Origin of the sequence: Chryseobacterium sp. AG363 (assembly GCF_003610675.1) — a bacterium.
Taxonomy (GTDB): domain Bacteria; phylum Bacteroidota; class Bacteroidia; order Flavobacteriales; family Weeksellaceae; genus Chryseobacterium; species Chryseobacterium cucumeris.
The window spans coordinates 526,144-641,486 of sequence record NZ_RAQF01000002.1 but is presented as its reverse complement, the minus strand read 5'-3'; the positions used below and the strand labels follow the sequence as shown (position 1 = coordinate 641,486).

Annotated in this window: 98 protein-coding genes, 1 tRNA gene and 1 riboswitch (1 of these 100 running past the window's edge); of the genes, 42 read left to right on the top strand and 57 right to left on the bottom strand. The window is 36.3% G+C overall.

Annotated features, from left to right (window positions below):
* A protein-coding gene (locus DEU39_RS02850; protein ID WP_120230870.1) for a LamG-like jellyroll fold domain-containing protein crosses the window boundary here: on the bottom strand, positions 1–3,281 show its 5' portion. Its footprint begins 778 nt before the window's first position; the window shows 3,281 of its 4,059 coding nt (coding positions 1–3,281); its start codon is at positions 3,279–3,281; the stop codon falls past the left edge of the window.
* Between the two features lie 398 nt (positions 3,282–3,679).
* Positions 3,680–5,509 carry a cytochrome-c peroxidase gene (locus DEU39_RS02845; protein ID WP_120230869.1) on the bottom strand — a complete coding sequence of 610 codons (1,830 nt, stop codon included), beginning with the start codon at positions 5,507–5,509 and terminating at the stop codon, positions 3,680–3,682.
* A 228-nt stretch (positions 5,510–5,737) separates the two neighbouring features.
* Between DEU39_RS02845 and DEU39_RS02840 the strand changes: the two genes are divergently transcribed.
* The gene (locus DEU39_RS02840) at positions 5,738–6,223 is read left to right on the top strand and encodes a hypothetical protein (RefSeq protein ID WP_120230868.1); all 486 of its coding nucleotides are present in this window, start codon (positions 5,738–5,740) and stop codon (positions 6,221–6,223) included.
* 22 nt (positions 6,224–6,245) lie between these two features.
* Positions 6,246–7,100 carry a nucleoside phosphorylase gene (locus DEU39_RS02835; RefSeq protein WP_120230867.1) on the top strand — a complete coding sequence of 285 codons (855 nt, stop codon included), beginning with the start codon at positions 6,246–6,248 and terminating at the stop codon, positions 7,098–7,100.
* 313 nt (positions 7,101–7,413) lie between these two features.
* On the opposite strand, the gene DEU39_RS02830 is transcribed toward DEU39_RS02835, so the two are convergent.
* Entirely contained in the window at positions 7,414–8,175 is a 762-nt protein-coding gene (locus tag DEU39_RS02830) for a hypothetical protein (protein WP_120230866.1), read from the bottom strand.
* The gene (locus DEU39_RS02825) at positions 8,172–8,600 is read right to left on the bottom strand and encodes a MarR family winged helix-turn-helix transcriptional regulator (RefSeq protein ID WP_120230865.1); all 429 of its coding nucleotides are present in this window, start codon (positions 8,598–8,600) and stop codon (positions 8,172–8,174) included. The genes DEU39_RS02830 and DEU39_RS02825 overlap by 4 nt, the downstream gene beginning before the upstream one ends.
* A gap of 168 nt (positions 8,601–8,768) precedes the next feature.
* Here DEU39_RS02825 and DEU39_RS02820 point away from each other — a divergent pair, with 168 nt between their 5' ends.
* Positions 8,769–9,041 (top strand): hypothetical protein, encoded by a 273-nt coding sequence (locus tag DEU39_RS02820; protein WP_120230864.1) that lies wholly within the window; start codon positions 8,769–8,771, stop codon positions 9,039–9,041.
* Between the two features lie 71 nt (positions 9,042–9,112).
* Here DEU39_RS02820 and DEU39_RS02815 read toward each other — a convergent pair whose 3' ends face one another.
* Both DEU39_RS02815 and DEU39_RS02810 read right to left on the bottom strand, forming a co-directional pair.
* A complete protein-coding gene (locus tag DEU39_RS02815) occupies positions 9,113–10,390 on the bottom strand; it encodes a hypothetical protein (protein ID WP_183037367.1) in 1,278 nt (425 codons plus the stop codon).
* Positions 10,391–10,645: 255 nt separating this feature from the next.
* A complete protein-coding gene (locus DEU39_RS02810; protein WP_120230862.1) occupies positions 10,646–11,203 on the bottom strand; it encodes a DNA-3-methyladenine glycosylase I in 558 nt (185 codons plus the stop codon).
* A gap of 138 nt (positions 11,204–11,341) precedes the next feature.
* Here DEU39_RS02810 and DEU39_RS02805 point away from each other — a divergent pair, with 138 nt between their 5' ends.
* The 3 genes from DEU39_RS02805 to DEU39_RS02795 all read left to right on the top strand — a co-directional run bounded on the left by DEU39_RS02805 (position 11,342) and on the right by DEU39_RS02795 (position 14,885).
* Positions 11,342–11,641, top strand: a complete 300-nt coding sequence (locus DEU39_RS02805) for a hypothetical protein (protein WP_034697596.1) — start codon at positions 11,342–11,344, stop codon at positions 11,639–11,641.
* Positions 11,642–11,761: 120 nt separating this feature from the next.
* On the top strand, positions 11,762–12,571 hold the full coding sequence (locus DEU39_RS02800; protein ID WP_062670284.1) for an enoyl-ACP reductase: 810 nt from the start codon (positions 11,762–11,764) through the stop codon (positions 12,569–12,571).
* A gap of 451 nt (positions 12,572–13,022) precedes the next feature.
* Positions 13,023–14,885 carry a DUF3472 domain-containing protein gene (locus DEU39_RS02795; protein WP_120230861.1) on the top strand — a complete coding sequence of 621 codons (1,863 nt, stop codon included), beginning with the start codon at positions 13,023–13,025 and terminating at the stop codon, positions 14,883–14,885.
* A 91-nt stretch (positions 14,886–14,976) separates the two neighbouring features.
* On the opposite strand, the gene DEU39_RS02790 is transcribed toward DEU39_RS02795, so the two are convergent.
* From DEU39_RS02790 to DEU39_RS02765, 6 genes are all read right to left on the bottom strand, one after another.
* Complete coding sequence (locus tag DEU39_RS02790) at positions 14,977–16,416, bottom strand: glycoside hydrolase family 30 protein (RefSeq protein WP_062671558.1); 1,440 nt, start codon at positions 16,414–16,416, stop codon at positions 14,977–14,979.
* 40 nt (positions 16,417–16,456) lie between these two features.
* Positions 16,457–17,266: a family 16 glycosylhydrolase gene (locus DEU39_RS02785; protein ID WP_120230860.1), complete on the bottom strand. Its 810-nt coding sequence runs from the start codon at positions 17,264–17,266 to the stop codon at positions 16,457–16,459.
* Positions 17,267–17,340: 74 nt separating this feature from the next.
* Positions 17,341–19,563 (bottom strand): beta-glucosidase BglX, encoded by a 2,223-nt coding sequence (gene bglX, locus DEU39_RS02780; RefSeq protein ID WP_120230859.1) that lies wholly within the window; start codon positions 19,561–19,563, stop codon positions 17,341–17,343.
* A 9-nt stretch (positions 19,564–19,572) separates the two neighbouring features.
* A complete protein-coding gene (locus DEU39_RS02775) occupies positions 19,573–20,997 on the bottom strand; it encodes a glycoside hydrolase family 30 protein (protein ID WP_120230858.1) in 1,425 nt (474 codons plus the stop codon).
* A gap of 3 nt (positions 20,998–21,000) precedes the next feature.
* Complete coding sequence (locus tag DEU39_RS02770) at positions 21,001–22,530, bottom strand: RagB/SusD family nutrient uptake outer membrane protein (protein ID WP_120230857.1); 1,530 nt, start codon at positions 22,528–22,530, stop codon at positions 21,001–21,003.
* 9 nt (positions 22,531–22,539) lie between these two features.
* A complete protein-coding gene (locus DEU39_RS02765; RefSeq protein WP_120230856.1) occupies positions 22,540–25,458 on the bottom strand; it encodes a SusC/RagA family TonB-linked outer membrane protein in 2,919 nt (972 codons plus the stop codon).
* Between the two features lie 176 nt (positions 25,459–25,634).
* Between DEU39_RS02765 and DEU39_RS02760 the strand changes: the two genes are divergently transcribed.
* The 4 genes from DEU39_RS02760 to DEU39_RS02745 all read left to right on the top strand — a co-directional run bounded on the left by DEU39_RS02760 (position 25,635) and on the right by DEU39_RS02745 (position 31,048).
* Positions 25,635–26,819 (top strand): MFS transporter, encoded by a 1,185-nt coding sequence (locus DEU39_RS02760; protein WP_120230855.1) that lies wholly within the window; start codon positions 25,635–25,637, stop codon positions 26,817–26,819.
* A gap of 16 nt (positions 26,820–26,835) precedes the next feature.
* On the top strand, positions 26,836–27,624 hold the full coding sequence (locus DEU39_RS02755; protein ID WP_062670299.1) for an NUDIX hydrolase: 789 nt from the start codon (positions 26,836–26,838) through the stop codon (positions 27,622–27,624).
* Between the two features lie 128 nt (positions 27,625–27,752).
* Complete coding sequence (locus DEU39_RS02750; RefSeq protein ID WP_120230854.1) at positions 27,753–28,931, top strand: acyl-CoA dehydrogenase family protein; 1,179 nt, start codon at positions 27,753–27,755, stop codon at positions 28,929–28,931.
* Positions 28,932–29,089: 158 nt separating this feature from the next.
* Positions 29,090–31,048 carry a T9SS type A sorting domain-containing protein gene (locus DEU39_RS02745; protein WP_120230853.1) on the top strand — a complete coding sequence of 653 codons (1,959 nt, stop codon included), beginning with the start codon at positions 29,090–29,092 and terminating at the stop codon, positions 31,046–31,048.
* 102 nt (positions 31,049–31,150) lie between these two features.
* Here the strand turns inward: DEU39_RS02745 and DEU39_RS02740 are convergent, their stop codons facing one another.
* The 6 genes from DEU39_RS02740 to DEU39_RS02715 all read right to left on the bottom strand — a co-directional run bounded on the left by DEU39_RS02740 (position 31,151) and on the right by DEU39_RS02715 (position 39,440).
* On the bottom strand, positions 31,151–33,514 hold the full coding sequence (locus DEU39_RS02740) for a patatin-like phospholipase family protein (protein WP_120230852.1): 2,364 nt from the start codon (positions 33,512–33,514) through the stop codon (positions 31,151–31,153).
* Positions 33,515–33,681: 167 nt separating this feature from the next.
* Positions 33,682–36,369, bottom strand: a complete 2,688-nt coding sequence (locus tag DEU39_RS02735) for a PD-(D/E)XK nuclease family protein (protein WP_120230851.1) — start codon at positions 36,367–36,369, stop codon at positions 33,682–33,684.
* Positions 36,366–36,902 carry a hypothetical protein gene (locus DEU39_RS02730; RefSeq protein ID WP_062670309.1) on the bottom strand — a complete coding sequence of 179 codons (537 nt, stop codon included), beginning with the start codon at positions 36,900–36,902 and terminating at the stop codon, positions 36,366–36,368. Before DEU39_RS02730 ends, DEU39_RS02735 begins: the two co-directional genes overlap by 4 nt.
* The gene (locus DEU39_RS02725; protein WP_120230850.1) at positions 36,902–37,306 is read right to left on the bottom strand and encodes a hypothetical protein; all 405 of its coding nucleotides are present in this window, start codon (positions 37,304–37,306) and stop codon (positions 36,902–36,904) included. The genes DEU39_RS02730 and DEU39_RS02725 overlap by 1 nt, the downstream gene beginning before the upstream one ends.
* A gap of 62 nt (positions 37,307–37,368) precedes the next feature.
* The gene (gene rsmG, locus DEU39_RS02720; RefSeq protein WP_062670312.1) at positions 37,369–38,004 is read right to left on the bottom strand and encodes a 16S rRNA (guanine(527)-N(7))-methyltransferase RsmG; all 636 of its coding nucleotides are present in this window, start codon (positions 38,002–38,004) and stop codon (positions 37,369–37,371) included.
* Between the two features lie 98 nt (positions 38,005–38,102).
* Positions 38,103–39,440 (bottom strand): M20/M25/M40 family metallo-hydrolase, encoded by a 1,338-nt coding sequence (locus DEU39_RS02715; RefSeq protein WP_120230849.1) that lies wholly within the window; start codon positions 39,438–39,440, stop codon positions 38,103–38,105.
* Between the two features lie 314 nt (positions 39,441–39,754).
* Here DEU39_RS02715 and DEU39_RS02710 point away from each other — a divergent pair, with 314 nt between their 5' ends.
* The 5 genes from DEU39_RS02710 to DEU39_RS02690 all read left to right on the top strand — a co-directional run bounded on the left by DEU39_RS02710 (position 39,755) and on the right by DEU39_RS02690 (position 45,384).
* The gene (locus DEU39_RS02710) at positions 39,755–40,948 is read left to right on the top strand and encodes a pyridoxal phosphate-dependent aminotransferase (protein WP_120230848.1); all 1,194 of its coding nucleotides are present in this window, start codon (positions 39,755–39,757) and stop codon (positions 40,946–40,948) included.
* Positions 40,949–40,981: 33 nt separating this feature from the next.
* On the top strand, positions 40,982–43,921 hold the full coding sequence (locus DEU39_RS02705; RefSeq protein WP_120230847.1) for a M16 family metallopeptidase: 2,940 nt from the start codon (positions 40,982–40,984) through the stop codon (positions 43,919–43,921).
* Positions 43,922–44,069: 148 nt separating this feature from the next.
* Positions 44,070–44,702, top strand: a complete 633-nt coding sequence (locus DEU39_RS02700; protein WP_002980000.1) for a peroxiredoxin — start codon at positions 44,070–44,072, stop codon at positions 44,700–44,702.
* A 125-nt stretch (positions 44,703–44,827) separates the two neighbouring features.
* A complete protein-coding gene (locus DEU39_RS02695; RefSeq protein ID WP_062670320.1) occupies positions 44,828–45,136 on the top strand; it encodes a thioredoxin family protein in 309 nt (102 codons plus the stop codon).
* Positions 45,136–45,384 (top strand): DUF6952 family protein, encoded by a 249-nt coding sequence (locus tag DEU39_RS02690; RefSeq protein WP_002980002.1) that lies wholly within the window; start codon positions 45,136–45,138, stop codon positions 45,382–45,384. Before DEU39_RS02695 ends, DEU39_RS02690 begins: the two co-directional genes overlap by 1 nt.
* A gap of 540 nt (positions 45,385–45,924) precedes the next feature.
* Here DEU39_RS02690 and DEU39_RS02685 read toward each other — a convergent pair.
* The 3 genes from DEU39_RS02685 to DEU39_RS02675 are packed head-to-tail and all read right to left on the bottom strand — an operon-like array spanning position 45,925 to position 48,170.
* Positions 45,925–46,614: a Bax inhibitor-1 family protein gene (locus DEU39_RS02685; protein ID WP_120230846.1), complete on the bottom strand. Its 690-nt coding sequence runs from the start codon at positions 46,612–46,614 to the stop codon at positions 45,925–45,927.
* A gap of 39 nt (positions 46,615–46,653) precedes the next feature.
* On the bottom strand, positions 46,654–47,088 hold the full coding sequence (locus tag DEU39_RS02680; RefSeq protein ID WP_228432307.1) for a peptidylprolyl isomerase: 435 nt from the start codon (positions 47,086–47,088) through the stop codon (positions 46,654–46,656).
* 47 nt (positions 47,089–47,135) lie between these two features.
* The gene (locus DEU39_RS02675; RefSeq protein ID WP_120230845.1) at positions 47,136–48,170 is read right to left on the bottom strand and encodes an acyl-CoA reductase; all 1,035 of its coding nucleotides are present in this window, start codon (positions 48,168–48,170) and stop codon (positions 47,136–47,138) included.
* 59 nt (positions 48,171–48,229) lie between these two features.
* On the opposite strand from DEU39_RS02675, the gene DEU39_RS02670 reads away from it, so the two are divergent.
* From DEU39_RS02670 to DEU39_RS02635, 8 genes are all read left to right on the top strand, one after another.
* Positions 48,230–48,580 (top strand): 4Fe-4S binding protein, encoded by a 351-nt coding sequence (locus DEU39_RS02670; RefSeq protein WP_034698512.1) that lies wholly within the window; start codon positions 48,230–48,232, stop codon positions 48,578–48,580.
* Positions 48,581–48,688: 108 nt separating this feature from the next.
* Complete coding sequence (gene serC / locus DEU39_RS02665) at positions 48,689–49,753, top strand: 3-phosphoserine/phosphohydroxythreonine transaminase (protein ID WP_120230844.1); 1,065 nt, start codon at positions 48,689–48,691, stop codon at positions 49,751–49,753.
* A 107-nt stretch (positions 49,754–49,860) separates the two neighbouring features.
* Positions 49,861–50,826, top strand: a complete 966-nt coding sequence (locus tag DEU39_RS02660; protein WP_120230843.1) for a D-2-hydroxyacid dehydrogenase — start codon at positions 49,861–49,863, stop codon at positions 50,824–50,826.
* A gap of 2 nt (positions 50,827–50,828) precedes the next feature.
* On the top strand, positions 50,829–52,073 hold the full coding sequence (locus DEU39_RS02655; protein WP_062670332.1) for a DUF1015 domain-containing protein: 1,245 nt from the start codon (positions 50,829–50,831) through the stop codon (positions 52,071–52,073).
* Positions 52,074–52,127: 54 nt separating this feature from the next.
* The gene (locus tag DEU39_RS02650) at positions 52,128–53,531 is read left to right on the top strand and encodes a M28 family peptidase (RefSeq protein WP_120230842.1); all 1,404 of its coding nucleotides are present in this window, start codon (positions 52,128–52,130) and stop codon (positions 53,529–53,531) included.
* Positions 53,532–53,533: 2 nt separating this feature from the next.
* Positions 53,534–54,892 (top strand): M28 family peptidase, encoded by a 1,359-nt coding sequence (locus tag DEU39_RS02645; protein ID WP_120230841.1) that lies wholly within the window; start codon positions 53,534–53,536, stop codon positions 54,890–54,892.
* 3 nt (positions 54,893–54,895) lie between these two features.
* Positions 54,896–56,254, top strand: coding sequence for a M20/M25/M40 family metallo-hydrolase (locus tag DEU39_RS02640; RefSeq protein ID WP_120230840.1), 1,359 nt, complete (start codon positions 54,896–54,898; stop codon positions 56,252–56,254).
* Positions 56,255–56,951: 697 nt separating this feature from the next.
* Positions 56,952–57,182: a hypothetical protein gene (locus DEU39_RS02635; protein ID WP_147367550.1), complete on the top strand. Its 231-nt coding sequence runs from the start codon at positions 56,952–56,954 to the stop codon at positions 57,180–57,182.
* An 83-nt stretch (positions 57,183–57,265) separates the two neighbouring features.
* Here the strand turns inward: DEU39_RS02635 and DEU39_RS02630 are convergent, their stop codons facing one another.
* The 8 genes from DEU39_RS02630 to DEU39_RS02600 all read right to left on the bottom strand — a co-directional run bounded on the left by DEU39_RS02630 (position 57,266) and on the right by DEU39_RS02600 (position 64,345).
* Positions 57,266–59,059, bottom strand: coding sequence for an ATP-binding protein (locus DEU39_RS02630; RefSeq protein WP_120230838.1), 1,794 nt, complete (start codon positions 59,057–59,059; stop codon positions 57,266–57,268).
* A 1-nt stretch (position 59,060) separates the two neighbouring features.
* Complete coding sequence (locus DEU39_RS02625; protein ID WP_120230837.1) at positions 59,061–60,215, bottom strand: hypothetical protein; 1,155 nt, start codon at positions 60,213–60,215, stop codon at positions 59,061–59,063.
* 142 nt (positions 60,216–60,357) lie between these two features.
* Positions 60,358–60,579, bottom strand: a complete 222-nt coding sequence (locus DEU39_RS02620; RefSeq protein ID WP_120230836.1) for a hypothetical protein — start codon at positions 60,577–60,579, stop codon at positions 60,358–60,360.
* A 147-nt stretch (positions 60,580–60,726) separates the two neighbouring features.
* Positions 60,727–61,107: a hypothetical protein gene (locus tag DEU39_RS02615; RefSeq protein WP_228436610.1), complete on the bottom strand. Its 381-nt coding sequence runs from the start codon at positions 61,105–61,107 to the stop codon at positions 60,727–60,729.
* 56 nt (positions 61,108–61,163) lie between these two features.
* Complete coding sequence (locus tag DEU39_RS24635; protein WP_228436609.1) at positions 61,164–61,301, bottom strand: hypothetical protein; 138 nt, start codon at positions 61,299–61,301, stop codon at positions 61,164–61,166.
* Between the two features lie 168 nt (positions 61,302–61,469).
* Positions 61,470–62,507 (bottom strand): peptidylprolyl isomerase, encoded by a 1,038-nt coding sequence (locus DEU39_RS02610; protein WP_228436759.1) that lies wholly within the window; start codon positions 62,505–62,507, stop codon positions 61,470–61,472.
* 82 nt (positions 62,508–62,589) lie between these two features.
* Positions 62,590–63,102, bottom strand: coding sequence for an FKBP-type peptidyl-prolyl cis-trans isomerase (locus DEU39_RS02605; protein ID WP_062670348.1), 513 nt, complete (start codon positions 63,100–63,102; stop codon positions 62,590–62,592).
* Positions 63,103–63,274: 172 nt separating this feature from the next.
* On the bottom strand, positions 63,275–64,345 hold the full coding sequence (locus DEU39_RS02600; RefSeq protein WP_062670350.1) for a branched-chain amino acid aminotransferase: 1,071 nt from the start codon (positions 64,343–64,345) through the stop codon (positions 63,275–63,277).
* A gap of 85 nt (positions 64,346–64,430) precedes the next feature.
* Between DEU39_RS02600 and mnmD the strand changes: the two genes are divergently transcribed.
* Both mnmD and DEU39_RS02590 read left to right on the top strand, forming a co-directional pair.
* A complete protein-coding gene (gene mnmD, locus DEU39_RS02595; protein WP_062670352.1) occupies positions 64,431–65,105 on the top strand; it encodes a tRNA (5-methylaminomethyl-2-thiouridine)(34)-methyltransferase MnmD in 675 nt (224 codons plus the stop codon).
* Positions 65,106–65,307: 202 nt separating this feature from the next.
* A complete protein-coding gene (locus DEU39_RS02590) occupies positions 65,308–65,724 on the top strand; it encodes an NUDIX domain-containing protein (protein WP_120230835.1) in 417 nt (138 codons plus the stop codon).
* A 21-nt stretch (positions 65,725–65,745) separates the two neighbouring features.
* Here the strand turns inward: DEU39_RS02590 and DEU39_RS02585 are convergent, their stop codons facing one another.
* Entirely contained in the window at positions 65,746–66,450 is a 705-nt protein-coding gene (locus DEU39_RS02585) for a DUF4294 domain-containing protein (protein WP_062670356.1), read from the bottom strand.
* A gap of 51 nt (positions 66,451–66,501) precedes the next feature.
* On the opposite strand from DEU39_RS02585, the gene DEU39_RS02580 reads away from it, so the two are divergent.
* Both DEU39_RS02580 and rpe read left to right on the top strand, forming a co-directional pair.
* Positions 66,502–67,575, top strand: coding sequence for a M42 family peptidase (locus DEU39_RS02580; protein WP_062670358.1), 1,074 nt, complete (start codon positions 66,502–66,504; stop codon positions 67,573–67,575).
* Positions 67,576–67,915: 340 nt separating this feature from the next.
* On the top strand, positions 67,916–68,566 hold the full coding sequence (gene rpe / locus DEU39_RS02575) for a ribulose-phosphate 3-epimerase (protein ID WP_120230834.1): 651 nt from the start codon (positions 67,916–67,918) through the stop codon (positions 68,564–68,566).
* Between the two features lie 205 nt (positions 68,567–68,771).
* On the opposite strand, the gene DEU39_RS02570 is transcribed toward rpe, so the two are convergent.
* The 3 genes from DEU39_RS02570 to DEU39_RS02560 are packed head-to-tail and all read right to left on the bottom strand — an operon-like array spanning position 68,772 to position 70,617.
* Positions 68,772–69,257, bottom strand: a complete 486-nt coding sequence (locus DEU39_RS02570; protein WP_228432309.1) for a DUF1772 domain-containing protein — start codon at positions 69,255–69,257, stop codon at positions 68,772–68,774.
* Between the two features lie 37 nt (positions 69,258–69,294).
* Entirely contained in the window at positions 69,295–70,392 is a 1,098-nt protein-coding gene (locus DEU39_RS02565) for a DUF692 family multinuclear iron-containing protein (protein WP_120230832.1), read from the bottom strand.
* A gap of 3 nt (positions 70,393–70,395) precedes the next feature.
* On the bottom strand, positions 70,396–70,617 hold the full coding sequence (locus DEU39_RS02560) for a hypothetical protein (RefSeq protein ID WP_062670362.1): 222 nt from the start codon (positions 70,615–70,617) through the stop codon (positions 70,396–70,398).
* Positions 70,618–70,762: 145 nt separating this feature from the next.
* Between DEU39_RS02560 and DEU39_RS02555 the strand changes: the two genes are divergently transcribed.
* A complete protein-coding gene (locus DEU39_RS02555) occupies positions 70,763–72,610 on the top strand; it encodes an alpha-L-fucosidase (protein WP_120230830.1) in 1,848 nt (615 codons plus the stop codon).
* Between the two features lie 76 nt (positions 72,611–72,686).
* Here the strand turns inward: DEU39_RS02555 and DEU39_RS02550 are convergent, their stop codons facing one another.
* The 9 genes from DEU39_RS02550 to DEU39_RS02510 all read right to left on the bottom strand — a co-directional run bounded on the left by DEU39_RS02550 (position 72,687) and on the right by DEU39_RS02510 (position 81,624).
* Complete coding sequence (locus DEU39_RS02550; protein ID WP_034687444.1) at positions 72,687–73,103, bottom strand: nucleoside-diphosphate kinase; 417 nt, start codon at positions 73,101–73,103, stop codon at positions 72,687–72,689.
* 643 nt (positions 73,104–73,746) lie between these two features.
* Positions 73,747–74,673 (bottom strand): ribosome small subunit-dependent GTPase A, encoded by a 927-nt coding sequence (gene rsgA, locus DEU39_RS02545; protein ID WP_120230829.1) that lies wholly within the window; start codon positions 74,671–74,673, stop codon positions 73,747–73,749.
* Positions 74,674–74,834: 161 nt separating this feature from the next.
* Entirely contained in the window at positions 74,835–75,914 is a 1,080-nt protein-coding gene (locus DEU39_RS02540) for a chorismate mutase (protein WP_047431451.1), read from the bottom strand.
* Between the two features lie 400 nt (positions 75,915–76,314).
* Entirely contained in the window at positions 76,315–76,890 is a 576-nt protein-coding gene (locus tag DEU39_RS24630) for a hypothetical protein (protein WP_228432311.1), read from the bottom strand.
* A 38-nt stretch (positions 76,891–76,928) separates the two neighbouring features.
* Entirely contained in the window at positions 76,929–78,014 is a 1,086-nt protein-coding gene (gene dnaX / locus DEU39_RS02530) for a DNA polymerase III subunit gamma/tau (RefSeq protein ID WP_120230828.1), read from the bottom strand.
* Between the two features lie 98 nt (positions 78,015–78,112).
* Positions 78,113–78,745: a TetR/AcrR family transcriptional regulator gene (locus DEU39_RS02525; RefSeq protein WP_034698548.1), complete on the bottom strand. Its 633-nt coding sequence runs from the start codon at positions 78,743–78,745 to the stop codon at positions 78,113–78,115.
* Between the two features lie 5 nt (positions 78,746–78,750).
* On the bottom strand, positions 78,751–80,007 hold the full coding sequence (locus DEU39_RS02520) for an aminotransferase class I/II-fold pyridoxal phosphate-dependent enzyme (RefSeq protein ID WP_062670368.1): 1,257 nt from the start codon (positions 80,005–80,007) through the stop codon (positions 78,751–78,753).
* Between the two features lie 428 nt (positions 80,008–80,435).
* Positions 80,436–80,789, bottom strand: a complete 354-nt coding sequence (locus DEU39_RS02515) for a helix-turn-helix domain-containing protein (protein ID WP_062670370.1) — start codon at positions 80,787–80,789, stop codon at positions 80,436–80,438.
* A 97-nt stretch (positions 80,790–80,886) separates the two neighbouring features.
* Positions 80,887–81,624 carry a LuxR C-terminal-related transcriptional regulator gene (locus DEU39_RS02510; protein ID WP_120230827.1) on the bottom strand — a complete coding sequence of 246 codons (738 nt, stop codon included), beginning with the start codon at positions 81,622–81,624 and terminating at the stop codon, positions 80,887–80,889.
* 89 nt (positions 81,625–81,713) lie between these two features.
* Between DEU39_RS02510 and DEU39_RS02505 the strand changes: the two genes are divergently transcribed.
* From DEU39_RS02505 to DEU39_RS02495, 3 genes are all read left to right on the top strand, one after another.
* Positions 81,714–82,361 carry a DUF1349 domain-containing protein gene (locus DEU39_RS02505; protein ID WP_120230826.1) on the top strand — a complete coding sequence of 216 codons (648 nt, stop codon included), beginning with the start codon at positions 81,714–81,716 and terminating at the stop codon, positions 82,359–82,361.
* A gap of 746 nt (positions 82,362–83,107) precedes the next feature.
* Positions 83,108–86,098: an ATP-binding protein gene (locus DEU39_RS02500; RefSeq protein ID WP_120230825.1), complete on the top strand. Its 2,991-nt coding sequence runs from the start codon at positions 83,108–83,110 to the stop codon at positions 86,096–86,098.
* Between the two features lie 5 nt (positions 86,099–86,103).
* Positions 86,104–86,715, top strand: coding sequence for a response regulator (locus DEU39_RS02495; protein WP_062670379.1), 612 nt, complete (start codon positions 86,104–86,106; stop codon positions 86,713–86,715).
* A gap of 131 nt (positions 86,716–86,846) precedes the next feature.
* Here DEU39_RS02495 and DEU39_RS02490 read toward each other — a convergent pair whose 3' ends face one another.
* Positions 86,847–87,692 (bottom strand): hypothetical protein, encoded by an 846-nt coding sequence (locus DEU39_RS02490; RefSeq protein ID WP_062670381.1) that lies wholly within the window; start codon positions 87,690–87,692, stop codon positions 86,847–86,849.
* Positions 87,693–87,963: 271 nt separating this feature from the next.
* Here DEU39_RS02490 and DEU39_RS02485 point away from each other — a divergent pair, with 271 nt between their 5' ends.
* The 6 genes from DEU39_RS02485 (at position 87,964) to DEU39_RS02460 (ending at position 92,681) form a co-directional block, all read left to right on the top strand.
* Entirely contained in the window at positions 87,964–88,920 is a 957-nt protein-coding gene (locus DEU39_RS02485) for a helix-turn-helix domain-containing protein (RefSeq protein WP_120230824.1), read from the top strand.
* Positions 88,921–89,035: 115 nt separating this feature from the next.
* A complete protein-coding gene (locus DEU39_RS02480; protein ID WP_120230823.1) occupies positions 89,036–90,238 on the top strand; it encodes an MFS transporter in 1,203 nt (400 codons plus the stop codon).
* 196 nt (positions 90,239–90,434) lie between these two features.
* On the top strand, positions 90,435–90,848 hold the full coding sequence (locus DEU39_RS02475; protein WP_062670388.1) for a hypothetical protein: 414 nt from the start codon (positions 90,435–90,437) through the stop codon (positions 90,846–90,848).
* A gap of 129 nt (positions 90,849–90,977) precedes the next feature.
* Positions 90,978–91,580: a Crp/Fnr family transcriptional regulator gene (locus tag DEU39_RS02470; RefSeq protein ID WP_120230822.1), complete on the top strand. Its 603-nt coding sequence runs from the start codon at positions 90,978–90,980 to the stop codon at positions 91,578–91,580.
* A gap of 65 nt (positions 91,581–91,645) precedes the next feature.
* On the top strand, positions 91,646–92,266 hold the full coding sequence (locus tag DEU39_RS02465; RefSeq protein ID WP_120230821.1) for a hypothetical protein: 621 nt from the start codon (positions 91,646–91,648) through the stop codon (positions 92,264–92,266).
* A 13-nt stretch (positions 92,267–92,279) separates the two neighbouring features.
* The gene (locus tag DEU39_RS02460) at positions 92,280–92,681 is read left to right on the top strand and encodes a DoxX family protein (protein WP_120230820.1); all 402 of its coding nucleotides are present in this window, start codon (positions 92,280–92,282) and stop codon (positions 92,679–92,681) included.
* A 79-nt stretch (positions 92,682–92,760) separates the two neighbouring features.
* Here DEU39_RS02460 and DEU39_RS02455 read toward each other — a convergent pair whose 3' ends face one another.
* Positions 92,761–93,396 carry a DUF1062 domain-containing protein gene (locus DEU39_RS02455; protein WP_120230819.1) on the bottom strand — a complete coding sequence of 212 codons (636 nt, stop codon included), beginning with the start codon at positions 93,394–93,396 and terminating at the stop codon, positions 92,761–92,763.
* Between the two features lie 498 nt (positions 93,397–93,894).
* On the opposite strand from DEU39_RS02455, the gene DEU39_RS02450 reads away from it, so the two are divergent.
* Both DEU39_RS02450 and DEU39_RS02445 read left to right on the top strand, forming a co-directional pair.
* On the top strand, positions 93,895–95,310 hold the full coding sequence (locus tag DEU39_RS02450) for an aldehyde dehydrogenase family protein (protein ID WP_120230818.1): 1,416 nt from the start codon (positions 93,895–93,897) through the stop codon (positions 95,308–95,310).
* 114 nt (positions 95,311–95,424) lie between these two features.
* The gene (locus tag DEU39_RS02445; protein WP_120230817.1) at positions 95,425–96,222 is read left to right on the top strand and encodes a helix-turn-helix domain-containing protein; all 798 of its coding nucleotides are present in this window, start codon (positions 95,425–95,427) and stop codon (positions 96,220–96,222) included.
* A gap of 138 nt (positions 96,223–96,360) precedes the next feature.
* Here DEU39_RS02445 and metE read toward each other — a convergent pair whose 3' ends face one another.
* Positions 96,361–98,664: a 5-methyltetrahydropteroyltriglutamate--homocysteine S-methyltransferase gene (gene metE / locus DEU39_RS02440; RefSeq protein ID WP_120230816.1), complete on the bottom strand. Its 2,304-nt coding sequence runs from the start codon at positions 98,662–98,664 to the stop codon at positions 96,361–96,363.
* Positions 98,665–98,842: 178 nt separating this feature from the next.
* A riboswitch (cobalamin riboswitch) is annotated at positions 98,843–99,029 on the bottom strand.
* Between the two features lie 195 nt (positions 99,030–99,224).
* On the opposite strand from metE, the gene DEU39_RS02435 reads away from it, so the two are divergent.
* On the top strand, positions 99,225–99,686 hold the full coding sequence (locus tag DEU39_RS02435; protein ID WP_120230815.1) for an Lrp/AsnC family transcriptional regulator: 462 nt from the start codon (positions 99,225–99,227) through the stop codon (positions 99,684–99,686).
* 23 nt (positions 99,687–99,709) lie between these two features.
* Here the strand turns inward: DEU39_RS02435 and DEU39_RS02430 are convergent, their stop codons facing one another.
* The 6 genes from DEU39_RS02430 to DEU39_RS02405 form a co-directional block, all read right to left on the bottom strand.
* Entirely contained in the window at positions 99,710–100,477 is a 768-nt protein-coding gene (locus DEU39_RS02430) for a LytR/AlgR family response regulator transcription factor (RefSeq protein ID WP_120230814.1), read from the bottom strand.
* Positions 100,478–100,480: 3 nt separating this feature from the next.
* Positions 100,481–101,503 carry a sensor histidine kinase gene (locus tag DEU39_RS02425; protein WP_120230813.1) on the bottom strand — a complete coding sequence of 341 codons (1,023 nt, stop codon included), beginning with the start codon at positions 101,501–101,503 and terminating at the stop codon, positions 100,481–100,483.
* Between the two features lie 68 nt (positions 101,504–101,571).
* The gene (locus DEU39_RS02420) at positions 101,572–102,312 is read right to left on the bottom strand and encodes a hypothetical protein (protein ID WP_120230812.1); all 741 of its coding nucleotides are present in this window, start codon (positions 102,310–102,312) and stop codon (positions 101,572–101,574) included.
* 216 nt (positions 102,313–102,528) lie between these two features.
* Positions 102,529–103,071, bottom strand: coding sequence for a hypothetical protein (locus DEU39_RS02415; protein ID WP_120230811.1), 543 nt, complete (start codon positions 103,069–103,071; stop codon positions 102,529–102,531).
* A 105-nt stretch (positions 103,072–103,176) separates the two neighbouring features.
* Positions 103,177–103,545: a VOC family protein gene (locus DEU39_RS02410; RefSeq protein ID WP_120230810.1), complete on the bottom strand. Its 369-nt coding sequence runs from the start codon at positions 103,543–103,545 to the stop codon at positions 103,177–103,179.
* Between the two features lie 7 nt (positions 103,546–103,552).
* Entirely contained in the window at positions 103,553–104,413 is an 861-nt protein-coding gene (locus tag DEU39_RS02405; RefSeq protein WP_120230809.1) for an alpha/beta fold hydrolase, read from the bottom strand.
* Positions 104,414–104,673: 260 nt separating this feature from the next.
* On the opposite strand from DEU39_RS02405, the gene DEU39_RS24810 reads away from it, so the two are divergent.
* Both DEU39_RS24810 and DEU39_RS24275 read left to right on the top strand, forming a co-directional pair.
* Positions 104,674–104,817 (top strand): bacteriocin-like protein, encoded by a 144-nt coding sequence (locus DEU39_RS24810; RefSeq protein ID WP_002980068.1) that lies wholly within the window; start codon positions 104,674–104,676, stop codon positions 104,815–104,817.
* Between the two features lie 26 nt (positions 104,818–104,843).
* Positions 104,844–104,990: a bacteriocin-like protein gene (locus DEU39_RS24275; RefSeq protein ID WP_165835290.1), complete on the top strand. Its 147-nt coding sequence runs from the start codon at positions 104,844–104,846 to the stop codon at positions 104,988–104,990.
* A 153-nt stretch (positions 104,991–105,143) separates the two neighbouring features.
* Here the strand turns inward: DEU39_RS24275 and DEU39_RS02400 are convergent.
* The 6 genes from DEU39_RS02400 to DEU39_RS02375 all read right to left on the bottom strand — a co-directional run bounded on the left by DEU39_RS02400 (position 105,144) and on the right by DEU39_RS02375 (position 114,935).
* Positions 105,144–105,228: transfer RNA gene (locus DEU39_RS02400), tRNA-Ser, on the bottom strand.
* A 213-nt stretch (positions 105,229–105,441) separates the two neighbouring features.
* On the bottom strand, positions 105,442–105,936 hold the full coding sequence (locus DEU39_RS02395) for a hypothetical protein (protein ID WP_120230808.1): 495 nt from the start codon (positions 105,934–105,936) through the stop codon (positions 105,442–105,444).
* Between the two features lie 87 nt (positions 105,937–106,023).
* The gene (locus DEU39_RS02390) at positions 106,024–106,689 is read right to left on the bottom strand and encodes a hypothetical protein (protein ID WP_120230807.1); all 666 of its coding nucleotides are present in this window, start codon (positions 106,687–106,689) and stop codon (positions 106,024–106,026) included.
* A 2-nt stretch (positions 106,690–106,691) separates the two neighbouring features.
* Entirely contained in the window at positions 106,692–111,494 is a 4,803-nt protein-coding gene (locus DEU39_RS02385; protein ID WP_120230806.1) for an RHS repeat-associated core domain-containing protein, read from the bottom strand.
* Positions 111,495–111,513: 19 nt separating this feature from the next.
* Positions 111,514–112,773, bottom strand: coding sequence for a tetratricopeptide repeat protein (locus DEU39_RS02380; protein ID WP_120230805.1), 1,260 nt, complete (start codon positions 112,771–112,773; stop codon positions 111,514–111,516).
* The gene (locus DEU39_RS02375) at positions 112,773–114,935 is read right to left on the bottom strand and encodes a type VI secretion system Vgr family protein (RefSeq protein ID WP_120230804.1); all 2,163 of its coding nucleotides are present in this window, start codon (positions 114,933–114,935) and stop codon (positions 112,773–112,775) included. Before DEU39_RS02375 ends, DEU39_RS02380 begins: the two co-directional genes overlap by 1 nt.
* Positions 114,936–115,343 lie beyond the last annotated feature (408 nt).

Below are 115,343 nucleotides of genomic sequence, written 5' to 3'. Positions count from 1 at the left end.
GAGTTGTTTTTATTAACCGTAATATTCCCGGTCGATTCATTGAACTGAAGATAATACACCAATCCATTTAAAATAGGATCTCCGGCAATACTTTTTGTCAAATGTCTCCATTGTCTGATTTCATCAATAGATAATGGTCTGTTCCAGATTGCAACTTCATCCATTTCCAATTGGGTAAATCTGTTCGTATATCCTCTTCCATAGCTTCCTAAAAACAAGAGGTTGAAAACTTCAGACGGTAATGCTGTATTATTTATACTTTCTTTTCCGTTAACATATATTTTTACATTCGTTCCGTTGCTTACCAATGCGATGTGTGACCATTGCCCTACAGGAGCCTGCAAACCGGATGACCAGCTCCAGCCCGGGTGAAAGCCGATTGTGTTGTTGCCTTCTCTGAAATTCATTCCAAATGGATTGCTGCCATCCTGAGACATAAAAACACCACTGTAATCGGTCTGGATACCGTTGGGTTTTATCCAGCAAGAGAATGTAAAAGAATTTTTATTAAGGTTAGCGTTATCTATTTTAATATAATCACCTGTGGTTTGACCTGTAAGTTTTATACTGTTTCCAGGAACTTTGTCAGGCTGGCTTGTTCCACACTGATTATTGATTTCAATAAAATTATTGAGTGTCTGCGTGCTTGTTCCATATTGATCTGTCACCGTTAAAGTTACGGGATAGGTTCCGTTCGCGGCTCCCGCATAAGAAACCAATGGGTTTTCTAATGTGGAAGTAGAGGGTGTTCCTCCCGGAAAGCTCCATTGCCATGTAGCACTGGCATTACGTACAACGGAATAATCTTTAAACTGGACTTTTTCTGCAACCGGACAGCTAATTTTATTATTTCCAACTGATATTAAAGCACTGGGAGGACTTATCTCATATAAAGCATGCTCAAATGCACCTCTGGATGTTCCTATTTTTAATTTATTTTCATTGTAATTGATGAACATAAAACGTACATCACACATGGGCAAGCCATTACCCAGCATTACCCAATTCTGCATCACATTATTTCTGTAAAATATTCCTGCTTTATTGCCTACATACACACCGTCGTTTGATCCTCTCTGGAAAATAATTTTCGTAATCGGAGAAGTCGTGAGTACAGAAGAACTGAGATTAGTCCAGGTTACTCCTCCGTCACCTGACTTTAATACTTTGCATACAGACTGAACACCGCTGTAAGTTATCCATATTTTGTCTGGATCATCATCTCCAATGGCAATATCTGATATATTGGTTTGTCCGGAAGTTACTGTCGTATTAGGGGTAATATCAGTCCACGTAAGCCCAGCGTCTGTCGTTTTCCAAAGTTTATTATTGGTTAAACCTTCAACAACAATCATTACATTGGGATTTTTAGCAGAAATCTTTTCTCTGAATACCTGATTGCCAAAGGTTTTTACAATAGATATACTATTTCCGTTGTCTTCGGTTTTAATAAGAGAATTTTTCCATGTTGCCAAATTCGGATTACCTGTCGGATATTGACCTGCATGATGGGTAATCATGGTATAGTATTTATTGGGATGGAATTCTATGGAATTAAAATAAGCATAAATTCCTCCTAAATCCAGGAAATTAGGTTCATTAATCAGTGTATTCACGCCGGTCCTGAAATACCGGTAATTACTATATCCCTGGCTGTAAATATACCGGTCATCCAACGGATTAACGTCCGTATTCCCCTGATCTGCCCCTGTTCCGTTATACCAATCAAAACCATTGGCACTTTCCTTAATCATTACCGGGCCGTGATTATTCCCCGATGCAACCAGATTGGTTTTGAAAGCACTTCCGAAACCCCAAAGTTCATGATTACCAATACTGTTGGTTAAAGTAGTCATTGTGACTCCCAAATTGCCGGATGCTGCCATTTCCCCATCACTTCCTGTTACAAATTTTCCGTTCACGAAATCCATGGATCTGATATCAGAATGAGTGTATGACGCAGGAGTAGTAAAGGTTACTCCATTATCTGTGGAAATCCTGATTTGACCCACTCCATAAGTTCCATATACAATCTTATTTTCATCATTACGGTCCATTTGTATGTCGCCATGATGCAGACTGTTAATTCCTCCGGAACCAGGAACCATATTGATTCTTGAATTTTCAACGGCTCCGGTAGCTTTATTAAATTTATAAAGGTTAACCGCCTGATGCCCATAGGCATTAGCACCACTGCCTGCTGCTACATAGAACGAAGAAGTATTATTTGTGGGTAAAAAAACTTTAACCCAACCAACAATTTGCCCATTGGCAGTAGTATCTAAGGTAGTAGAATTTAATTGGGTAAAGCTAGCTCCCTGATTAGTTGATTTATAAACCTTAAAAATATTATTGTTTGATGAGCTGGCAAAATAAACCGAATTCCCATCATTCGGATCCCATTCCAAAGATTCACTCTGCGTTGAAGAATCTCCAATCTGATAATCTGCAGAAAGACCGGTTTGAACGGCACTCCAGGTATTTCCGCCATCACTTGTTCTGTACAATGAAGTTCCCCAGTGAACAACAGCAATATTAGCATTTGAAGGAGAAACTGCAATATCATAAGCTTTTCCAGAATAGTTTGCGGAAGTCATCGTGGTGGCAGTCCAGTTAAGCCCGCCATCTATAGATTTAATGACCTGGGTATCGCTTAATGCATACACTGTTTGCGGATTAGCAATACATACGTCAATGTCATTATACTTAGAATCAGGAAAACCGTTGTCTACAAGATTCCAGGACGTTCCTCCATCTATAGTACGCCATAGCCCTCCGGTTACGAAGGATACAAACATCTTTTGAGCATTGGTAGGATCTATCCTGATTAAAAACACATACCCTCCATGATTATATTTATCGGAATAGTTTGTACTTGCACTATTTACCGGTCCTATTATTGTCCAGTCACCAACTTGTGTTTGTGTAGATAATAAGGCTACATTTTTTACTTTAGGTTGATTGAACAATAAAGGTTCAGGGGTAACTTTCCCCTGATTATCCAGATAAAACAACTTTGTTCTTAACCAGTCTTCGCCAATACTTCTTGGCTTGCTTTTTTCCCACCTGTGATTGCCAAAATACTTGTCGAAACTCGCTTTTACTTTGAAGTAATCGGCATTGTCCTTCATTTCAGAAAACCAGGGTTGGGACTTGTGCCTTAATTCGTATTCGATGTCTTCATCCTCTTCAGTTTCATTTCTTGCTGCCGGAAGAGTTTGAGCATGATAAATTGCTGAGATCAGCAAAGTAGGTAAAAGAAGTCGCTTTATTTTCATCATTATTATTATTTAATTATTAAATCATTATCAATGAAGTAAATTTAAACAATACCAATAATACTTAAACAACATGCGAATATTTTACTAATATTTTACATTTTTAATTAATTTAATAAAATTATAATGATTCAGTGTTTATCATATACCTACACAAACTTCAATAGATTTAATGTACTGAAAAGCCTGAAAACATTTTATGTAAAACAAAACAATTAAAGAAAAAAATTTTTGATCGTGGTAAGGAAAATGAACAAATACTCTGGCTTTAAGAGTACGGATATGTGATGTAAGACCATTTTTTTATTGCCCTGAATACTTGCCTTTGCCCAAGAGGTTAATGGTTCAAAGCAAAACCATACCTTGCAACTCCCACTCCGAATTACTACCAAGAAAACCGTCTATTTTGATTTACTCACATCCGTAAGAGCATTCAGAAAGGCGATGATCTGCTTTATTTCTGTTTCGGTGAGGTTCAGTTTATCGGATGCCAGCGTCTGGTTTTTCATTTTTAATCCTAAACCTTCTCCTCCACCTTCGTTATAAAAATCCAGGACTTCTTCCAAGGTATTGAAAGCTCCGTTATGGAAATAAGGTTTGGTAAGGGCAATATTTCTCACCGTTACTGTTTTGAATGAATAATCATAAATCCATGATTTTTCCTTTTTCACAGGGCTGTTTCCTCGTCCCAAATCCTGATCAAGCTCTACCGGAAGCTGTTTGATCGGTCTGGTTGTTATTCCCAAGACTTCAGATTCATTTTCATTAAAAAATGGAGGTACCAATCCTGAAAAGGTGGGTGTAAAATGGCAGGTTGCACAATTGGCTTTTCCCATAAAGAGGTTGAATCCTTTTTTCACATCATTGGAAACCTCTTTTTCATTCCTCATAAAACGGTCAAAATCGCTGTCAAATGAGTACAATGAAGCCACATAAGAACTTAATGCTTTTGAAAAATTTTCTTTACTGATTTTCCCGTTCTTGAAGGCATTTCGGAACGCTTTTTTATACTCAGGTTTTGTTTTTAATTTCTGGATAATGCTTTCATAGCTGGTATTAAATTCCTGCTCATTATAAATAACGTGCTCTGCCTGCTGTTCAAGATAGAAAGCACGAAGATCATAGAAAAACCTCTTGGCAAAAACAGCATTATATAAAGATGGGGAATTCCTCAAAACCGTTTTCCCTTCCACATTACTTTGTGATTTTGCCTTCAGATCTGTAAAAGCATTTTCCTGAAGATGGCAAGTCGCACAGCTCATTTTTCCGTTACCACTTAAATTCTGATCGTAGAAAATGGATTTTCCAAGGTTACGGAGTTCCGGACTATCTTCTGAAGATTTTAATAAAGTATAAAAATAAGGATCCAAAAAATCACTGCTGAAAAAGTTTTTGTTTCCCACATTCCATCCGGAAAACTCTTTAAGATCATCAGGTCTTCCGTCCCATTTTCCCAGCTCTTCATACAAAGGCTGAACGTATTTTTTATAAAATTCAATACGATCAAAAGTTTCAAAGTCGGTATTTTTTGAAAGATAGCCGATAGCTTCTGTTAATATCAGATTAGCTTTCTGAGTATTATAGTTTTTAAAATAAGGATCATCATTGATGTACTGCTGTATTCCTGCAAAAGCATGGCTGGTTTCTTCAGAAATATTCAAAGATCCCGGCGTATCAAAACCTGAAACACCCAGTGAATAGATCCTGATCAACTCTATTCGCAAAGGCAGTGTTTTGTTATTTCCTTTGCTCAACCCATTTTTTAAAGCACTTAAGTAAAACCCGGAATAGCTGTTATACAAAAAGGTAGTGATGGTTTTGATCTTTTCTTTTTCATGTATTGCTTCGTCGGAAAATATCAGTTCATCCAGTACCTGCAATCCTTCGGGAGGAAGTGTATAGGCTGAAGTTCCTGCAGCTTCGATATGAAACAAAGGTGCTGCATTAAGATGGGTTTTGGTAAATTCAGGATAATGATAAGCGATATAGAATTCAACTTCTTTAAATGAATTTCTTGTTCTGCTTAGTGATTTTTGCAGCTCTTCCAGGGAAATACGGTCTTCAGAGAACTTATCAACATCTGATTTCAGCTGTTCAAGATTGGTTTTAAAGTCGGACAACCCTTTATTGACAAATGTATTTTCGCTTTCTTTTCCTTTATAAACAGGATTAAAAGACATTACTGCAAATCCTATCAGAAGGACGATTACAAGCAGTGGATAAGATCTCATGAATTTTTAGCGGCAAAAATATTCATCTGATGTTATCTCAGTTTTAATAACAGATTAAATAATGTTTATATTTCCGGTACAATATTTTTCACTAATTTTAAACCCCGAAATCAAATTCATTATTCTAAAGAGAACGGTTCTTCGAAATACCGGAAAATAATGGCGGGAGATTATTGGGAGAGGATTTTTTAAATTAAATTCAACACATCAAAAAAACTAAATAGGAGTATGAAAACAAAACTATGGTTTGCTGTTATGGCAAGTTTCCTTTCTATGACGGCATTTTCCCAGAAAAAAAAGCAACCGGAAAAGATATCCGGAAAGCCACAGGAAATGGCTGTATATGCAGAGAAAAGAGGGGCTGATTATTATTTGGTCCGCCTGGAAAAAGATAAAAACATTCCCAATGTCTATGTACATTCCAATGGTATAACCAAGCCTTATAAAAATTATTCTGACCTGAAAGATATTGTTACAGAGTTCCCCGGAATGATGACTTCCAACAACTCAACAAAGGAAGAACTGATTTCTATTCTTAAAAAAGATGATCACTTCTACGAAATCACTTCACAGAGGAAAGATCCTAAAAACATTGAAAAGACGATCATTACTGTATATGAGGTTATGAACGGACAGAAAAGGATTGTAGAAGAATACAATGACATCTACGAGGTTATGGCATCTCCTTATAAAGAAGCCATTATGATTAATTAAAAAAACAAAAAATATACATATTATGCTAAACAAACTTGCTGCCTCAGAACTTGTTCTGAATGAAGACGGAAGTGTATACCACCTGAATCTTTTACCTGAAGATATTGCTGACAAAATCATCCTTGTAGGTGATCCTGACAGAGTGGCAAAAGTTTCAAAATACTTCGATACCGTAGAAATCAAAAAAAATAAAAGAGAATTCTATACGCATACAGGAAAGCTTCGTGGAGAAAGAATCACCGTAATGTCTACAGGGATCGGAACTGAAAACATCGATATCGTGATGAACGAACTGGATGCTTTGGTAAACATTGATCTTCAAAACAAAGAATTCAAGACTGAGCACAAGGCTCTTGAATTATTCCGTATGGGAACTTGCGGAAGTGTAAACCCTGATGTACAGGTAGACAATATGCTGGTAACGCAGAACGTTGTAGGTTTGGACGGATTGATGCACTTCTATCAGGATTACAACTTCGAAAATGAGTTTTCTAAAAGCTTCTTAGAAAAATTCCCTTACGAAAGAATCAAGCCAATGCTTTATTTCTCAGACTGGGCAGAAGAAATGGGAGCATACTACAAAGATGCCAAATACCACGGAAATACAGCAACATTCCCGGGATTCTATGCTCCACAGGGAAGACAGCTTCGTTTGAAAGCGGTAGATGATCAATTCCTGGAAACATTGAATGATCTTGGAATTACCAATTTTGAGATGGAGACCTCTGCGATCTATGCTCTTTCAAAATTATTAGGCCACAAAGCCATTACCGTAAATAACGTTATTGCCAACAGAAGACGTGGAGAATTCTCCGCAGACCACCATGCTTCTGAAAAAAACCTTATTGAATGGGTATTGGAAAGAATTATTAAGTAATTATTTTATTGATAAAATTAAAACCTCCGGAAAAAGATTCCGGAGGTTTTTTTATTAGGTTTTGGCTAAAGCCAATGGAATTTTTATCTATTTTTTAACGGGCTAAAGCCCGTTCCTAATGAATTGTATCTTGCTGAAAATATTGATTCTTTTATGATGAACAAAGCTTACCACTCACCTTATCATTCCCTAGGAATCTAAATACAAAACTTTAAAAACAGCGTAGAGATTCCTGCGGAATTACAGAGTTGTCAATAGAAATCTTGTAAGTAAAATAGTTAAAGGTCGATAATCATTAATACAAATGCCATGATTACAAATGAAAACTTCTCGGATCCGGATATTGAAATGTATAATTCAGCTCTGAAACCAGCTTTGATGACAGAACCTTCTTCCCTTTCACTTCAAACTCTTCTTCATCAAGTAGATTTTTCTGTGCGTTAATCACCTGACTTTTCGCAGGATGTACAGGAGCCGTAACATTATAAAGTTTTGATTCACTTTTCTGTTTAATCATTTCTGAGATAATCCTGCTGATATCAGCATAATGAATATGATTTACAGCATGATCCAGATTACCTACATTATAATTTTTCAGCAGTCTGTTGTCTCCCATCAGACCGCCAAGTCTCAGAATATTAAGTTGGGGATATTTATTTCTCAACATTCTTTCGCCTGATATTTTCTCCAAAGGGACATCTTCTTCTGTAAATTCTTTAGCAATATCGGGATAAACACCTGTAGAACTCATCAGAAACATCTGTCCTTTAAAGTCTCCTATAAAAGCTGACAAATTCTGAATCCTGTTATACAAAGAGCTTACACAACAGCTTTTTTCAGAAACAGGAATTGTAACAATCAAAACTTCCATATTTTTAACTTCTCCCCATTGGGAAAGAGATTCTGTCAGCTGATAATCCGGGAAAGAAGCCATTACAGCATGAATTCCTTTATTATTGAGTAAATTTACTTTGCTTTCTGTTGTAGTTGTAGTTGCCAGTGTATATTTTCCGGATAAGGAAGATGCGAGTCTTTCTCCCAGCCAGCCATAGCCTATAATTCCTATTTTCTTCATTGTTCGGACACGGTTTGAATGGATAATATTTCGTCTAAAGAAGCCATCAGTTGAGTTTTTACTTCATTACTCAGATGCATACAATTCTGAACAGCTTCAGGAATATATTTTGCTTTTTCTTCGAGTTTTGCTCCCTGCTCTGTAAGGTTGATCAATACAACTCTTTCATCTTCTGAGCTACGGGTTCTGATGATCAGTCCGTTTTTTTCCATACGTTTCAAAAGCGGGGTAAGCGTTCCGTTGTCCAGATGAAGATGTTCACCAATCTTTCCTATATTCATTCCGCCATATTCCCATAAAACGGTCATGACAAGATATTGAGGATATGTAAGTGAAACTTCCTCCAGGTAAGGCTTATATAAACCCGTAATATATCTGGAAACGGCATATGTTTTAAAACATAAATGTTCTGACAAAGGTATCATCGTTCTATTTTAAGAAACAAAGATAATCTATTTACTTTGTGCACAATATTTTTGTTTAAAATATTTATTAATTAAAATCTTTTATAAGCCGAATTCTGTTTTTGCAGAAAATTTTCTTTTAGCCTCTTCTTATTTATTATTTTAGCAAAAACTAATTACTGATTGAACATGAAACACACACATCAGACAGAAAACAATAAGCTTTCAGAACTCTCTACAGAAGAACTCACAAAGGAAGAAAAAAAACGCTCTGCAGCTCATATTTCCTTTTGTATAATTATGGGAATGCTGGTAGGCGTCTGCATTTATGTTACCGCTAAGAAAGGATTCAACGGTATCACTCCGCTTCCTCTGGCTTTTTTCCCTTTATATCTTATTATTAGAAAAAGCTGGCAAAATGCCCGCAAGGAACTTCAATCCCGCAAGCTAAATAAAAATTGACAATCCATAAAAAGGACTTCCAGTCCGGAAGTCCTTCACACCATATCAACTATAATAAAAAAACCTATTATTTAAAATTCATTGATCATCACGTAAAAATGTCCGGAATACAAACTGTTAGCTGTTCCTGAAATATTAGTGAGATTAATTGTAATAGAGGAAGCAGAAGTCATTCTTGGATTCGAGATGGAAAATGAAGAATTTCCTACAAAATCTCCTGCCGGAGAAACTACCACTACAGCTCTTGTGGAACCAGGCTGATATTCTGCCGGAACGGTAATATCGATGGTTGTAGATTTTCCCGGAGGCAAATTATTAATTGAAATTCCAGGCCATGCTTCAAAACTGATCTGACTTTTCTGAACACTGCCTTTTTCTCCCAATTTAAACTGTCCGCTTACATCCAGTTTTGCAGAGATATTCGGAGTATTTGTACCAATACCTACATTTGCATTGTTATTCCCCAGAACAATAGCATTGGCCTGTGAAGTAGCAGCTCCATATCCTACAGCGGTTGAAAATTGTCCTGACGCATTGGCTCCCGAGCCTAAAGCAGTAGAATTCTGACTATTTGTTACTGCATTATATCCTAAGGCAGTTTCACTATTGCTATTTGTTTTGGCATTATATCCTAATGCAATGGACTGAAATCCATCTGCTGATGAGTTATTTCCAACAGCTACAGATTCATTGCTGCCGGTTTGGGCATGAAAACCTATTGCTGTAGATCTGAATCCTGCTGCAGTCGTTTTATTTCCTACAGCTAAAGCTTCATTACCTGAAACTGAAGTGGCACTCCCAATAGCAATTCCCATAAATGCTGAGCTTGCGCTTCCCAAAGCAATACCATTCTGACCTGCATTTGAACCTATCCCGAGGCTTACAGAATTGTCAACTCCAAGTCTTCCTGCTGTTAATGCATTTACTTTAAAGATCAGATCATCATATGTTTTTGTTCCTAAAGCAAGCGTTGTACTCGCTCCTCCATAATTTCCTACATTCGTGCCTGTAAGGTTCCAGTTGTTTCCATCCTCTGTTTTAGTGGTATTCCCACCGTTTGCTAAAATTTTATTCCATTTTGATTCGAACCAGTAATAGAAACCAATTTCTTTCAGAGTAGAATTTCCGTTATTCCATATGATAAGACCTTCTGCCGGAGAAGGTATGGTAATATTGTCCGTTGTCGTGGTAAGCGCAACACTTGGAAGGAGTACTCCTTTATTATTGGCATTAATCTGAAGCATCGCTGACGAATCCGGATTCGGTAATCCAATCCCAACTTGCGCATATGTAAAAATACTTATTAAGAATAAGAGAAGTGTATACAGAAGTTTATAGTCTTTTTGCATTACTTGCATTTTTTTGCAGGTGCAAATATATAAATTTTTAATAAAATCATAATTAAATTAAAAATATCGTAATTAAAAACACATTAAAGTGATTAATATAAAATTTAATCACAAAATAATGAAAAATGTTTAATATCAAGCAATTAACCAATACAGCATTCATTAGGCCTTTCTGATATATCCCATTCTGCGTTTAATTTTTTAAATTACAAAATCAACAATAAATTTCACTAAATATTGAATAAAAATCAACGGCTATTTTCTAAGAAAACATTTTTTTAAATGATCATTGACCATTCCGGTAGCTTGCATATGAGCATAAATGACTGTAGAACCTACGAATTTGAATCCTCTCTTTTTAAGTTCTTTGGAAATAAGATCTGAAACCTCTGTTGTGGCAGGAATGTCGGATAATGTTTCGGGACAGTTGTCGATTGGTTTTCCATCAATAAAATCCCAGATATAGTGGGAAAAGCTTCCAAATTCCTTCTGAACTTCTATAAATTTCTGTGCATTGTTGACAGCTGACAGAATTTTAAGCCTATTTCTGATAATTCCGGGGTTATTCATCAGTTCCTCAATCTTTTTGTCAGAATAAGCTGCCACTTTTTTATAATCAAAATCATCAAAAGCTTTTCTGAAATTTTCCCTTTTAGACAAAATGGTATACCAGCTCAAGCCAGCCTGAAAACTCTCAAGAATCAGGAATTCAAATATTGTTTCATCATCATACACAGGCCTTCCCCACTCTTCATCATGGTATTTTCTGTAGAGATCATCTTTTTCACACCAGCCACAACGTATTTTTTCCATAATTATCAATTTTATACTTTAAATTTACTATAGATTTAGTAAAATATAACAAAATATTATGAAAAGTTTAACAGAGAGGTTCTATTTTAGGAATGGTTATTGTTTAATTACTCATACCAAATTAAAATTTATACTATTATGAACAATTCAGAGTACAATAAAGCGGAAAATGCAGTAAACAATGTAGAAAATTCTTTACAGAATGCAACGGACAAAGCCAAGTGGAAAATCAATGAATTGGCAGACAAGGCTAAAGATTATATCAATGAAAAGAGGAATAATGATCAGGAAGCCAGCCAGGAAGACTGGCTAGACAGGGTAAAAGCTAATGTATCCGATGCATGGGAAGATATCAAGGATAAGGCAGATGAGGCATGGGAAAAAACCAAAGATGCGGCAGAGGATGTAAAGGCAGAATGGAATAAGAAAACCAATTAGTATTTCAGTCATATAAATATTTTCAATAAAATGGAGTCTTAAATTGATAAGGCTCCATTTTTTATTATGCCATAAGCACAATTATTGTTACATTTGTATTATAATAAACATTAAAAAATTATGTCATACGGTTTACTTAAAGGCAAAAAGGGAATTATTTTTGGAGCCCTTAATGAACAATCTATCGCATGGAAAGTTGCTGAAAGATGCCATGAGGAAGGTGCTGAATTCATTTTATCAAACGCTCCTATTGCTTTGAGAATGGGAGAACTTAATGGTTTAGCAGAAAAAACAGGTTCTGAAGTAATAGGTGCTGATGCTACTTCTATAGAAGATCTTGAAAAACTTTTTGATGCCGCTGTTGCAAAATTTGGAAAAATCGACTTTATCCTTCACTCTATCGGAATGTCTATCAACGTAAGAAAAGGAAAACATTATACAGAAATGAATTACGACTGGTTGGAAAAAGGCTGGGATATTTCCGCTGTTTCTTTCCATAAAGTAATGCGTGTAGCTTGGGAAAAAGACTGTATGAACGAATGGGGAAGTATTTTGGCCCTTACTTATATTGCAGCTCAGAGAACATTCCCTGATTATAATGATATGTCTGATAACAAAGCGTATCTGGAAAGCATCGCAAGAACTTTCGGAAACTATTGGGGAGAAAGAAAAGTACGTGTCAATACGGTTTCTCAGTCTCCAACAATGACTACTGCCGGTAGCGGTGTGAAAGGTTTCGGAGGATTCCTTGGATATGCAGAAGATATGTCTCCGCTAGGAAATGCTACAGCTCTTGAATGTGCAGATTATTGTGTAACTTTATTCTCTGATCTTACTAAAAAAGTAACCATGCAGAATCTTTTCCATGATGGAGGTTTCAGCAGCTCAGGAGTTACTCAGAGAGTAATCAGTAAATATGACGCTGAATAATCATTCATAAAACAATAGCGGACTAATAAAGTTCCGTTCAAAATAAGTAAAGCCCATGAAAATTTTTTCATGGGTTTTCTGTTTGTATCATCCGGATACTCCTCATTTGGCGAATTCTTCCAGGCCACTATTACCGACAGTCAAAAGTTGTTGCATTCTGCTACATTATCCAAATAAATAAAGATACCTGCTCATTATTAAAATACATACCATCTATAATATATATCGGATGTGTGAAATAATTATTAGTTAAGAAAGTCAACAACAACTCTATTTTAAGAAAAAGAAAAAGTAAAAACCCAACATTAAAATATTATTATTTTCTTAAAAATATCTTTTTTAATTAACAATAATAATATTAATTTACCATAAAAAAATATTAATTTTCTATAATATAAATCATAAAACAAAATAATTTATAATTTAACATCATCAACTAAAAACAAGTTTTATGAAAAAACATTTAATTTTTTTTGCCTCAATACACTTTATTGCCGCAATTTCATTTTTTAATCCTATAAAGGCTCAGACCTGCCCAAGCTGGGGGCCTTATATAGAAGGATTTGATATGGCTAATACCGGGGAACTTTGGTACTCGGAAGTAATGGTAGACAATACCTGTAAAAAAATCAACACCTATTATTCAACGCTGAACTTTTCTTTAGGTCCGCGAGGAGGATATGGAGGAATTCAATACAAACCGAATGAAGTGTATAATAACATCTTCTCTATGTGGGACATACAGGACTCCAGCCTTCCACAGTGTAAAACGGAATATGCAGCGCCCAATACTTTGGTAGATGGTTTCGGAGGAGAAGGAACAGGTCTTCATACAGATAATCCCATGCCATGGGTACCGGGAGTATGGTACGCAACAGTTGCCAGAAGGTGGTCTACCGGTGATGGAAAGACAAGAATAGGGTTCTTTATGTATGATTACGGTGTAGGAAAATGGAAACATTATGTGACCATTATAACGCCGGAAAATAATGCTTCATTTACCGGAACAAAACTGGGAGGTTTCGTAGAGAACTGGAATTCTAGCTTGAATAAAGATTCCCGTTGTGGATATTACAGAAATTTCTGGAGTATGAATGCACAGGGAAACTGGTCAAAACCATTAAGATATACCGCTTCAGCAGGAACCGGATCCTGGGGAGCACAAACAGCATTTAACAATACTGCCATTAAAATAACATCGTGTGGAACAACACCTGCTCCAGCAGGTGGTTCAGTAACTTTTAACAGTATTACTCAGGAAGGTACAAAACCTGCCTCAACTATTCCTATTAATGTCACTACCGTTACCCCTACATATAATTCATCCACTAATTCGGTCAATGTAACTTGGGCAAGTTCAGAAAAAACAAGTCCGCAGCTTTCTTATAAAGTAGCTTTGTATACTGAAGCCAGCTGGGGGAATAATTATACTCCGGTTGCAGTAGTTTCCGGTATCCGTCCTGATCTCCGAAATGTAAGTATTCCTCTTCCTGCTAATTCTCAATCCGGAAAATATTATGTAAGTGTAGTATTGGACGATATATTTAAGCAAACTTCTAATTTCGGATATAACAATATTAATATCATAGCACCTCCGGTCATTGACCCGAATGCCTATTACAGAATAAAAAATGCAGGAAGTAACCTTTATATAAGCCCGGCAAATTATAGTTCTGCATCAAATGTTAAGATGGTACAATATCCGTTTAGTACTAATCCTGCACAGCAATGGAAGCTTGAAAAAATAGGAAAAAACTATATTATTATTAACCATGCTTCCGGGTTGGCAATTGATGTTCCCGGTTCTAATATTACTAACGGAACTACATTGATACAGTATTCCAAAACCGGAAATAACAATCAGCAATGGGTACTAAAATCCTATACACCCAATACCATACTTATAGGCACCGCTTTATCAAATATGAAATCGATGGATAATCCTGCCAATTCCCAAACAACAGGTACTAATATTAACATTTGGGATCAGGATATGAATGGTACGGCAGGAATAAATCATCAGTGGATACTTGAACAGGTAACAACCACAACGTCAAGCATGTCTGCAAAACAGGAAATAACTTCTGCCGTTTATCCTAATCCTGTAAAACAAGGGGAAAATCTTACCATAAACCTTCCTGAAAATGGAAATTATGAATTAAAAATTGTAAACACAGATGGGCTAACAATACAACACAAGACAGTAAAAGGGGGAAAAACTACAATTTCAACCTCAAATATAAAAAACGGTGTATATTTCTATATTGCTAAAAGCATAAATGGTACTATTTCAGGAAAATTCTCTGTACAATGATAGTATAAGATTGTAACATGATATAATCTAAACGGGCGACCTCAATAAAGGCCGCCCGTTCTGTCAAAAATAATATTAAATTAATATGAAATTATAAAATTACGGTTTGTATAGAATGTGCAGGAGCATTCAGCTTAGCAGCCATTCCTTCTATCCATAGATTGGTTTCAATATCATTGTCCGAATCATTCATGATAACGGTTACCAGCTGTCCGTTTTCATTCATAAAAGCAGAAGATGTAAGGGCTGCTCTGTTGGAAGAACTTCCTATTCTCTGCGCATTCGGTCTGATATATTTTGAAACATGCCCTATATAATAGTATTCATACGTATAGAATACCTCTCCTGTTTTGGTATCAGCAATAATCGGGGCAAAGCAGAAGTTTCCTTTATGATTAGGTCCTCCGGTTTCATCCAATAAAATATTCCAGTCAGTCCATAAAGCATTTCCTTTGTTGAAATCGTTCAGCATATTTTTGCTGTACAGCTCTCCCAGGCTTACATCATAGATTTTATCCATATTGAACTGTTCTTTACATCCTTCCGTAAAAGCCAGGAATTTATCAGGAAAAGCTCTGTGTGTTTCTGCTAAATTGTCAAAAAGCTGAGTTTTGTTGTTCCACGTTTCATACCAATGGTAACCGATACCATGGGCATATTTTGAAGTTTCCGGATCACTTAAAGTAGTCGTTGCTCTTTGATAGATAAGGTCTCTGTTGTGGTCCCAGATCATTACTTTTTTGTCTTTATATCCGTTTTTCCAAAGCGTTGGTCCAAGGTTCTTTTTCAGGAATTCTCCTTCTTCTTCAGCGGTATAAATACATGATTCCCAGCTTTGGGTAGCCATGGGTTCGTTCTGAACAGTTAATCCCCAGATATTAATTCCTCTCTTTTCATACTCTTTGATGAATTTGATATAATAATCTGCCCATGTCTGATAGTATTGATTTTCCAATCTGCCGCCTTTATACAAGCTTTGGTTTGATTTCATCCATGCTGGTGGGCTCCATGGTGAGAAATAAAATGTAAAATTATTACCAATAGCTTTCTGAGCTTCTTTAATCATTGGGATTTTATACTTTTCATCATGAGCCACATTAAAGGTCTTTAACGAAGTATCATTATCTTCTACATATGTATAAGAATCACTGGAAAAGTCACAGGAATTCATATTGGTACGAACAACAGTGTATCCCAATCCATTTTTTCCGAAATAAGCATCCAGAATTTCTTTTTGCTTATTCTTTGGCATTTTATAAAAAGTCTCTGCTGAGGCATCTGTAATGGCACCTCCAATTCCTATCAGTTTCTGATATTTAAAATGGGGAGCTACAAAAATACAGGCATCCGTTTCTTTAGGCTGCCCGAACTGCTCAAATGTAACTACTCCCTTATCCACCATCTTCTCATTTGCTTTTGAGTTGGTAAGAACCACTTTAGCTGTTTTTCCTGCATTTTTTTTCCAATAATTCTGAGCATTGACATTCATGACAACGCCTACTACAAAACAACTTACAATTAGTTTTCTCATGATTTTTTCTGTTTCCGGACCCATCCGGTCCTCATTTTCATTATTTATTTTGATAAACTCTTACGTAATCTATATAATACTTCTGTGGAAAAATGGTATCATCAATACCTTCCTTTCCACCCCAAAATCCTCCTACAGCGAGATTTAGAATGATAAAGTAAGGTCTGTTAAAAGGCCATGCTTCATTGTTTTTCTCTTTATTTTCGTAGGTGAAAAATTTCTTATCATCTATATAGACATCAATCTTTTCCGGTGTCCAGTCTGCTTTATAGACATGGAACTTTTCGCTTGCATCCTTTACAAACAAAGTATCTGTTTTCTGTGTTCCCTGGATATGATTGTATTTTTTGGTATGAACCGAAGCATGGATATACCCTTGGTTATAGCCCACATGTTCCATGATATCCAGTTCACCATCATCCGGCCATTTCTTCATATTTTCACTCATCATCCAGATGGCAGGCCAGGTTCCACGGCCTTTAGGAAGTTTCGCCCTAACTTCTACTGTACCATATTGAAAAGCAAATTTTCCTTTAGTTAAAAGTCTTGCAGAAGTATACTTACTATTTTCCCGATTTTCTTTTCTGGCTTCAATGATGAGATTTCCTTTTTCCATTCTGGCATTCTCAAGCCTGTTTTTGGTGTAAAACTGAGCTTCTTCATTTCCAAAACCGCTTCCTCCGGTATCATAATTCCATTTTAATGAATCCGGAAGGCCTTTGCCGTTAAACTCATCACTCCAAATCAGTTTTATTCCAGTATCTGGTTTGTTTGAAGCACAATTGAATACAGAAAGGGCGAGTGCTCCTGCTGCACAAATTCTGATGAGATTTTTAACTTTGAGATTCATATGTATGTAGGTTTTAAGTTTTGGCTAAAGCCGTTTTAACGAGCAGGTTTTAATCCGCTCCTCTTGAATTGAATTTATTTCGTCCAGGTGATTCTTTTGGCCTGAACATTTTGAGAATCCGTACCTATCATAATGTCAAATTCTCCGCTTTCCCAATCAAAATTCAGGTTATCATCAAAGAATTTCAAATCTTCTGGTGTCAATTTAAAATCTACTTTTTTACTTTCTCCTTTTTTGATGAATACTTTCTGAAAGCCTTTCAGTTCTTTTACGGGTCTTACAACTTTCCCGAAAAGATCTCTGATATAAAGCTGTACCACTTCTTCTCCGTCATATTTTCCTATATTGGAAACAGTCACACTGATATTCAGTATTTGATTTCCCGTAAGTTTTGTGGAACTCAGAACCATATCAGAATATTTGAAATCGGTATAGCTTAAACCGTATCCAAACGGATATTTCGGGTCATTATCCAGGTCTATATAGGCTGAAACATAGTTTCTGTCTGTATTATTTTTTGCCGGCCTTCCTGTATTATAATGATTGTAATACGCAGGAATCTGACCAACAGTTCTTGGAAAAGTCATTGGTAGTTTGCCACCTGGATTTACAGTTCCGAACATAACATCAGCAATTGAATTTCCTGCTTCTGTTCCCAGCCACCATGTGTACATAATGGCAGGAATATTGTCTGATGCCCAGTTGAAAATCAGAGGTCGCCCGGCATTGATCATCAGAATGATAGGTTTACCTGTTTTGGCAATTTCTTTTAACAAATCTTCCTGAACACCTGTAAATCCTATATTACTTCTGCTTTTGGCTTCTCCGCTCATCGCATGGCCTTCTCCCAGCGTCATGATGACAACCTCTGCTTTTTTTGCAGTTTCTATGGCTTCAGCAAACTGACTTTTATCCTGATCATCGATATTGCAGCCTTTTGCATATAATAAGGTAGAGTTTTTATCCAGCTGGTTTTTAATTCCGTCAAATTGTGAAACGATTCTTTGATTATCATCTTTGAACGCAACAGACCAGAAACCGTGATTAGCTACTGTTTCTTTGCCAAAAGGGCCAATCAGAGCAACAGTTTTTGTACTTTTTGAAAGCGGAAGAATATTTCCCTGGTTTTTAAGAAGAACAATACTTTTTGAACCGAATTCTCTTCCGAATTTTCTGTTTTCCTGATTATCAGTCTGCTCTTTTTGTCTTTTCTCATTGCTGAATCTGTAAGGATCATCGAAAAGCCCCATTTCGAATTTCTTGGTTAAAATTCTACCCGCTGCATCATCTACCAGTTTTGCATCTACTTTTCCTTCTTTCACCAGTTTTGGAAGCTCTGCCATATAGACACGGCTTTCCATATCCATATCGCTTCCGCCTTGTATTGCTTTTTCGGCTGCCTCAGCACCATCTTTAGCATAACCATGAGGAACCATTTCTCCGATGCTTCCCCAGTCTGACACTACAAAACCTTTATAATTCCATTTTCCTTTTAAGAGGTTTCTCTGAATATATTGATTGGCTGTTGCAGGAATTCCGTTAATATCATTGAAAGAGTTCATGAAAGTGGCCACTCCTGCTTCTGCTGCCGCTTTGAATGGTGGAAGATAAGTTTCATTCAATTGTCTGAGACTCATATCTACAGAATTGTAATCTCTTCCGCCTACAGCGGCTCCGTAGGCTGCAAAGTGTTTTGCACATGCCATTACCGCATCAAGACTTCCCAAGCCTCTACCCTGAAATCCTTTAATTCTTGCCAGTCCTATTTTTGTTCCAAGATAGGTATCTTCTCCTGAACCTTCCATTACTCTTCCCCATCTCGGATCTCTGGCAATATCCACCATTGGCGCAAACGTCCAGTGAATACCATAAGCGGCAGCTTCTGTTGCGGCAATTCTTTCTGATTTTTCAATCATGGCCAGATCCCAACTTGCAGCCTGTCCAAGATTGACAGGGAATGTGGTACGATAGCCATGGATAACGTCCTGCCCGAACAATAAAGGAATTTTCAGCCTGGACTGCATGGCCAGTTTCTGAAAAGCTCTGGTTTCTTCAGAACCTGCTACATTCAACATGGAACCTACTTTTCCTTTTTTAATTTCTTCTAAAACAGCAGCTGAATTGGAATGCTGCGGTCCTGTGGCATATTCAAAACCACTGTACTGAACCATCTGCCCTACTTTTTCTTCCAAAGTCATTTTAGACAATAGCTCCGCTACTTTCTGATCAATGGTCTTTTGTCCGTAAGCATTCAATCCAAATGCAGAAAATGCCAGTAAGAAATAAACTCTTTTCATAGTATCAAATTAAAAAATATAGGTTGCTGTAGAACGTCCTGAAATTGTTACTGCAGCGGTTTTCCCGGCAAATTTAATATTAAAATTCTCATCTGCCTGATTATCGTTCTGTACAATTAAAACTATTTTCCCAAATTGAGTCTTAAAAGCAGCCGTTGAAAGTTTATCCGTCTGTGTGGAAGCGATGCGCTGAGAGCCTGCAGGAATAAATTTTGAAGCATGTGCAATAATATAATAGGAAACATTTCTGGTGAAATTTTCACTGTCGGAAACGGTTATAGCTCCTTTACATTCTGTACATCCGCCATCTGTATGAGGGGCAAATTTCGGATCGTTGGCAAGATTCCATTCCAGTGCAATTTTACTCCAGTTTCTCATAGATCCGATGATTACGTTTTTTGTATGCCAGTTCAGGTCTTCGGTAAAAGTGCCTTTTGAACCTGTCCATTGTTCAGTAAAGTATAAATTCTTATCCGGAAAAGCATTATGTACCGTACTTAATGCAGAAATATCGCCTTCGTAAAGGTGAAAAGCAGATCCGTCTATATATTTGCCAGCTTCAGAATCTTTTAAAATATCAATCGCGTATTCGGGTTTGTTACAATTGTGATCATACACAACAATTTTAGTAGTAATGCTATTTGTTTTAAAAACAGGCCCAAGATGGTACTTAATAAAATCTCTCTGTTGTTCAGACGGCATATACAAACTTGGATTATTTCCAGGATGCAGGGGTTCATTTTGCGGAGTTACAGCATCAATGGTAATCCCTTCTTTTTTCATTCCCTGAATATATTTTACAAAATATTGAGCATACGTTCCATAGAATTCAGGTTTTAAACTTCCTCCTTTTGATTTACCGTTGTCTTTCATCCAAACCGGAGGAGACCATGGAGCAGCAATAATTTTAATAGAAGGATTGATTGTCAGAATCTCTTTCAGCATACTAATCAAAGCGTCGTCTTTTGCCAGACTGAATTTTGAAAGCGAAGGATCAGTTTGTCCCTCAGGAAGATCATCATATGAAAAGACTTCACCATCAAGATCAGATGCACCTATGCTCAGTCTTAAATAGCTGACGGATATTGAATTTTTATTATTTCCAAAAAGTTCGTTAAGCAGTGCTTTTCTTTTGGAAGGCGACAACCGGTTGATTACCTCAACACTTCCTCCTGTTAATGTATAGCCAAAGCCATCAACATATTGAAATTTTTGAGTGTCATCAATTTCAATATTCTGAAAGCGGTTGGTGTTATTTACAAATTTAAGGGGAGTCTGCTGCTGTAATTTTACACTTTCATCTCCTTTTGTAAGCCAGTATTGAACTTCGTTTCCTTTATTGGATGCCACTGAGGTACATGATAAAGGAAAAAGGGCCACACCACTAAGTAGTGCGGCACCTCTAAAGAAACTATATAAGTTGTGAAACTTCATATTTTAGTAACCAGGATTTTGTTTGATCTTCGTATTAAGAAGTTCATTATAAGGAATCGGTAAAAGTTCATTCTTATTGGGTTTAAATCCTCTAGATGCTAATTTGGAAGGTGCTTCTCCCCATCTTACGAGGTCAAACCATCGGTGCCCTTCACCAGCCAGTTCACGTCTGCGTTCATCTTTAACAGCTTGCAGTGTTACTGGTACTGAAGGCAGTCCAACTCTGGCTCTTACTGCATCCAATAAAGCCTGGGCTCTTGCACCTGAGCCGTTTAATGCTTCGGCTTCCATTAAGTAAGTATCTGCCAGTCTGATTACGATATAATTCCTGCTGTAGTTTAGCTCCGGAGCTCCGGGAAGATTGGATACCTCATCTCTTCTGGGAAGATATTTATTCAAAAAATAACCGGTATCATTATGAGCGGGTGAATATTTGATCTCTCCGCTTGCAGTCAGTTGTTTTGCGTTCAGGATCGTGGCATTCACCCTCGGATCGTCCTTCAGGAAATTATAAAGATCTTCTGTTGCAGTATTAAATGCCCATCCTGAAACAATATCCGGTGCTGTAGTCTTTAATCTATCGTATCCTCTCGGTCCTATCATTATACAGATAGAGTTTCCTTCATCCTTACCTTGCCCCCAGAAGCCCCAGTCTGAATTTCCTTTATTGGTATGCATCACTTCCAGAATAGATTCTGTGGTGAATTTGTTGTCCTGTCTCCACAGGTCATTATAATTAGCAATTAATTTATATCCGTACTGGCTGACTTGTCCCGGTGTTCCGTTCACTTCTGCAAATTGGGCTGCAGCAAGATCTTTCTTATTGTTATACAGATAAATTTTTCCCAGGATAGCTCTGGCTGTCCCCTGGCTTATCCTTCCTACCTCTGCTTTGTTAGTAGGTGCAATAGATAATGGAAGATCATTGATGGATGCTACAATATCTGATTCAATCTGCTCATACACTTTCTGAGTCTCTGTCTGAGGGATATTATAATAATCATCGGTTGCTGTAATAGGCTGTAAGATGAGAGGAATATTTCCAAACATTTTCAGCAGCTCAAAATAGTAAAGTGCTCTCAGCGTTTTAGCTTCAGCAATAAATCTTTTGCGTACCTGATCATTCATTTTAGCACCCGGAATTCTCTGAATAAGGAGATTTGCTCTGGCAATTCCCTGATAGAAATCATTCCAGTAGGTTTTGGGAACAGTGATCTGATCAATAGAATAGTTGGAAAAACTTTGTATTCCGGTACCATCTGTAGGACTTCCGCCACCGGAATAGAAATCATCGGAAGCTGCGTTAAAGAAAGTAACCGTATTTTCAAACCCCCCAGAATATTTTCTTAGCAGGTCATACACTGATACCAGCGCACTAAAAGACTGCTCTTCATTCTGGAAGTAGTTATTGGAGTCAAAAGCTCCTTTATTCTGTACATCTTCAATGAACTCATCACCACAAGATACGGAACTGAATCCAATACCTGATGTAAGTGCGATCAGTACTATTGCTTTATAGAATCTATTTTTCATGTCTGTTTTTTAAAATTGAATGTTAGCACCAAATATGAATGTTCTGGCCTGTGGATAATATGCCCTATCTATACCATAGGAATCATTAACTGCAATTTCAGGATCATATCCTGTATATTTTGTAAAAGTGAAAAGATTCTCTCCTGTTACATAGAACCTTACTTTACTGGCACCAAAGCGTTTGGAAATTTCTACCGGCAGCGTATATCCCAGCTGAACCAGTTTAATTCTCATAAAATCTCCTTTTTGAAGATAATAGTCGGACATTTTGGTGTAATTTTCATTTTTATCATCAGCATCCAATCTTGCCACCGTATTTGAAGTGCCTGGTCCTGTCCATCGATCAAGAATTGTAGTTTGGTAATTACTGTAGAACAGATCAAGTCTTCTTAGACCCTGGAAAATCTTATTTCCGCCCTGACCTTGTAAAAACACCATCAGATCTACGTTCTTATAATTAAGGTTTAATGTTAAACCATAGGTAAACTTAGGGACAGAACTTCCCAGATAAGCATAATCATCCTGATTGATTTTACCATCGCCATTTACATCAAGTCTTTTGAAATCACCAGGCTTGGCATTAGGCTGTATCAGGCCACCACTGGCATTTCTATAGGCATCAATTTCTGCCTGTGTCTGGAAGATACCCAGATTCTGATATCCATAAAAAGCTCCATAAGGTGAACCTACCTGGAATCTTGTTACCGGTCCCATAGACTGGAAAGATGCAAAGTTTTCGTAGATTTTATCATCTTCAAGTCTTGTTACTTCATTCTTTAAATAGGAGAAGTTACCATTTACTGAAATTCCGAAATCAGACCAGGTCTTTTTATATCCCAGATTAACTTCAACTCCAGTATTGTTCATATCCCCCACATTTCTCCAAGGTCTGTCCGGAGCACCTACATATCCAGGAATATCTACCTGGCGAAGAATATCCGTTGTTTTCTTCTTAAACCAATCCACTGTCAAAGTAAAATCATTTAAGAATTTCAAATCGGCAGCAATATTCAACTGAGAAGTCTCTTCCCAGCGAAGATCCGGGTTTTCAAGAGTAGTTGGAGCGTATCCGATAATGATATTATTATCACCATAGGTATAATTGCTTCCTGATTTAAGGAAGTTGGCAAACCTGAAGTTTTCAATAGCATCATTACCTAAAACACCATATCCTCCCCTGAACTTCAAGGTATTAACGATCTTATTCTCCGGCCAGAAATTTTCGTTGGAGATATTCCATCCCAAAGAGAAAGCAGGAAAGTTCCCCCAATGTCTGTTTTTTGCAAATTTAGAAGAACCATCTCTACGGATAGTACCGGTAAACAGGTATTTATCTTCATAATCGTAAATCACTCTGGCAAAATAAGAGGCCTTATGGGTTTCAACCCCGTCATAAGCTGACGTTGAACGATTTTCCTGAGGAACATCAAAATTAAAGGACGCGTCCTCCCAGTTATTAACCGGCAGGTTGATATAGGTGGTATTATTTCCGGAACCTATATTATAAAAGTAAGCTCCCTGTCCAATTAATACACTCAAATTATGATTTCCCCATTTATTCTGATACGTTAATGTATTTTCCGTATTCCATTCAAGCTTTCTATTGCTTTCCCTTAAGAAGCTATTAAATACTGTGTTTCTTGAATTGGTATTAAGATAATATTTGGGTGTAAACTGTTCTTTTCCCCAATAAGACAGCTTTCCGTTAAGAGTAGTTTTGAAAGTAAAATGTTGTAAAAACTTTAACTCTGCAAATATATTCGCCACAAAATCATCAGACCAGTTGTATCTTCCAAGCTGAGTTTGTCTGAATGCCAATGGATTTGTCATCTCATTCTCTACAATAGTTGATACACCATACGGATTTCCGAAAGCGTCTCTAATCAGATAAGGAGAAATACCTGCATTATTATATGGGCTTGTATTCAATAAGGCAGGATCTGTAACCACTACCTGTGTTATAGGATCTAAATTGATCGCTGAACTTAAAGGACCTCCGAATTCGTCATTGGCATTAACTCCTTTCGTCTTTTGGTGGGTATAGGAGAATGTTTGTCCAATGGTAAGGAAATCAAAAACTTTATGGGTAGAATTCAGCCTTACATTCATCCTTTTGTAATTTGAAATATCCTTCAGGACAATTCCGTCCTGTTCATAATATCCAAAAGAAGAATAAAAAGTAGATCTGTCATTTCCTCCACTCAGACTGAATTCATGAGACTTTCTTTCAGCAGTATTGAAAACTACATCCTGCCAGTCTGTACCGGCTCCAAAAGATTGAGGATTAGTAAAACGCGGGGCCTTTCCAGCATTAGTCAGAGCTTCATTAATAATAGTTCCATACTGGCTGGCATTCAAAAGATCCAATTTTTTTGACGCCGATCCCACCCCGTAAAAACCATTATAGGTTAAATTCATCTTTCCCTTTCTCCCTTTCTTTGTCGTTACAAGAATAACACCTTTAGCTGCAGAAACCCCATAGATCGCTGCGGAGGCACCATCTTTCAGAATTTCCATATTTTCTATATCAGACTGGTTGAGCCATGCGATATTATCCACAACAATTCCATCCACAACCCACAAAGGATCATTACTTCCTGCACCAAAACTTGTTACACCACGAACCCTTACTGTAGCTGCAGACCCAGGTTGTCCGGAATTGGTCACCACAGAAACACCTGCCGCCCTTCCCTGAAGGACCTGTTCAGGCTTTCCTGAAGGAATATCCTCAATATCCTTCGCCCTTACACTGGAAATAGCTCCTGTTACGTTACTCTTTTTCTGGGTACCGTAACCGATGACTACCACTTCGTCTATTTTGTTTTCTTTCGCAAGTGTGTCCTTCACCTTGGTGGTCTGGGCACTGAAGTTGGCCGTAAAATAGAGGACGGCAACCACTCCTACGCTTCTTGATATTCTTACATTCATATACAGTTATTGTTTAATTCTCAAATTGAGACAATAAAAATATATTTTTTTTTAATTAATTAACATTCTATTCATAAATATTTTAATTTTTCTTTTATTTTTCAGGGTTAGAAGCCCTATCTTAGCATCAATATTTCATAAAATTTCATAAAAAATTAATAAAGTTATCTCCCAAAATGATCGTCAAGCCTTCAAAAATTTCTCTTCCGTTAAAACTTACCTTTCTCATTTTTTCAATGGTTCTAAACTGTATGGGACTGGTGATTCTGCAGTTGTCAGAAGAGAAAATCACCTATGGAGAACTGGGACTTTTAGAATCTTTTAAAGATCTACCTATTGCTTTTATTTCGCTTTTTGCAGTGAGCTTTATCAACAAGACAGGACCTAAAAAGGCATTGATCCTTGCCCTGGCCATTGTTGGATTCTGTTCCTGCCTTCTTCCTTTTGTAAAGGTTTTCTGGTTTTATAAATTGTGGTTTGCGATTATAGGAGCCTGCTTCGCTATTGGTAAAATCTGTGTTTTTGGGATTATAAGGAATAATATTTCGGATGAAAAATCCCTTGCAAAGACCATGAATAGCGTAGAAGCTTCTTTTATGATCGGGATTTTCGTTGTGAATACGGGTTTTGGATGGGTGATTTCCAGCCAGTATTCTGAATTCTGGAAGTTTGGTTTCTTGCTGATTGCTTTATTATCTGTGTTGACTATTTTTCTGCTTTCGAAGATAGAAATAGTAGAGTCAAAACCTATGGAAAGTAAAAGTATTCTCTCAGAATTATCAGGGTTTACTACCCCTGCAGTAGCTTTATTTTTAGGAGTGGTCTTTTTTATCGTCTTTGTAGAACAAGGATTCAATTCATGGCTTCCTTCTTTTTACAAAAACCATTTGAAGGTCAATTCTTTTTTTGCGCTTCAGGCCACTTCTTTTCTATCCGTCTTTTCTTATGCCGGACGAACGGTTACTGCCAATATCATCAAAAGGTTTACATTACCAAGGTATTATATTACTTGTATGACTCTTATTATCACCTTACTGATCATTATACTGGGAATACAGTATTTTGATTCCGAAGATTCGAGATTCTTACTTTTTTTATTTCCGGTTATTGGCTTGTTTCTTTCACCCCTCTACCCTGTGATCAATTCAAGAATGATTGCGCAGGTGGATAAAAATAAGATTAATCTTTTCACCTCTCTTATTGTTATTTTCTCCTCTCTTGGCAGCTCTGTAAGCTCTATTATTATGGCTGTTTTGTTTGAAAAACAATTGTTGAATTATTATCCATTATACATCTTATCTTCTGTAATTCTGCTTTTTGTGATTAGTTTTATATATTTTACTGTCACAAATAGAAAATAGTTTTATTTTTACTGCCATGAAAATTAAAGACACAAAAAGTAAAGAAACGCTACAGGAACTCATTGACACGAAAGATTTCGTAGCGCATATTTCCGTTGACTGCACCATATTCGGCTTTCATAATAACATTCTGAAAGTTTTGCTTTTAAAATATCATGATCTGGATCTATGGTCACTTCCGGGTGGTTTTGTTTTTAATGATGAAGACCTGAGAGAAGCTGCTGAAAGGGTTTTGTTTGAAAGAACACATCTTAAAGGGTTATTTCTGAAACAGTTTCACACCTTCGGAAGAATAGACCGTACAGAGAACAATGTACATCAGATTCTCCTTAAAAATAAAGGAATAACCGTTCCTGAAGATCACTGGATCTTCCAGCGTTTTATCACAGTAGGTTACTGCAGCCTTATTGATTTTTCTCTGGCTGATACTTTCCCTGACGCTTTCAATGAAAGCTGTGAATGGTTTGAAGTCAACAACCTTCCTAAAATGGCATTCGACCATGACAGAATTATTGAGACAGGTCTTGAATACCTGAGAATGAATATCAATACAGAGGTTGCAGCAAGTAACCTGCTTCCTGAAAAATTTACAATGAAAGACCTTCAGGCTCTTTATGAAACTATTTTAGGACAGAAATTCAGAAGAAATAATTTTCAGCGAAAAATTTTAAGTTTAAATATTCTGGACAGAATGGAAAAACTCTATGACGGCTCGGCCAATAAAGCTCCTTATCTGTATAAATTTAAAACTAAAGTTCATAACTCTACCAATCAGTATCCTATCTCTAATGATGAGGAGTCATAAAAATATAAATTTAACTAAAATCATAAACAAAGTAACAGTAGCCCTCTGAGAATCAATAGTAAAACAAGTTTTTAAAAAAATTTTCTAGACATCACGAAAAATGTTACTTTTAACCAAATCAAAAAATCATGTCATATTATCCTCTTACAAGCATCCCTGATTATTATGGAATTGATGCTTTACTTACTGAAGAACATAAACTCATCCGCCAATCCGTAAGAGACTGGGTTGAAAGTTTTGTAATGCCGCAGATAGATCAGGCCGCTCAAAATCATACAGATATTCCTAATCTTATGAGAGAATTGGGTAAAATCGGAGCGCTGGGACCTTATATCCCTGTTGAGTATGGCGGTTCAGGATTAGACCAGATTTCTTATGGTCTGATTATGCAGGAGCTGGAAAGAGGAGATTCTGCAGTACGTTCTGCTGCTTCGGTACAGAGTTCATTGGTGATGTTTCCTATCAACGAATTCGGCTCTGAGGAACAGAAAAAGAAATATCTTCCAAAGCTTGCTGCCGGAGAAATGATCGGATCTTTTGGATTGACAGAGCCAAACCACGGTTCTGATCCTGGTTCTATGGAAACTTATTTTAAAGATATGGGTAATCATTATCTTTTAAATGGTGCTAAAATGTGGATCACCAACTCTCCTTTATGCGACATTGCTGTAGTATGGGCAAAAAATGAGGAAGGAAAAGTACAGGGATTAATCGTGGAAAGAGGAATGGAAGGTTTTACCACTCCTGAAACTCACAATAAATGGAGCTTAAGAGCTTCCAAAACCGGAGAACTGGTATTTAACAACGTAAAAGTTCCGAAAGAAAACCTGCTTCCGGGAGTAACAGGACTGAAAGGACCTTTATCTTGTTTAAATTCTGCAAGATATGGAATTTCCTGGGGAGTAATAGGTGCTGCGATTGACTGTTACTGTACTGCAGTTCAGTATTCCAAAGAAAGAAAACAGTTTGGAAAACCAATCGGTTCTTATCAGCTTCAGCAGAAAAAATTAGCTGAATTCTTAACAGAGATTACAAAAGCTCAGTTATTATGTCTTCAGTTAGGAAATCTTAAAAATGCTCACAAAGCAACTCCTGCTCAGATCTCTATGGCTAAACGCAACAATGTACATATGGCTATTGAAATAGCCAGAGAATCCAGACAGATCCTTGGAGGTATGGGAATCATGGGTGAATTCCCAATGATGAGACATGCTGCAAATCTTGAGTCTGTAATTACTTACGAAGGAACGCATGATGTTCATTTACTGATCACCGGATTGGATATTACAGGAATCAACGCTTTCTAAAAAAGATAAAAATATAAATAGAGAGTCTGGCCAATGGTCAGACTCTTTTGTTTACTCACTTTGCAGAGATCTTATATTCAATGAATAATTATTGATATCATAAAGTTTTTGTGATTTTATTAAAATTATTACTTTAATACCACACAAAAACAAACAATATGAAAAAAATCACAACTTTTTTACTAAGTCTTACAGCTCCATTTTACTTTGCACAGCAGGCGGGTGATGTTGTAAGTGCCGAGCAGAAACTGGATTTAACACCACAAGGAGTTATCAATTTTATCGCCAATAATCTTGGTGATCAGAATGCTCCGGAATTTGCCAACTATCTGAACAGTTTCAATCTTGGACTGAAAGGTTACAAAATTACCTATTACACCAAAAATGAAAACAATGTTCTTGTAAAAGCTACAGGACTATTGATGTACCCTAACGTACCTTTCAAACTCTCAACAGTAGTATCCGATCACGGAACAACAGACAGCAGAAATAATGTTCCGTCTAATTTCAAAGGGGCTTTAACAGCAGGATTTGTTGTTGAATTATCCTATGTACTCAACGGATATATTTTGATGGCGCCCGACTACGTAGGGATGGGAACTGGAGATGGTACTCACCCTTATGTAGATTATGCCACAGAAGCGGGTGCTACCATAGATTTTATAACCGCAGCGAATAAAGTACTGGCACAACTCAATATTAAACGTTATGACGAATATTTCTTAGCCGGATATTCTCAGGGCGCCCATGCTGCGATGTCTACATTAAAAAGATTAAGCATTTCAAATCCCAATAATATAAAATTCAAATATGCCTACATGGGTGACGGGCCGTATGATTTCTCAGGAGTAACTTTAAATAAGGGAGTCCTTGAAAAAGATATTTATCCGTTCACCTCATTCCTGGCGAATGTACTTCATACCTGTAACAATACAGGTTATAAAACCTATAATAATGACATTTCAGAAGTTATTTCTGCAGAATACCTCGATAAATACAACTATCATGTTGTTCAGGATAACGGCGGACTTTTGTGGGGGCCTGTTATATGGAGAAAGCTCTTTACCACCAGTTTCGTCAATGATGTTACCAACAATCCCAATAACAAGCTAAGGCTATGTATGAAACCTAAGGATGTATACGACTGGTATAATAAAACGCCCATGACATTGGGGCATTCAACTGTCGATCTAGCGATTCCGCCTGAAAATACTTCTAAAACTATTGATGTTCAGCGTGGCTATTATCCATGGTGGGATCTTAATAAGTATAAACTGGATTCTTTTTACTGGGGACCACTGGGACATGTGGGAGGAATTCTTCCTTTTACACTAGCTTCCAATGCGAAATTCAATACCCTGAGAAGCGGCGGCCTTCTTAATGAATGGGCGATTGCAGGATCAATTTTCGGTAAACAATCAGCAGAGAAAACATCTGAAAAACCTTCCCTTCTGTCTTCACAGATCAAACCGGATCTGGGCAATATGCAACTGGTAGAAATTACAGATTTCAATAAAGAAAAAGCCCAGAGCAGGACAGCCAGCAACCAAAATTTATCAACTTTAAAAGATGGAGTTTATTTATTGAAAGTATCAGAAAACAATGAAAATAAAATAATTCCATACATCAAAAACACACCTCAGGAAGTTACCGAAAACGAAATTGTACAATCTGTGAATGCATCCCTTTTGCAATTAAAAGTAGATCAGGAGGAACTTACTGCTGTACATATTTTTGATGAAAATAAAACCATGATCAAAAGTATTTCCCAAAAACAGTATCGGGAAACCGGAGGAATCAATATTCATGATCTGGAAAGCAAAAACTATACGTTTGAAGTTGTTACTCCTTACTACAATCTTCAGTTCAGTAAAGCGGTGGGAGGAACAATATCATCAGAAAATAACACTGATATCTATACGCAGAGACAACAAATTGTAGCTAAATCCGGCAATGATATTAAAAACATCAGCGTTTATAACATTTCCGGCGCTCTGATTATTCAGCAGGAAGTAAACAAACCGTTGTTTGAATCCCGAAATCTTGAACCGGGTGTATATCTAGTACAAATCACCCTTTCTAATGGAAAAACCATTAATAAGAAAGTAAAACTGTAAAAACAATCACTCTTCATATCTCATTTCAAGTTAATTTTGGCACTTCAGCAATGAAGTGCTTTTTGCTTCGATCATTTAAAAGCATTATAAAGGAGTATATCCTTAAAACTTAAATCCGACACTAAAATAGATCCTTGAAAAATCAAGCTGACTGTTTCTGGAAATATTCATGCTGATAGGACCGATAAGGGATTCGTAGCCCAGGTTCAATCCGTACCCAAACATATCAAAACTGTCATTAAAAGGAGAAAACTCTTCACTCACCTTTCCATAGCTGAATGAAGGAGTAAGATAGAGTTTTTTCATAATTCTGTACTGGAATGACACAGCAGCCTTAGCCACAGAAGTCATCGGAAGTTCTTTTTGACGAAGCCCGTTGAATTCAGGGCTTAGCAGATCATAATTATATTCACTCCCACCCAGGTTATACTTTTGATTCAAAAACAAATACGGAACTTTATCTTCTTTCTTGGAACCGAAACTCGTTCCTAGAAACACATTCGCTTTTACTGTCAGTCTTCTTGTGATGGGATAGAAAAAGTTCTCATTCAATGTAAATGAAACAAGGTTTTTAGGTTCAGAATAGTAAGATTCTTTCGGGTTAAGGATCAGATACAGGAGGGGCTGCACAGTGTTCAGATCATAAAGCTCATACCGATCTCCGTAATAAAATCTCGTACTCACCTGCAGATGATTCCCTTTTGTAGTGAAATATCTTTTATTGAGATTATTCTGTTCAAATTTCAGGAAAGTATTGAAATTGCTGTGATTATAGAGCTTTTTACTGTAATTATCTACTTTCGACTGATCCACCTTATCCAGTAAACTGTACATTCTTTCCGTACTGAATTCCGTTCCCAGAGATAGATAAGCATTAGGATTGATGTTATAATTCAGTGCAATTTTTCCGGTTATATTACGGTACATATGGTTAGGAAAACGGTCACCGCCATCTTCACTGATATCATACAGTCTGAAGTTCAGATCATTACTTTTCAGGTGAACCATCTTGGCTTCCAGATCCAACCATAAACGTTCTCCACTATCCAGGAACTGCTGGTAAGCAAGTTTAGCTTTGAAACGTTCCGAAATATCCACTGTTGCCAGAAATCTTGATCGGTTGAGAAGAATATTTCTGTATGTATAATTGACAATAATTCCTACGGACTGTTCCGTATCATAGTGCAGCGCGAGTTTAAATACCCCTTTTTTCGCTCTTTTCACAAATACATTCATCACAAGACCATCATTTACATTCGTGTAGGTATAGTACACTTTAACGTACTGGCGCATTCCAAATACACGGTCTATGGCTTCATTAACCGTTTTTGCATCGTAATACTTCCCTTCCGTAAGTCCCATCTGCTTTTTCAGTACTTCAATTTCAGCCGCATCTGTAATGGGTGTTCCGTCTTCTTCGTTAAAAGTAAATTTAGTGGTAGGCAGTTTCACTTCTTCAATCATCGTATGTTCATACGTAATTCCGGCTTTTCGCTGAGCTTCTGCCAGAGCTACAAACTCAGGAAGATGTTTTCTCGCTTCAGTCTCTCCTATTTTTATGATCCTTCTGAATTTGGCAAAATCTTTCGTTGTAATTTCTCCCAGTGGATCTACAAAGTCGACCAGAATATCTGATAATTCTTTCTGATGTTTAAAATCTTCTACAGAGCGGATGGCATGAGTCTGATAGATCATCTTCATCGGATTTTCAATCTCTTTTTTCGTAAAAAGTCTGAATCCGGTGTAGCCTCCGATCACAAAACCGGCACCCATCTCACGAACTTCATTGGCCGGATAATTACGATCCAGACCGCCATCAACCAAAAGCTTTCCATCAATATAAACAGGAGCAAAGGCGGCAGGAATAGCCAGCGTAGATCGAATAGCCAGTGGTAATGATCCTTCTTTCTGCATCACCAGACCTCCGTTTTCAATATCGGAAGATGTAAGCTGCACAGGAATCCTCAGTTTACTGAAATCGTTGATATGCTTTGCGTTGAAAGTAAGCGTATTAAGAACTTCTCCCATGTACTGCCCTTCAATATAAGAACTTGGAAGTGTGGGAAATCCTTTGACTACCGGAAATTCAAGGATATACTTATCATATTCGTCTTTTTCACTGATATTGACTTTATTGTAAGGAATTTTATTACTCAGAATCCTGTTCCAGTCCATTTTATAGATCGTATGCTTAAGCTGGTCTGCATTATATCCCATTGCATACAATCCACCCAGAATTCCTCCCATACTGGTTCCTGTGATATAATCGACTTTGATTCCCAATGAATCGATCATTTTTAAAATCCCGATATGGGCAAATCCTTTTGCACCGCCGCCACTGAGCGCAAGGCCAAACTTAGTATCTTTGGTTACATTCTGAAGCGCAATATTCAGGGAATCATTCTTTTGCTGAGATTTGATAATGAGAGAAAAAGCAATGGCTAAAAATATCAGGATCTTTTTCATTGGTACTGCTTAATGTATCTGATTTAAACTTTATAAGTTTTTAATAAGTAGTAAAGATACACAAAAAGTTACCTGCTTTATCACAACATTTCGTGAAGTAAACGATTCTAAGCCAGCTTATTTATTAAGAATAAACAGAGAGAAAAAATATACTAAGACTAAAATTTTTAATATGTTTTTATCGTTTCCACGAAATTGATATCCGGATTCAGGATTTCCAGGATAAGGCTTTTTACAGATTTCATGGCATCATCAATATTTCCTTTATCAAACTGCAGGGCAACCATTCCCTTTTTAGCATCTGCAAAACTCCAGATTCCGGTTTCAATCGGGAAACCCCAAAACTCAGGAAGGTGCTGTACTACGTAATGGTAAATACAAAGCTGAAGGGCCTGTTTCCTGTCGCTGTTATGGAAATATTCATCTACGTTATCCTGATCAATCTTTACAGTAAGATTTTTAGTCCTGGCGGTTTTATAATCAATAATTCTCAGAGTACCGTTCAGTTTATCAATCCTGTCAATGAATCCGAAGAAAGAAATTTTATCATTTCCATCAAGAGGAAAATCGATGTTTTCAAACCTTCTTTCGATATCAATAATCTCCAGTTTATTACCTTGCTTTATGAGTTCAAGATCATGATTCAGCACATTTTCAATGACCTTTTTAGCAATGGCCTTATGGATATAATTCATCCCTTTTTCATAAAATTCCGGCTGGTGCTTCAATTTTTCAATAGCAATATTTATATATTCATCTACTGCTTTAACTGAATTCTTTAAATCACTTTCTTTTAAAACCTTACCCTTTAACACCTCATACACTTCTTGAAGTGAATAATGAACCAGATTTCCGTAATTTTTTATCGATAGTTCTTCTTCAATTTCATCCGTTTCCGAAGTATTTAAAATCTTGGAAAGGTAGAAATCAATCGGATTGTAAAGATAACTCGTCAGGTGGGAAGCAGATACTTTTTCCTTCCATTTTTGAAGACGTTCCTGTACAATTTGTGTCTTGGAAATTTCTATCGGTTTGGTGGCAATAGGTTCAGAGGAATTTTCAATAATGAGATGTTCGATCTCATGAGAACTTTCCATTTCGATCTGTGTAATGAAACGGCTCTTCTCTCCGGTATTGATTCCGGAACTTAAAGCATTGTATAGTAAATGTACATTCTTCGCATCCTGAATCAGTCTGTAAAAGTGATAGGCATAAATGCTGTCATTTTCAAGAAAAGTATGAAGATCGAAGAACCTTCGGATATCAAAAGGAATATAGGTATTCTGAGAGTTTCCAAGGGGAAGTTTTCCTTCGTTGACGGAAAGCAGAATAACGTTTTCAAAGTTCAGGAGACGCGTTTCCAGTAATCCCATGATCTGAAGTCCTCTCAGAGGTTCTCCCTGAAAATCGATACTTTCAGAATTGATATGCTGGTTGATCAGGATTTCCAGTGTTTCCATTTTGATCTCAATATTGTAAGGAGTCAGCTGGTTTTTGATGATTCTGAATGCATTTTCAAAGTGAGAGACATTTTCATACTGAATATCGTCTATTTCAAGCCATTTTACCTGCTGGCAGAACTCAATAAGCATATCCAGATAACCGTTGGTTCCTGTTGCTTTTTGAAGAAGTCCATAATAAGACAGCCCGCTTAGCAGTTCATGTAAAAGTTTCCTGGAAATATAAACAATATTCCGTTCTTCTACTTTGGCTTTAAAATCATTGATAATCTGTTCATCTTCTACAGATTTTGGCAGTTCCTCCAAAATGGGGAAAACATCTCTGTAATAATAAGACAGTTTATTTTTTTCCAATTGTTTCTGCAGATAGAAAAGACGTTTCACGGCATTGGAGAAAGATAAGTTTTTCAACGGGAATCCCATTGTAATATTCAAATTATCAACACCATGCATTACATCAAGACTGGCCGGAAGAAGATTTTCATCCAGTAGTACTACTGCTGTATTGGAGTAGGTTTTATTATTGATCTCTTTAAAGATTTCAGGCAATACTTTGGTCTGGGTTACATTCCCGGACACTTCGTATACCTTAATTTTTTTAGGTTGGTTAAAATCGTCTTCTATCCACTGAAAAGATCTGTTATCATCAAATTCTTTCCAGGTTTTATGATTTCTCAGAAATTTTCCTGCTTCCTGTCTCTCGTCATCGAAATAATAACGGTCAGCCTGAAAGAAACACTGCGCTTTATTCCATTGCAAAAGGCTTCTTACAAGCTTTTCTTCTACCGGAGTAAAGGCATTGAAGCCGCAAAAAACAAATTCTTCTTTGGTATTTTTTGCAAAGTCGGCAATCCTGGCTTTAGCCGCCTCATGAATCATTCCGGAAGTAGCCCAGTTTCTCTCCTGTAGTCTCTCCTTTAAAACAGGGAGAAAAACGTTCATATTCTGCCAGAAATTAAGAAACTTCTTTCTTGGGACATCATCATCCTCTCCAAGATCCTGAGCCCATTCTTTAATCCTTTCCTCATCAAACATATACTGCAGAACTGCCTGATCGCTATCTGAGAATTTGAGAATATCATCCCAATCCTTCTGTAAGGTGGGAAACCATTTCAGAAAATCGGAAAAATCATCTCTGGGGATAAGATTCAGGCTTCGGTACACATCAAAAGAGAAAAGCCACAACGGAATCCCCTGAATAGTCTGATGATCTGCTATTTTATTGATGAGTTCCTCAATCGTAAAAAAATTGGGAAGAAACCCTGAATAGTTATTTTCCTCCAGAATTTGTCTGATAAACACAATGGGACGTTTTCCGGGCAGAATGATATTAAACGCAGAAAGGTCAGTGTTTTGTGCCAGCAGTTCGTGGATGATCTTATTGAGGAATTTCAAAGGGTTTTATAGCTTTTTAAGTTATCTAGTTGTTCAGAAATCAACTGATTATATTCGGTTTGTTTTTCTTTATCAATTCCATGACGGGTTTCGCCGTCATAGGACATCTGGAAGTTTTTATAATCAATAGCGATTCCGTCATAAATGGCTTTGAAATATTTATTATAATCTCCAGAATTTTTAATTTTTTCAGCAACAGCCTTTCTGAATTTTCTCACAAATAATTCTGCAATATCAAAATGCTTTTGCTCATGAAGAAGAATATAATCATCCATTCTTTTGACATCTTTCCAGGATTTATCCTCATGAAAAAGGGTTTTGATGGTAATCGTAACCGGAGCCTTCGGATCAGAAGATTTTTCAGAATAAAACTCCCAGCCACAATGGGTATATGCTGCTACATCAGGATTCTTTTTCTTGCTAACCGGGCTTTTAAAGTTATCCCATGTTAATTTTTTACCTTCTTCCCAGATAATTTTCTGTCCGGTTACAGCTTGCGCTGCTAATAAACATAGTACAAAAGTCAATCTCATTATTCCACTACAATTGTTTTTGTGATCCAGTTATTTCCTCCATTCCAGAATTTAAAAGTATAATTACCTTTTCTTTGAGGACTGAAATTGATTTGATTCGCTCCAACGTAATTCCCTTGTGTACAAGGTCCGTTGGTAATATATTTATAGGAAGTAACCGTTCTTTCCAGATTGGTATTGTAAACATAATCATATCCATAAAAACCCTCACAATGAGATGGATAAGTGGAATATGTTTTGATGCTCTGTATTGCAAAAACATCCATGGTATCATTGACAATTTTTACGCTGTCTATTTTAATTTTACCAATAGATTCAATCGTTTGATAATTATCATCATCACACGAAACCAGAAGCACGCCTAAAACGAATACTGAAAATCCAATATTTAAAAGTTTTTTCATAACCTTTACTTTTCTGATTATTAACAAATGTTAGCAAAAATTATTCCTTATTCACATCAAAATCAGGAATTAAAATTACCTTTTGATACATAAACTACTTTTTTAGTATCAAAAAATTCTTCATCAAAATAGTGTTTAAGATTGAAAATTTCACATTTAAGTCCGGCAAGCTCTTCAGCAAGATCACCGCCTTTCAAATATAAAATTCCGTTATGTTTAGGGTTAAACTGTTCTTTTTCAAATTTCCCCTTCAGCCATCTTAAAAATTCCGGCATCTGGGTTACTGCTCTGCTGACTACAAAATGGAATTTTTCTTTCAGCTTCTCTGCTCTTCCATGAATAGCGGTAACATTAGTTAATCCAACTCCGTCTGCCACAGCCTGTACTACACTGATTTTCTTCCCAATAGAATCAATCAGGGTAAATTCTACTTCAGGAAAAAGGATCGCCAGAGGAATCCCCGGAAAACCACCTCCGGTTCCGATATCCAAAACTTTGGTTCCCGGTGCAAATTCCATCACTTTTGCAATTCCCAACGAGTGCAGAATGTGCTTTTCATATAGGGATTCCATATCTTTTCTGGAAATTACATTGATCTTTTCATTCCATTCATTGTACAGATTTTCCAGTTTTGAGAACTGTTCTTTCTGTTTTTCAGTAAGATCCGGGAAATATTTTAATAGTAACGATGCAGACATGTGAATTATTATAAACCGCAAAAATAAGTTTTATTTCTCTTGTATTCAAATCTACTTTTCCTGATCCTGCTGCAAACTCAGCTTTTCAGCAAAATTCATCACTTTGCAATTCCTGGTATAACAGGAACACTCAGGTTTCCTGACGAGCTCACGCTCTGTACCGCAAAAATATAATTGTCTTTCGAAAGTGGAATCTTCATAGAAAGTTCAGTGGTGAATATTTTTTTCTGCCATACCGGACTGTGTGTTTCTCTTGCCAGCACATAATATCCTGTGGGGATTCCAAATTTTGGTTTTTCCCAATGTAAAGTTGTTGAATTTGTCAGCTCTTTCACATCCATTTCAACTTTCTCCGGTTTCGAGGTAGACTTTGCAAGGCTTGCCAATACGGCAACATTGGCTGCGACATTCTTTTTCAGATATTTAAAATCTATAAACTCTGGAAGATCACCATACTGCTTATTGTTTTCAATTCTTATGTCCTGATGCTGATGATCGTAGTTTTCGTAATATTCCGTCAGTCTTACAGAAGGAAATCCGTTATTCACAAAGCTGGTATGATCTCCTCCACGCAAAAATCTGTCATTTCTATAGATCAGCTTAATCTCCAATCCTTTCACATATTGTTCTGTAATTTCTTTGATATAACGAGCCAGCTGTCTGGATTCACTATCATTTTCAAAGCCCATATTTCTGATTGCCATTGCTTTTTTATCCAGATCTTTGTAAGGCAGACCTTCGCTGAATACACGAAGGATACGGGTGTTGATCTCTCCTGTTTCTCCTGCTTTGGGATTACCGATCATATCATTATTCAAAACAGCTTCCAGTTGCCCATTTTCTCTTTTAATTTTCTCAGCTAATTGCTTTGAACCTAATAAAGATTGTTCTTCTCCCGAAAAAGCCACAAAAAGGATAGATGCCGGAAATGAAGATTTGCTCAGTATTCTTGCGGATTCTATCACAGCACTTACTCCACTGCCGTCATCATTGGCACCAGGCGCTTTGGAAGTTCTGTTCATCACATCAGTAACTCTTGAGTCAAGATGTCCTCCGATCAGGAAAATTCTTTTGTCATTCGGATCTGTTCCTTTCAGAAAAGCAACAGCATTTCCAAGGTTTACTATTTTATCAATTCGCTTTCCATCCGGCTGAATATCTTCCTGCTGTAGATACACCTCCATTCTTCCATCTGAATTTTTAGCATAATCATTGAATTTCCTGATCACCCAGTTCCTTGCCGCACCTATTCCACGCTTTGGGTCATCTGTTGAACTTAAGGTATGCCGGGTTCCAAAGCTTACCAACTTTCCAATATATGATTTTAATGAATCTTCATTCACCTGCGAGACATATTTTTTCACTTCATCATCTTTTGAATATCTCTGCGAGAAAACACTACAGGAAATCAGTAATAAAAAAACGGAATATTTCATAGGACAGATCTTAGGTTGTTAAAGATACAAAACCCTACGCTGCAAAATCATTCCTTATGAGAATTTATTTTAATCTCTTTCAATAGGACTAGTACCCAGTTTTAGCATTTTCCCACTTTGAATATCTTCTTCCTGGAATTAAGTTTTTTTACTAAAATTAAGATTAAAATCAGTCTCACACATCAAAAGAAAAGATTTTTATAACCTAACAGAAGATTTGACTAAAACCTGACAAAAATCTTTAAAGTACCCTTACTTTTATTACCTCCACAACACGTTTTTATTATATATTTGTTAAAATTCAAAAAAATACAATGGATAAACTTTCAGATAGAGTAAAAAGATTAGGATACTCCCAGACATTTGTCATGTCAAACAAAGCCAGAGAAATGAAAGCCAGCGGAATAGATGTGATCAGTTTAACTCTTGGTGAGCCGGATTTCGATGTTCCGGACAATATCAAACAGGCAGCATTCGATGCCATCAATCAAAATTACAGCCACTATTCTCCTGTTCCGGGATTTCTGGAATTGCGTGAGGCTATTGCATATAAATTAAAAAGAGATAATAATCTGGAATACAAACCTACCCAGATTTGTGTTTCCAATGGAGCTAAGCAGGCTATTATCAATGTTTTGGCTGCTATCATCAATGATGGTGATGAAGTTCTGCTTCCTGCACCTTACTGGGTAAGCTATGATGAAATGGTAAAAATGATGGGCGGAAATTCCGTAATGCTTCCTACATCTTATGTTACCGATTTCAAAGTGACTGCAGAACAACTTGAAGAAGCTATCACAGAGAAAACCAAAGCTGTACTTTTCAGTTCGCCATGTAATCCGTCAGGTGGATATTACACTTATGACGAATTAAAATCGATTGCCAAAGTAATTGCCAAATATCCTCAGATAACGATAATTTCTGACGAGATTTACGAATATATCAATTATGAAACGAATACCACTTCAATTGCTCAGTTTCCGGAAGTATATGAACAGACAGCTGTAATCAATGGGATGTCAAAAGCATTTGCTATGACCGGATGGAGAATCGGGTATTCTGCATGTCCGGAATGGCTGGCAAAAGCTTGTGAAAAAGTACAGGGACAGATGACCAGCGGTGCTAATACGGTAGCACAAAGAGCTTCTATTGTTGCGCTGAAAGCAGATCCTTCCGAATACAGATACATGATTGACGCTTTCAAAAAAAGAAGAGATCTTGTCTATGAACTGATCAAAGAAATCCCGGGATTCAAAGTGGTTCTTCCAAAGGCTGCCTTCTATTTCTTCCCGGATATTTCGTACTATATTGGAAAAACCCTTGATGGAACAGAAATTAAAAACTCGGACGACTTTGCCATGTTCCTTCTGGAAAATGCACATGTTGGATGTGTAGGCGGATTCTCTTTCGGAAGTCCTGAATGTATCAGATTCTCTTATGCTGCTTCTGAGGAGGAATTAAGAGAGGCTATGAAACGTATTAAAAACTTATTGGAAAAATTCAATTAACAAATTAATAACCCAAAATAAAACACGACAGCAATGAATCTGTTAAAAAAACTAACCATCGCTACAAGTATTGCCGCTGCAAGTTTCGCAGGATATGCTTTTGGCCAGGATTTCCAATGGAAAGAAGCGACTTCCAATGGCTACAAGTACAAATACGTGACCAACGACCCTACTTCTGCAAGGTATTACACTTTGAAAAATGGTTTAACGGTTATTTTGAGTCCTACCAATAAAGATCCGAGAATACAAACGTATATTGCAACAAAAGCCGGAAGCAAAACTGATCCTGCAGACCACACAGGTCTTGCTCATTATCTTGAGCATATGCTTTTCAAAGGGACAAATCAGTTTGGATCTAAAGACTGGGCAAAAGAAAAACCTCTTTTAGATCAGATTGACGCTCTTTACGAAAAGTACAACCAGACCAAGGATGAAGCCAAAAGAAAAGAAATCTACAAAGAAATTGACAGGGTTTCCGGAGAGGCTGCAAAATTTGCAATCGCAAATGAATACGATAAAATGATGGCTGGTATGGGAGCTGACGGCACCAATGCCTTCACTTCTTTTGAACAAACGGTGTACACGGAAGATGTACCTGCGAATGTTCTTGACAAATTCCTTGCTGTACAGGCAGAAAGATTCAGAGAACCGGTTCTAAGACTTTTCCATACTGAGCTTGAAGCAGTATATGAAGAGAAAAACAGATCTCTTGATGATGACGGAGATAAAGTTTTTGATACGATGTTTGCCAACCTTTTCCCTAACAACAATTACGGAAAGCAAACCACCATCGGAACCATTGAACACCTGAAAAACCCTTCTCTGCATGCGATCAGAGAATATTATAACAATTATTATGTCCCTAATAACATGGGAATCATCATGTCCGGAGATTTTAATCCGGATGAGGTGATTGCAAAAATTGACAAGGCTTTCTCTTATATGAAGCCTAAAGCAATCCCTGAATATAAAGTTGGACAGGAAAAACCGATCACTGCTCCGATTGTAAAAGAAGTGGTAGGACCGAATCCTGAAAACGTAATGCTTGGTTTCAGATTTCCTGGAGCTTCTACCAAAGATGCCAGAATGCTGAATCTTGTTGGAAACATGCTTACTAATGGACAAGCAGGATTGATCGATCTTGATCTGGTAAAAAAACAGAAACTACTGGGAGCTTATGCCGGAGCCTATGCTTTGAAAGATTATTCCGTTTTACTTTTACAGGGAAAACCTACTGAAGGACAGTCTCTGGATGAAGTAAAGAATCTTCTTCTTCAGGAAATTGATAAACTGAGAAAGGGCGAGTTTTCTGACGACCTTATCCAGTCTATCGTCAACAACGAGAAGAAAGGTATTATTCAGAAGGATGAAAAATATTCTTCAAGAGCCAGCATCCTGATGGATGAATTCACTTCTGAGGTTGATCACAAAGCATCGCTTGAGTATGTTGATGAGATTTCAAAACTGACGAAAAAAGATATCATGGATTTTGTGTCCAAATATCTTCAGAACAATAACTACGTTGCTGTTTACAAAAGAAAAGGTGAAGACAAGAGTATTGTAAAAGTTGACAAACCAACCATTACACCGGTTTCCGTTAACAGAGAAGACCAGTCTCCTTTCCTTAAGAAGATTGATGAAATGCCTGAAAACCCTATCGCTCCGGTATGGTTGAATTATGACAAAGACATCGCTAAAAACAAATTAGCTGATGTAGAGGTACTTTCTGTAAAAAATACTGATAATGCTTTATTCAGAATGTATTATCACTTTGATTCAGGAAAATGGAACAACAAAATCCTTCCATTAGCCGCGGAATATCTTCAGTATTTAGGAACGAAAGACAAGTCTTCTGAAGTCATCAGTAAAGAATTCTACAAACTTGCCTCAAGCTTCAATGTGAGTGCAGGAAACGAGGAAACTTACGTATCACTGGAAGGTTTAAATGAAAACTTTGATAAAACCATTTCTTTATTTGAAGATTTAATCAAAAACTGTCAGGCAGACCAGGCTGCTCTTGATGCTTACAAAGTTAGGTTGAAGAAAGCCAGAGCGAACGCAAAACAGAATAAAGGAGTAATTATGGCCGGATTAAGAAGCTATGCACAATACGGACCTCAAAACCCTTTCAACAATGTATTAAGCGATGCTGAACTTGATGCATTAAAAGCAGAAGACTTAATTAATGTTCTTCATGATCTGTTCAATTTCAAGCACAAAGTACTGTATTACGGTCCAAAATCAGGAAATGATGTGGTAGCAGCTTTGAAACCTGTCCACAAACTTCCTGCCACCCTGAAAGATCTTCCTAAGTCTAAAACTTTTGCGCAGATCCCGACAGACAAGAACAAAGTATTGTTTGCTCATTATGATATGGTACAGGCAGAAGTATTCTGGGTAAGAAATTCTGACCCATACAATGCATCCACTACTCCAACGGTAAGCTTATTCAACAACTATTTCGGAGGCGGAATGGGATCTATTGTATTCCAGACGATCAGAGAATCAAAAGCTCTTGCTTATTCTACCTATTCTTATTTTGCACTTCCAAGTAAGAAGACAGACAAAGATATGGTGATGGCGTATGTAGGAACGCAGGCAGACAAATTCAATGAGTCTACAACGGCTATGAATGAGCTTCTGACTACCCTTCCAAAGTCTGAGCAGTTATTCGAAACAGCGAAAAGTGGATTGAAAAAATCAATCGCTTCTGAAAGAATTACTCAGGATGGAATCATCTTCTCTTATCTGAAATCTCAAAAGCTTGGAAACAACTTTGATATGAGAAAAAATGTTTACGAACAGGCACCCAAACTGTCTTTCACAGACATCAACTCATTCCATGATAAGGAAATGAAAAATAAGAACTACACCTACTGCCTTGTCGCTTCCCAAGACAAAGTGAATGAGGCCGATATGCAGAAATTAGGCGAAGTAAAAAAACTTAATTTAACTGAAATATTTGGTTATTAAAATAAACAAAAAGCCCTGATATCAGGGCTTTTTTATTTAACAACACGCCAAAAACAATTATAGATTTTATTTATCAACTTTAGTTTGTTCGATAGATGAATCTTTCATATATTTGCATTAGAAATTTAAATATAAAAACAGAAAAATTATGTCTTTAGTAGGAAAAAAATTCCCAAACTTAACAATTGACGCAATGTCTGAAATGGGTGACGATTTAAGAATCAACATCCTTGATGAAGCAGTAAACAACCAGCAAAAAGTTCTTTTATTCTGGTATCCTAAAGATTTCACTTTCGTATGCCCTACTGAACTTCACGCTTTCCAGGAGGCGTTAGGTGAATTCGAAAAAAGAAACACTAAAGTAATCGGTGCATCTTGTGATACTAACGAAGTACACTTCGCTTGGTTGAACACACCAAAAGATAACGGAGGAATTGAAGGAGTAACTTACCCACTTTTAGCTGATACTCACAGACAATTGGCTAACACTTTGGGAATTGTTGATCAGGACTTCGAATATGATGAAGATGGAAATGAAGTTTTCACAGGTTCTAACGTAACTTACAGAGCAACTTACCTTATCGACGAAACCGGAAAAATTTTCCACGAAGCGGTAAACGATATGCCTTTGGGAAGAAACGTAAAAGAATTCTTAAGATTAATCGACGCTTACACTCACGTACAGAAACATGGCGAAGTATGCCCTGCAAACTGGGAAGAAGGAAAAGAAGCTATGAAAGCTGACAGAACTTCTACAGCAGAATACTTAGCAAAAAATTAATATCTTAATTTAAATATAACAATGTAACAATCTAACAGTATAACAATTTGAAAAGTCATTTCTTGAATTGTTAGATTGGTCAATTTTTTAGATTGTTACATTGTTTATTTTTTAAAAATAAACTTATGTACACAGAATTAACCGAAGATACATTACAGAATATAGTTAACGAAAACGAAAAAGTAGTGGTTCAATATGGCGCAACATGGTGCGGAAACTGCAGAATCATGAAGCCGAAATTCAAAAAATTAGCATCTGAAAATGACTCTATTCCATTTTTATATGTAGATGCTGAAAAGCTTCCTGAAAGCAGAAAATTAGCAAAAGTAGACAACTTACCTACTTTCGCCATCTTTAAAAACGGAGAACTGGTGAACCAGGTTCAGTCTAACCAGGCAGAAAGTTTAATTAATCTTTTTAATGAATTAGCATAATGAAATTGCCCGTAATCAGACAGTTTTATCAGAATCAGACTCCTGAAAACCTTGAAAAAACATTAGAAGTACTGGAAAGTTTCTGCGAGTTCAGAGGAACAAGTGAAGAAGATCTGAATGTTGCAGGAGAATTGATTACCAACATCTGCGGAGCGCTGGAAGTTCACGCTAATGTACAAAACGGAATGAGCGAGAAAGATGCTTTAAACTCGTTTGCTCAGAAGGTTTTAGGATCAATTGACAAATAACTTCTTTCGATTATTTTTAATCTAAAGACTGTAAAAACACAAACTATACAATACCTGAGGTTCTCCTCATTACTATACTTTTTTCTATTCTTTAGAATCTTTTTTTCAACTGTAAAATGTACTTCAGAGGACTTTAACCGGTCACATGAGGCTGAAAGTTGCATCAATATTGTAAAGAATAACCAATTAAAATCCCGGTGATATTTTTCATCAGGATTTTTTGGGTTTTGGTTTAAAACACGAATAACACGAGCGGTTTCACAAATAACACAAATAAATATACGCAAGCATCCGTGTTAATCTGTGGCATCTGTGGGCAAAAATATATTTAAATATTATTATAAGTTTCGGCTGAAGCCGTTGGAAAAGATTTATTTAAAGTAAAACGGGCTAAAGCTCATTCCTATTGATATTATTAAATTGTGTTTATTCGTGAAAACATTGGTGAACTTTGTGTTTAAATTTTGTGTTTAAATAAAAAAAGAAATCCCGATGAAAAATCACCGGGACTATATTTTTAAAGCTAGGACAACTTATCAATTAGTTTCTTCTGCTCATCAGAATGCTTAGGATATACCAGAATAAAAGCATAATCGAAGCAAAAAGCTGCAATGCTGCACCTACATACTGATTCGTTCCATAGGAATCTTTTAATTTGCTTGTCTGATATAGAATGGTAGCTGACGCTAAAATCACCATTCCAACAGAGAACCACAACCCAAGGTTAAATCCGAAGATCATCCCTCCTACAATTAATCCAATGGAAATAAATCCACCGATTACAATGATATTTCTTAGGAAAGAAAAATCTCTTTTAGAAGTGAATGCTACTGCAGAAATACCCGCAAACATCGCAATTGTTAAAGTAGCAGCCTGAAAGATTACATTTGAACCGCCTGTCATATTGGTTGCAATAAAAAGCAGAGGCAAAAAGATAATTGCTTCCAATAAAATATAAAATCCTAATCCCAGATACTGAGTAGATCTACTTTGTGAAAGGGACCATTTGGAAGCCAAAACAGAAGCCAACCAGAAAACTCCGATAATCAGCAACCAGATATATCTCTGACTTAACATCATGGCAATCAATTCTACCGGAACAGTTTTTAATAATATCGTTTCAACTCCAATAAATGCAAGAATCGATAAAGCAACATGCAAATACGTCTTCTTGTAAAAATTCGCCTTCTCCACGTCCGAAGAATGAGCGACTAAAACATCTGTCATCATAGTTAATATTTTTTTTGTTAATCGAAAATAAATTAAGTCTTATTTTGAGGGCAATACTCCAAGAATTTTTCCGTCATCCTCAAATACAGCGGTAATAACTTCCCTGGAAGATTCTCCTGCATATTTGTATTTAATACTCGGGTGATTGATTCCGTCCATTGTTTTATAATATCCGGCCTTTAAGACTTCAAGTTTTTTGTTGGGATCAATACCGTCTTTGACTTTCTTAAGCACATCATCCGTCACAATTTCCTTTACCTTCTCAGAAATCAATCCATCAATAGCCGTACGGTCTGAAGCCTGTAAAGCAACAATGAACTTCTGGAAGTTATCATTATACAAACTGACCTTTTCCTTACTTATAGTGGCCTGCACTTCCTTTTCAGGACTGTTTCCAACCTTTGCACCTGTTACTTTCTGTGCAAAAACCAGCTGTCCGCCCACAAGAGCAAGTCCCAGCAATAATTTTTTCATAGTATTCATTTTTGTTTTGGTGAAATAAGTGATGGAAGATACGAAAATCAGACCAGTTCTAAAAATTTCATTGTATCTACGTTATCTGCATAGGTATCCAGACCCGGATTTTGAGCTTCACCAAACGGAATAGCATTCAGTTCCAGCTCTCCTTTCGCCACTACACACTGAATATTTTCTTCATTTTCTGCAATAAAGCTTTTCACATCATCCAAGGATTCATATCTGCTGAAGTTGATTACAGAAAGCGGACTGAAAAGCTTATCATCCTCTTTCAGCATTACAAAATTATTATCCCAGAATTTATCCTGATTTAAAAGATAAACCGCTCTGTTATAATCATAATTGTTGGCATATTTATTATGATTGATAATATCCTGGAATCCTAGAAAGTTTTCAAACAACCTGTCAATCACAAAATCCTGCGGAATGAAGATTCTTGTCACATTTCTGCATCCCAATCCAAAATACTGGAAAATATCTTTCGCCAGAAGCTGCAGTTCTTCATCCGTTTCATCTCCCTTCAACACCGCCACAGAAGTTCTGTTCTTACGGATAATATTTAAGTGATTTTTAAAATAATATTCCAGATATCTTGCTGTATTATTACTTCCGGTAGCAATAACGGCATCAAAATTCTCTAATTTTTCGACAAATTCAAAAACTACATTTTCATTGGAAAATTCATTCCACTTCTTTAATAAAAACGGAATCATATACTTATCCTTTGAAGACAGCTTAATGACAGGGATGTGATTGATTAAAACAACAGACATTACATCATGAAACCCTACCAAAGGGATATTTCCGGCTAAAATGAGTCCAACTCTTTTAGAAATTTTAGAGATTGAATAATTTCCAAGCCAGTTTTTGATATTTTCTTCAGTCAGAAGATCTGTCCATTGCTGTAAAGCAAATTTCTGATTATCAATGGTAAACCACGGATTCTCTATTTCAGATCTTTTTAACAATAATTCGATATCAGCATCATCTTCATTGTGATCTTCCTGTTTCTTAGCTAAAAACGCTTTTATATAACTACTTAATTTAATAAGTCCTAAAACTTGATTTTCGGTATTCATAATTACTTTAAAATTGGGTAAAATTTTGTAATTTTGTGCAAATTTAAAAAAAATTAGCGATGGCTATTAAAATAACTGATGAATGCATTAACTGCGGGGCTTGCGAACCGGAATGTCCAAATAATGCAATATATGAAGGAGCTGTAGATTGGAAAGCTTCTGACGGTACGGCTCTTCAAGGTACGATTACGATGCCGTCGGGACTTACTGTAGATGCCAATTCACCGCAGGAACCTGTAAGTGATGATGTATACTTTATTGTAACAGACAAATGTACAGAGTGTAAAGGATTCCATGAAGAACCTCAGTGTGCAGCAGTATGCCCTGTAGACTGCTGTGTGCCTGATGAAGATCATGTAGAGTCTGAAGAAGCTCTTCTTAATAAAAAAGCATTCTTACACGGCGAATAAAAAATTCCGTCTCATCATCTGTGAGGCGGTTTTTTTAACCCAAAATCCAATTAAATCAAAATAAAGCAGAAGGATATCCAAGTCCCGAAGCACCCAAATAATAAAAATATGAACAAAAAGCACAACTTCAGCGCAGGACCATGTATTTTACCACAAGAGGTATTTGAAAAATCAGCACAGGCTATCCTTGACTTTAACGGTATTGGATTGTCTCTCCTTGAAATTTCGCACAGAAGCAAGGATTTCGTTGCGGTAATGGACGAAGCGCGTGCCATTGTAAAAAGATTGATGAATCTTGGTGATGATTATGAAGTACTTTATTTAGGAGGTGGTGCCAGCCTGCAGTTTGCAATGGTTCCTTACAACCTGATGAAAGTAGGAGGAAAAGCAGCTTACCTGGATACAGGAACATGGGCAGCCGGAGCTATTAAAGAAGCAAAAAAAGTAGGAACAGTGGATGTAGTAGGTTCTTCAAAAGAAGAAAACTATTCTTTTATTCCTAAAGGTTATACGGTAGGTGCAGAATACGATTATTTCCACTGTACTTCCAACAATACCATTTATGGAACTCAAATGAAATCTTTCCCTCAAGTGGATACACTGATGGTATGTGATATGAGTTCTGATATTTTCTCAAGACAACTGGATTTCTCTAAATTTGACCTTATCTATGCCGGAGCTCAGAAAAATATGGGGCCTGCCGGAGTTACTCTGGTGGTTATCAAAAAAGAAATTCTTGGTAAAACAGGAAGAGAAAACATGTTCTCTATCCTGGATTATTCTCAGCACATTGCTAAAGAATCTATGTACAATACTCCACCGGTATTCCCTGTATACGCTTCTTTACTTACCCTTCAGTACCTTGAAAGAAACGGAGGAATTGCTGCTGCAGAACAAAGAAACGAAGCTAAAGCCAAACTTTTATATGATGAAATCGACAACAATCCGTTATTCGAAACTTTCTGCGTAAAAGAAGACCGTTCACTCATGAATGTTTCCTTCAAAATTACAGACGAAAGCAAGAAAGAAGAATTTGACAATGCATGGAAAGCAGCAGGGATCAGCGGGTTAAACGGACACAGAAGCCTGGGCGGATACAGAGCTAGTTTATACAATGCCTTACCTATCGAAAGTGTACAGGTTTTGGTGGATGTAATGAAGTCAATAAAATAGCTTATATTAGGCGACCGAAAAATAGAAGGATATCAGACAAAGGATGTCAGATAACAGACCTCAAAATCTAACTTCTGACATCTTCAATCTAACATCATAAATAACTCATGAAAGTTTTAGCAAACGACGGAATTTCAAAAGCAGGAGAAAATACTCTAAAAGAAGCCGGAATTGAAATTCTGGACAATAGAGTGGCTCAGGATCACGTTATTAATTTTATCAACGATAATAATGTGGATGTTCTTCTGGTAAGAAGTGCAACGAAAGTAAGACAAGATCTGATTGATGCATGCCCGGGCCTTAAGATTATCGGAAGAGGCGGTATCGGAATGGACAATATTGATGTAGAATATGCCAAAAGTAAAGGCATCAAAGTAATCAATACACCTACAGCATCTTCAAAATCAGTGGCAGAACTGGTTTTTGGCCACTTTATTTCACTGGCGAGATTCCTTCACGAGTCCAACAGACTGATGCCATTGGAAGGAGAAACTCATTTCAACGCCATGAAAAAGTCATTCAGTAATGCGTATGAACTTTCAGGAAAAACATTAGGAGTAATCGGCTTTGGAAGCATTGGCCAGGAAGTTATAAAAATAGGAATTGCTTTAGGAATGAAAGTAACCGTTCTGACAAGAAGCCCGAAAACAGAAGTTCTTACACTGAACTTCTTCAACGGACAGTCTGTGAACTTTGAAATCACTTCCACCAATGATATGGATGCATTCCTTAAAGATGCAGATTTCATCAGTATCAATACGCCGAAAACGAATGAGTATATTATAGACACCCCTCAGTTTGAAAAAATGAAAGATGGAGTCTATATTGTAAATACTGCAAGAGGAGGTGTCATCAACGAAGTGACCCTTATCGATTTTATCGAGTCAGGAAAAGTAGCCGGAGCGGCACTGGATGTTTTTGAAAACGAACCCAACCCGGAACTGCCTTTACTGATGAACCCCGCATTATCACTTTCCCCTCACGTAGGCGGCAGTACGGTGGATGCGCAAGAGAAAATCGGTATCGAACTTGCAGAACAAATTATTAAGCTACAAAAAGAAACTATAAGATAAATATGCCTGTTTTTAAACCTTTCCGTGGAATAAGACCTCATAGAGACTTTGAGAGTACTTTCCCTACCCATCCACTGGATAATTTCACCCAGGAAGAGATTGCGGAGAAAGCTCAAGTTGAAAATACTTACATCAATATGATTAAACCCTATGTTGTAAGTAAATCTAAAGATATTGACCGGAACCTGCGAAAGATCCGTTCCACCTTTGAAGAACTTCTGGAAGAAAAGAAATTGGTCCAGGACAATTCATCCTACTATCTTTATGAGCAGATCTATCCCAACAAACAGATGTTCAGAGGACTTCTGGGATTGGCAAGTATCGAAGATTTCTGGAATGGAAAAATCAAAAGACATGAAAGTACCATCCCGCAGAAAAAAGAAAAACTGGCTCACTACCTTGAAAAAGTAAACCTGCAGGCTGAACCTGTGCTTCTTACCTACCCTGCCAATTCAAAAATTGAATTGCTGATGAATCATGAGGAAAAAAATGTTCCTATCTTCAATCATGTAGATTCAATGGGTATCAGACATAAAATCTGGAGAATAGATAACCGTCTGAAGCTACAGCAATTTAAAGAAGTGATTGATCAGATTGATTCGTTTTATATTGCCGACGGACACCACAGAATTGGTTCCACAGCAATCAATGCAAAATACCATAAGGAGAAAAACAAAAAACATAACGGTACAGAGCTTTACAACTTTGTGTATAGTTTCATTGTTTCCAACCAGTCGATAAAGATTCATGATTACAATAGAATCTTACATGACCTGAATGGTATTTCTCCGGCAGATTTCCTGAAAGAACTTGAGAAATATTTCCTGATTCACGAAAAAGGAGAAGCATCGTACTACCCTTCTCAAAAATTCCATATTTCAATGTATATGGATGGGAAGTTCTATTCTCTTCACGTGAAGCATGATCTTCGTTCCAAAGAAATGTCTCTGGATAATCTGGATCACCATCTTTTAGATAAGTATATTTTCAAAAACATTCTGAAAATTGAAGATCCGGACAGCTCTGAGCTTATTTCTTATGTGAAAGGAACATCCAATATCAATGGAATCAATCTTTTAAAAGAAAAGGTAGACAACGGTGAAGGTAAAGTTGGTTTTGGAATTTATCCTGTAAGTTTTAATGACATGATTAAAATTTCAGACTTAAAATTAAGTATGCCTCCGAAATGTACATTTATTGAGCCAAAATTAATTACTGCTTTATTAATGTACGACATGAAACCTTAATAAATTACTATTTTTTCCCTACTTTTATCAACGGAAAAGATAAGTAAATAAAAAATGAAAAAAATATTCATTATACTTCCACTCTTTTTGAGTGGATTTTTATTTTCTCAGAAAAAACCACTTAAAAACCCGACAAAAAAAGGTACTGTTGCCAAATTCAACTATCATGATGAATTCAGAAAAATTTCAGATGAAATTATGACTAACGGTACTGCTTATGATAATCTTGGAGAGCTCACCAAAAGAATTGGTCCACGTTTCAGTGCAACTCCAGGTTATACCAAAGCCGTAGAATGGGCAGAAAAAAAATTCAAGGAAATCGGGATTAATATGATCTGGAGACAGGAAGCTAAAGCACCAGTCTGGATCAGAGGAAAAGAATCTTTACAAATCAAAGCCGGAAATGGAGACTGGAAAAACATCAGAATGCTTTCTTTCGGGAATTCTGAAGGAACAGGTGGAAAAGATCTGGTGGGCGAAATCGTTTTAATCAATTCCACATCTGAGCTGAATGCCATGTCAATAGGCCAGTTAAAAGATAAAATAGTTTTTGTGAATGTTCCTATGGACCCGAAAATTATTAATACAAGTGATTCCTATTTACAGGCCGCAAAATCAAAACTAATTTCCGCTTCTGTGATTGCTAAAACAGGTGCAAAAGCATTAATTATAAGGTCACTGACGACTGCTAGTGACGATACTCCTCATGCTAAAATGATTTACTACGAACCAGATGATAAAGTTAAAATTCCAGCTTTATCAATTGGTGTAAGATCTGCAGACGAATTGGAGAAAACCTTAAAGAAACAAAAAGTCACAGCTAAAATCAATATGACCGCCGAATCAAAAGATGACACTACAAATCCCAATATCATTGCTGAAATTGGAGGTAAAAAAGATTCTAAAGTAATTGTTTTAGGTGCTCAGCTGGATTCGTGGGATATTGGTGAAGGTGCAGTAGATGATGGAACTGGCGTTGTGCAGTGCATCGAAGTGTTAAGAACACTCAAAGCACTTGGATATGAAAACAACCACACCATCCGTGTAGTTTTGTATGCCAACAGTGAAAACGGAGGGCAAGGTCGTGAGATGTATGCAGCATATGTAAAAAAGAAAGACGAAAAACACGTATTTGCCTTAGGAACTGATGCCGGAGGATATTCTCCCCGAGGATTCTCTTTAGACATGTCACCTCAAAGACGAAGACTGGTGTATCCCTGGAAAGAATATTTTCTGCCTTATGGCGTCTATGATTTTGACCAGACAGAAGCCATTCAGGATATTTCGCCTTTGAAAAAACTGGATATTCCTTTAGCAGAGCTTGTGGTAGACACCCAGAGATATTTTGATTATCACCACTCCGAACAGGATACTTTTGACAAAGTAAATAAAAGAGAGCTTCTTCTTGGAGCTGTCGCCATAACACAGATGATTTTTATGGTTGATAAAAACTGGTAACAATGAAAAAGATAACAGGAACTTTATTACTTCTTTTTGGAATGGCCGCATTTGGTCAGTCTAAAGAAGATTCTGTCCAGTTCAGAAAAATCTCCACAGAAATTCTGAACAACGGAAAAGGATACAATGAACTGAGAGAACTTACCAAAACTATAGGTAACCGTTTAAGTGGTTCAGAAGCCTATGAGAAATCCGTACAGTGGGCAGCCCAGAAACTTCGTGATGCCGGAGCTGACAAAGTATGGCTTCAGGAAGTGATGATTCCGGTTTGGGTAAGAGGAAAAGAATCATTACAGATTAAAACTTCTAATGGAAAATGGAAAAGTGTAAAAATGCTTTCCCTTGGAAATTCTGAAGGAACCGGAGGTAAAGATCTTTCCGGAGAAATCATCATGGTAAAATCACTGGAAGAATATGACAGACTTCCTGCTGAAAAAGTGAAAGATAAAATTGTGTTTTTCAACTATCCTTTTAGTCAGGAAAATGTACAGACATTTATTTCTTATCGTGATGCAAACCCCTACAGAAGAACTGCCGCTTCATTAACGGCTAAAAAAGGAGGGAAATTTGCCATCGTCAGGTCTCTTTCCTCTGCTTTCGATGATGTTCCGCACACAGGTAACATGCGCTATGACGAAAGTATTTCCAAAATACCAGCTATAACAATCGGAAATACATCAGCTGATGAACTTGAAGCATTATTAAAGAATCATCAGGTTACTGCTAAACTCAATTCCAGCTGTGGCATGAAAGGAGAAAAGCTTTCCCATTCTGTGATCGGAGAAATTACCGGTAAAAAAGACCAAAGTGTTATTGTTGTTGGTGGGCATTTAGATTCCTGGGATGTTGGAGAAGGAGCCCATGATGACGGAGCAGGAATTGTGCAGAGCATTGAAGTATTAAGAACCTTTAAAAAATTAGGAATTCAGAATAATCATACGATCCGCGCCGTTTGTTTTGCCAACGAAGAAAACGGAACGAAAGGTGGGAAACAGTATGGTAAAGTTACCAAAGAAAACAATGAAAAACATCTTTTTGCCATAGAATCGGATGCAGGAGGTTTTTCACCACGTGGAATTTCCCTCGAAATGGATGAACCTCAAAGAAACCAGATCAAAAGCTGGGTGAATCTGTTTTTACCTTATGGCGTTTACAACTTTGAAGGAAAATATTCAGGGTCAGATATTGCCCCGCTTCACGAAATGGGAGTTCCCACAGCTGAACTGGTACCGGATCCGCAACGCTATTTTGATATTCACCATACCGAAGAAGACACTTTTGAAAAAATCAACCGCAGAGAATTATTATTGGGCTCTACGGTGATGACACAACTTATTTATATGATTGACAAAAATTGGTAAACAATGAAAAAGATATTAGGAACTTCATTATTACTTTTTGGAATGGCTGCATTTGGCCAGTCTAAAGAAGATTCTGTACAGTTCAGAAAAATCTCTACAGAAATCCTGAACAACGGAAAAGGATATACAGAGCTTAGAGAGCTTACAAAAAATATAGGCCACCGCTTAAGCGGATCCGAAGCCTATGAAAAGTCTGTAAAATGGGCAGAACAGAAACTTCGTGATGCCGGAGCTGATAAAGTATGGCTTCAGGAAGTGATGATTCCTGTCTGGGAAAGAGGAAAAGAATCTCTGAACATCCAGACTCCCAACGGAAAATGGAAAACCCTTAAAATGCTTTCCCTTGGGAATTCTGAAGGAACAGGAGGAAAAGATGTTTCGGGAGAAATCATCATGGTAAAATCTATGGAAGAATATGACAGACTTCCTCCTGAAAAAGTGAAAGATAAAATCGTGTTCTTCAACTACCCTTTCAGCCAGTCATTTGTAGAGACTTTCAAAGCCTATGGTGATGCTGCAAAATACAGAACAACTGCTGCTTCTTTAACCGCTAAAAAAGGAGGCAAATTTGCCATCGTAAGATCACTGTCCTCTGCTTTTGATGATGTACCTCACACCGGAGCAATGCGTTATGAAGACAAAGTTTCCAAAATCCCTGCGGTAGCCATCGGAAGCACGACTGCAGATGAACTGGAAGCTTTACTGAAAAAACAGAAAGTTAATGCAAAACTAAACTCCAACTGCGGAATGAAAGGAGAAAAGCTCTCGCACTCTGTTATTGGAGAAATCACAGGTAAAAAAGACCAGAGTGTAATTGTTGTCGGTGGACACCTTGATTCCTGGGATGTAGGTGAAGGAGCCCACGATGACGGAGCCGGAATTGTACAAAGCATTGAGGTTTTAAGAACCTTTAAAAAGCTGGGTATTCAGAATAACCACACCATCAGGGTTGTTTGTTTCGCCAATGAAGAAAACGGAGTAAAAGGAGGAATCCAGTACGGTAAAACGGTAAAAGAGAAAAACGAAAAACATCTTTTTGCTATTGAAACAGATGCCGGAGGCTTTGCCCCGAGAGGTATTGCCCTGGATATGGATGATGCGAAAAGAAATCAGATTAAAAGCTGGTCGAATTTATTCCTTCCTTACGGAGTTTATAATTTTGAAGAGCGGTTTTCAGGAACAGACCTTTATCCGCTTCACGACATGGGAATTCCCGCTGCAGAGCTGATGCCGGATTCGCAGCGATATTTCGATATTCACCACACAGAAGAAGATACTTTTGAAAAGGTGAACCGAAGAGAGCTTTTATTGGGAGCCACCGCTTTGACTCAGATTATTTGTATGATTGATAAAAACTGGTAAAATATGAAACCGTCTTTCTAAAGGCGGTTTTTTTATTTTAATAGTAATGCATAATAAATTTCACAGTATTCCATTAGTGAAATTTGTGCAAAAAACATTTGGGTTATTTATTGTTTATTTAAAATACATAAAAATACTTCTCGTCCGTAATATTTTCTTCGTTCATTAGCATTAGCTTTAAAAAACAGAAAATTTTTCTATGTTTAAGGAAATAACAGAAGAAAAAACGCTTCACCACTGCCCTCATCAATCCCGTGAAACAAAGTGTTGATCGCAAAAACAGAACTTTGGCATGATATTAGCATTTAAAATATTGAGAAAAAATTAAAAAAACACTAAGGATGAGAAAAAAGGTTTTCTGTGGATTTTCAGTTTTTCCACTGATTCAAGTTCATATCTAGTATATGAATCCTTTTTTTTCTACGATGCCGTAAAAGATACGGGCTCGTGATCAATTACCCCCCCGTTAGTTTTTCACAGCAGTTTTGCACCCGTATCTGACTGGTATCACAATAACCAGGAATCATTGATTGATTCAAAAAAAACAAAAATATCCCGGACTTTCAGCCCGGTATTGCGATATAAATAAATGGCAAAGTCATCGTGAACCTTAGCCCAGTAAAAGAATATATTCTTTTTACCGTGATGAGTGCGCCTTTATGCTATAAATTAATGTATAACCCTTAAAATGTTAGTAATGATGAGAGCCTTTTTTGAAATGATTTTTAAGAGAAATGAAGATGCTGCAAAATTGCATATATGGAGCCTAATGCTGGTGTTAAGTTTTGCTGCATTTTCTGTGTTGGTATACGCCTTAGAACCAAGCTTTAACAGCTTAATTATATACCTGACGGCATTTGCCGCTTATATCGGGTTTGGCCTTGTATTCATCAGTTCCTTAGCCGGAACGAGTATGAAGAAAAGATAACAGAACATATAACTTTCAATTTATTTTTACTGAAAAAACCGCCCCGTTTGGGGCGGTTTTTTGTTTTAAAAATCAGTTAAATTTTAATTAATCCATTTCGAAGTTATATTTTTAAAATCAACCTTATCGAACCACTCGTTTTTCCATTTTTCCAGATACGGTATATCATTGGAAGATGGCTCATGATCACATTTATCAATTTTTACAACAGAAGGCATAACTGTTGCTTCGCCTATTAATAAAGCTTCTCCTGATTGTAAAGAAGGCAAGATATCAGTTATTGCGCCTAGAGTATCTGGCAATAATCTTTTAACATAATTTTGATCATCAGGATTTGTTAATCGCATTGCAATAAAATTATTACATTGAGAAAAAATAGTCTCTGATAACTCTGAAGGTCTTTGACTTATGATTGCTAAAGAAATTCCATATTTCCTTCCTTCTTTGGCAATTCTCTCTATTGATGCCCTAGAAGACTTAAATCTTGCCAAATCACTTTTAGGCACATATTTATGAGCTTCTTCATAAACTAATAATAAAGGCATATCATTATCGCCTACTTGCTTTTTATAATAATAAGAATAATCAAATAATAATCGTGATATTAACGAGACTGTAATACTCAATACCTCAAAAGGAACACCACTTAAATCAATAATCGTAACATTTGATTTTGCATTTTTTCTAATTTCAGATTTATAACTATAGCCTAAAAACTGTCTTAAAGTATCTTCAAATGAAATTTCTTTACTTTTCTCACCGAAAAGAAATTGACGCAGTCTTGGTGAATTTATTTTAGTATTTAATCTAGTAACAAACTTATCTATTGAACCATCACAATAAGGACCTTTACTTATTCCATGTCCTCTAGCTTGGCTTTCTCTACGAGGAGCAATAAATGAAAAGCTTTCTTTAAAATAATGTTGAATTTTTTTAGAATCCGACTCAAATACAATTGCATCTTCAACAAATTGAATATTCAAATCATCTTCTGTATGTCTAGTTTCTTTACGAAGATTTTGAAGACAATTTAAAATTTCATCAATATCAAATTTTAAAGGACTATCAAAATACACCTTAATTTCAGAAGGATTTTTTACAATTTTATTTTCGGTTATGATACTTCTTAATAAAGAGGATTGATTATAATTATTATTATCACCTGATTCTAAAAAAAGTTCTTCTAATTCTTCAGCATTCAACAACCAATAAGGAAGAATTAAATCATCAATCGTTATAATATTTGCATTTGGAAACGCAGATGCATACTCAGAATGAATGTCGAAGATTACTATATGAGAATTATTTAATCCTGTAAAGTCACTTTTCTTTTCTTTAGTTGCATTTTGTAAAACTTTAGCAGTAGTATGAGATTTTCCAGAGCCTGTAGAGCCTACAATTGCAAAATGTTTATTAAAAAATTTATTTCCGTTAATTGGAACATCAATCCTATCTTTTGAAGATTGCGAGAGTTGAGCGAAGCAAAACTTTTCATATTTGCTTTCTCTACTTCCACTTTCATAAATGGCTTTTATATCATCAACTGATGCTTTAGTAGCCTCTTTTGGAGGTAAAGCAATTGAATCTCCCCCTCTTCTAAAAATTCCATCTTCAATTGTTCCGAGAGGATTTGCTTCAATTAAATATTTTCTCTTTCCTTCATCTTCTTGCCCATCCTTTCCTTCAGAAACTTCGATAAGAAAACTCTCAATAATAGCTATCAGCTTAACGTCAGAATTTTCATTATCTGAAATTTGTATATATGATCCCACTTTTAATTGTTCAGCACCTTTAAAAGCATTTAAATCACTTACTTTTATTTTAACTTTATTGGGCAAAACAGCTATTACTTCACCACTTGCTTTTGAATCTTTCATTTTAAATAATATTTTGAATTTCTTTAAGACGTTTTATTTCAATCTTAATATATTTTCCATTAAAGACAATGGGACTCGGCCTATTAAAGTAAAACTCGTAGATTTCAACAGTTTTATCTTGCTTCTTCAAAAACTTTTCAAGATCTGTCTGATTATTTATAAATTTAAACTGAATTTTATTTGCTTTTGTTGGGTTTATTTTAACACTTTCAATATTAAATTGAGCGTTAAAGAAATCGTATCCATCAATAATTACATAATCATCTTTTTGTAATCCAAATTTTAGTTTTACAAGATCTTCATTTGAAATTCCATCAAAATAAATATAAGGACAAAATCTGTCACTACTAGGCGAGTTATTCATCTTATTATTACTCCATCTATTTTTTATCAATAATACAATTTCCTTTAATAAAGCAATATTATAGGATGAAGTTGTCTGAATAATAAAAACTCTTTCAAATGCTTCATTATTCAACCCTATTCTAAAAAACATTTTATTCAAAGCCTTTAGTTGACTTTCTCTAGATTTAAAATCTGCATAACTAGAAGTGAAGATAATTTTTTTATTATCATAAATTAATTTGTCAATTTCACTTTTAGAAGTTTTCCTTAAATTAATTTTAGAAGAAGGATTTTTAGTAACAATTTCTAATAAAAAAGCAGATATTAAGGAATAGTATATTTCTGCTTCACGATCTGTTTTTGAATATAAAAATTTTATTTTTTCAATTACGGAATTGTACTGCATTTCAAAATCTTCGGCATAAATAAGAGTGAAATTTTTCACAAATTCATTTTTATCTACCTCTAAAAATTGGGAATCTTCTTTTCCCAATATTTTTTTTAAATCTAAAGTTGTAAGAGCTTTATTTGAAACCGGAACCCCTTTTAGATAAATGTAAAGAATAAATTTTTTATCTCTATTCGATATAAATTGCTTCAATATTTTAATTAAAGGGTCTTTTATTTTTTCTTTTTTCTTTGCATCATTATAGATTGTATCATGATACTTCACTTGAACATAATAATCGTCATACCCATAATCTTGAAGTTGCTCAATTTGAATTGTTTTTTTAGGATTATTAAATAATTCTAAAATTGTTCTATCAAATTGATATTTATATCCCTTTAATGCAATATAAGCTCCGTCCATAAAGTCAGTAATATTTTCAAATCTATAAATATACACTTCTACAACCTTACGGAAAACCGTATTTATACGGAAATTCCAACAAAAAAAGCCACCCCTTCCGGAGCAGCTTCCGATAACAAAGTTATCTTAACATCGTAAAAACTTATTCTTTAAACAGATCCTTCATCATTTCTTCAAGGATCTTCTTTGTTTCTTCTTCAATCATTTTCCCTGACTTTTCAACCAGTTCTTCTTTGAAAGGTTCACAGCAGGCTTTTATTCCAAAACCTTCATCTGTTTTTACAAATTCCGGATGCCTACTGTGTTCTTTGCATACTTCAGATTCTATTTCCTTCTTTATCTGGTCGTAATTCAGGTCAAACATATTTTTTTATTTTGTTCTTTTAAGTGCTTGATAAAGATAGAAGTAATAAATTCATACCGAAATCCGTATTTCTACGGTATTTTCAGGAAACAAAAAACCGTCTTTTTCGGGACGGTACGATTCAATGTAAAAATTATTGTTTATTCTTTAGAACTTATCCAGAATTTTCTTCGGTAAGATCTTCACCAGTTCTTTCTTATATTCCTTTTCAAGAATAACAAATTTCCATGCCTTTTTATCTTTTGAAATCGCACAGGCTTTCATAGCAGCGTTGATGAGATATGAATCTTCGCTGGCGACATATTTCACATTATTTGCTCCGTATTTGGCTGTCAAAGCACCGTTCATTCTCTTTTTCATATCATCATTTAATGAACTGACATTGCATTTCAGTTTCAAAAAATAAGGGGTAATAGAAAAATATTCCCCGGTTATGAGTTCAGGCTTTTCAATATTTCCAAACTTCAGATCTTCTACTTCAATTTTCATAAATGGATTATTGTAAGTCATATTCAAAATCTGGGTCATTTGCTCTTTTGACACTATGGTGAAGAATTTTGGATATATGCCGCTTACCGCCTGATCTATCTGTTTGGATGAATGCTGTTGACAAAATAAGTAAGTGATTTTTTTATCGCTGGATCGTCAGGATTAGTCTTAGTCTGTGAAAAAGTCTTCATTGACAGCAGAACGAACAGAAACAGAAGTGATTGGGTTTTCATGGCTGAATGGTTATTATAAAGTTTAAAATTACTTTTACTGGAAAACGGTTAATCTTTCCATATCGTAAAATGTGTCGTAACCTGTATGCCAATCGTTACAGAATGTATTTGAGGCCAATAAAAAAGCCATCCTTTCGGACAGCTTTTGATACTATTTTGAAGATTCAATTATTTTACTTTTACAAGCTCAACATCGAAAACCAACCATGAGTTTGGCGGGATCACTCCTCCTGCTCCTCTTTCTCCGTAAGCCATTGCAGGCGGGATCAGTAATGTAGCAGTTTCACCTTCTTTCAATAACAGGATACCTTCATCCCATCCTTTGATTACTCTTCCCATTCCGATTGGAATTTCGATAGGTTCGTTTCTCTTGAATGAAGAATCAAACTCAGTTCCGTCTACCAGTTTACCTGCATAGTGTACAGATACATTGTCACCAGCTTTTGGCGCTTTACCGTCAGCTGTTTTTGTAATTTTATAGTAAAGGCCTGATTCAGTTTTTTGCATACCAGCTTTCAGGTTTTCAACCAATTTCTCCTGGTTAGCTTTGAATTCTTCTTCTCTTTTTTTCTTTTCAGCTTCTTCTTTAGCGATGAAAGCTTTATTGTTTTCTGCGATTTTAGCCTTTCCTTCATTGAAAGTTTTAGCTGCATCATAGTGCTTGTACTCATCACCTTTGCTGAAAACAGAAACTTTTTCTAAAACGATATCTGTTTTAGGTTTGTCCTGAGCTCCTTTTTCAACGTTCGCAATCGCATCAATTACCTCATTTCCTTTTACCACTTTTCCGAAGATCGTATGTCTTCCATCTAACCAAGGTGTAGCTACTTCAGTAATAAAGAATTGAGAACCGTTGGTATTTGGTCCTGAATTCGCCATAGAAAGAATACCTTTCCCTGTGTGTTTAAGGTCGTTTCTTTCGTCTTCGAATTTATACCCAGGATCTCCCATTCCTGTTCCCTGAGGATCACCTCCCTGGATCATGAAATCTTTGATTACTCTGTGGAAAATAGTTCCGTCATAGTAAGGAACTCCTTTAGCCTTAGCTTTGTTGTCGATTTTCCCTTCTGCAAGACCGATAAAGTTGGCTACAGTTACTGGTGCTTTCTTGTCCTCAAACTTCACAATCATGTTACCTTTTGTGGTTTGAAGATTGGCATAAAGTCCGTCATTAAGACCTTCGTAAGTTTCTTTGTCTACGTTCATTTTTTTATAAATTGGGGTACAACTCATCAGCGAAATACTTGCCGCTGCCAGAATTATATTCTTGTTAAACAATTTCATGTATTTATAAAGCTTTTAATTTTATGATTAATGGAATGTCGTTGTCTATTTTCTTTTCGTCTCCGTAAGTCCCGTAGGCCAAAGAAGACGGTACCAAAAGTGTTACTTCCTCTCCATCATGTATAAAACGCAAAGCGTTCTCCACTGCTCTCAGTTCATCAAAGTGTCCGAATCTGGCATCTCTTCTTTCAAAAGGCTGATCGTAGATTTTCGTCTGATCAAAATCATACAGATCATAAGAATAGGAAATTGTAGTTTCATCTTTCCTCCTTTCTCTTTGATCATAGCCTTCTACCGTTACCCAATAATTAAGCTGCGTTGGATAATACTTCACAGACTGACTGCTGATCCAATCCTGAATCTGCCCTCTTTCTATGACATTTAGATTTTTCATCCTGTTCTTAGAAACATCCAGATCTTTCTGGCTTAAAACCCCACCTACAGGGGGATGTGCCGTCTGTGCGTTTCTGTTACAGCTCAACAGGCTTATGGCTGATATGAAGAGTATTTTTTTCATAAACTTTTGCGAAAATACACATTTCGGGAATCAATTACAAAACTTGACACAGAAATATGTGAATGTTGTAACGCATTGATCTTAGCCAAAAACTCTTCGTCCATTTTACGTGAATAGGCATATATGAAAAAGCCGGGAAAAACCCGGCTTTCATATCGTTATATCAATAGTATTATACTGTTTCCAATACGTGATCTACCATTACTCTCCATCCGAACGGATCTTCAGACAAGTTGGTTTGTAAATCTACCAAATCTTTTTTAAGGATAGCCGCATAGCTTTCTTCATCAGATAATCTCGGAAGCGAAAGTTTTTCTCCCTGATATCCTAAAGCCTGGAATTGAGTGGTTACTACTGCTGTACCTACTCCCCATACTTCTTTAAGTTCACCGTTCTTTAAAGCTTCGATTACAGTTTTTACCGCAATCGGTTCAATTTTCACTTCGATACCTCTTTTCTTCGCTAACTGGATGAAGCTGTCTCTCGTTACTCCGTCAAGGATTTTCTCAGATGTTGGCGGCGTATAGATCGTATCGTTGATTCTGACAAACACGTTCATTGTACCACTCTCTTCGAAATATTCGTGTGTAGCATCATCCGTCCAGATGATTTGCTCATACCCTTCTTCAATGGCCAACTGTGTAGGATAGAAAGAAGCCGCATAGTTACCTGCAGCCTTTGCAGAACCTACCCCTCCGTTTGCCGCTCTTGAATAGTGATCAGAGATCTTTACAGATACCGGTTCTGAATAATAACTCTGTGCCGGTGTTGCAACGATGGCAAACATATATTTATTAGCAACTCTTGCTTTCAAAGCTTCCTCTGTAGCAAAAATCAAAGGTCTGATATAAAGCGACATTCCTTCCCCCTGTGGAATCCACTCTCTGTCAATATCTACCAAAGCTTTCAATCCGTCTAAAAACATTTCTTCAGTCACTTCCGGCATAGCAAGACGTTTCGCTGACTTGTTGATACGTTCAAAATTCTTTTCAGGCCTGAAAAGGAAAACCTGCCCGTCTTTGTCTTTATAGGCTTTCATACCTTCAAAACAAGCTTGTCCGTAGTTTACTCCCATCATAGCAGGCGTAAATGGAATCGGACCGTAAGGAACTAATTTTACATCACCCCATTTTCCGTTTTCATACTCACAAATGATCATATGATCGATGAAAGTACTACCAAATGAAAAATTGTTAGGGTCAAATGTAGAAATTCTGGAGTTTTCAGTTTTTTGAATTATCATTTTTTAAAATTTTTACGATGTTCTACAAATTTAACATAATTTTCTAAATATAAAAATTTTAGAGTAAATTTGACAAAAAATTAGCTTGAAAAGAGAGATTAAGACCACAAACGACGGAAGTAAAACATTGTTTATCAATGATTTAAACGAGAACTACCATTCTCATCACGGAGCCCTGCAGGAAGCCGAACACGTGTTTATCAAAAATGGACTGAATTTAATAAATGATTGCGAAATTAATATTTTAGAACTCGGTTTTGGAACAGGTTTGAATGTTTTGGTAACAATTAATGAATATTTAAAAACTGACAAAAATCATGTCATCAATTATTTTTCGCTCGAAAAATACCCCATAAATGAATCCGAAGTTAAGGATTTGGCTTACTTTGAACTTTTTGATAACCCAGAGTTTAAAAATATTTATCAGAAAATTCATCTGGCAGATTGGGAAAAATCAGTAGAAATCATTAGTGGATTCAATTTAAAAAAGATAGAATGTGACTTTTTCGACCTGAAAGACATTGATCTGCCTAAAATTAATCTTGTTTACTTTGACTGTTTTGGAGCCAGAGTACAGCCAGACCTTTGGGAAAAGCCACTGTTTGAATTGGTTGCTGACAAAATGGCCATTAACGGATTATTAACCACCTACTCTTCTAAAGGCAGTGTAAGAAGAATCCTTCAGGAACTGAATTTCAAGGTGGAGAAAAAACAGGGACCTCCGGGAAAAAGAGAGATGATTAATGCAATTAAATTGTAGAATGGAAGCTTGAGGAAGGAAGTTGAACGTTTACAGCCGAATGCTTGATTTTTTACTTTAAAATAATAATCAATATATAAAATACGTTGATTCAATATTATTGGAAACAGATAGTATTAAACTTCCAGCTTCACGCTTCCAACTTCCGGCTTTTTCCAACAAAATTCCTTACATTAGCTATAAAATATTATACATTATATATATGATAGACAAGATCAACATTAGAGTGTATGCGTGTGCGGTAAAAGATAAAAAAGTTCTGACTTTATTTGAAGAATATGCCGGCGAACCTTTAATGAAATTTCCGGGTGGTGGATTGGAATACGGTGAAGGAGTTCTTGAATGTCTGCACCGTGAGTTTGATGAAGAACTGAATGTGAAAATCAATGTGCTGGAACATTTCTATACTCAGGAAAATTTTCTGGTATCGCGTTTCAGAGAAAACGAACAGCTTCTTACCATATATTATATAGTAGATATCGTTAACGAGGAAGACTTTATTATTCTGGATCCCTGTATTGAAAAAACAGAATGGATTGATATCGACAGACCGGACAATCCTTTTCCTCTTCCAATAGATAAAATTGTATTTGACAAATTAAAAGAAAAATTCCTGTAAGCATTCTTACAGGAATTTATATTATTTCTTTACTTTAAAATCATTAGCTCCGGGATAAGGCTGCAGATAACCTGAGTTCCAGTTGGACTGCAGTAATGACTCTATAAATTCATCACTTCTGTTGGTGTGAGGATCATAACGCTCTTTCAAATCAATATCAGCCATTTTTCCTTTTACATTCCACCAGAAAGCACTCCATCCACCTCTTAATTCTTTGATAATCTCAAATACATTTTTTCCGGTTGCCCTGTTCATCAGTTTTGCAAAAACCTGTCCTTCGGTAGTCGTAAGATCTCTCAATTGTTTTTCATATTGGTCAGCCAGTATATTCTGTCTTTCTCTTACAAACTTTCTTTTGGCTTTGCTGTCCAGATCATTCATATCTTTCTGGATATCTCTGTACTGCTGCAATGCAGTCACAAATAACGGATATACCCTGTACAGCTTTTTGTTGAGAAAATAATAGTAATTCTTATCCAGCTGGTTATTAAATCTCGGTTTATTCACTAAAACCAACTCATCCAATACGACTACAGGCTCTCCATTGATTTCATACACCTTAATCTTCTGCTGTTCATCATAATAATATTTATTACCAAATTCATCCACTTTCAGAGATTCAGGCGGGTACTGATTGAGTGGTTTCGCCACTATCCCATCCTTCTGACCGAAAACACTTACTCCAAAAAAGAGAATAAAAAGGCAGATAATCTTACTAAAATTCATTATTTTTACACTTATAAGAAGAAAAATTAAACGCAAAAATCATTCCTTTTTATGAAATTTGAAAAGAAATCTTTGAAATTTTTAGAGAAATATTTAAACACATCATCTCCAACAGGTTACGAACATAAAGGTCAGGAAGTCTGGATGGACTACATCAGACCTTACGTAGATAAAATTGAAGTAGACCATTACGGAACCTGCTATGGGATCATCAATCCGGAAGCTGAATTCAAAGTAGTGATTGAAGCACACGCTGATGAGATATCATGGTATGTCAATTATATTACAGATGACGGATTGATCTACGTCATCCGAAACGGAGGTTCTGATCAGACGATTGCTCCTTCAAAAGTTGTCCATATCCATGGTGAAAACGGAATTGTAAAAGGGGTATTCGGATGGCCGGCTATTCATACAAGAACCAACCAGAACGAGCCTACGCCTAAAATTGAAAATATCTTCATCGACTGTGGTGCAACTTCTAAAAAAGAAGTGGAAGAAATGGGAATTTTTGTAGGTTGTATGATCACCTACCCGGATGAATTCTTTGAAATGAATGACAGATATTTTGTCTGCAGAGCCCTGGATAACAGAATCGGTGGTTTTATGATTGCTGAAGTTGCCAGGCTGCTAAAAGAAAATAAAAAATCTATACCGTTCGGACTTTATATTACCAATTCTGTACAGGAAGAAGTAGGTTTATACGGAGCAGACATGATTGCGGACACCATCAAACCGAATATTGCTATCGTTACTGACGTTACCCATGATACTACCACTCCAATGATTGAAAAGAAAAAAGAAGGAGATCAGAAATGTGGTGCCGGGCCGGTAGTATTCTTCGCACCAAGTGTTCACCACACCATCAGAGAATTAATTATTGACACCGCAAAGACCAAGAAAATACCATTCCAAAGAGCTGCAGCCAGCAGAGCAACCGGAACTGATACAGATGCGTTCGCCCATTCCAACGGCGGCGTACCAAGTGCTTTAATTTCCTTACCTTTGCGTTATATGCATACTACGGTAGAAATGGTATCTAAGGAGGATGTAGGTAATGTCATCAAACTTATCTATGAAACAGTTCTTAAGATCAAGCCGGAAATGAAACTGAAGTATCATTAATATAAATGAAAAACGTCTTTTATTATCTGATCCGGAAACCAACTTTTATATCGGTTTTAACAGCTGTCTTTTTTAGTTACATCATCTTTTTAACTGTATATAAAATATTTGATCCTCCCAAAATAGGGTCGGCATACAATATGATTCTTGAGATGTTGTTAATTGTGAGCGTTGTACCTTTAGGATTATTTATAATTGACAGGTTATTGGTTATTAAAATTAATCATATCAAATTAACAATCATAGAAACTATTATATTCGGGTGTTTTTCCCTGTATTATTTTTTAGTTGTTAATCCATTTTAAAGAAAGAAATCTAAGTAAAAGTATAAAAAGTAAAAATGAAAACGAAGCTTATTGCTCCATCCCTATTATCGGCAGACTTTGGGAATCTGCAAAGAGACATTGAAATGCTGAATAATTCTCAGGCCGACTGGTTCCACATTGATGTCATGGACGGAAGATTTGTTCCTAACATTTCTTTTGGTTTCCCGGTAATGAAAACCGTTCAGCAGCATGCTAAAAAATTTGTGGATGTTCACCTGATGATCGTGGAACCTGAAAAATATGTTGATGAATTCATCAATCATGGTGCTGATCTTGTTTCTGTTCATTATGAAGCATGTACCCACCTTCACAGAACCATTCACCATATTCAAAGCAAAGGAGCAAAAGCAGGTGTTGTTTTAAATCCTTCTACTCCGGTATTAATGCTTGAAGATATTATTGCAGATGTAGATCTTGTATTGCTGATGAGTGTAAATCCAGGCTTTGGAGGGCAGAAGTTCATCGAAAATACTTACAAAAAGATTGCAGAAACCAAGGATCTGATCTTAAGTAACAACTCTACAGCACTTATCGAGGTAGACGGAGGAGTAAATCTTGACAACGCTTCTAAATTATTTGAAGCCGGAGCTGATGTTCTTGTGGCAGGAAATGCTGTTTTCTCAGCGGAAAGTCCGGAAAAAACCATTGAACTTTTAAAGATATAAAAGAATCAAAATAATAAACAAAAGGCAGCCATTGGCTGCCTTTTCTCTTGTTTGGAAATTTAAGTCGTCTTGGTTATAATCTTTTTTTCAACTTATTTGAAAATGTTTAAAACTATCTTGCTAACAACACAAAGATCTGAATAAAACCAGACGTACACATCGGTAGAAATACGTAATTTAATAGTAGGTATTTTCACTTAATCCATTATAATTCTTTATTCCAGACACAGGCACAGACCACAAAAATGATCGAAATAACTGAAAAGACCGTTCTGATATTATTCAGAAAATTCCATCTGTTTTCAAAATTTTCCCGCATCTGCCTGATCGTCTCTGCTGTAGAATTAGAGATATCAAACTTATCTAAGGCATCATTCATAGGAACATTTCCGGCAACAGTGACTCCGAAAACGCCAATCAGATAGGCAAGTGTAGCAAGAAGAAGAAAAATAAAAACAGGCTGCTGTCCGCGGAGCAAAAATGTAGATAAGGGAAGAAGAACCACCGTTCCCATAAAACTCATAAAGAATACAGGGTTAAGAATTTCGCGGTTAATGCTCTGCATCGCCTTTAGGTATTCGGTGTCGGAAAGCTTTCCTAATCCAAGCACAACTGAGCACGAATAAGCATAGAAAAGTCCTCCTATCAGAGCAGTGAGGACAGCGGTAATGATCAATACTAATGTTGTCATTTTCATATATTTTGATTTTGGTTATCAGAGAATAGAATTAGTAAGGATTCCATTTTTTAATGATATTCTGAGCGGTAAGGATCATTTCAGCGTCCCAGTTTTCAGTTTTAAAATAGTGAAAATCCAGATCTTTAATGTTTTCAACATTTGCATTCTCATAAAGAAGTCGGGTAAGCCTTGATTGCTCTTCATATAAAAGCAAATCTTCCAGAGGTTTAGCGGGAAGTTTAATTTCTTCTTTACACCAACCGTTTTGTTGCTTTAATTTCAGGTCTGAAGTTTCAATGATTGTTCTGACTTTAGTAAAATCTTCCATAAAACTATTCCTTTTCTCTTCCGTTTTTAAAGTGTGCCCAAGTCTTTCAATGACAATATATTCAAGATTTGGACATTTTTTCATCACAGAGGGCAACACAGAAAGGATATCTTTAGGAATAACATCATCATGGGTATCCCTTCTCACCTGCTTTTTTCTATAAACACTATCCTGCCAGCTTCCTCCGGAAAGATGAATTTCTTTTACCTTATCCAGAGGATACAAATCAATGATCTGCTGCATCTCTAATTCGAAATTACAGGATTGGCAGTAAATATTATGAAGATCAAGAATCAGAAAACCATTGGTATCTTCCGTGAGTTTGTCAAGAAAAATGCCTTGTTCTTTAACATCTTCAATAGAAAATGAAAATGCCAGATTTTCTATCCCTACAGGAATATTTACAGCATCCTGAAGTCTGTATAATCTGTCTTTTCCTATTTGTAAAATTTTGGAATGTAGAGATACAGGTAATGGTACTCCCTGATGAAAATTCTCAGTATTCATGAAACCAAAATGTTCCGTGATATGATTGTATTTCCGCAGGCTGACTTCTTCTTTTAATTTCTTCAGCCATTCTTCCTGCCTTGCCGTCCATCTCGCATCAAATAAAGAATAATATACTCCATGCCCTATTAAACGGTTATTTTCCGCGTAAAAATTCAACAGATCCCGAAGCCAGTCCGGCTCATTGGTATGATAAAGAGTATCAAAAGACCATTCCATCACTTCAATGGAATTGTTGTGCAACAATGGCAAAATAGCAGAAACAAAATCCGGTTCCGCCATCATGGATACTCCTAATATTGGCTTTCTCATTTTCTATCCCATTCCACAAGCCGGACAGCCATGTCCACGAAGTACAAGTGTATCTTTTTTAACAACCGGTTTGGGTGTTCCCGGTTTTTTCTTTTCAACCGTATCCGTAGAAGTCGCTTTCTTTACTTTTTTAACAGGCTTTTTTGTTTTAGCTTCAGGTTTAGTCGTCTGTGCAGATACTCCTACCGCTAATAAACTCGCCATCAATAATGCTGGAATTTTCATAATTTCTTTTTTCAGATAAATTTTACAATAAACGTTCCATTTATAAAAATACAATAATAAGAAACGTTTTGACAACAATTATCAGAAACTATGCTATACTATAATGTTTTCTTTATCTATATTTAATGTTAAAATAAATCTATATATGAAAAGCAGTCTGATTAAAGCTGTTTTCCTTGGATTGATACTATCTGCACATAGTATCGATGCACAGGTTCAGACAGTTGATAACAGCAAAAAAATGGAATGGTTCAGCAATGCAAAACTGGGTATTTTTATTCATTGGGGAATTTATTCTGTCAACGGAATCTCAGAGTCCTGGTCATTCTTCAATAATTATATTAACCATGAAAATTATATGAAACAGCTGAATGGTTTTTCAGCTTCAAAATACCAGCCCGAGCAATGGGTAAACCTCATTAAGGAATCCGGGGCAAAATATGCGATCATTACCACAAAACATCATGACGGAGTTTCACTATGGAATTCAGGAGCGGAAAGAGCAACAACTATCCCTCAAAATTCTTTGGCTAAAAAAGATGTTCTAAGTCCTTTTGTTTCTGCTCTGAAAAAATCAGGATTAAAAACAGGACTTTATTTTTCGTTACCGGATTGGAGCCATCCGTATTATGATATCAATACCCGGACAAAAAAACGCTACGAACTCAAAAATGATCTAAAGCGCTGGCAGAGTTTTATCAGCTATTACCAAGGTCAGCTCAATGAGCTTTCTACCCTATATTCACCGGATCTTCTTTGGTTCGATGGAGACTGGGAACATACTTCCGAAGAATGGGAAGCCGCTCAGACCCTGGATTTACTTAAAAAATACAATTCTAATATTATCATTAATTCAAGGCTTAATCATCACGGAGACTATGATACTCCTGAGCAAGGCATTCCTGTTATGCCACCCCAAAATCCATACTGGGAGCTTTGCTACACCATGAATGATTCATGGGGATATCAGCCTTTTGATAAAAATTATAAAACCTCCAATATGATTGTCAGAACCCTGGCAGATGTGATCAGCATGGGCGGAAATCTTCTGCTTGACATTGGTCCGAGATCAGATGGTACAATTCCTGAGGAACAAATTGAGATTCTTAAAAATCTTGGTCGATGGACTTCCAAAAATCAACATGCCATTTATGAAACAACCCGCGGAATTCCGTTTGAAAACTATAAAGGAAAATCTTCACTGTCTACATCAAAGAAGTCTTTATTCCTCTATCTTGAAGAGGCCAAAAACCTGACAAAAATTTATGGAGTGCCAACAAAACCTCTTTCAGTAAAGATTATCGGAGATCCATCCGCTGTTGTTACAATGGACTATAACGCTGAAAAAACACTGACACTGAATTTCTCCAAAGTAAAATTTGACAAGGATGTCACTGTGGCAGAACTTACTTTTGACGCTCCTCCTGTATTTCTGAAAGATTTTAAAAAGGAAAAGCATCCTCTTCCCGAAATTCTGGAAAACAAAAATACTCAGGAAGCTGTTTATGATATCGCCAATGCTCTGAACGATGATCAGAATATACTGACACATGAGGGTATTACCAATGATGGTCTTGACATGAAAATAAAAAAAACGTCTAAAACAAATCCGGAAACCATAGAATGGATAAGCAAGCATGCTGAAGCTTTGTTTGAAACAGGAAAAGGCCTTCCTACTGGTCACTACCCAGGAATGAGCGCTTTATCAAAAGACAAGCAGACACTATATCTTTTTGTGGAAGGAGTTCCTACGGGATCTATTGCTCTGAAAGGGATAAAAAACGAGATTGCCAGAATAAGAGTTGTGGGTGAAGGCACTATTCTTCCTCATACGATCTATAATAAACTGTACTGGAGTGACAGACCGGGAATTATTTATATTGACGTTCCAAAGGAAAAACTTGACAAGCAAATGACCGTCATTGCTGTTTTACTGAATAAACCTCTGGAACTCTATAGAGAAAATGTGGGAGCAATTGAAAACAATCTTTAGTACCTGAAAGATCGATTTATATAAAAACAAAATCCGGAGAAATTCTCCGGATTTTTTATTTTGTAAGATGATTTTCTTAGAAAATCTCTCTTCCTGAAAAATGGAACTGAGCTTCGATTAATGCATTCTCGTCAGAATCTGAACCGTGAACAGCATTTTCTCCGATGCTTCTTGCAAACATTTTTCTGATTGTACCTTCTGCAGCTTCTGCAGGGTTAGTAGCACCGATTAATGTTCTGAAGTCTTCAACTGCATTGTCTTTTTCTAAAACTGCTGCAACGATAGGACCAGAGCTCATGAATTCTACTAATTCTCCATAAAATGGTCTCTCAGCATGTACTTCATAGAATTTTTTTGCATCAGCAACTGTAAGCTGAGTTAATTTTAAAGCTTTGATCTTAAAACCTCCTTCAGCAATCTTACCCAATATAGCACCGATATGTCCGTCAGCAACTGCATCAGGCTTAATCATAGTGAATGTAATGTTAGACATAAATGTATATTTTTTTAATGGCGCAAAATTACAAAAAATATCTTTGATTTTTATTTTAATTTTTTTTAACATAAAAATAACTTTTATTAAGAAATCGTAACACAAACTTTGGCACAGTAATTGTTTATTCTATTGCGATTCTCATGTTTAATTTGAGTTTTCATGGTTATTAGTTTTTACCCAGCTTCGGCTGGGTTTTTTATTTGCAAAAAATGAAGGTATTTTTTATTAATTATGTAATTTTTTAATTAATATTTAATCATATTTAACGATTTTCTTCTTTTAAGTGCAATTGGTGAAATAATTTTATTTTTTGAAAATCCAATCTCATGGTGGTCAGAAATATGACAAAAGTGGAGTTATCTGCCAAAATTGTAAAATTGAAAAGTAGAGTTATTTAAAAACGAATATTTTTTTCATTTAAAAATCAAAAAATAAATTACAAAAAATAAAATCCATCAAATACATTAAACTAATCTTAAAAAAATAATAGCGGTAAATATTATTCTTTAACAAAAGAAAGTACTACCCTTGACAACGGTGTCATTTCGGTAAAATAGTTTTAAACAGAAAAAGAGACCATCCAATGATAGTCTCTATATTATTTCTAACAAAATTTGTTCTGTTAAATAAATTTTATTGATTATTTCTGAGAAGCTTCTTCTGCCTCGTCCATCAATTTAATGTAAGTAGCATAGCGCGAATGCTGAATTTCTCCTGTTTCAAGAGCATCGATAACAGCACATTTAGGTTCATTGATGTGAAGGCAGTTGTGAAATTTACATTCTTCTCTCTTTTTGAAAATTTCAGGAAAGTAATGCTGTACTTCTTCTTTTTCAATATCAATCATTGCAAATTCACGAACTCCGGGAGTATCGATAACGTTTCCTCCAAAATCCCAGAAATGCATCTGGGCGAAAGTTGTGGTGTGCTTACCTTTCAGGTGGGTATCTGAAATTTCAGAAGTTTTTAAATTCAATCCCGGCTGCAAAGCATTCACTAAGGTAGATTTTCCACAGCCTGAGTGGCCAAAGAATACAGATGTTTTATCTTTAAGAATCTCCTGAAGCTGATCCAGATTCAATTTAGAATAGGAAGAAATTTCCAGGGCATCATATCCTATCTCCTGATATAGGAATTCAATATCTTTTACAATTTCAATTTCTTCTTCGTGCAATACATCAATCTTATTAAAAAGAATCAGTGGTGTAATATTATAAGCTTCACAGCATGCCAGGAACCTGTCCAGAAATCCTAATGACGTTTCAGGATGTTTCAGCGTAAAGATAAAGCATGCCAAATCAATATTGGAAGCTATAATATGGGCTTCTTTTGAAAGATTTACCGATTTTCTGATCAGATAATTGGAGCGAGGTTCAATTTTCGTGATCCAGGCTATATCATCCTGTTCCAGCTGGAACTCAACAAAATCTCCTACAGCAAGTGGATTAGTAAGTCTGGTTTTTATTAATTTGAATTTCCCCCGGATTCGGGCCTCGAAAATTTTATTTGTTTCCAATTCCAAAACCTGGTACCAACTGCCTGTAGATTTAATGATTTTTCCTTTCATAGATAATACTGGTACAAATATACGCAATTAGGGCTTAGTATTCAGGAAATAGGTTTAAAAACACATGTTTCAATTGCCCTAAATACTGATGACTAAGCCCTGATTTATTTTTTTTCTGAATATATAGTAAAAATTATACTTCTCTTCCTATTATCCTTAATTTATCTTTCAATCATAATATTATTCTGAACTTCAATAGACTCTTCGTGAATCGCTTTGAATACTTTTTCAATAAACTCCTGAGACATTCCAGTTTCTTTTGCTTTTTGAGTAGCGTATTCTGTAATGACTTTCCAACGTTCAGGCTGGAAGATTGCAATGTCATTTTCCTTTTTAAGTTTACCGATCTTTTCAGAAATTTTCATTCTTTGAGAAAGAAGTTCAATTAACTGGAAGTCAAGATCAGAGATCAAAGTTCTGTGTCTTCCCATCTCTCCTTCAAAACCAGCAAGATTAGAACTTCTCACTTTCAGATTTCCGATAAGGTCTGCAAGAACTTCCGGAGTAATCTGCTGAGAAGCATCACTCCACGCCTCATCAGGATTGCAGTGTGATTCAATGATCGCTCCCTGGTATCCTACGTTAAGTGCTTCCTGAGTAATATCAGCAAGACCAGTTCTGTTTCCGCAGATGTGAGAAGGGTCAATTAACATTGGAATATTTGGAAACTGGCTCTTGAAATCAAGGGCAATCTGCCAGTTCGGGTTGTTTCTGTATTTAGTTTTCTGGTATGTTGAAAATCCTCTGTGAATAACTCCAAGGTTTTTAATGTCCTGTCCTAAAAGTCTTTCCAAAGCTCCGATCCATAATGCAAGATCCGGATTTACAGGGTTTTTCACAAATACCGGCTTATCAGTTCCTCTTAATGCCATTGCAATTTCCTGTACCGTAAACGGGTTCACTGTAGAACGTGCTCCAATCCAAAGAACATCTACATCTGCTTCAAGGGCTGCGAAAACGTGGTGTGCGTTGGCTACTTCAGTCGCTGTTTTAAAACCGTACTCTTCTTTTACTTTTTTCAGCCAGTTCAAACCGATCACTCCTACTCCTTCAAAACCGTTTGGTTTGGTACGGGGTTTCCAGATTCCTGCACGGAAAACTGACACATTGGCATTAGATTCTTTAATTCTCCTTGCCGTTTCAAGCATTTGAGCTTCACTTTCTGCGCTACATGGTCCTGCAATCATTAGAGGCTGTGTAAGCCCATCGATCCATTCATTTTTTAAATCATTTAAATTCATTCTTCTAAATTTTATTGTTTTTTTATATAATTTTTTCGTTAACAGCAATAGCCCTTTGGATTATAAAATTTAATTTATAATTCTTTTCAAAAAATGCCGTTCAAAATTGTTTAAAGGAATCAGGAAAATAATAGGGCTCTACTTCTCCTGTATTTTTTGGAAAGAAATTCAGTTAACAGTACCAATAAAATCGGTAATACGTTCTGAAATTTCTATAATAAGAAGCAGAAAAACTAAAATAACCGCTAAAAAAGTAATTAGCGGGTGCAAAAAAAGACTGATATGTGTTAGTCAAATTTTCCATTTTATTCTGGAAATGTCTTTATTTAGCGTTTCTGGTTGTAATTTGTTTTTGTCAAAAAATTATTTTCGACAGAAATATTTGACAAATATATAAAAATTATGTCAAATCAAACTTCATTAAATCATCAAGATCTTTCAAAAGTGGATTTTTTTCTATAAATTTTTCAAACATTTTTCTTTTCGTCACCACTTCAATCTTCAGATTTTCAACGTCTCTGACGTATTCTACCTCAATAATATGATTCTGAATTTTTCTTTTAAAATGGTTAAAAAATTCTCCACTTATTTTATCAAATTCTACTTTTGCAGAATCTGAAGGGAACAAAACTTTGATTTTATGCTCATCTGCTTTTACCAGTTTGAAGGTCTTGACAGCATTAAATACAAAATTATTTTTTACCTGAAGCTGTTTAAGCATAATTTTCCATTCCATCTGCAGATCTGTATCTGTAAAATGGTTCTGAGGAAGATTATCCGATTTTATCACAACATCTTCTGTTGTTTCGACTTTATCTTCTTTATTCAAAAAGGAATTGATGCTGAAACCGGAAGAGATTCCAGGTCTTGATAATGGTCTGGTGGTTTTTGTTACCGAAACTTCCTGAACTGCCTGAGAAGCTGCAGGTAGCTGTTCTGCTTTAACTTCTTTTTTCTCCTGGGCATTTTCCGGCATCTTCACTTCCTGCTTCTCACTGAGAAACGGAGCCAGTATCAGGAACTTTTTTTTTTAGTATCACCCAAATTAGCTGTCAGTGAAGCCAGCTGCATTAAAGCAATTTCAACCGTAAGTCTTGGGTTTTTGGAATTCTTATAATTAATATCTGCATGGTTACAGATCTCAATACCATCAATAAGCTGCTGGGCGGCCCATTTCTGTCCTTGTTCTACAAATTTAGCCTTGGTTTTCTCTCCTACTTCAATGAGTTCCATGGTGGAAGCATTCTGTGCCATCATCAGATCTCTGAAATGATTTCCTAATCCGGCAATGAAAATATGGGGATCAAAACCTTTCTTTACAATCTCATTGAATGCAAAAAGCACTTCAGGAATTTTGTTTTCCTTGGCGAGATCCACAATATTCAGATATTGATCATAGTCCAGAATGTTGAGTACTTCGGCGGCTTTTGCCAGGGTAATATTTTTCTGGGAGAAGGTAGAAAGTCTGTCGAAGATAGAAAGTGCATCTCTTAATGCACCATCCGCTTTCTGAGCAATCAGGTACAGAGCGTCATCTTCATACTGGATATTTTCTTTTTGGGCAATATTTTTCAGATGACTCTGAATGTCTTCAATGGTAATTCTCTTGAAGTCATAAATCTGACAACGGGATAAAATTGTTGGAATAATTTTATGTTTCTCCGTTGTAGCCAAAATAAAAATAGCATGAGCAGGCGGCTCTTCCAGCGTTTTAAGGAAAGCATTGAAAGCGGCAGAAGACAGCATATGAACCTCATCAATGATATATACTTTGTATTTACCAACCTGAGGTGCAAAACGTACCTGATCTATAAGTTCTCTGATATCATCTACAGAGTTATTGGATGCAGCATCCAATTCATAGATATTGTAAGCAAAGCCATCTTCTGAAACCGAGCCATCTTTCTCATTGATTTTTCTTGCAAGAATTCTGGCACAGGTAGTTTTACCCACACCACGAGGACCGCAAAAAAGTAATGCCTGAGCTAATTGACTTTCTTCAATTGCATGTTCTAAAGTATCCGTAATATGGGATTGCCCTACAACCGTATCAAACTCCTGAGGACGATATTTTCTTGCAGATACTATAAAATTTTCCATTGGCCAAAAGTAAGAAATATAGTTTTAATTTGAAAATTAAAAGTTTTCAAATTATTAACAAAAACGTATTTCTGCTCAAATCGGAAAACTTTCAATTTCTACTTCTTTTTGCTGTATGCAAAGTCGATCAACTCAACAATAGCGGCTTCAACCTCTTTTCTTCCTTCTTCAGTTTTCAGATCGATACCACAAAACTTATTGGCGTTGTACCCTGTATAGAGGTTGAGATAGTAAGCTCCGGAAACAATCAAAGCCATAATTGCTCTGTGTCTTGTTGCTACTCCTTCACCAAAGTAAGGATCTGAGATGTTTCCAAATAAAACTTCTCCAACTTCTTCACGTTGTTCAACCAATTTCTTAAGGATAGGTTTACTTTCTGAAAGTTCCCAAAGGATGATCTTCTGAAGTTCTTTATTTTTCTTCAGGTTTTCGAACTGGTTCAATACAACCATTTTAGTAAGTTCGTGACCACCGTCTGAGAAATCCATATCAACATCCTGGTTGACCTGGCTCCAGTAATCCTGAGATTTGATATATTCATCGATCAGCTTATCAGTACTTCCAAAATACTCATAGATCAATTTTTTATCAAATCCGGCAACAGCAGCTATCTTGCTTACTTTTAATCCGGAATATCCTTTTACTCTTAAAATTTTACCAACTGCAGCAAGCAGTTTCTGCTTTGTTTTTTCTTTGTCCCTAATGGGGCCCTGCACTACTTTTCTAGGCATAATTATTATTTTTTCGCAATATGCAATTTTTTATTAATATCATCAAACGCATTAAGCGTTTTGTCGAGATGTTCTTTTTCGTGTCTTGCCGTAACACTCATCCTTATACGTGCGTCCTTTCTTGGTACAGCCGGATAAAGAATCGGGTTGGTATAGATTCCCATTTCTATTAGTAGTTTTCCAACATCTCCTGTTACATAAGGATCTCCAATTTTTACGGGAACGATCGCAGAGCAGGTTACTCCTGTATCTAATCCTAAATCGTCAAGTCCTTTTTTGAAATAATTGATGTTATCCCAGAGTTTTTCTCTCCAGATAGGTTCTTCGTCAATTAAATCAATGGCTTTAACAATTCCTGCGGATGATGGTGGAGCTGTAGCTGAGAAGATCTGCTGGCGTGAATGGAATCTGATGAATGCAGCTATTTTTTTATCTGCAATGACATAACCTCCCAGATTTCCAAATGTTTTGCTGAATGTACCTGTAATGATGTCTACTTTATCCAATAACCCAGCCTGTTCCAAAGTACCTCTTCCGGTTTCCCCAAGGATGCCGACACCATGCACGTCGTCCACCATTAGAAAGGCATTGTACTTTTTCACAAGGTCATAGATCTCATTAATTCGGGAGGTATCACCATCTTGGGAATATACTCCGTCCACAATAACGAGTTTCGTACGGTACAGATTTTCAGATACCTTCAAAATGTGTTCCAAAGATTCCAAATTATTGTGCGGAAATGTTTTTTTATTGGTAAAAGCACATCCTTCATGTACACTGGCATGCACTGCCATGTCTAAAATAGCAAGATCTTCTTTCTGCATTAAGCACTGTAAACTAGCGCTGTTAGCAGTATATCCGGTAGTAAACACTACGGCTTCATCTTCTGTTCTTTTAAAAAAACTTGAAATTCTTTTTTCTAAAGCATTGTGATAATCAAAGTAGCCACCGATAAGAGGTGTAGCTCCTGTTCCCGTTCCATATTTCTCTATTCCTTCGATAGCGGCCTGCTTTACTTTCGGGTGTTGTGTAAATCCTAAATAATCACTTGATACAAAACTAACAAATTCTCTGTTTTGGTCTGCAATATTTACATTTAGTATTGCATTGGTTCCTGAAGTGTTCTTCAGTCTGTAGTTCATGTGTCCGTTAGACTTTACAAAGTCTAAATATTCATAAAAAATCTCAGCCCTTTGAGCCATATCATTATCTGGTATATTCTCAAAGTCTTTAATAGTTGCTGTTGTGAAATTGATGCTCATCCTTAATCTTGTTTGTTGTGGTTTAAAAGAAACAAATATATAACTATTTAAAAGGCTTAAGCGCCTCTGTTAAGATTAAATATTATTAAAGACACAATATTTTTATCTTATTATCTGGAAACCAAAGTATTTAAATAGACATCTATCTTTTTTAACGTTTTTCGCTTTTGAATTAATTAGTTTTTTCTTACCTAAATTTAATAAAAAAATCAAACAATAAAGAAATATTAATATATAAATAATAAAAAAATGCAATTATTTTTTACAAACAGCTCATTTATAAAAGATTATTTTTCTATTATTTTAACATTTTAATTCACTAAACAGCATTAAAAATACAACAATTCGAGCGTTCAAATCCCTATCCTGAGATAAAAAACAGCGCAAATCTCTTGCAATAGCAATATTAAACAAAAAAAGTAGTCAATTTAAACTTTTTGGGAATTTCTGAAATTTCCGGGAGTAAAGCCGGTCATTTTTTTGAAAAATTTTGAAAAATTGGAAGGATCATAAGTAAAGATACGGGCAATTTCTGCCACAGATCGATCGGATCCCACGAGCATTTGCTTGATCTGAAGAATAATTTTTTCATCATAAAAGAAACAAGGGTGCTGTCCGGTTTCTTTTTTAACGGTATCGGTAAGATGCTTATGGGAAACCGCAAGCTCTCTGGCGATCTCATTCAGCTCCATAAATTCAGAAGCAGCACCGGAAATAACGTCCTGAATATGCTTGTCTAAAAAAGTAAAATACTGCCTGGTAATTTCTTCGCTTCTTTTCATCGTATATGTTTCTTGCTAATGTGTATTCAAGATATAAATTTAATCATTAAGATACAAAGTAAAAAGGTAAGCTTTTCGGATATTTCAAGCTGGATATTTAAGAAAAACTGTCTTTAAAAGCTTGTATAGAATTTTTTACTTTCAGCTTTTCCAGGATATTCTGACGGTGTCTGTTTACCGTATTGACGCTTATAGAAAGCAGGCCTGCAATTTCTTTGCTTGCATATCCCTCTCCTACACATTTTAAAACTTCTAATTCTCTGGGGCTTAAAATATTTTTATAATCGAGCTTATCTTTTACAACCACTTCCCCTTTGATTACATTGACAATCATAAAATCAGGAGCACCGGATGAAGTCAATGCAATATTATAAAGACAAAGAGCAAGCCTAAGTCTGCCGTTATCGGGCGAATAAATATAAAACATACGGTGTTTCACCCATCTGTAGTCTTCATTTTTATCCTTCATCCTTATTTTTGAAACCACACTATATGCCGTACGTTCTTCTATTTCCATGGTCTCCAGCAATTTGAAAAAACGGAGTTCATGGATGTATTTTTTCAGGCGGTCATCAGGGTGTATCTTTTTCAGCATATCTTCTTCCCAGATGGAGTCTATTTCCGCAGGGTTTTCCTCCATCTTTAGCCCAAGTTCATCTGCTGCCGCAGATTTATAAATAAAGCTTTTATTCTCCTGCATATCGCTCAGTACACATATTGCACCTTCCATCTGAGAGTATGCTAACGCTCTCTGTTTATAGATCTCTAGATCAAGTTGGCATTTTTTCAAGGCGCTATCCAGTAATTGATCACTAAGCTGTTCACGGATTTCCATAATGGTTATTTATCAGTATTGACGCAAATGAAGTTTAATAATACTTTTGCTAAAATAATAATTTACCCTTAGAACTTATCCCAAAGAGAATGAAGAAACTGATTTTCTGCTTTTGCGCCTTATCCCTGATTCAAAAGTTGTCCGCCCAGAGTCTTGAGAAAATGACCTGGTTTAATGAACCTGAAAAATGGGAAATCAAAAACAACAGCCTTTCTATGTTTGTAACACCACAGAGCGATTACTGGAGGGTTTCACATTATGGATTCACGGTAGATGACGCTCCTTTCTACTACACCACATATGGCGGCGAATTTGAGGCAAAAGTAAAAATAACCGGCAGTTATAAAGCAAGATTTGACCAGATGGGTCTTATGCTGAGAACAGATCAGGAACATTATATCAAAGCCGGAGTAGAATTTGTAGATGGCAAGTACAATCTCAGCACTGTAGTCACCCACAATAAAAGTGACTGGAGTGTCATTACATTAGAAAAAGCACCTCCTGCCATATGGATAAAAGCGGTGAGAAGACTGGATGCTGTTGAAATATTTTATTCTTTTGATGATAAAAATTATATCATGATGCGGAATGCACCTTTTCAGGATAACATTCCTGTAATGGTTGGATTAATGGCAGCCTGTCCGGACGGAGAAGGATTCAATGCTGTTTTTGAAAACTTCAGAGTAAAACACCTGCCGGATCAGCGCAGACTCAATTGGCTTGAAACCCATCAATAACGATTGAATTACACTTCAATATACAGTCAATTTTATTCACCTCCCAACATTTCCGGGAGGTTTTTTGATTTAAAAAGGGATTCTGAATATTTAATAAAAATAAAAAAAGAGACCGTACTAAAAGTAAACAGTCTCTTTTGTTGTTGAGATAAAAACCGTTTGTGTTCTTAGAATCATTATTTAGACAATAAAGCTTCTTAATTGTTGTGAGAATATTTTTGCAAAAATATGAATATCCATAAGCCCTGACAAAGTTATCATGTAGAATAAACCATCTTTTTTTTGTCGAAGTTTTACTACAAAACAAATTAAATTAAACTTTAACCATTCATATAAAAATTAATAAAATTATTCAGACATGATAATATTTCTCATTTATAAAATTCTAAAACAATTCAGAAATCCAGCACAATACAGAGGTCTATAAAAGATAATTTAAAATGAATGTGATATAAATTTATCACTTATTATTGAAATACAACAATGTGTCAAAAAAAATTGAATGGCTTATTGTCTGCAATACATGATAAAACTTATAGAAAACAAAATATGCAATACTAATTTATCGCCATAATTTCACTATTTTTACACGATCAAAAAATATAAAACACAAAAGACCAGAAAACTTCAATGATAAAAATTTATTCTCAATCGTTCCTGCCTTTTAAAAAAACTTTGACTTGTACAAATACTATTATTAACCGTCTATTGCATTAGCAGCAGATATAGATCAGTTTTGCACATATATGAGAGTTTGGGCATTAATTTTTGCTTGTATCTATCTAAACATTTTCGGGCAGCACTATACATCTACGTGGTATAACATAGATAACGGGCTTCCCCAAAGCAGTGCAAAGGCCATTGTCAAAGACAAATATGGCTTCATCTGGATTTCTACTGAAAACGGACTGGTAAGGTATGACGGGACTTCTTTTATTACCTTTAATAATTTCAGGGTAAATAATCTTCATTTTGGCGAATTTATAGGAGATCCGTGCCTTGACAGCATCACCGTTCTTAATAATTTCCAGGAAAATAAAATTATTATCAGAAACAGGTTTCCTAAACTGGCAAGCCTTACTAAGGGTGATAAAATGACCTATTGCAATGGTACCGATATCCTGCACCGTATTGCCAATAATATCATTACATCGGATTTCTATAATGACGTCCAGTATTTTATTCAGCTTAGAAATTCTGTTTATCATTTTACAGAAAAGAATGCCATCATCTATAAGGAAGGAAAAAAGGAAATAAAAATTGCTTTCCCTTTTACCAATAAAGACCTGAATTACATCTTTGTACTGAATAATCACCTTTTCGTCAATGATCTGAAAAAAAGAAAGACCTACTCCATCTACAAGGGGCAGCTTTCTGTTTCTGATCAACCTACACTTTTTAACCACCCTGATACGAAAATATACTGGCAGCAGATTACCAATCAGACTTTTATTATCAACCACGACAATATTTATCTTTTAGAAGGTAACGAAAAGGATCTCCGTTTGAAATTTCTTGTCAATTTTGAAGAAATCGGAAATCATTCCTACTGCTCGATGTTCTATGATAAAGCGTTCAACAAATTGTACCTGGGAACGCTGAATAATGGTCTGAATGTTCTTCAGCTTTCCAATTTCTATGTATCGAGAAAAGAAGCTGATTTTTCCAGCAATGTATATTTCGCATCTCTTCCTTTCAGCCAAAGTACAATTATTGCTGAGGACGGAACAGAATTCGGAAGAAACGGAATTGTAAACAGCCATCTTTTCGGAAACAATGACAATTATCTGATGATGTATGACGATTCCGGAAATATTCTGATCAAAAAGAGAAACCATATCGTCAGGTTTTATAAAAATTCGGGATATAAAAAAAAGGATTCCACTTTTGTTAAAAAAGGACTTGAAACATTTATGAAAAACGGAAGCCTTTACGGCACTACCTTCACAGATCTTTCAGGCACTCAACTCCATCTGTACAAAAAGGATATATTCAGCCAGCCGGATTACACCTATACTTTTAAAAGTTTTGTCAATATTTTTCATCAATATAATGAGAATGAAATTCTGACCGGAAACAGCGACGGCCTTTATTCCATAGCACTACGAAGCAATGCCATAACTCCTTTGATCAAAAATATTCATGTCAAAAGTATTATCAGGACAAAAGATAATCTGATATGGATTACAACAGAGAAAAACGGCTTCTATTTATTCAGAAATCATAAGCTGATCAAGATGCCAAACGATATGAACAATTATCTCCAGTCGGCTCATTATATTCTTGAAGACCAGAAGGGATATTATTGGATTTCGTCGAATAACGGGATGTTTAAGGTCGCTAAAAAACAATTACTGCAGTATGCGGAAGGCAAAAAAACTTCTGTTTTTTATTATCGTTTCACCAAAAAAGACGGTTTCCTGACCAATGAATTTAATGGAAGCTCGGAGCCTAACGCCTACGCTCTTCCGAACGGAGATTTTGTATTTCCTTCAATGGACGGCTTTGTATTTTTCAATCCGGAAAGTATTCAGACTTATTATCCGGGAAGAAATAACATTTATATTGAACGGGTAAAAATCGGAAATTCTGAGCCTCAGTATTTTCATCAGATCCTTGATTTGAAAAATGATTACAAAACAGCGGATGTCTTTATTGATATTCCTTATTTTTCCAATCCTGAAAACCTTTACATTGAAGCAAAAATATCAGGAAAAGAAAATACCGAATGGGAAAAGATTGCCACAGGAAAAGAATTAAAATACACCATCAGCAACCTTTCTCCCGGAGATTACACCCTGAGGGTAAGAGTATTGATTTCTGCTGACGGGAAATATGAAGAAAAGGTAATACATTTTAAAATTCAGCCTCTTTTTTATCAGACCTTGCTTTTCAGAGTGTCTGCGTCCATTATTATCCTTATTATCATCATCATTATCGTTCAGTTAACCACGAATTTTCTCAGGATAAAAAATAAAGCTTTAAAACAGATTGTTCATAATAAAAACTCTGAACTGAAGGAAACCTCTCTTCACCTGGAGCTCGTAAAAAACAACCTGCAGAAAGAAACAGAATATCAGAAGAAACTGGTGGAAACTATCAGTCATGACATTACCACTCCCATCAGATTTATTGCTATGCTTTCTCAGAAATTACATGAATCTGATGATGTAGAACTTCAGAAAAAATACTTTGACAGTATTTATAAATCTTCCGAACAGCTGTATCAGTTTACCCTGAATTTGAAAGAATACACTGAGCTCTATAAGGCTGAAAATATTTTCGAAGAAAAGGAATATCCCATCAACAGAATCCTGGAGACCAAGAATAAACTGTTCTGTGAAATTGCCAAAGAAAAAGGAACTACGATCACCAATCTTACTGAGGGCGTCATCTATTCCAGGGTAAATGAAAGTATTTTAACAGCCATTATTCATAACCTCCTTGATAATGCTGTTAAGAATACCTCTCAGGGAAACATTACCCTTAGGATTACCGAAAATCTACAAAAATCCACAATAATAATTAGTGACACAGGAACAGGAATGTCTGAGGAACAGATTGCTATCTATATGAATCTGTTCAGAAATCCAAAACTGGAAACCCCCAGTTTTAAAGGAAAAGGATTGGGTCTGCATATGGTTATCCATCTGGTAAAAAAGATCAATGCTGAAATGAATTTCAGGCAAAACCATCCTAAGGGAACTGTTGTGGAAGTAACGCTCAAAAAAAACTAATCTTTATGAATGAAAAAATTTTAATTGCTGATGATCATTATGTAGTAAGAGCAGGAACCTGTCTGGTTCTTGAAACTGCTTATCCGGGTCTGAATATAGATTTTGCTGAAAATTATGACCAGGTGAAAAAGAAACTTGAAGATCAGCGGTATGACCTAATTATTTTAGACATTGATATGCCAGGAACCCAATATAAAAAAATGGTTCCGGAGCTTAAAGATATACAGAATGACCTTAAAATTCTCATATTCTCAGGATATGATAAAGATGTAGCCATCCAATATATCAGGGAAGGAGCTGAAGGCTATCTGAATAAACAAAGCAGTGAAGAGGAAATTAAAAATGCGGTGAAAACGGTCATTGAAAAGGGATATTTCTACCCTGCAGAGCTGATTGGTCTTATTATTCAAAACAAAAGAAATAATCCCGTAGAGAAGTTATCATCCAGGGAATACGAAATCTTCAAACTTCTGGCGGACGGTAATGGCAATCTGGAAATCGCCAACAGGCTCAATATTCAAATGTCTACAGTAAGCACTTATAAAAAAAGAATTTTTCAAAAGCTTAATGTTGGAAATATTGCTGAACTGATCAAAGTCTATGAAATGATGCATTAAAACGGGGCCGGAAATCCATAGTATTCCAACCCCAGAAAAAACACAAATCTCATGAGATTTTAACAGCTAACCCATTGATTTTTTATGCGTTATTTTTTATCATTGTATTTTTAGAATCATCTGTCGGTGTACTAGTACAGTCTCTGTACAGAGAGAAATAACTCCCTTGTATTATCAGAAGTATTGGAATCTGTGGTTGTAGCATCGCTGCTTCCTGTTGTAGATTTATTATCTACACGGAATGCATAATACACTCTGTACCATCTTGGCTCCGGTTCCTGTACTGTAATATCAAATGTTACCGTCTCATTATGGGTCTGGGTAAGATAAACACCATCATCAAATTGTCTGTAAGCTCCCGGTGATAATTTAATATTTCCATTATCAGAATCACCGGTATGGGTAGACATTTCCGAAACCCAGATTTTCACATCTGAAGTTCCTACATTGTAAAGTCTCGGATTAAAAGTGGTAGCCGCTCCCGTACCTGCTGAACTGCTGTTAAACTGGGCATCAAGTCTTAGAAAACCTCCCAAAACCGGAAGATCAGTAAGATAGGTACTGGCCAATGTATTGGCTCCCGAAGTACCTGCAGGAATGCTTCCGTGATAATAGATTAAATCTCCAATGGGAATATCATTATCTTGTCCCCCAAAAGCAAATTTCCAGGTAGTTCCGTTGAACATATAATAGCCGGCTTTATCTACTTTTGCTGTTTTTACAGAAGGAACAGTTACAGCCTGTGTTACATACACCAAAGCTCCAGTCTGAGCTGCCAGATAAACATTATCTTTAGCTCTTAACTGATCTCCTGTCATTCGGGGAGCCATCACTCCGTCAGCAGCAGTAGCCACATCGGGCTTTCCTTCTACATGCAAAGTTACTTTAGGGGAATCTGTATTGATCCCAACCTGGGAAAATGCCGCTATTGAAAAACACATCATAATGCTGGCAAGAGGTAATTTTATTTTTTTCATTTTAGTATATTTGTTTAAAAATTATTTGATTTATTTAAAAATTGAATAAATCGTTTAGGGTTAATTGAAAGATCATCAATCAGCCTTTGTTGAGCTAGCTGGTGCAAAGTTATCCGGACTGACAAATCAAATCCATGAATAATCAATGAAAAACAGGAAACAGCTCATAAAACACAAATTTCTAATAACCAGAAAGTTAAACCAGTCATTTTCTGAAATCTGACTGTTAAGAGAAAATATTGGAATGATTTAAAATTACCTTCTGCCACAAATGACCACCGAAAAAGACATAAAAATTGAACAGTACAAAAGACAGCTGGTGTATTATTATAATATTCTGATGTCTGTTATTCTTGCTCTATTTGGTTTAATATTTACTTTTATTATTCCCGATAAAATAATGGCCTGGTATCTTTTCGGAGGACTTTTTTTAATGGTCTATACATATCTGATTGTACGCAAATCCTACTCGGTGAATGTCATGGTGCATTCCTACATTATTATTGCGACACTTTATAATTTTTACATTATGCTGGCTTTCTGGAACAATTCTATAGCGAGTTTTGTCTGGCTTATTCCGATTCCGCTGGCAGCCTATGTTTTCTTTCAAAGAAAGTATGTTTTTATTTACAGCATGTATGTTTTGCTGAATATTATAGCGGGATACCTTATTTCTAAATCTTTCAGCTTTAAATTCCCGATACACCAACCAGAAGATGTAAGAATTACCGATACCATCCTTATGATTTCCAATGTAGCAGTCATTGCACTCCTGCTCTATTTTAAGGATAAAATAAAACGGGTTGAAATTTACCATGAAATTGAGGAGAAAGCCCAGAGTACAGCAATACAGCCGGTTCCTACAGCAGACAAAGCTCCTTTTGCGGATGAACTGTTTGAAAAAATTGAATCAGTGATGAGAGAGAAACAGCTGTATAAAGATGTTAATTTTAATATTTCAAAGCTTTCTACAGAAATGGATATTAACAGCAGTTATATCTCAAAATCAATTCGTACAAAAGGATATCCCAACTTCAATAATTACCTGAATATGCACAGAATTGAGTGTGTAAAAAGATTACTTCATGAAAATGACATTGAAAAAGTAACCCTTATGTATATTTACACAGAAGCAGGATTTTCTAATCAGTCTACCTTCAACAGAGTTTTCAAACAGATGGAAAATATTACTCCTTCAGAGTACATCAACAGTCTGCAGCTTCATTGATTTGTTTCGCCAATCAATATCATTGAGATAATGATTTTTAAATTCGGAAAATAATCAGGAAATTTACATCACTTAATTTTTCCATCAAACCACTGCATTTTAATGCAAAAAAATCATGAATTCATCTGAAAAAGCACTTCAGGGAAGCTCACGTTTCCGATATATAAAACTTTGTATTTTCTTTTCAGGACTTTCGGTTTTTGCACAGCTTTATCTTTTCCAGCCGATGCTGCCTATGGTTGCAGAGCAGTTCGGAGTGTCTGTAGGTGATACTTCCCTGCTGGTTTCATCATCCACAATAGGTATGGCATTGGGATTACTGTTTTTTGCTTTTAAAGCAGACAGCTATTCCAGAAAAAGTCTTATGGTTTTTTCGCTGATTTCATCTGCCATTCTGACTATTATTTCTACCTGGATTCCAAGTTTAAGTCTGCTCATTGCTATCGGAATATTGAAAGGATTTGTTGTTTCAGGCGTCTCAGCAGTTGCCCTTGCCTACCTTACAGAAGAAGTGGATGCTCTGGCAGTACCTGCAGCCATCAGTATGTATCTTAGCGGAAATACAATAGGTGGAATGAGCGGAAGGATAATGGCGACTCTTTTTGCAGGGGAATTCGGATGGCGTAATGCCGTTCTTCTGATCGGTATAGAAAGTTTTATTCTTGGTGCCGTATTCTGGAAACTGTTTCCGGAATCAAAATTTTTCAATTCTCAGAAAACAGATTATCATCTTAAGGTAAAACAGATGAAATTTTTCCTTACGAATCCTTACATGCTCCGTTTATATTGTACTGCAGCATTATTAATGGGTGTTTTCGTGAGTGTTTATAATTACCTGACATTCAGACTAGAGGCTAAACCATTTTCATTAAGCCACTTTATCATTGCTTTTATCTTTCTGATGTATATTTTTGGCGTCTTTGGAACGATGATCGTAGGCCGTCTTTCAAGGAGGTTTCCCATGAATAATATCCTTAAAGCATCCATTCTGACTATGATTATCGGAGCTGCTTTATTGCTGTCTGAAAACATTTATATCCTTATTTTCGGACTCGGGCTTTTCACCCTATCATTCTTCGCTGCTCATACTATGGCCAGCCAGATGACCGCACTGTATGCCAAACGAGGAAAATCTTCTGCTACTTCTATTTACTGGCTTTTTTATTATTTTGGTTCAAGTATTCTGGGAAGTGGTACCGGCTACCTGCTTCATGCTTATTCCTGGAATGTTTTTATAGGAGTTCTTATGATAAGTGTTATAACCGCTCTTCTTCTTACCACTATTAATACCAATCCAAAAGCGGGAATAAAAAACTAATACCACATAGATACCACATCCAATATTTCATGATTATGGGAAAATTCACGTATAATGTACTATTTTAACGTATTATTAATTTTTTATATCAAAAATTTAACCTAATATCCTTCAAAACAAGATTTAACAATGCAATGTCGGGCATACTATTTGCTATTTTACTAAAGACCATATCACCATTTAAAATCAAAATATTATGAACGTAGCAGATCTAAAAATCAAGAACTTGGTTGAGTATAAAAATCAGATTTATACCATTGCTGAGATCTTTCAAAATGTCGAACAGGCTTATTTTGTTAAAATTGAAAATGATATTCAAAGTATTTCGGTCCCGGCAGCATCCATTAAACCGATTAAAATAACGGAAGAATGGCTTGAAAAGCTCGGCTTTTCACGAACAGACAGTTCAGATCAGAGTATACGGTATGAAAGACCGGAAGCTTTTATAAAATATGATATAGACCTGAGTTCCAGAAAAATACTGGAAGGGCTGAAAATATACGGGAACGCCATAAAGTGTAAATATATCCATGAGTTTCAGAATATTTTCTCAAGCTTATTCGGAAAGGAAACTGTTTTACATTATGGTTATTTGAAAACAGAATCGTAGTTAAATAGTTCTTAGTTGAGGAAGACCACAATTTACATGATAAATTGTGGTCTTCTTATGTATAATCGTTTCATCTTACTTCCGTAATTTAATATTTGCGTAAATTTGTGCCTATACGTACAAAATCTAATGATAGATACAGATACAATAGTTTCACAACTCATAGAACACTTTAGAGAAATTGTCTCTTTAAAAGATAATGATATTGACTGTATTAGTTCCAAATTAGAAATTATACAACTTAAAAAGAAAGATTATCTGCTTCGCGAAGGACAGGTTTCCAGACATATGCGTTTCATTGCACAAGGAAGTCTCTATGCGTACCACATTGATGAAAAAGGAAAAGAAAATACCACTCAGCTGGGCATTGAAAACTGGTGGGTGAATGATCTTTACAGCTATCTGAGTGAGCTACCTTCAAGAATGTTTATTCAGGCTAATGAAGATACCACCATCATCCAGATCAGTAAAAATAATCTGGAATTATTGTACAAAGAAGTTCCGGCTGTCTCAGAATTCTGGCGCCTGAAAATGCAATCTGCCTATGTTACTTTACAGGAAAGAACCTTTGAACATTCCCGCGTTGATGCTTATACCAAATACCGCACATTTGTCACTACTTACCGTAATATCGAACAGCGTTTTCCTCAATACATGATCGCTTCCTACCTCGGAATCACCGTTGAATACCTCAGCTATCTGAGAAAAAAACACCTGTCAGACGTTTCTTAAGATTTCTTAAGTTTATTCCGTTCCGGCCTGAATAATTTTGCTCACAGAAATTTAATGAGTGAAATATGAAGGCAAAAATTATCGCTATAACAGCTCTTGCATCAGCTTCCCTGAGCCTGAATGCACAGCAGCTTTCCTATACCCCGGATCTTGTTTTAGGACATCGCTCCTATACTTATATGCACAATATCAATTATCAGCTGAATGAACGGTTGAAACTGAACAATCTTACCCTATTTGATACAGAATATACCAAAGATAAAGAAAACATATTCTTCATCAGAAATACCCTCTCGTATAATCTTACCAAAAGACTAAGTGCCAATGCGGCATTGGGAATGAAAAATCCCGGCGCATTTTTCAGTATTTACCTGCAATATAAAATCATCCAGTCCTCCTATTCACTTTCCTACTCTATAGGAACTACGTATCAGAAAGGATTTTCTCTTGAACAGTCTGTATCATTTGAATACACCCCATATCTTACAGAAAATTTCAAAGGATACTTCAGTGTACTCGCTATTGGGAATCTTGATGACAGCGGATACCCCAGAGGGTTACAGTTTGTCAGATTAGGAGTAAAACAGAATAAAATGATGTACGGGCTGGCTTCCAATTTCGACCAGTTTAATAACGGAAAAAAGACCCTGGAAAATATCGGGGCATTTGTAAAATATAACTTTTAAATAATGATAAGAAATGAAAAAGAACATTGATTTAGGATTACTGATCACCAGAATAGCAATCGGATTTCCCATGTCTGTTTATGGAATCAGTAAGTTGATTCACGGAATTGGGTTTATTGAGGACATGATGATCATGTACGGCTTACCATCATTCTTTGCCTATGGTGTATTTGTGGGAGAAATTATAGCTCCTGTACTGTTGATCTTAGGATTCCGGGCCCGTCTGGCAGGATTAATCTTTGCTGCCAATTGCTTCACGGCTACCCTACTGGCGCAAACAGCCAATATTTTCAAGCTTAATGACTTTGGAGGCTGGGCGTTGGAACTGCTTGTCATCTATATGCTTGTAAGCTTAAGCTTTTTCTTTACCGGCGCAGGAAAATATGCAGTTTCAACCCAAAATAAATGGGATTAATCCCAATGAAATACATAAAGTGAACTCAATAAAAAGCCTCCCGATCAACAACCGGAAGGCTTTTATAATGATTGATCATTTACTGTGTTGAGAAAAAATTTTCTTTTCCGATAAGATAAATATTGATCAGCTCCTGCCTGTTGATATCAACAATATCTCCATTCTTGAACTTATATTTCTTTTGAAGAGGCTTCTCATTAAAGTAAACCTTACCTGAAGCAAGCAAGAGGTTCAGTTTAGATGATGAAAGCCCTAAACAGATTCGCATGACTGTTGAGACTCTCATATTAAAATCAAAAGAAGACTGTATTTGAAAAGAAATGAACTCATCTTCCCTATTCATAAGATCTTCTACGGGAAGATTGGGGTACAGAATTTCATATTCCACACTGTCCCAGTCGGCTTCCAGATTATTTTTTCTTCTCATTTCCTGTGAGAAAGCGTATTGCCAGGCAGTTTCCACATTGTTTTCTGAGAATTTACGGAATATTTCTTTACTGATTGATTCTGTTCTGATTCTTGAAAATACGGTCATATTATAGGTATTGCTGCATTTTACACACCGGTAAATCAGCCATATATCAATATTCTTTTTCTGGGCATTCAGTCTGAATTTATCACTGCATTGAAATCTGTCGCTGTTACATTGATTGCATTTCTTTTTGAGTAAGGGAGTATTTTTCGCTTTTACCTCCCAGATATATTGGGTATTCATTACTTATAATCGTGCTTAATATTCTTTTTGGATTTTTTCCATATTATTCACGCATTACAGAAAGGTATACCTCTGTAGTATAATTCAAAGATGAGGTAAGCTATAGTTTCTCTATGTAGTAAAGTTTTGATCAATAGCATTGGTCAAAGCCGGAATAGCAGAGATAAAGTCACCTTTAACAGTGAATACGATAAATAATATGATGAAATAAAAACCTGTTCGGGCAGAATTACCCAAACGAAAGAACGATCAGCCTGTGGTTACTGAGACTGATACTAAGCGAAAATAAGTTTAAGAGTTGTTCTCAAAACGTTTTATTTACTTGGTTATGATAAAAGTAGTCAATTTTATCGAAGAACAGAGCATTTTTCACAGGTAAATTCAAAAAACCAAATGGACAATCTCTAAAATGGACCATACAACAAAGAAAAATTGAACTTTACAACAAACCCGTCTTTTCCGTTTCTGCCGAACTTTGTGGTATTAAAATCATCAAAAATGAATCAGATTAATAAAATTTACATCAATGGCGAATTTGTTACGCCACGAGGAACAGAAACTTTTGATCTTATCAATCCCGTTACCAACCAAAAAACCGGAGAAGTGGTTCTTGGAAATGAAGAAGATACCAGAATGGCCATTGCAGCAGCAAAGAAAGCTTTTTCAACTTTTTCAAAAACAACAAAGGAAGAAAGGATTCATTTTCTCAGAAAACTGCATGAAGCTGTAAGCAAAAGAGAAGATGAGTTGGTTGCTGTTATGGTGAATGAATATGGAGGAACTTTACAGTTCAGCAGAATGAGTGTCCAAAATGCAATCTCTGCCTTTACAGCTACGATCAATACTTTAGAATCTTATGATTTCGAAAGAACGGTAGGACATTCCAAAGTACGTTTTGAATCTTTAGGTGTAGTTGGAATCATTACCCCATGGAATGCCAGCAACAGCTTTATCTGTAATAAACTGGCCACTGCCATCGCTGCAGGATGTACAGCTGTGATCAAACCCAGTGAAATGAGTGCGGCACAAACCCAGCTGCTTACCGAATGTTTTCATGAAGCAGGTTTACCGGAAGGAGTTTTCAACATCGTTAACGGATTAGGAAATGTAGTGGGAAATGAAATTACCCAGCATCCTGATATCGCTAAAATATCTTTCACAGGATCTACATTAACGGGAAAAGCGATTGCTAAAGGAGCTGTAGATACGATGAAAAGAGTAACCTTAGAACTTGGAGGGAAGTCTCCTAATATTATCCTGGAAGATGCCGATTTTGAAAAAGCAATTCCTACGGCCGTTTTCGGGGCTTATATGAACAATGGCCAGGCTTGCATCGCCCCTACCCGATTGCTGGTTCCTCAAAACAGGCTGGAGGAGGTAAATGAACTTGCTAAAAAAGCCGCAGGACAAGTAAAAGTAGGAAATCCTGACGAAGAAGACACTCTTGTAGGCCCAATGGTGAGTGTAAAACAATTTGAAAGAGTACAAAGTTATATCCGTCTGGGACAGGAAGAAGGAGCCGTTCTGCTTGCAGGTGGTGAAGGAAAACCGAAAGGTCTTGAAAGCGGTAATTTTGTAAAAGCGACCATCTTTACCAATGTCCGTAATGATATGCGTATTGCGCAAGAGGAAATTTTCGGACCTGTACTGTCTATTATTCCTTATGCCAATGAAGAGGAAGCCATTGCTATTGCCAATGATACTACATATGGTCTTGCAGCTTATATCAGTTCTGCCAACCAAGAACATGCAGAACGTGTAGCCGTACAGATTGATGCCGGAAGAATCTGCATTAATGGGTTTGCCCACGATCCTTATGCACCTTTCGGAGGTTTCAAACAAAGCGGTATCGGACGTGAGTTTGGTGTATTCGGACTGGAAGCTTACCTGGAACCCAAAACGATTCTGGCTTAATATGATCTTCTTCACAGCAAAATATCTCGGGATTACTTTGCTGTGGAGATTCTATGATCCTGAAAAGTTTTGTAAGTTTGAATAAGAATTGATCAAGAAATAACTTTTTGAGCTATGAGCGAAAATAATATTCCTTTTCCCATCAATTACTCCTGTCATTTTTCAGAATTCAGGGAAGGAGAACAGTTTGCACGGATTCACAGCCTCGGCCTGGTGCTCTCCGGGGAAATGGAACTTAATGATGGCATCACAAAAACGACATTTAAAGAAGGAGAACTCTATTCTGCAAGGAAAAACAGTTTATTGAAATTCGCAAAATATCCACCCAAAAACGGGGAAATCAGAACCATATCCATCTATTTTGACGATGCCATGCTTCATGACTTCAGCCGTGAGTATGGATATCAGGCAGAAAAAAAGGACAATGTCCAGGCCTATATAAAACCGGAGCAAAAGGCATTACATTCTTTTATGTACTCATTATTACCGTATGAAGATCTTCCTGCTTCTGAAGAAATACTGAAGCTTAAACAAAAAGAAGCTCTCCTCTTACTGTTGAATTACGATCCCGGCCTTAAGGATATTTTGTTTGATTTTTCCGAACCCTATAAAATAGATATTGAATCTTTTATGAATAAAAACTTTCATTTCAATGTCAATGTAGAGCGTTTTGCTTATTTAACAGGGAGAAGTCTGTCTGCATTTAAAAGGGATTTTCAAAAGATATTCGGAATTCCGCCAAGACAGTGGCTGCAGCTTCGGAGATTAAAGGAAGCCCATTTTCTGCTTACCCAAAAAGGAAGATCAGTTTCTGATATTTATCTGGATCTTGGGTTTGAAAATCTATCGCATTTCTCGTTTGCGTTTAAAAAACAGTTTGGCTATCCGCCAAGTGCTTTACAGGCAAAATAGTTCAGAAACACATGTTTATTATAAAACACAATAGTAAAACTTTACTTCAACAACATTTCACCGGATTACCATAATAAATCGTGCCATGAATATCATGGCACGATCTGAATAATTGAATCTAATTATTTCTAAAGTTTTTTAAAGTGCATATTCTATTGAAGCTTCTTTAGCAGCGGCAACCATTGCAATTAAAGCTTTTTCAGTTTCTTCCCAATGTCTTGTCTTCAGTCCACAATCAGGGTTTACCCAAAGTTGGTTGGCAGGAATGACATTCTGAGCCTTTCTCAGCAATTCAATCATTTCTTCTTTTGAAGGAACTCTTGGTGAGTGAATATCGTATACTCCAGGACCAATTTCATTCGGATATTTGAAATCGGCGAAAGCATTCAGCAGCTCCATCTGAGAACGTGAACATTCTATGGTAATGACATCTGCATCCATATCGGCAATGTTTTCAATAATATCATTGAACTCAGAATAACACATGTGAGTGTGAATTTGGGTAGCATCTTCCACTCCGCTTGCTGAAATTCTGAAAGCTTCCACTGCCCATTTCAGATAATTCTGCCAGTCTGTTTTTCTTAATGGTAGTCCTTCTCTGATGGCAGGTTCATCAATCTGAATAATTCTGATTCCTGCTTTTTCCAGGTCCACTACCTCATCACGAATTGCCAAAGCAATCTGCTTACAAGTTTCTGAACGAGGCTGATCATCACGTACAAAAGACCACTGTAAAATCGTAACCGGACCTGTCAACATACCTTTTACCCATTTTTCAGTCTGAGATTGGGCATATTGAGACCAATACACCGTCATCGGAGTCGGGCGGGAAACATCACCGAAAATCACAGGAGGTTTCACACAACGGCTTCCGTAGCTTTGTACCCAACCGTTTTTAGTGAATACAAATCCTTCCAACTGTTCCCCGAAATATTCCACCATGTCGTTTCGTTCAAATTCTCCATGAACCAATACATCAATTCCGATGTCTTCCTGCCAGCGGATTGTTCTCTGCGTTTCCTGTTTCAATAAGGTATCATATTGTTCTGCAGTAAGCTCTCCTTTTTTAAATTTTGCTCTCCAGCTTCTTACTTCTGTGGTTTGAGGGAATGATCCGATTGTAGTGGTTGGAAATAATGGTAGCTGCAATACTTCCTGCTGTTCTTCTTTACGGATTTTGAAAGTATTTATTCTCTGAGCATCTTTTTCAGTAACTGAATTCACTCTCTGTTTTACCTGATCATTATGGATAAGAGAAGAAGTTCTTCTGCTTTCAATGGCTCTTTTATTTTCTTCAAATGCTTCAAGAACCTGTTCATTTTCCGTTCCGGATGCCAGTTGTTTAAGCGTTACGACTTCCTTTACTTTTTGTTTAGCAAAAGCCAGCCAGTTTTTAATTTCAGGATTAAGATTAGTTTCAAAATCAAGGTCACAAGGTGAATGAAGCAATGAACATGATGGTGCAATCAGAATTCTTTCAGATCCTAATTTCTCAACAGCTTTTCTGATGAAAGACAATGATTTTTCGTAATCATTTTTCCAGATATTTCTACCGTCGGTTACTCCTAATGAAAGGCTTAAGCTTTCCGGAATAACATTCAGAATATCATCTAACTGTTCAGGATTTCTCACCAGATCAATATGCAATGTATTCACCGGAAGGGAAACAGCAATTGATGCATTATCTTTTAATCCGTCAAAATAAGTGGCAACGATAAATTTCAGTTTCGGAAAACGTTTTCTGATTTCGGCATACACAGAAAGATACGTTTCTTTGGCTTTTTCTGTTAAATCCAACGCCAGAAAAGGTTCATCAAACTGAATCCATTCCGCACCCTGGTCTTGAAGTTTGGTTAAAATCTCTGTATAGACTGGAAGAAGATTTCCAGCCAGATCCAATTTATCGAAGCCTTCTTCTTTTTCTTTTCCTAATAACAGATAAGAAACCAGTCCGATAATCACCGGTTTTGCATTGATTCCCGCTTGTTTTGCTCCGGCAAATTCATTGAAAATCTTATCTGAGCTCAGTTTAAACTGTTGATTTTTATAAAATTCCGGAACGATATAGTGATAGTTGGTATCGAACCACTTGGTCATTTCCATGGCAGTGATATCCAATCCGTCTTTCTGATATCCTCTTGCCATTGCAAAATAAAGATCCAATTCAGTATTATTCTTTTTAAGCACCACTTCATGGTAACGTGTTGGAATGGCTCCTACTACAAGGCTCATATCCAACACCTGATCATAGTATGAAAAATCATTACACGGGATAAGGTCTATCCCTGCTTCTTTCTGGATATTCCAGTTTTGGTTACAGATAGTTCTTCCGGTATTCAGAAGTTCTTCCAAAAGGATTTTACCTGACCAATACTGTTCGCAGGCTTTTTTGAGTTCTCTTTTGCTACCAATACGCGGATAGCCAAGGATGTGAGTTTGCATTTTTTAAAACTTTTTAATTAAACTTATTGGGAAAGTTCTTTAAAAGGCTTCGTAATGTTTTATCGGAAGAAGTTTCAGGAAAGTCATGACATAGCAGACAGCGTAATTTCCTTTACAAAAGAAAATACCCGAATCCGATATATCATCTGTATGACCCCAAAGCTTCAGACCGCGAAAGCATTGTCAATTCAGTAAAGGCAGGTCTCCTGACTTGTAACAGTTTCCGTCATCCTTCCCGCTTTTGGCAGTGGATCTGCAAGGACAGAAACCTTTGGTGTGTTACTTACAGTTGCGCGACAGCTCGTGATTTGCACACGATTCCCTATTAATCTACGTTAAGTAAAACCTTTTCTGTTTGATGAAGTATCTGTAAAGAACTGTACTTTTACCTTTAACTATGGTCATCAGTAAAAGTTTTTAATTTTGTGTAAAATTAGCAATACAGAATAAAAATACAATTATTATCAAATAATTAAGCAAATTAAACTTTTAAAAACAAAAATAAAAGCATAAAATTCTGTACATTTGAATGTTTTAATCATTTAAAAGAATAATATTCTGTGGAACAATTCGATGATAAGGACTTACAGCTGCTAAGGCTGCTCCAGAAAAATGCTAAACTCACCGTTAAGGAACTTGCGAAAGAGGTAAATCTTTCTACCTCACCTGTTTTTGAAAGGGTAAAAAGGCTTGAACAGGAAGGTTTTGTTAAAAGATATGCGGCCGTTCTTGATGCCGAAAAACTGAATCGCGGATTTACGGTTTTCTGCCAGATCAAGCTCAAAATTCACGACAGATCGGTAGGTTATGATTTTGTAAAGGAGATTTTAGAAATCGAAGAAGTTGCCGAATGTTACAATATTTCCGGGGATTTTGATTTCCTTCTGAAAGTTCAGGTACGGGATATGAAGCATTATCAGGATTTTGTATTCAATAAGCTTGGATCTGTGGATTCCATAGGGAGTACCCACAGTACGTTTGTGATGGCTGAGGTAAAGAATAACCATGGGCTGACTATTTAATGGAATAAAACCGGAAAACCTATTTATTCTTCAATCCATTTTCTGAACGAGGAAGTATTGCTTTGGCTTGTGACAAGATGATCTTTCTGCCCTTTTATCTGAACGGAAAGTGTATTTTTATTGTATCGCTCTATTCTTTCAATATGATGTTTCTGAACAAGCTCACTACGGTTGATCCTGAAAAAATCAGAAGGATTTAACTGCATTTCAATTTCTTTTAAAGTAGATTCATTCAACAGATGTTTTTTTCCTGCTGTATCAAAAGCAAAAACAACTCCTTCTTCTGCTCCAAAGAAAGAGATCTCTTCCGTATTGATAAAATAAAGCCCCTGATGTGAACTGACAGTGAATCTTTTCTTATAATTTTTCTGTGTATTGTTGTTGTTCAGCATTTGCTGAAGTTTTGCCAAAACATCTTGTGGTTCTGAATGAGTTTTTCCTAATAAAAGAAATTTATCCCATGCTTTTTGGAAACGGCTCTGTGAAAAAGGTTTTAATAAATATTCAATTCCGTTGCTTTCAAAGGCATTCATCCAGAACTGATCATACGCTGTGGTGAAAATAACCGGACATGAAATATTCACCTGATCATAGATTTCAAAAGCATTCCCATCCAATAGTTCAATATCGGAAAAGATCAGATCAACAGATGAATTTTTTAAGAAAACAATAGCCTTTTCTACGGTATCAATTTCCGCAACAATTTCAATAGGAGTTTCCAGTCCGCTGATGAAACGTTTTAATTTGTTTCTTGCAGGAATTTCGTCTTCGATGATTACTACTTTTATCATATTTTATGCTGGAATTATAGGAATGGTAACTGAAAATTGAGTTTCTGTTTTTAAAATATTTACCTGCTGATCTGTTAAAAGTTGATATTGTTCCTTAAGATTATTTAATCCTCTTCCTGATGTCTTTTTACGGTTTCTTTTAGGGATTACATTACTCGAAACGGTTATTGTCTTGTCTATTTTTAGTGTGATCTGGACAGGTTTATCAATAGTACCAAGGTTATGTTGAACCGCATTCTCAAGTAACAATTGTAATGAAAGCGGGATGATATAGCCTGATAATTTAACAGAATTGATTGTTAATAAATAAGCATTTCCGTATTTGTATTGTATCAGGTTAAAATATTTCTGTGCAAAAGCCAGTTCTTCTTCCACGGACACTATTTTTTTATCGGAAACATCTAAAACATACCGGTATATTTCTGCAAATTCATTCAGAAAATCTGAAGCCTTGTGCTTGTCTTCTTCTATTAACTGATCCAGAATATTGAGATTATTAAATAAAAAATGAGGATTAAGCTGGGTTTTCAGTTGATTAATTTTACTTTCAGACAGGGCATGATCATATAGAGCCAATTGTTTCTGATTTTCTGTATTTTTTTTGTAGTAACGGTACGCCAGAAAAAAACTTCCATAGATAAAGCCTCCTATCAAATCTGAAAAAGTAGAAAGAATAACAACTTGCTGATTAAAATTTTTCTCAACTTTCCCAAAAATAAGAGCAATCACAAAGCCTATTATTTTCATCACCAAAAGATAGGTTAGCAATGAAAAACTGAATATTTTCAGGATTTCGGCTATACTGAACGTTGATGATTTCTGCCAGTTTTTAATGAAAAAATCAATGACAAAAAACAGAATACAGGAACTGATGAGTGTAACAACAGCCGCTTCCGGAGTGAAAATATACCAATCCAGTGTTCGTCTTATTCCTATACGGGTATGGATAGACTGTACATAGGCAAACAAAAGGATAAACAGCAGGAAGTATCTGTTTTGATTAATCTTTTTTAAAAGGGTTTTCATTGGTTTTATGAAGGATCACTTTTTTACAAAAATAGCCCTATATTTTTACAGGGCTGTTTTTTACAATATTATTTTTTCTTTTCAGGAAATGATGCGGTAACATTTCCGTTATCATCTAAAAAATCCAGTTTGGCTTCATTATTTTTATCTACACAGAATCTGGCTCTTGGTTTTCCTTTGCTGTCAAATAAAAACAGTCCGTTATGTTCATCTTTGGTTTTCCCAAGCATCATTCTTGGTGCTCCTCCGATAAGTCCCTGCTGTTGATATTCTTTGTATTTTTTCTGTGCAGCTTCAGGATCTTTCATCTGATCCAGCTCCGCAAAGATTTCTCCTGTTTTTATTTGTGATTCTTTTGAAGGACGATCATTGAAATAAAGCCCGCTGGACACTACTCTTTTGTCACCTTTCTTATAATCCTGAGTCAAAAGCTGCATGACCTGATCACCATCATACTGGTCGTAAGTTAGAGATAACCCTGAACTGTGGCCGTTCTGATTTTTCTGTCCGTCATAGATAAAACCTCCGCATTCGATTCCTTCTTCATTGAAAAAGAGCATACCGGAACGTTTCTTTCTTGTTTTATTGGTGGGCCTGCTGTTTATTTTTTCTTCTCCTGTAGGAAATTTTCCGACATTGGTAATGATCATTTTTACCGTACCGTCTTTTTCGACGATATTGATTCTTTCCACATCTATTTCAGTAAACTTCTGATTTCCGGATATTTTAAAGGCTGAAGCAGTTAAAAATACAATTCCAATGGCTGCTGTAAAGGCAAATGTTCTTAAAAAAATGAGTTCTCTGTTCATACTGTTATCTTGTTAATTGTTTTTGTTTTGACAGGTCAAAGCTATGATAACCCTGTCTGCCATTCAATCAGAAAACAATGAACTAAGGAAATAAAGAAATGAATGAAGCACTTTCATCATTGAGTATTTTATATCCTTCTTTTTTCGTAACTGATCCGGTAAATAAAAACACCCATCAAAAAATGACGGGTGTGATATGATGGTAATTTTCAGCAATTAATTAGCTGCCGGATCAATAAGCGTTGGTGTTAAACCTAATGATTTCAACAGGTTTTTATTGTCAAAAAACAATGTTGCATAATGTTTTCCTTTTTTAAAAACAAGTTTTGATCCATCTGGAAATTCACTGTCAGCTCCTAATTTTTGCGTTTTAGCATTGTATTTAGTGAACCTGGTTTTACTATCCTGTAAGGTACTTTTATTCAGCACAAGGCCAAAAGGAAGCCCTTCCACCACTAAAGATTTATTGTCTGAAGCTGCGAAAAACATCTCATTGACAGCATTATCTTTTCCAAGACCACAATAAAGTTCCAGCCCTGTTTTCATTGGCCATTTTGCATATTTTTCTTCGTTGGCATCTTCATAAAAAACAGTTTTTACATTCAGTGCTTTTGATATTTTATCGGGTGTCTGTGGGAAGATAAATTCTGAATTTTTGTCCAATAAAGAATTCAAAGCGGCTGTTTTTTGTGAAAATGCAGTCACACTTAATGCCAGAAAAAAGAGGGTTACAATGAAATTGAATGGTTTCGTCTGCATGAGAATATTTTAAAATTTTAATAATTTGATGATTAAAGGTATTAAAATTACACAATTTGTGTGATATAATTCTATGGTGAAACCTTATCTATAAAATTCCCGATTTTACTTCTTTTGCTGCAAATTGAACACCGTCCCAGCAGGATCAGTAATCCAGTGCATGTTGTCAGGAAGTTCTTCAATCTCGTCACAGGTTTCCACACCATTTGACAGCAAGTATTCTGTTGCTGTTTCTACATCAGGGACCGTGAGTTGTAACCAGGTTTCGGAATGGGTATAATTGTCGACACAATCCAGCCAAATAATATTATTCCCGAATTTTACTTCGTGAGTTCTGGAAACAGTAGGATTATTAATGGGTTTTTCCTCCACTTCTAATTTTAGAATTTCTCTGTAGAAGGCAACTGTTTTTTCATATTTATTTTTGGGAATTTTTATAGCGATATTAATTCCTGCTTCAAATTTTGGATTCATACTCAAACTATTTTAAAAAATTATTCAGATAGTTCAGAATCATTGCTGTCTGCATCATCAGACTCACATGGGTTTGTCCCGGAGCAATAGCCAATTGCGATTTGGGCATTTCTCCCATGTCCGCAAAGACATCACCTCCCAATAATTTATAAGTTTTTGAAAGTTCTGTTTTGTCCAATCCATCATTATCACCAGCTATGATTAAAACCGGTACCCGAATTTTAGAAATGTTATTATCGCCAAGATCAAAAGGTTGTCCCGCAGAAGCTATCATCTGCTGCAGAAATGGAGTCCATTTTGTTTTATCTGGTGCTACAGCATTATAGGCAGTATGCATAGGACTGTTTGTAAAGAGGTCGGGTTTCATTCCTTCAAGCGCTTTATTTACTTCGGGCAGCCAGCCATTAGTTTTATATGTTGATGAAATAATAACCAATTTGTTCAGTCTTTCCGGACTCTGTATCGCTAATTGATAAGCCACTTCACCTCCAAAACTGTATCCTGCAACATCAGCTTTATCAATTTTCAGATAGTCCATTACCTTTGTAACATCACTGGCCAAAGTAGCGTGTGATAATTTCCTTTCCGAAAACGGAGTATGTCCATGTCCCTGTAATTCAAGTGCTATTACTTTTCTGTTTTTTGACAGTTCCGGGATCAGCTCGCCCCAATTCAGGTCAATCGTCATAAAGGCTCCATGTAACAGCACAACAGGCTTTCCTTTACCATAAACTTCATAATACACTTTGATTCCGTTGGCAGGCGCATAGCCGCTTTCAGAAGGTTTTATTTTTTGTCCATATGATTTTGATACTGTAAGAAAAACAGTTAGGACCACTAATGCAGAGAATTTGAATAAATTTTTCATAATATTATCAGATTTGGTGGATTAAACTTTTAATCAAAATTACCAAGTCAATCTGAAAACGGACTTGTCAAAGGACAAGATTTTATTAAGATGGAATGAATTTTAAAAACTGAATCTCAAGACCCACCCATTAAATTATTTTACACAATTCTATACAACATTATATAATTAATCAATTAAAAATAAATATTTTTATAATAATTCTACAATAGTTGATAAAATTTGATTAATTTCGAATAGAACTAAACTTAAAAATTATTATGAAAAATTTAAAGAAAATCGAAAGACAGGAATTGAAAACAATTAAGGGCGGAATTGATTGCAGAGGTGGTCAGTTATGTTTGATCGGTGGCAAGTGGCAATGTATGCCTTACGACGGATGTGGTGGGGGAAACCAGCCTTAATTTACGTTTAACACAATTACTTGACTATGAAAAATTCTAAAAAAATTTCAAGAGACCAATTAAAGAGTATTAATGGCGGAGCGGTAAGCTGTTCTGAAGCATGCTGTCCACCTCCGGGAATCAAAAGATGTCCGTGGGTGATCTGTATAGCACCATGTGAGATTTTAAGTTAAAGAAGACCCTATTCTCAACAATAAACCCTGTGATTTTGAATTGCAGGGCTTTTTATTTAAACTATATAATGTATTCTTATTTATACTGATTTCAATCTAAGATATACTCTAAAAATAAAAAACCTTAAATCAATTGATTTAAGGTTTTCTTTGCGGAGAGTGAGGGATTCGAACCCCCGGACCTGTTACAGTCAACAGTTTTCAAGACTGCCGCAATCGACCACTCTGCCAACTCTCCTTTAACTCCGGCAGTACCGTTGTTTTCAGTGGTGCAAATATAGAAAGTTTTTTATTACTGACAAAATATTTTTACAATAAAATTCGTATTTCTGGTGTTTTAAAGAGACAGCAATGTCCTTAGCCAAATAAAATTTGAATATTAAGATCTCAACATCAGATATTTAAACTCAGGGATGAAATATTTACGTTTCAATATTTTTTCACTAATTTTTTAACCATAGTAATACTCGGTAGTCACGTCTCCGCTGAAAGCCGGGTATGCATCCTGTTTTTCCATGTGCAACTCAAATAGTCTTTCGCCATTTTGACTTCCTCCCCGTATTTTCAAAGTATGCCATCCGTTTTCCAAGGATAACGTAATACTGTTTTCCTCATTAATGGTAGTAATATCTTTTAAATAGCCAATTCCTACAATTTTTACTTCATTATTAGCCGTCTGAAAAACCCAGCCTCTTGACTCTACCTCTACTTCACTATCATTCAGGATTTTTTCCTCATTTACAGAAACCCGGAATGCATAATAGTCTTCCTCTACCCCTATAATTGGAATAGCGATTCCTGATTTTGTTATTTCATCCCCATGTTCGTTTTCTACAAAATATTTTAAAATATTATTACCGGAAAGGTGATTTTCTTCCAGATATTTTGCTAAAAGTTGTGGACTAAACACCACAAAACCTTTAAGTTCTGAGAATATTTTTTTCATAATATATTTGAATTGGATTTGGATTAAATATTTAAACTCTATTGTTGTGCTTTTGACTTACCGTCCATTTCACATCAATACAAGCACTCAGGTTTTTCTTGAAATTTCAGATAAATAATTGTATTGTTCTATGAGAAAATCATTAATTATGACAACAACTTCATCTATATTTTTTAAAAATAATTCCTGGTATTCTCTTGCCGGTTTATTCAAACTGTAAATAATTTGGGAATATTCATATTTTGATAATCCGATATAGATATAGTAAGGTTTTTCAGAATTCCGATTGTAGGTAATGTCTATAAAAAGTTTTCCTCTTACTGCTGAAAAAATCAATTCTATATCATCATACAAAGCTTCATTTCTTATCAGATTATTATAAACAATGGTCCAGCTTGAAATTTTTAAAGGGATAAGCTCTTTTTTTGAAGGATTCAGGTATTCTGATAATGTATTGTATAATTTATCAATTTGATGACCTGTCTCTATTGTTTTATAAATAGCTGCACCATCATGATGCCATTCCCCTAACCTTCTGGATAGCATACAGAAATCAAAAGAATATCCTACGTTACTGTTTTCATAGGTAACTGAAATATTTTTTCCTGTAATGTGATTTACAGCACTAAACAATAAGGTATCATCAAAAGGGATATCCTCTATATTATAATTTTTGTCTATAAAAACGTTTGCATCAATACTCCATCCGCCTTCAACCTGAATTCCAGTGTTTAGTATTCCTTTATCTTTCATCGTTATGGATAATTTGCTTTTTTTATATAATTATTGGCATCTGCCTCTGATATCGGATGGCTGTGTATGGTACCGGAAGCCACTTCCACTCTCATAAATCTTGTTTTTTCTCCCATATTATATCCAATATCGGTAGGATGTTCATAAATATAGTACGTAACTCCACCATTAGGTACTACATTACCCTTTCTCATGGCATCAAATGCGGCTTTTTTCTCAAAATTTTTGAAGTTATCTTTTACTACATCCGGGAAATATGATCCTTCGGGTTTACCGCCTACTCCTTTAATACTTCTGGCTTTAGCATCTTCCATAGAAGTGGCCTGAATATGTTTGGTAGCATGTATAGAAGGAGGTGTAGGTCTTTTTGCTTTTATAATTGAACCTCGTTCTGCTTTTCTTCGTGACCATCCCCCGTCAACCTCTATTAATCCCAGCGGATCAATTTCCGAATTACTATCATGGGTATATGCATACAGATTGGGATTATCTCCAAGCGGACCCATTGGATCCTGAGAAAGATAAGTCCCGCTTTTTCCATCATAATAACGGAACCTATTATAACAAAGTCCCGTCTCCTCATCTTCATACTGCCCTTGCTGTCGGAAAGGAATAAATGATTCATCACCATTTACATTTTCAATTCTTCCGAAAATATCATAGTCGGCACTCCAGACCAGATTTCCATCCTCATTATAAGCCTGCGCAGGTCTCCCTATATAATCTGAAATAATTGAAGTCCTTCTGTTTCCTTCAATCTTTGCAGACGGCACATGGCTCCCTGTTTCATAAACCCATGTTATTAAATTCTCTACAGGCTCTTGCTTATTTATAATATTTCCTTCATCATCAATTTCATTGGCAGGTCTTGCCTCAATATTATAATTCCATTCATGTAAAAGAACATTACCATCCCAAATATAACGAGTTATTTTCTGCCAGCCAATTTTAGAAATTCTTCTTCCCAGTGCATCATACTCAAAACTCACTTCTTTACCATCAGGACGCTTTACTTTAGCCAGCATTCCATTAGCCCTCCAGGAATAAGCCCAGTCACCGGATTCCCATTCAGTTTTTTGAATTTCTGCTGAGGAATTATCGTTCACATCAGGTAAAATAACACCTTCCGGCATTTTCGGGCGGCTAAGCCAATCCGAGGCAATGGCTTTGTAATAAGGATGAGCGCTGTTTGATTTTTCCTGATGTTCTGGCCTCGCATTATTGATCACCCTTTTACTCTTTAATAACAAATTTCCTTCTTCATCATAATGATAAAACCAGTTTTTGTCACGCATCAGCTTTCCACCTTTATCATAAATACGGTCGGTACGTTTTATACTTTCATATAAGCAGCCCGTTTCATCAGGGTTTTTATGCTGAACTTTTCCGTTGGAATATTCTGCAGCAGCAAGACTTCCAAATGCATCATAATCAAATCTTGTTCTACCACCTTTTACTTTGTCAAGTATAGTCAACAACCGGCTTCCTTCTCCCCATATATAGTCTTTATGAAAAGTAGTATTTGCTTTATGAGTAATTACTTTCTGGCTTATAGGCATTCCGGTATGATCTAATTCAAAAGTACTTTCTACATTCCCGGTCATTTCACGGGAAAGGATTTGCTCATTTCTGCGGGTTTCAACATTCATCTGCCAAGGTAAAATTACCTCTGTAGTGCTGGCGGAAATGTTTCTAAGCTGTCCCAGATCAGTATAGGAATAATCAATTTTCGCTCCTAAGCTGCTTTCCAGACCGATAAGATTAGCTTGCTGATCGTATTTATATTGAACTAAATGCTCCCCTTGTTTTTCATTGATAATCTGCCCCAGCTGGTTTCTCTGAAAGCTAACACTGCTATCTTCGTTATCTGCTTTGATAAGCAAGCCTGAAGTATCATATTGATATGCCTCCCAGGTTCCGTCCGGATAATCCACCTGCGTTATTCTTCCTGCCAGATCATATTCATAAAAGATTGTATTTCCATGAGGGTTTCTTCTTTGGGTTATCAAACCATCCTTATCACGGATAAAGATTGTTTTGCGTCCCTCAAAGCCGGTTTCACCAATAATTTTGTTATTATTATCTCTTTCAAAAATATAGACCTCTCCTTTTTCATTGGTCATACTTACTAAATTTTCGTAAGCATCATAGCCAAAGGCTAGTGTTTCTTCTTTCTTACTGGTGAGGGCATTCCGGCGGATCTGCCGCTTTAAGCTTCCCATTGGAGTATAACTCATCAACCATTCTGCACGGCCATCTGTAGCATACACCGGAAGATCATACGCATCGTAGCGAAGTTTCAATGGTAATTGCCCCTGTTCATTCACTTCAACCACTCTTCCCATTTTATCTCTGTTCCAAACAGTTCTGCTTAAAGGTTTCGGACTAAAGATCAACAGCCTTCCATAGTCATCAAATTTCCAAAATTGCTCAGTTCCGATAGTATTGGTAAGTTGAGTAAGCTGTCCTCTTTCATTATACTCGTAAAATGCCGTAACATTTTCTCTTATGCATCTTTCCGGAAGCCTTTTTCCATCAGCATATTCATAATAAACATTTTCTTCTGCCGCATCTGTATGACTGATTAATCTTCCATGCTCATCATAATTCCATGTTTCAGAAGCTCCCGAAGGTGAAAAACGGGCAATAACCTGTCCAAACTCATTATACTGATAATGATATTCTTCTCCATCAGGACTGTGAAAAGTCTTGATATTTCCCATTTCATCATACGTATACCCCTGAACACGTCCTTCCGGGCTTCCTATCATTTTCAGTTCATTGTATGCTGTAAAGTCATACCAGGTTTCCCCACCTTCTCCATCTACTTTTTTATATACAAGAAAATGATCATCATAATAATAACGTTCTGTTTTATTATCTTGTTTAGGGTATATTACTTCTGTGAAGCCTTCTTCTTCATCATAATGAAAACTTCCTTCCATATATCCATCCAAACCTTTAGTATATACTACCCTCCCTTTTTTATCATATTTCCAGATATAGCTCATCCCATTTCGGTTGACTCTTCTTACAATTTGATTTTTCCCATTATATTCAAAGACGATCGCTTTTTTGTGAATATCCCAGACATGGGTAAGATTTCCACGCTCATCATAACTGTAACGGACCAACAGATCTTTTTGGTTTTTATAGCAATAACAGACTTCTGTAATCTTTTTATATTCAGGGTGAATAGTGGTTTCTATACTTGTTTCTGTATTAACATCTTTTATCCTTTTTAGAACAATATTGCGGCCTTCATACTCATATTCACGAACAGTTCCGTCACCATATTCGATCCTTGCAATTTTATATATCACTCCTTCTGTAACATGATGAAAGCGGGTATAAGTGTAGATGTCTGTACCTTTGCGAACAACCCAAATACTGTTATTTGGTCTGTATTGCCAGATTTTCTGATCTCTGAAATAGGTCATTTCTTTTCCAATTTCAGGTACGGTAACAAGCATGGCTATATTTTCTTCAGGATGCATCCATCCGGCAAATTTGTTATTCTCTTCAGGAAGGATAAACAGATCGTGATTATTAAAAACGCCATTTCCTAAAGGCCCAAAATCATAAGGTCTATCGCTGTGCCATTTATTTTTCCAGGTTAAAGGAGTATTCCCTAGAATTTCGAAATCCTCCCATTCAAAAAACATAGCACCCGTTGCAAAATTAACAGGTTCCAGCCCCCAATGACATAATTTCTTAGAAAGAGCATTTGAAAATTTAAACTTATTGAAAGGAGCTTTTTTAAGAACACTGTTATTAAGCTTTTTTAAACCATTTGCTCCCAGTTTTCCTATTTTCTTTGTTAAACTTCTCATTAAGAACATCCCGGCAAGACGCATCAGCATTTCTCCGGGTGTATAAGTATGAGGAACAAAGGCTCCTCCCACCAATACAGGGCCTCCCGTATTGATCTGGATATACATGCTTGAAAAGTTATTGTAGAAAGCAAAATAAGCCAATGGATTTTTCTTGGGTTTATCCGGCATTGCAGGCAGCATGGTCATTCCGAAAGGAAATCCCATACACGTTAATACCTGTTGAGGCTGATTTCCGCTCATTTTACTTCCCTGTGCCAGAACGGTCTGTGAGCCGTAATACACTTCTCCTTCATGGGGAGCTTCCTGAGGAAAAGGAATGAGATACACCGGAATAAGCGATGTAACATGTCTGAATGGAATCACCACTCCCATCACACTGGTTGTAGTGGTAGCTTTATGCCTTCCGTGAACATATATTGAGCCTCCCATCGGAATACTTTCCGGAAGAGAAGGCATCAGATTTCTTGCAAATTGCGGAACCGGAATCTTGATGGTAATATAATCCATAATATCAAAAACAATCCCGATAAATGGATGAGGCAATGGCAAAGGAATAAACATAAATGAAGGTGGCGGCGGAATGAGCGTCCAGTGAATATCAATGGCCAGTACGATATCAAAATGCTTACTTGTATGCTGAATAGCTGTGGAAGGCATTGCAGGATTATTGACCTTAATCAGTTTCACTTTGCTTTCCGGTGCTGCTCTTTCTGTTGTCACAGCACTGTCGCCACCTCCGCCTCCACTGCTTTTCTCCGGCTGGCCGGCATCTCCTCCCAATATGGATTTAGCCATAGAAACAGGATTCAGGGAATCAAAATTATTTTTCATTCCGTTTTTCCAGCCCTGTGTGGTTTTATCCCAACTTACCGAAGTAACGTCTGCTTTGACCTTCCAGGAGCGGTCCGGGTTCATATCCGGCTTTGCTACCTTGATGGGTTTTACTGTTTTTTTATTCAGATCTGCCATGATTTCTTTTAATTTGAGATTACCCTGCTTTTGGTTTTTCTACACTCACCTTCCAGTCATCACCAAAATAAGTCTTCATTTCATTGTCCAGTATTGTTTTTTTATCGATATCACCTTCATATTTGAGAATAAGCATTGAGGCTACAAACCTAAGGCTGCTCTGTTCTCTGGCTGAAGAATCCATCAATTTTGCTATATCCAGACATCTTTCAAAATATCTGATCATTTTATCTTTTGTCAGAACCGTATCATTCAATGTAGCGATGATTCTGTAACACTCAATCGCCATTGCATATTCTCCTATTTTCTGAGCAGTTTCTGCAGCTTTTTCAAATATTATTTCTGCTTTGGATTTTTTAGAGTTTCCCAGCAGAAAACTACCATAATTCATATACATCTGAACTGCTAAAGGGCTATCCGGTTCTACTTCTTCTAATATTGTGCGGTAGGTATCTTCTGCCTTTTCTTTCTTCCTGTCTGCAGTATAAGCCTGGGTAAGCATAAAATAAGCAGAAATCTCTCCCTGTTTATTCTTTTGTCCTTTGGCAAGTTTCACAGCTGTTTTCAATGCATGCTCTGCTTCTTTGAATCTTTCTTTGCTTAAGTGATTGCTTGCGATAAGAATCTGTTGTTGAAAATCCGTATCCGGACTGTTCTTCTTGCGGTTAGTGTGAGCCGCAGTATTCTGCATTAACTGATGAATGTCTACTTCCACTCTGAAGCTATGCGCAGAAGAGATATTGGGCAAAGTTCTGTAGGTATGATGTTCTGCCCATACCAGTTTAATATCTTTATTCTCTGACATTTCACAGATCCTGCACCACTCTTTCACCCATAAAGAAAGTTCCCCGGTATCACTGATCCTGAGTGGAGCAATGTAGATGTAAATTTTAGAATCCTGAATATTAGGGAAGTTCTTCTTTAATTCCATCAAAGGATAAAATGCCTTATATGCATCTGTTTTAAAGTTTTCTTCCGGGTTTTTCAAATCCCATTGAGGAATATTCTCTTCGCTTTTTTTCAACATCTCATAGAACTCAGTCCATTCATCCAATAAGGTTTGCCCGAAAGAGTTCATTCCGTTAAATTCCTGATAATGGAGTAAAAAAACATCATCACTTTCTTCATCTTCAGAAAGTTTCGATTTGATAAATCCGTCAAAAAGATCCGTTTCATGTTTTTCGCCTATACAGATCAGCATAGGTTTTTCTTCGTTTTTTGAAACAACTTTCTGCCATTGTCTTTTTAACTTCACCAACTCCAAATCTACAGGATTCATTAATTCAGTTTTACAGTTCCACTTACAATATTTGTTTCACTTCCGCCGCCAACATTAATTTTTCCTCCACTGCTAAGATTGGCTTCAGTATCACCTCTCATGGAAAGCGTATTGGTTCCGATATCAAGGGTATCAGATTTGATTCCAACACCGGAAGTAGGTTCACCATCTTCAGGTCCTACTCCAACTCCGATACTTGTTGTTCCACCAACTCCAATATTGACTCCCTGTACAAATATTTCTTTTCCTTTAATCTGAATATTCCCATCTTTATCCATATAGATTGAGCTGCTTCCACAATTCAGCGTAATGGAAATTTTGCTGTCTATGCTTATATTTCCTGCTCCGTCCAGAAAAACAGAATTTTGATCTTTATCTTTTACGGTAATCCCACCAGCATCATCCAGGCTCATTGTATGCCCGCTTTTACTGCTTAAGCTTTTAATATTATTTCCGGCACCACCGCCGCCGCCAACGCCTCCATGGAACATTCCTCCCATCACGAACGGACGGTCAGGATGCTGGTGCGCGAAATTAACCACCACCTGGTCACCTTCTTCCGGAATCGCCATGAAACCACGATTTTTACTCACTTTTTCGCTTCCTCCACCATCTGGAGTCATTACCCTGATATATTCTGTTGTGGTAGAACCATTTTGCCAGTCGAACTGTACTTTAACTCTACCCTGATTCAAAGGATCTACATTGGAAATTACTTTGGCAAATTGTGCATCTGCTTTTGGGGTATGAAACTCCGGACGTGGAATAAATCCCGTATCAGAAGCTATTGCTTCAAAAGTTCCGGTATAATATCCTCTGGCATCTACCTCATGGTACATATCAGTAATCATCAGTTTGGTAAAATAGGTCGTTTCACTGCTTTCAGCTTTTCTCATTTCTATATCCGCGATACAGCCGGGATAAAGAAATGGCACTGTGGTAATTCCTGAAATAACAAAGACTTCAACAGCCTTACTACCAGCAGTCCCTTTCTGGGAAGTTTCCACATCCATGAAAGACACCGCTTTTATGGGAGCCACTCTTAATGAAGGAGTCGTAAAAGTTTTTTCTGAAATTTCATACGCTCTTTTGGCAATATCTGAAGTATGATTAATTTTTGAACTTCCTGCTGTTAATTTTTCATTTTTACTACTGTTATAACCATAAAATGAAGGATTCACATGCTGAGCTTTCATTTTTATCTTGATATCACTCACACTGCTTCCATACGTAAGCTTCACAGGTTTTTCCTGAGGCGGAAGTTTTCCGAAATGCAATACTTCACCATCGTAATAGAACTGTTCACCGTAGGCTTCTGCAATTCTGGCCAGATAGTTATAATGGGTCTCCTCATATTGTGAGCTATAAGAAACATTTCCATGGGCAGCATCCACCCTGAAATCAAAACTGCTTTGCCCGAGCCCTTCTTTGATTACCTGATCTGCAATACTGTTCAGACTAATTTCCTGTGCTCCGCCAAAACTTTGAATATGAGGAGCTGCATCCAAAAGAACCGTAGGGCTTGATCCTGTAAGAACAATATTTCCCAGGCTTCCTTTTTCCTGGCTGAAACCTACTTCTGTGATCACTCCTACAAAGTTTCTTTCGGGGCCGTCTTCAACATCTTTATATCTGAAAATTACGGTAATTCTTTTTCCAAGAAAGTTTTGAGCTTCTTCAAGATTGTGGTTTTCTGAACTCCCTAACGTATCGTGGGCCAGCATCAGATCGAATTCATGATGTTTTACAGCACTTTGTTTTAACTGAAAATGCTTGAAATGTTTTATCACTTTTCCGTCAATTACAATTTCAAGTTTTACTACACGATTGATCCCAGCAACTTGATTTCCGGGTATTGTACTGGCATTATAAATCCCTGAAGTAGGCTGTTTAGCCCATACTTTATCTTCTACCAGTGTGGGAGGGTTCGGTTGTTTAACCTGATTCATAAACATTTGAGAACCGTTTTGAACCACACCTGTATACGCCTGAACCTGAGCCATTTTTTCTGTAGCTTTCTTAATAGTTCCGCTCGATTTTTCCTGTATTTCCTGAGCAGCTTTGTTGACTGCCTGATCTGTCAATGTCTCTTTAATATTCTTTACAGCTGAAATTTTATCTTTGGAAACAGGCATTTTGGGTGAATGATCGTCCTGAAACATAATTGTAATATTTTGATTGATTGGGTGTCAGTTTTTTTAAGCCTGAAATCGATCTGAACAACAAAGTTCAGATACATTTTTCGTTATCCGTACTCCATGGTAATGGTGAAATCCGGATATTGAGATCAGAACAGGGTCTTAAAAAGGAAAAGTATAAGTGTAAGTTTACTTTATAACCCTGTTGAATTTCAAGATTTCTCTTGATGTTATTCTTATAATATGTGGGTTTTAATCATTATTAATTTTTTTGTAATTGGATTGGTGGTATTACAAAGATAAAACGGTAACCGCTATTCAGAAAATTTTCATCATGTAATCTGAAATTTTGTCGTAGTTCTACGACTTTTTATAAATAATTCTAAAGTAAATGATTAAAAAAAAGGAATAAACACCTATATATCAAATAAA

Coding starts and splice junctions, on each gene's coding strand:
- DEU39_RS02845 (WP_120230869.1), bottom strand. CDS start 5,509: ATGAGATCTTATCCACTGCTTGTAATCGTCCTTCTGATAGGATTTGCA.
- DEU39_RS02840 (WP_120230868.1), top strand. CDS start 5,738: ATGAAAACAAAACTATGGTTTGCTGTTATGGCAAGTTTCCTTTCTATG.
- DEU39_RS02835 (WP_120230867.1), top strand. CDS start 6,246: ATGCTAAACAAACTTGCTGCCTCAGAACTTGTTCTGAATGAAGACGGA.
- DEU39_RS02830 (WP_120230866.1), bottom strand. CDS start 8,175: ATGAAGAAAATAGGAATTATAGGCTATGGCTGGCTGGGAGAAAGACTC.
- DEU39_RS02825 (WP_120230865.1), bottom strand. CDS start 8,600: ATGATACCTTTGTCAGAACATTTATGTTTTAAAACATATGCCGTTTCC.
- DEU39_RS02820 (WP_120230864.1), top strand. CDS start 8,769: ATGAAACACACACATCAGACAGAAAACAATAAGCTTTCAGAACTCTCT.
- DEU39_RS02815 (WP_183037367.1), bottom strand. CDS start 10,390: ATGCAAAAAGACTATAAACTTCTGTATACACTTCTCTTATTCTTAATA.
- DEU39_RS02810 (WP_120230862.1), bottom strand. CDS start 11,203: ATGGAAAAAATACGTTGTGGCTGGTGTGAAAAAGATGATCTCTACAGA.
- DEU39_RS02805 (WP_034697596.1), top strand. CDS start 11,342: ATGAACAATTCAGAGTACAATAAAGCGGAAAATGCAGTAAACAATGTA.
- DEU39_RS02800 (WP_062670284.1), top strand. CDS start 11,762: ATGTCATACGGTTTACTTAAAGGCAAAAAGGGAATTATTTTTGGAGCC.
- DEU39_RS02795 (WP_120230861.1), top strand. CDS start 13,023: ATGAAAAAACATTTAATTTTTTTTGCCTCAATACACTTTATTGCCGCA.
- DEU39_RS02790 (WP_062671558.1), bottom strand. CDS start 16,416: ATGAGAAAACTAATTGTAAGTTGTTTTGTAGTAGGCGTTGTCATGAAT.
- DEU39_RS02785 (WP_120230860.1), bottom strand. CDS start 17,266: ATGAATCTCAAAGTTAAAAATCTCATCAGAATTTGTGCAGCAGGAGCA.
- bglX (WP_120230859.1), bottom strand. CDS start 19,563: ATGAAAAGAGTTTATTTCTTACTGGCATTTTCTGCATTTGGATTGAAT.
- DEU39_RS02775 (WP_120230858.1), bottom strand. CDS start 20,997: ATGAAGTTTCACAACTTATATAGTTTCTTTAGAGGTGCCGCACTACTT.
- DEU39_RS02770 (WP_120230857.1), bottom strand. CDS start 22,530: ATGAAAAATAGATTCTATAAAGCAATAGTACTGATCGCACTTACATCA.
- DEU39_RS02765 (WP_120230856.1), bottom strand. CDS start 25,458: ATGAATGTAAGAATATCAAGAAGCGTAGGAGTGGTTGCCGTCCTCTAT.
- DEU39_RS02760 (WP_120230855.1), top strand. CDS start 25,635: ATGATCGTCAAGCCTTCAAAAATTTCTCTTCCGTTAAAACTTACCTTT.
- DEU39_RS02755 (WP_062670299.1), top strand. CDS start 26,836: ATGAAAATTAAAGACACAAAAAGTAAAGAAACGCTACAGGAACTCATT.
- DEU39_RS02750 (WP_120230854.1), top strand. CDS start 27,753: ATGTCATATTATCCTCTTACAAGCATCCCTGATTATTATGGAATTGAT.
- DEU39_RS02745 (WP_120230853.1), top strand. CDS start 29,090: ATGAAAAAAATCACAACTTTTTTACTAAGTCTTACAGCTCCATTTTAC.
- DEU39_RS02740 (WP_120230852.1), bottom strand. CDS start 33,514: ATGAAAAAGATCCTGATATTTTTAGCCATTGCTTTTTCTCTCATTATC.
- DEU39_RS02730 (WP_062670309.1), bottom strand. CDS start 36,902: ATGAGATTGACTTTTGTACTATGTTTATTAGCAGCGCAAGCTGTAACC.
- DEU39_RS02725 (WP_120230850.1), bottom strand. CDS start 37,306: ATGAAAAAACTTTTAAATATTGGATTTTCAGTATTCGTTTTAGGCGTG.
- rsmG (WP_062670312.1), bottom strand. CDS start 38,004: ATGTCTGCATCGTTACTATTAAAATATTTCCCGGATCTTACTGAAAAA.
- DEU39_RS02715 (WP_120230849.1), bottom strand. CDS start 39,440: ATGAAATATTCCGTTTTTTTATTACTGATTTCCTGTAGTGTTTTCTCG.
- DEU39_RS02710 (WP_120230848.1), top strand. CDS start 39,755: ATGGATAAACTTTCAGATAGAGTAAAAAGATTAGGATACTCCCAGACA.
- DEU39_RS02705 (WP_120230847.1), top strand. CDS start 40,982: ATGAATCTGTTAAAAAAACTAACCATCGCTACAAGTATTGCCGCTGCA.
- DEU39_RS02700 (WP_002980000.1), top strand. CDS start 44,070: ATGTCTTTAGTAGGAAAAAAATTCCCAAACTTAACAATTGACGCAATG.
- DEU39_RS02695 (WP_062670320.1), top strand. CDS start 44,828: ATGTACACAGAATTAACCGAAGATACATTACAGAATATAGTTAACGAA.
- DEU39_RS02690 (WP_002980002.1), top strand. CDS start 45,136: ATGAAATTGCCCGTAATCAGACAGTTTTATCAGAATCAGACTCCTGAA.
- DEU39_RS02685 (WP_120230846.1), bottom strand. CDS start 46,614: ATGATGACAGATGTTTTAGTCGCTCATTCTTCGGACGTGGAGAAGGCG.
- DEU39_RS02680 (WP_228432307.1), bottom strand. CDS start 47,088: ATGAAAAAATTATTGCTGGGACTTGCTCTTGTGGGCGGACAGCTGGTT.
- DEU39_RS02675 (WP_120230845.1), bottom strand. CDS start 48,170: ATGAATACCGAAAATCAAGTTTTAGGACTTATTAAATTAAGTAGTTAT.
- DEU39_RS02670 (WP_034698512.1), top strand. CDS start 48,230: ATGGCTATTAAAATAACTGATGAATGCATTAACTGCGGGGCTTGCGAA.
- serC (WP_120230844.1), top strand. CDS start 48,689: ATGAACAAAAAGCACAACTTCAGCGCAGGACCATGTATTTTACCACAA.
- DEU39_RS02660 (WP_120230843.1), top strand. CDS start 49,861: ATGAAAGTTTTAGCAAACGACGGAATTTCAAAAGCAGGAGAAAATACT.
- DEU39_RS02655 (WP_062670332.1), top strand. CDS start 50,829: ATGCCTGTTTTTAAACCTTTCCGTGGAATAAGACCTCATAGAGACTTT.
- DEU39_RS02650 (WP_120230842.1), top strand. CDS start 52,128: ATGAAAAAAATATTCATTATACTTCCACTCTTTTTGAGTGGATTTTTA.
- DEU39_RS02645 (WP_120230841.1), top strand. CDS start 53,534: ATGAAAAAGATAACAGGAACTTTATTACTTCTTTTTGGAATGGCCGCA.
- DEU39_RS02640 (WP_120230840.1), top strand. CDS start 54,896: ATGAAAAAGATATTAGGAACTTCATTATTACTTTTTGGAATGGCTGCA.
- DEU39_RS02635 (WP_147367550.1), top strand. CDS start 56,952: ATGATGAGAGCCTTTTTTGAAATGATTTTTAAGAGAAATGAAGATGCT.
- DEU39_RS02630 (WP_120230838.1), bottom strand. CDS start 59,059: ATGAAAGATTCAAAAGCAAGTGGTGAAGTAATAGCTGTTTTGCCCAAT.
- DEU39_RS02625 (WP_120230837.1), bottom strand. CDS start 60,215: ATGGACGGAGCTTATATTGCATTAAAGGGATATAAATATCAATTTGAT.
- DEU39_RS02620 (WP_120230836.1), bottom strand. CDS start 60,579: ATGTTTGACCTGAATTACGACCAGATAAAGAAGGAAATAGAATCTGAA.
- DEU39_RS02615 (WP_228436610.1), bottom strand. CDS start 61,107: ATGACCCAGATTTTGAATATGACTTACAATAATCCATTTATGAAAATT.
- DEU39_RS24635 (WP_228436609.1), bottom strand. CDS start 61,301: ATGAAAACCCAATCACTTCTGTTTCTGTTCGTTCTGCTGTCAATGAAG.
- DEU39_RS02610 (WP_228436759.1), bottom strand. CDS start 62,507: ATGAACGTAGACAAAGAAACTTACGAAGGTCTTAATGACGGACTTTAT.
- DEU39_RS02605 (WP_062670348.1), bottom strand. CDS start 63,102: ATGAAAAAAATACTCTTCATATCAGCCATAAGCCTGTTGAGCTGTAAC.
- DEU39_RS02600 (WP_062670350.1), bottom strand. CDS start 64,345: ATGATAATTCAAAAAACTGAAAACTCCAGAATTTCTACATTTGACCCT.
- DEU39_RS02590 (WP_120230835.1), top strand. CDS start 65,308: ATGATAGACAAGATCAACATTAGAGTGTATGCGTGTGCGGTAAAAGAT.
- DEU39_RS02585 (WP_062670356.1), bottom strand. CDS start 66,450: ATGAATTTTAGTAAGATTATCTGCCTTTTTATTCTCTTTTTTGGAGTA.
- DEU39_RS02580 (WP_062670358.1), top strand. CDS start 66,502: ATGAAATTTGAAAAGAAATCTTTGAAATTTTTAGAGAAATATTTAAAC.
- rpe (WP_120230834.1), top strand. CDS start 67,916: ATGAAAACGAAGCTTATTGCTCCATCCCTATTATCGGCAGACTTTGGG.
- DEU39_RS02570 (WP_228432309.1), bottom strand. CDS start 69,257: ATGACAACATTAGTATTGATCATTACCGCTGTCCTCACTGCTCTGATA.
- DEU39_RS02565 (WP_120230832.1), bottom strand. CDS start 70,392: ATGAGAAAGCCAATATTAGGAGTATCCATGATGGCGGAACCGGATTTT.
- DEU39_RS02560 (WP_062670362.1), bottom strand. CDS start 70,617: ATGAAAATTCCAGCATTATTGATGGCGAGTTTATTAGCGGTAGGAGTA.
- DEU39_RS02555 (WP_120230830.1), top strand. CDS start 70,763: ATGAAAAGCAGTCTGATTAAAGCTGTTTTCCTTGGATTGATACTATCT.
- DEU39_RS02550 (WP_034687444.1), bottom strand. CDS start 73,103: ATGTCTAACATTACATTCACTATGATTAAGCCTGATGCAGTTGCTGAC.
- rsgA (WP_120230829.1), bottom strand. CDS start 74,673: ATGAAAGGAAAAATCATTAAATCTACAGGCAGTTGGTACCAGGTTTTG.
- DEU39_RS02540 (WP_047431451.1), bottom strand. CDS start 75,914: ATGAATTTAAATGATTTAAAAAATGAATGGATCGATGGGCTTACACAG.
- DEU39_RS24630 (WP_228432311.1), bottom strand. CDS start 76,890: ATGCCGGAAAATGCCCAGGAGAAAAAAGAAGTTAAAGCAGAACAGCTA.
- dnaX (WP_120230828.1), bottom strand. CDS start 78,014: ATGGAAAATTTTATAGTATCTGCAAGAAAATATCGTCCTCAGGAGTTT.
- DEU39_RS02525 (WP_034698548.1), bottom strand. CDS start 78,745: ATGCCTAGAAAAGTAGTGCAGGGCCCCATTAGGGACAAAGAAAAAACA.
- DEU39_RS02520 (WP_062670368.1), bottom strand. CDS start 80,007: ATGAGCATCAATTTCACAACAGCAACTATTAAAGACTTTGAGAATATA.
- DEU39_RS02515 (WP_062670370.1), bottom strand. CDS start 80,789: ATGAAAAGAAGCGAAGAAATTACCAGGCAGTATTTTACTTTTTTAGAC.
- DEU39_RS02510 (WP_120230827.1), bottom strand. CDS start 81,624: ATGGAAATCCGTGAACAGCTTAGTGATCAATTACTGGATAGCGCCTTG.
- DEU39_RS02505 (WP_120230826.1), top strand. CDS start 81,714: ATGAAGAAACTGATTTTCTGCTTTTGCGCCTTATCCCTGATTCAAAAG.
- DEU39_RS02500 (WP_120230825.1), top strand. CDS start 83,108: ATGAGAGTTTGGGCATTAATTTTTGCTTGTATCTATCTAAACATTTTC.
- DEU39_RS02495 (WP_062670379.1), top strand. CDS start 86,104: ATGAATGAAAAAATTTTAATTGCTGATGATCATTATGTAGTAAGAGCA.
- DEU39_RS02490 (WP_062670381.1), bottom strand. CDS start 87,692: ATGAAAAAAATAAAATTACCTCTTGCCAGCATTATGATGTGTTTTTCA.
- DEU39_RS02485 (WP_120230824.1), top strand. CDS start 87,964: ATGACCACCGAAAAAGACATAAAAATTGAACAGTACAAAAGACAGCTG.
- DEU39_RS02480 (WP_120230823.1), top strand. CDS start 89,036: ATGAATTCATCTGAAAAAGCACTTCAGGGAAGCTCACGTTTCCGATAT.
- DEU39_RS02475 (WP_062670388.1), top strand. CDS start 90,435: ATGAACGTAGCAGATCTAAAAATCAAGAACTTGGTTGAGTATAAAAAT.
- DEU39_RS02470 (WP_120230822.1), top strand. CDS start 90,978: ATGATAGATACAGATACAATAGTTTCACAACTCATAGAACACTTTAGA.
- DEU39_RS02465 (WP_120230821.1), top strand. CDS start 91,646: ATGAAGGCAAAAATTATCGCTATAACAGCTCTTGCATCAGCTTCCCTG.
- DEU39_RS02460 (WP_120230820.1), top strand. CDS start 92,280: ATGAAAAAGAACATTGATTTAGGATTACTGATCACCAGAATAGCAATC.
- DEU39_RS02455 (WP_120230819.1), bottom strand. CDS start 93,396: ATGAATACCCAATATATCTGGGAGGTAAAAGCGAAAAATACTCCCTTA.
- DEU39_RS02450 (WP_120230818.1), top strand. CDS start 93,895: ATGAATCAGATTAATAAAATTTACATCAATGGCGAATTTGTTACGCCA.
- DEU39_RS02445 (WP_120230817.1), top strand. CDS start 95,425: ATGAGCGAAAATAATATTCCTTTTCCCATCAATTACTCCTGTCATTTT.
- metE (WP_120230816.1), bottom strand. CDS start 98,664: ATGCAAACTCACATCCTTGGCTATCCGCGTATTGGTAGCAAAAGAGAA.
- DEU39_RS02430 (WP_120230814.1), bottom strand. CDS start 100,477: ATGATAAAAGTAGTAATCATCGAAGACGAAATTCCTGCAAGAAACAAA.
- DEU39_RS02425 (WP_120230813.1), bottom strand. CDS start 101,503: ATGAAAACCCTTTTAAAAAAGATTAATCAAAACAGATACTTCCTGCTG.
- DEU39_RS02420 (WP_120230812.1), bottom strand. CDS start 102,312: ATGAACAGAGAACTCATTTTTTTAAGAACATTTGCCTTTACAGCAGCC.
- DEU39_RS02415 (WP_120230811.1), bottom strand. CDS start 103,071: ATGCAGACGAAACCATTCAATTTCATTGTAACCCTCTTTTTTCTGGCA.
- DEU39_RS02410 (WP_120230810.1), bottom strand. CDS start 103,545: ATGAATCCAAAATTTGAAGCAGGAATTAATATCGCTATAAAAATTCCC.
- DEU39_RS02405 (WP_120230809.1), bottom strand. CDS start 104,413: ATGAAAAATTTATTCAAATTCTCTGCATTAGTGGTCCTAACTGTTTTT.
- DEU39_RS24810 (WP_002980068.1), top strand. CDS start 104,674: ATGAAAAATTTAAAGAAAATCGAAAGACAGGAATTGAAAACAATTAAG.
- DEU39_RS24275 (WP_165835290.1), top strand. CDS start 104,844: ATGAAAAATTCTAAAAAAATTTCAAGAGACCAATTAAAGAGTATTAAT.
- DEU39_RS02395 (WP_120230808.1), bottom strand. CDS start 105,936: ATGAAAAAAATATTCTCAGAACTTAAAGGTTTTGTGGTGTTTAGTCCA.
- DEU39_RS02390 (WP_120230807.1), bottom strand. CDS start 106,689: ATGAAAGATAAAGGAATACTAAACACTGGAATTCAGGTTGAAGGCGGA.
- DEU39_RS02385 (WP_120230806.1), bottom strand. CDS start 111,494: ATGGCAGATCTGAATAAAAAAACAGTAAAACCCATCAAGGTAGCAAAG.
- DEU39_RS02380 (WP_120230805.1), bottom strand. CDS start 112,773: ATGAATCCTGTAGATTTGGAGTTGGTGAAGTTAAAAAGACAATGGCAG.
- DEU39_RS02375 (WP_120230804.1), bottom strand. CDS start 114,935: ATGTTTCAGGACGATCATTCACCCAAAATGCCTGTTTCCAAAGATAAA.